At 72.1% G+C, this 108541-nt stretch carries 85 protein-coding genes, 1 pseudogene and 1 riboswitch; of the genes and pseudogenes, 64 read left to right on the top strand and 22 right to left on the bottom strand.

Going from position 1 to position 108541, the window contains the following annotated elements; all coding sequences use genetic code 11:
* Positions 1 to 34: 34 nt before the first annotated feature.
* Positions 35 to 259, bottom strand: a complete 225-nt coding sequence (locus ABD343_RS29045) for an antitoxin (RefSeq protein ID WP_344532360.1) — start codon at positions 257 to 259, stop codon at positions 35 to 37.
* Positions 260 to 304: 45 nt separating this feature from the next.
* Positions 305 to 781 carry a hypothetical protein gene (locus ABD343_RS29040; RefSeq protein WP_344532359.1) on the bottom strand — a complete coding sequence of 159 codons (477 nt, stop codon included), beginning with the start codon at positions 779 to 781 and terminating at the stop codon, positions 305 to 307.
* A gap of 181 nt (positions 782 to 962) precedes the next feature.
* Between ABD343_RS29040 and miaA the strand changes: the two genes are divergently transcribed.
* From miaA to hflX, 6 genes are all read left to right on the top strand, one after another.
* A complete protein-coding gene (gene miaA / locus ABD343_RS29035) occupies positions 963 to 1913 on the top strand; it encodes a tRNA (adenosine(37)-N6)-dimethylallyltransferase MiaA (RefSeq protein WP_344532358.1) in 951 nt (316 codons plus the stop codon).
* Between the two features lie 102 nt (positions 1914 to 2015).
* Positions 2016 to 2573 (top strand): hypothetical protein, encoded by a 558-nt coding sequence (locus ABD343_RS29030; protein ID WP_425578308.1) that lies wholly within the window; start codon positions 2016 to 2018, stop codon positions 2571 to 2573.
* Between the two features lie 35 nt (positions 2574 to 2608).
* On the top strand, positions 2609 to 3493 hold the full coding sequence (gene dapF / locus ABD343_RS29025; protein WP_344532356.1) for a diaminopimelate epimerase: 885 nt from the start codon (positions 2609 to 2611) through the stop codon (positions 3491 to 3493).
* A gap of 129 nt (positions 3494 to 3622) precedes the next feature.
* On the top strand, positions 3623 to 5788 hold the full coding sequence (locus tag ABD343_RS29020; protein ID WP_344532355.1) for a RelA/SpoT family protein: 2166 nt from the start codon (positions 3623 to 3625) through the stop codon (positions 5786 to 5788).
* Between the two features lie 90 nt (positions 5789 to 5878).
* A complete protein-coding gene (locus ABD343_RS29015) occupies positions 5879 to 7468 on the top strand; it encodes a M1 family metallopeptidase (RefSeq protein WP_425578307.1) in 1590 nt (529 codons plus the stop codon).
* 163 nt (positions 7469 to 7631) lie between these two features.
* Positions 7632 to 9122: a GTPase HflX gene (hflX, locus tag ABD343_RS29010; protein ID WP_344532353.1), complete on the top strand. Its 1491-nt coding sequence runs from the start codon at positions 7632 to 7634 to the stop codon at positions 9120 to 9122.
* 153 nt (positions 9123 to 9275) lie between these two features.
* Here the strand turns inward: hflX and ABD343_RS29005 are convergent, their stop codons facing one another.
* Both ABD343_RS29005 and ABD343_RS29000 read right to left on the bottom strand, forming a co-directional pair.
* A complete protein-coding gene (locus ABD343_RS29005) occupies positions 9276 to 10499 on the bottom strand; it encodes a trypsin-like serine peptidase (RefSeq protein WP_344532352.1) in 1224 nt (407 codons plus the stop codon).
* Between the two features lie 94 nt (positions 10500 to 10593).
* Positions 10594 to 11814: a trypsin-like serine peptidase gene (locus tag ABD343_RS29000; RefSeq protein ID WP_344532351.1), complete on the bottom strand. Its 1221-nt coding sequence runs from the start codon at positions 11812 to 11814 to the stop codon at positions 10594 to 10596.
* A 276-nt stretch (positions 11815 to 12090) separates the two neighbouring features.
* Here ABD343_RS29000 and ABD343_RS28995 point away from each other — a divergent pair, with 276 nt between their 5' ends.
* From ABD343_RS28995 to ABD343_RS28980, 4 genes are all read left to right on the top strand, one after another.
* Positions 12091 to 14301, top strand: a complete 2211-nt coding sequence (locus tag ABD343_RS28995; RefSeq protein WP_344532350.1) for an IucA/IucC family protein — start codon at positions 12091 to 12093, stop codon at positions 14299 to 14301.
* Positions 14302 to 14346: 45 nt separating this feature from the next.
* The gene (locus ABD343_RS28990) at positions 14347 to 15168 is read left to right on the top strand and encodes a GNAT family N-acetyltransferase (RefSeq protein WP_344532349.1); all 822 of its coding nucleotides are present in this window, start codon (positions 14347 to 14349) and stop codon (positions 15166 to 15168) included.
* A gap of 145 nt (positions 15169 to 15313) precedes the next feature.
* Positions 15314 to 17116 (top strand): IucA/IucC family protein, encoded by a 1803-nt coding sequence (locus ABD343_RS28985; RefSeq protein WP_344532348.1) that lies wholly within the window; start codon positions 15314 to 15316, stop codon positions 17114 to 17116.
* A gap of 151 nt (positions 17117 to 17267) precedes the next feature.
* Complete coding sequence (locus tag ABD343_RS28980) at positions 17268 to 19334, top strand: ATP-dependent DNA helicase (protein ID WP_344532347.1); 2067 nt, start codon at positions 17268 to 17270, stop codon at positions 19332 to 19334.
* A gap of 134 nt (positions 19335 to 19468) precedes the next feature.
* Here ABD343_RS28980 and lexA read toward each other — a convergent pair whose 3' ends face one another.
* The gene (gene lexA / locus ABD343_RS28975; protein WP_344532346.1) at positions 19469 to 20263 is read right to left on the bottom strand and encodes a transcriptional repressor LexA; all 795 of its coding nucleotides are present in this window, start codon (positions 20261 to 20263) and stop codon (positions 19469 to 19471) included.
* A gap of 462 nt (positions 20264 to 20725) precedes the next feature.
* On the opposite strand from lexA, the gene nrdR reads away from it, so the two are divergent.
* From nrdR to ABD343_RS28935, 8 genes are all read left to right on the top strand, one after another.
* Positions 20726 to 21304 (top strand): transcriptional regulator NrdR, encoded by a 579-nt coding sequence (gene nrdR / locus ABD343_RS28970; protein WP_344532345.1) that lies wholly within the window; start codon positions 20726 to 20728, stop codon positions 21302 to 21304.
* Positions 21305 to 21452: 148 nt separating this feature from the next.
* Positions 21453 to 24356 carry a vitamin B12-dependent ribonucleotide reductase gene (locus ABD343_RS28965; RefSeq protein ID WP_344532344.1) on the top strand — a complete coding sequence of 968 codons (2904 nt, stop codon included), beginning with the start codon at positions 21453 to 21455 and terminating at the stop codon, positions 24354 to 24356.
* A 228-nt stretch (positions 24357 to 24584) separates the two neighbouring features.
* A complete protein-coding gene (locus tag ABD343_RS28960; protein WP_344532343.1) occupies positions 24585 to 25358 on the top strand; it encodes an SDR family oxidoreductase in 774 nt (257 codons plus the stop codon).
* Between the two features lie 73 nt (positions 25359 to 25431).
* Positions 25432 to 26040: a YdbC family protein gene (locus tag ABD343_RS28955; protein ID WP_344532342.1), complete on the top strand. Its 609-nt coding sequence runs from the start codon at positions 25432 to 25434 to the stop codon at positions 26038 to 26040.
* 15 nt (positions 26041 to 26055) lie between these two features.
* Positions 26056 to 26724 (top strand): histidine phosphatase family protein, encoded by a 669-nt coding sequence (locus ABD343_RS28950; protein ID WP_344532341.1) that lies wholly within the window; start codon positions 26056 to 26058, stop codon positions 26722 to 26724.
* 89 nt (positions 26725 to 26813) lie between these two features.
* The gene (locus ABD343_RS28945) at positions 26814 to 27872 is read left to right on the top strand and encodes an ADP-ribosylglycohydrolase family protein (protein WP_344532340.1); all 1059 of its coding nucleotides are present in this window, start codon (positions 26814 to 26816) and stop codon (positions 27870 to 27872) included.
* A gap of 36 nt (positions 27873 to 27908) precedes the next feature.
* The gene (locus ABD343_RS28940; RefSeq protein ID WP_344532339.1) at positions 27909 to 28586 is read left to right on the top strand and encodes a ribonuclease HII; all 678 of its coding nucleotides are present in this window, start codon (positions 27909 to 27911) and stop codon (positions 28584 to 28586) included.
* 425 nt (positions 28587 to 29011) lie between these two features.
* On the top strand, positions 29012 to 29347 hold the full coding sequence (locus ABD343_RS28935; protein ID WP_344532338.1) for a hypothetical protein: 336 nt from the start codon (positions 29012 to 29014) through the stop codon (positions 29345 to 29347).
* Between the two features lie 928 nt (positions 29348 to 30275).
* Here the strand turns inward: ABD343_RS28935 and ABD343_RS28930 are convergent.
* A pseudogene (locus ABD343_RS28930) lies at positions 30276 to 30902 on the bottom strand (hypothetical protein); the annotation flags it as partial.
* Positions 30903 to 31250: 348 nt separating this feature from the next.
* Positions 31251 to 33443, bottom strand: a complete 2193-nt coding sequence (locus ABD343_RS28925) for a RecQ family ATP-dependent DNA helicase (protein ID WP_344532337.1) — start codon at positions 33441 to 33443, stop codon at positions 31251 to 31253.
* Positions 33444 to 33583: 140 nt separating this feature from the next.
* Between ABD343_RS28925 and ABD343_RS28920 the strand changes: the two genes are divergently transcribed.
* The 7 genes from ABD343_RS28920 to ABD343_RS28890 all read left to right on the top strand — a co-directional run bounded on the left by ABD343_RS28920 (position 33584) and on the right by ABD343_RS28890 (position 44997).
* Positions 33584 to 34927, top strand: a complete 1344-nt coding sequence (locus tag ABD343_RS28920) for a DUF4192 domain-containing protein (protein WP_344532336.1) — start codon at positions 33584 to 33586, stop codon at positions 34925 to 34927.
* A gap of 78 nt (positions 34928 to 35005) precedes the next feature.
* A complete protein-coding gene (locus ABD343_RS28915; RefSeq protein WP_344532335.1) occupies positions 35006 to 37150 on the top strand; it encodes a glycogen debranching N-terminal domain-containing protein in 2145 nt (714 codons plus the stop codon).
* A gap of 191 nt (positions 37151 to 37341) precedes the next feature.
* Positions 37342 to 38097: an NUDIX hydrolase gene (locus tag ABD343_RS28910; protein WP_344532334.1), complete on the top strand. Its 756-nt coding sequence runs from the start codon at positions 37342 to 37344 to the stop codon at positions 38095 to 38097.
* A gap of 145 nt (positions 38098 to 38242) precedes the next feature.
* Positions 38243 to 40405, top strand: a complete 2163-nt coding sequence (locus ABD343_RS28905; RefSeq protein ID WP_344532333.1) for an ATP-binding cassette domain-containing protein — start codon at positions 38243 to 38245, stop codon at positions 40403 to 40405.
* Between the two features lie 344 nt (positions 40406 to 40749).
* Positions 40750 to 41808, top strand: coding sequence for a FadR/GntR family transcriptional regulator (locus tag ABD343_RS28900; RefSeq protein WP_425578309.1), 1059 nt, complete (start codon positions 40750 to 40752; stop codon positions 41806 to 41808).
* A 500-nt stretch (positions 41809 to 42308) separates the two neighbouring features.
* Entirely contained in the window at positions 42309 to 43934 is a 1626-nt protein-coding gene (locus ABD343_RS28895) for an RNA polymerase sigma factor (RefSeq protein ID WP_344532332.1), read from the top strand.
* 238 nt (positions 43935 to 44172) lie between these two features.
* The gene (locus ABD343_RS28890; RefSeq protein WP_344532331.1) at positions 44173 to 44997 is read left to right on the top strand and encodes a S1 family peptidase; all 825 of its coding nucleotides are present in this window, start codon (positions 44173 to 44175) and stop codon (positions 44995 to 44997) included.
* A 607-nt stretch (positions 44998 to 45604) separates the two neighbouring features.
* Here ABD343_RS28890 and ABD343_RS28885 read toward each other — a convergent pair.
* Positions 45605 to 45835, bottom strand: coding sequence for a DUF7455 domain-containing protein (locus ABD343_RS28885; protein ID WP_344532330.1), 231 nt, complete (start codon positions 45833 to 45835; stop codon positions 45605 to 45607).
* 456 nt (positions 45836 to 46291) lie between these two features.
* On the opposite strand from ABD343_RS28885, the gene ABD343_RS28880 reads away from it, so the two are divergent.
* The 3 genes from ABD343_RS28880 to ABD343_RS28870 all read left to right on the top strand — a co-directional run bounded on the left by ABD343_RS28880 (position 46292) and on the right by ABD343_RS28870 (position 50662).
* Complete coding sequence (locus ABD343_RS28880; protein ID WP_344532329.1) at positions 46292 to 48415, top strand: DNA gyrase/topoisomerase IV subunit B; 2124 nt, start codon at positions 46292 to 46294, stop codon at positions 48413 to 48415.
* Between the two features lie 97 nt (positions 48416 to 48512).
* Entirely contained in the window at positions 48513 to 49013 is a 501-nt protein-coding gene (locus tag ABD343_RS28875) for a DUF485 domain-containing protein (RefSeq protein ID WP_344532328.1), read from the top strand.
* A 5-nt stretch (positions 49014 to 49018) separates the two neighbouring features.
* Positions 49019 to 50662, top strand: coding sequence for a solute symporter family protein (locus ABD343_RS28870; RefSeq protein WP_344532399.1), 1644 nt, complete (start codon positions 49019 to 49021; stop codon positions 50660 to 50662).
* On the opposite strand, the gene ABD343_RS28865 is transcribed toward ABD343_RS28870, so the two are convergent.
* Both ABD343_RS28865 and ABD343_RS28860 read right to left on the bottom strand, forming a co-directional pair.
* Entirely contained in the window at positions 50640 to 52241 is a 1602-nt protein-coding gene (locus tag ABD343_RS28865; protein WP_344532398.1) for an ATP-binding protein, read from the bottom strand. The genes ABD343_RS28870 and ABD343_RS28865 overlap by 23 nt on opposite strands.
* A gap of 356 nt (positions 52242 to 52597) precedes the next feature.
* Complete coding sequence (locus tag ABD343_RS28860) at positions 52598 to 53566, bottom strand: ferredoxin family protein (RefSeq protein WP_344532327.1); 969 nt, start codon at positions 53564 to 53566, stop codon at positions 52598 to 52600.
* Between the two features lie 139 nt (positions 53567 to 53705).
* On the opposite strand from ABD343_RS28860, the gene ABD343_RS28855 reads away from it, so the two are divergent.
* On the top strand, positions 53706 to 54836 hold the full coding sequence (locus ABD343_RS28855; protein ID WP_344532326.1) for a CobW family GTP-binding protein: 1131 nt from the start codon (positions 53706 to 53708) through the stop codon (positions 54834 to 54836).
* Positions 54837 to 54884: 48 nt separating this feature from the next.
* On the opposite strand, the gene ABD343_RS28850 is transcribed toward ABD343_RS28855, so the two are convergent.
* Positions 54885 to 57350, bottom strand: a complete 2466-nt coding sequence (locus tag ABD343_RS28850) for a DNA gyrase/topoisomerase IV subunit A (RefSeq protein ID WP_344532325.1) — start codon at positions 57348 to 57350, stop codon at positions 54885 to 54887.
* Between the two features lie 299 nt (positions 57351 to 57649).
* Between ABD343_RS28850 and ABD343_RS28845 the strand changes: the two genes are divergently transcribed.
* The 3 genes from ABD343_RS28845 (at position 57650) to ABD343_RS28835 (ending at position 61673) form a co-directional block, all read left to right on the top strand.
* Positions 57650 to 59005: a M16 family metallopeptidase gene (locus ABD343_RS28845; RefSeq protein ID WP_344532324.1), complete on the top strand. Its 1356-nt coding sequence runs from the start codon at positions 57650 to 57652 to the stop codon at positions 59003 to 59005.
* A gap of 29 nt (positions 59006 to 59034) precedes the next feature.
* Entirely contained in the window at positions 59035 to 60405 is a 1371-nt protein-coding gene (locus ABD343_RS28840; protein WP_344532397.1) for a M16 family metallopeptidase, read from the top strand.
* Between the two features lie 236 nt (positions 60406 to 60641).
* Positions 60642 to 60805, top strand: a riboswitch (cyclic di-AMP (ydaO/yuaA leader).
* A gap of 13 nt (positions 60806 to 60818) precedes the next feature.
* Complete coding sequence (locus ABD343_RS28835) at positions 60819 to 61673, top strand: M23 family metallopeptidase (protein ID WP_344532323.1); 855 nt, start codon at positions 60819 to 60821, stop codon at positions 61671 to 61673.
* A 171-nt stretch (positions 61674 to 61844) separates the two neighbouring features.
* Here the strand turns inward: ABD343_RS28835 and ABD343_RS28830 are convergent, their stop codons facing one another.
* A complete protein-coding gene (locus tag ABD343_RS28830) occupies positions 61845 to 62126 on the bottom strand; it encodes an HPr family phosphocarrier protein (protein WP_344532322.1) in 282 nt (93 codons plus the stop codon).
* 122 nt (positions 62127 to 62248) lie between these two features.
* Between ABD343_RS28830 and ABD343_RS28825 the strand changes: the two genes are divergently transcribed.
* The 4 genes from ABD343_RS28825 to ABD343_RS28810 all read left to right on the top strand — a co-directional run bounded on the left by ABD343_RS28825 (position 62249) and on the right by ABD343_RS28810 (position 67709).
* Complete coding sequence (locus ABD343_RS28825; protein WP_344532321.1) at positions 62249 to 65053, top strand: bifunctional acetate--CoA ligase family protein/GNAT family N-acetyltransferase; 2805 nt, start codon at positions 62249 to 62251, stop codon at positions 65051 to 65053.
* A 65-nt stretch (positions 65054 to 65118) separates the two neighbouring features.
* Positions 65119 to 65712, top strand: coding sequence for a DUF5998 family protein (locus ABD343_RS28820; protein ID WP_344532320.1), 594 nt, complete (start codon positions 65119 to 65121; stop codon positions 65710 to 65712).
* Positions 65709 to 66926, top strand: coding sequence for an alkaline phosphatase family protein (locus ABD343_RS28815; protein ID WP_425578306.1), 1218 nt, complete (start codon positions 65709 to 65711; stop codon positions 66924 to 66926). Before ABD343_RS28820 ends, ABD343_RS28815 begins: the two co-directional genes overlap by 4 nt.
* 54 nt (positions 66927 to 66980) lie before the next feature.
* The gene (locus ABD343_RS28810; RefSeq protein WP_344532319.1) at positions 66981 to 67709 is read left to right on the top strand and encodes a thymidine kinase; all 729 of its coding nucleotides are present in this window, start codon (positions 66981 to 66983) and stop codon (positions 67707 to 67709) included.
* Here ABD343_RS28810 and ABD343_RS28805 read toward each other — a convergent pair.
* Positions 67675 to 68469 (bottom strand): VOC family protein, encoded by a 795-nt coding sequence (locus ABD343_RS28805; protein WP_344532318.1) that lies wholly within the window; start codon positions 68467 to 68469, stop codon positions 67675 to 67677. The genes ABD343_RS28810 and ABD343_RS28805 overlap by 35 nt on opposite strands.
* A gap of 251 nt (positions 68470 to 68720) precedes the next feature.
* Between ABD343_RS28805 and ABD343_RS28800 the strand changes: the two genes are divergently transcribed.
* A complete protein-coding gene (locus ABD343_RS28800) occupies positions 68721 to 69596 on the top strand; it encodes a sulfurtransferase (protein ID WP_344532317.1) in 876 nt (291 codons plus the stop codon).
* A 136-nt stretch (positions 69597 to 69732) separates the two neighbouring features.
* On the opposite strand, the gene sepH is transcribed toward ABD343_RS28800, so the two are convergent.
* The gene (gene sepH / locus ABD343_RS28795) at positions 69733 to 70917 is read right to left on the bottom strand and encodes a septation protein SepH (protein ID WP_344532316.1); all 1185 of its coding nucleotides are present in this window, start codon (positions 70915 to 70917) and stop codon (positions 69733 to 69735) included.
* 430 nt (positions 70918 to 71347) lie between these two features.
* Between sepH and ABD343_RS28790 the strand changes: the two genes are divergently transcribed.
* Positions 71348 to 72493 (top strand): hypothetical protein, encoded by a 1146-nt coding sequence (locus ABD343_RS28790; RefSeq protein ID WP_344532315.1) that lies wholly within the window; start codon positions 71348 to 71350, stop codon positions 72491 to 72493.
* A 49-nt stretch (positions 72494 to 72542) separates the two neighbouring features.
* Here the strand turns inward: ABD343_RS28790 and ABD343_RS28785 are convergent, their stop codons facing one another.
* Both ABD343_RS28785 and ABD343_RS28780 read right to left on the bottom strand, forming a co-directional pair.
* Positions 72543 to 73865, bottom strand: coding sequence for a D-arabinono-1,4-lactone oxidase (locus ABD343_RS28785; protein WP_344532314.1), 1323 nt, complete (start codon positions 73863 to 73865; stop codon positions 72543 to 72545).
* Positions 73822 to 75075, bottom strand: a complete 1254-nt coding sequence (locus tag ABD343_RS28780) for an MFS transporter (RefSeq protein WP_344532313.1) — start codon at positions 75073 to 75075, stop codon at positions 73822 to 73824. The genes ABD343_RS28785 and ABD343_RS28780 overlap by 44 nt, the downstream gene beginning before the upstream one ends.
* 121 nt (positions 75076 to 75196) lie before the next feature.
* Here ABD343_RS28780 and ABD343_RS28775 point away from each other — a divergent pair, with 121 nt between their 5' ends.
* Both ABD343_RS28775 and ABD343_RS28770 read left to right on the top strand, forming a co-directional pair.
* On the top strand, positions 75197 to 76369 hold the full coding sequence (locus ABD343_RS28775; protein WP_344532312.1) for a ferrochelatase: 1173 nt from the start codon (positions 75197 to 75199) through the stop codon (positions 76367 to 76369).
* Positions 76366 to 77199, top strand: coding sequence for an inositol monophosphatase family protein (locus tag ABD343_RS28770; RefSeq protein ID WP_425578305.1), 834 nt, complete (start codon positions 76366 to 76368; stop codon positions 77197 to 77199). Before ABD343_RS28775 ends, ABD343_RS28770 begins: the two co-directional genes overlap by 4 nt.
* Before the next feature lie 92 nt (positions 77200 to 77291).
* On the opposite strand, the gene ABD343_RS28765 is transcribed toward ABD343_RS28770, so the two are convergent.
* Positions 77292 to 77465 carry a hypothetical protein gene (locus ABD343_RS28765; protein WP_344532311.1) on the bottom strand — a complete coding sequence of 58 codons (174 nt, stop codon included), beginning with the start codon at positions 77463 to 77465 and terminating at the stop codon, positions 77292 to 77294.
* 328 nt (positions 77466 to 77793) lie between these two features.
* On the opposite strand from ABD343_RS28765, the gene ABD343_RS28760 reads away from it, so the two are divergent.
* From ABD343_RS28760 to ABD343_RS28745, 4 genes are all read left to right on the top strand, one after another.
* Positions 77794 to 78447 (top strand): response regulator transcription factor, encoded by a 654-nt coding sequence (locus ABD343_RS28760; protein ID WP_344532310.1) that lies wholly within the window; start codon positions 77794 to 77796, stop codon positions 78445 to 78447.
* A 6-nt stretch (positions 78448 to 78453) separates the two neighbouring features.
* On the top strand, positions 78454 to 79698 hold the full coding sequence (locus ABD343_RS28755) for a sensor histidine kinase (RefSeq protein ID WP_344532309.1): 1245 nt from the start codon (positions 78454 to 78456) through the stop codon (positions 79696 to 79698).
* A gap of 384 nt (positions 79699 to 80082) precedes the next feature.
* Entirely contained in the window at positions 80083 to 80382 is a 300-nt protein-coding gene (locus tag ABD343_RS28750; protein WP_016470291.1) for a DUF4193 domain-containing protein, read from the top strand.
* Positions 80383 to 80403: 21 nt separating this feature from the next.
* On the top strand, positions 80404 to 81267 hold the full coding sequence (locus tag ABD343_RS28745; protein ID WP_344532308.1) for a hypothetical protein: 864 nt from the start codon (positions 80404 to 80406) through the stop codon (positions 81265 to 81267).
* Between the two features lie 53 nt (positions 81268 to 81320).
* On the opposite strand, the gene ABD343_RS28740 is transcribed toward ABD343_RS28745, so the two are convergent.
* Positions 81321 to 81785, bottom strand: coding sequence for a DUF3093 domain-containing protein (locus ABD343_RS28740; protein ID WP_344532307.1), 465 nt, complete (start codon positions 81783 to 81785; stop codon positions 81321 to 81323).
* A gap of 58 nt (positions 81786 to 81843) precedes the next feature.
* Between ABD343_RS28740 and ABD343_RS28735 the strand changes: the two genes are divergently transcribed.
* The 9 genes from ABD343_RS28735 (at position 81844) to ABD343_RS28695 (ending at position 92509) form a co-directional block, all read left to right on the top strand.
* Positions 81844 to 82464: a PaaI family thioesterase gene (locus ABD343_RS28735; RefSeq protein WP_425578304.1), complete on the top strand. Its 621-nt coding sequence runs from the start codon at positions 81844 to 81846 to the stop codon at positions 82462 to 82464.
* Positions 82461 to 82976 (top strand): dUTP diphosphatase, encoded by a 516-nt coding sequence (gene dut, locus ABD343_RS28730; RefSeq protein ID WP_344532306.1) that lies wholly within the window; start codon positions 82461 to 82463, stop codon positions 82974 to 82976. Before ABD343_RS28735 ends, dut begins: the two co-directional genes overlap by 4 nt.
* A 1-nt stretch (position 82977) precedes the next feature.
* Positions 82978 to 83754, top strand: a complete 777-nt coding sequence (locus ABD343_RS28725) for a DUF3710 domain-containing protein (protein WP_344532305.1) — start codon at positions 82978 to 82980, stop codon at positions 83752 to 83754.
* Positions 83755 to 84130: 376 nt separating this feature from the next.
* Positions 84131 to 84220 (top strand): K(+)-transporting ATPase subunit F, encoded by a 90-nt coding sequence (kdpF, locus tag ABD343_RS28720; RefSeq protein ID WP_073447570.1) that lies wholly within the window; start codon positions 84131 to 84133, stop codon positions 84218 to 84220.
* Between the two features lie 8 nt (positions 84221 to 84228).
* The gene (gene kdpA, locus ABD343_RS28715) at positions 84229 to 85890 is read left to right on the top strand and encodes a potassium-transporting ATPase subunit KdpA (protein WP_344532304.1); all 1662 of its coding nucleotides are present in this window, start codon (positions 84229 to 84231) and stop codon (positions 85888 to 85890) included.
* Positions 85890 to 88013, top strand: a complete 2124-nt coding sequence (gene kdpB / locus ABD343_RS28710) for a potassium-transporting ATPase subunit KdpB (protein WP_344532303.1) — start codon at positions 85890 to 85892, stop codon at positions 88011 to 88013. Before kdpA ends, kdpB begins: the two co-directional genes overlap by 1 nt.
* A 3-nt stretch (positions 88014 to 88016) precedes the next feature.
* Positions 88017 to 88649 carry a potassium-transporting ATPase subunit C gene (locus tag ABD343_RS28705; RefSeq protein WP_344532302.1) on the top strand — a complete coding sequence of 211 codons (633 nt, stop codon included), beginning with the start codon at positions 88017 to 88019 and terminating at the stop codon, positions 88647 to 88649.
* A gap of 118 nt (positions 88650 to 88767) precedes the next feature.
* The gene (locus ABD343_RS28700) at positions 88768 to 90927 is read left to right on the top strand and encodes a hypothetical protein (RefSeq protein WP_344532301.1); all 2160 of its coding nucleotides are present in this window, start codon (positions 88768 to 88770) and stop codon (positions 90925 to 90927) included.
* Positions 90920 to 92509 (top strand): ABC transporter substrate-binding protein, encoded by a 1590-nt coding sequence (locus ABD343_RS28695; protein ID WP_344532300.1) that lies wholly within the window; start codon positions 90920 to 90922, stop codon positions 92507 to 92509. The genes ABD343_RS28700 and ABD343_RS28695 overlap by 8 nt, the downstream gene beginning before the upstream one ends.
* Positions 92510 to 92512: 3 nt before the next feature.
* On the opposite strand, the gene ABD343_RS28690 is transcribed toward ABD343_RS28695, so the two are convergent.
* Positions 92513 to 93646 carry a glycoside hydrolase family 88 protein gene (locus tag ABD343_RS28690; protein WP_344532299.1) on the bottom strand — a complete coding sequence of 378 codons (1134 nt, stop codon included), beginning with the start codon at positions 93644 to 93646 and terminating at the stop codon, positions 92513 to 92515.
* Positions 93647 to 93827: 181 nt separating this feature from the next.
* Between ABD343_RS28690 and ABD343_RS28685 the strand changes: the two genes are divergently transcribed.
* The 6 genes from ABD343_RS28685 to ABD343_RS28660 are packed head-to-tail and all read left to right on the top strand — an operon-like array spanning position 93828 to position 99529.
* Positions 93828 to 94535 (top strand): ABC transporter ATP-binding protein, encoded by a 708-nt coding sequence (locus ABD343_RS28685; RefSeq protein ID WP_344532298.1) that lies wholly within the window; start codon positions 93828 to 93830, stop codon positions 94533 to 94535.
* Between the two features lie 57 nt (positions 94536 to 94592).
* Entirely contained in the window at positions 94593 to 94982 is a 390-nt protein-coding gene (locus tag ABD343_RS28680) for an acyl carrier protein (RefSeq protein ID WP_344532297.1), read from the top strand.
* A 57-nt stretch (positions 94983 to 95039) separates the two neighbouring features.
* Positions 95040 to 97667: an ATP-binding protein gene (locus ABD343_RS28675; protein WP_344532296.1), complete on the top strand. Its 2628-nt coding sequence runs from the start codon at positions 95040 to 95042 to the stop codon at positions 97665 to 97667.
* A complete protein-coding gene (locus tag ABD343_RS28670) occupies positions 97642 to 98328 on the top strand; it encodes a response regulator (protein ID WP_344532295.1) in 687 nt (228 codons plus the stop codon). Before ABD343_RS28675 ends, ABD343_RS28670 begins: the two co-directional genes overlap by 26 nt.
* Positions 98329 to 98356: 28 nt before the next feature.
* On the top strand, positions 98357 to 98761 hold the full coding sequence (locus ABD343_RS28665; RefSeq protein ID WP_344532294.1) for an OB-fold nucleic acid binding domain-containing protein: 405 nt from the start codon (positions 98357 to 98359) through the stop codon (positions 98759 to 98761).
* 3 nt (positions 98762 to 98764) lie between these two features.
* On the top strand, positions 98765 to 99529 hold the full coding sequence (locus ABD343_RS28660) for a DUF3159 domain-containing protein (protein WP_344532293.1): 765 nt from the start codon (positions 98765 to 98767) through the stop codon (positions 99527 to 99529).
* A gap of 32 nt (positions 99530 to 99561) precedes the next feature.
* On the opposite strand, the gene ABD343_RS28655 is transcribed toward ABD343_RS28660, so the two are convergent.
* Complete coding sequence (locus ABD343_RS28655) at positions 99562 to 100230, bottom strand: potassium channel family protein (protein ID WP_344532292.1); 669 nt, start codon at positions 100228 to 100230, stop codon at positions 99562 to 99564.
* A gap of 88 nt (positions 100231 to 100318) precedes the next feature.
* Positions 100319 to 100984, bottom strand: a complete 666-nt coding sequence (locus tag ABD343_RS28650; RefSeq protein WP_344532291.1) for a potassium channel family protein — start codon at positions 100982 to 100984, stop codon at positions 100319 to 100321.
* Positions 100985 to 101052: 68 nt separating this feature from the next.
* Here ABD343_RS28650 and ABD343_RS28645 point away from each other — a divergent pair, with 68 nt between their 5' ends.
* The 5 genes from ABD343_RS28645 (at position 101053) to ABD343_RS28625 (ending at position 107457) form a co-directional block, all read left to right on the top strand.
* Positions 101053 to 103116 carry an APC family permease gene (locus tag ABD343_RS28645; protein WP_344532290.1) on the top strand — a complete coding sequence of 688 codons (2064 nt, stop codon included), beginning with the start codon at positions 101053 to 101055 and terminating at the stop codon, positions 103114 to 103116.
* 168 nt (positions 103117 to 103284) lie between these two features.
* Positions 103285 to 104649 carry a class I SAM-dependent RNA methyltransferase gene (locus ABD343_RS28640; RefSeq protein WP_344532289.1) on the top strand — a complete coding sequence of 455 codons (1365 nt, stop codon included), beginning with the start codon at positions 103285 to 103287 and terminating at the stop codon, positions 104647 to 104649.
* Between the two features lie 151 nt (positions 104650 to 104800).
* The gene (locus ABD343_RS28635; protein ID WP_344532288.1) at positions 104801 to 105535 is read left to right on the top strand and encodes a hypothetical protein; all 735 of its coding nucleotides are present in this window, start codon (positions 104801 to 104803) and stop codon (positions 105533 to 105535) included.
* Positions 105536 to 105934: 399 nt separating this feature from the next.
* The gene (locus ABD343_RS28630; protein WP_344532287.1) at positions 105935 to 106540 is read left to right on the top strand and encodes a hypothetical protein; all 606 of its coding nucleotides are present in this window, start codon (positions 105935 to 105937) and stop codon (positions 106538 to 106540) included.
* A complete protein-coding gene (locus ABD343_RS28625; RefSeq protein ID WP_344532286.1) occupies positions 106537 to 107457 on the top strand; it encodes an endonuclease/exonuclease/phosphatase family protein in 921 nt (306 codons plus the stop codon). Before ABD343_RS28630 ends, ABD343_RS28625 begins: the two co-directional genes overlap by 4 nt.
* A 687-nt stretch (positions 107458 to 108144) precedes the next feature.
* Here the strand turns inward: ABD343_RS28625 and ABD343_RS28620 are convergent.
* Positions 108145 to 108541, bottom strand: a 397-nt coding sequence (locus ABD343_RS28620; RefSeq protein ID WP_344532285.1) for an RHS repeat-associated core domain-containing protein, incomplete at its 5' end; no start/stop codon positions are given.

Below are 108541 nucleotides of genomic sequence, written 5' to 3'. Positions count from 1 at the left end.
CGGACGCTCGCACACCCCCACACCGCGGGGACCGCTAGGAGGTGGGGCCGGAGCCTTTTCCGTCCTGCCCGTCGTCCTTCTTGCCGTCGTCCGCGAGCTTGCCGGCCGCGTCCTTGGCCTTCTGGGTCCCGGACTTGATCTGGTTGGTGTACTTGCCCTTGGTCTTGGAGTCCGCCATCTGCGCGGCCTTGTCCAGCCCCTGCTGGACCTTGTCCCCGTGCTGGCCCATCAGACCCTTGACCTTGTCCATGAAGCCCATCGCGGTCACCTTCCTCCCAGCCCGTCCGGGCGGTCCCCGGACGGCTTACTTACGGGCGCTCTCCCCGGTCCCGCTGTCGGCGGCCTCCTCGGCCGACTGCTGCTTGGGGATCCCGACTCCGCCGTCACCGGCCTCGACAGTAGCGGCAGCGGCGTCGCCGCCGCTCGCGGAGTCCGCATCCGGGTCCGCCCCGGCGCTCCTGGTGACGCCTTCGGTGCCCGAGTCGTCCGTGTCGTTCGCCTCGTCCGTTCCGCCCGCGTTGTTCTCGCTGTCCTTGCTGTCCTGGCCGTCCTCGCCGTCCGTACGGTCCGCGCCTTCGGTGGCCTCCTGAGCGGCCCCGGTGGTCTCCGTCGGGGCGGCGGCGGTGCTGCCTTCCGTGTCCTTCCGCTCGCCCTCGGGGGCGGGAGCGGGCTCCTCCGCGGGTCGCGCGTCCGCCGCCGGTTCCTCCGCGGGGGTGGCCTCGGGGGCGTCCCCTGTTGACTTGCCGGACGAACGACGGAGAAGCTTCGCAAACACGCCCATATTTACTCCAGACCTTACTCGTGTGGGCGAAATCCCGCGCCTTGCGGAGCGTCTCTTTGCGTCGCCCCGAGGCACCGGTGCGGAACCGGCTGTCGGAACCTCGCAACTGGCAACGACCCCATGGAGGGGGCGTCACGTCGCTCGTTCGAGAAGCGGGGTGGAGGTTTGCGAGACTTACGGAGTGAACTCCGCGACCCCTCCTCTCCCCTCCGCCCCGCCCGTCGTGGCCGTCGTCGGCCCCACCGCGGCGGGCAAGTCCGACCTGGGCGTCTTCCTCGCCCGTGAGCTGGGCGGCGAGGTCATCAACGCGGACTCCATGCAGCTCTACCGCGGCATGGACATCGGCACGGCCAAGCTGACCGTCGAGGAGCGGCAGGGCGTGCCGCACCACCTCCTGGACATCTGGGACGTGACCGTGGCGGCCAGCGTCGCGGAGTACCAGAGACTCGCCCGCGCGGAGATCGACAGCCTGCGGGCGGAGGGCCGCTTCCCCGTCCTCGTCGGAGGCTCCGGGCTGTACGTGCGCGGGGCGATCGACGCCATGGACTTCCCCGGCACCGACCCGGCCGTCAGGGCGCGCCTGGAGGCAGAACTGGCCGAGCACGGCACGGGACCGCTGCACGCCCGCCTGGCGCACGACGACCCCGAGGCGGCGCGGGTCATCCTGCCCAGCAACGGCCGTCGCATCGTGCGCGCCCTGGAGGTCATCGAAATCACCGGCCGCCCCTTCACCGCCAACCTGCCGGGACACGAGTCGGTCTACGACACGGTCCAGATCGGCGTCGACGTGGCCCGCCCCGAGCTGGACGCGCGGATCGCGGACCGCGTGGACCGCATGTGGGAGGAGGGGCTGGTCGACGAGGTGCGCGAGCTGGAGGCCGCCGGGCTGCGCGAGGGGCGCACGGCCTCGCGCGCGCTGGGGTACCAGCAGGTGCTGTCGGCGCTCGCGGGGGAGTGCACGGAGGACGTCGCGCGCGCCGAGACCGTACGCGCCACCAAGCGCTTCGCGCGCCGTCAGGATTCGTGGTTCCGGAGGGATCCCCGGGTGCATTGGCTCAGTGGGGCGGAGGCGGACCGCGGGGAACTCGCGGGGCGGGCGATGGCGTTGCTCGAAAGGGCGGTCACAGCCTGATCACGTGATGGCATCGGGAAGCCCTGGGCGACGGTGGCGGCTCTCTCGGCGTGCCATCATCGACCATCGTTCGGAGCCGTTGAGCCGGAGTTGGGAGGGCGTGTGGCGATGGATGCCAGCCCTCGTGACGACGACGGGACGCCGGTGGACGGCGTGCGCCGGGTGAAGGACGGGCCGCACCTCCCGGACGCCCGCCGCGGCGCCCCCGAGGATCTTCCCGTCGAGCCGCTCGACGCCTCCACGGGCCTGGGCGGGCCCATGGACATCGACGGCGACGAGCCGGATCCGGAAGCTCCGCAGGACCCCTCCGAGACCCCCGTCGAGCCGCACGAGCTGCGGCCGCAGCGCAAGCTCCGCCTGTGGCAGCTCGCGCCGATCGTGGCCCTGGGCGCGCTCGGCTCGCTGATGTTCGCCTTCCCGCTGGCCTTCGAGCCCGGGGGCAGCTCGGGCGCCGTCGTCTCGATGCTCGGCCTGCTCATCTGCGGCTGTGCTGCGGGCTGGGGCGTCATGGCGGCCCGCAGGGTCGGCCACACCTGGCCGGGCCTGCCCCCGCGCGGCTCGGGCCGCCGCCCCGACTGGCGCGTGGTCGCCGTGTACGCGGTGGTGGTCTGCACTGTCGTCGTGCTGGCCGTGCTGCGGGTCGCCCGGCTCAGGAGCTGACGGAAGGCGTGCGCCGGTCCCGTACGATCGTCGGTGTGACCAGCGCGCAGGGAGTGCCGTTCCTCAAGGGGCACGGCACGGAGAACGATTTCGTGATCATCCCCGACCCGGACGGGACGCTCGATCTGTCCCCCGAGGCGGTGGCCCGGCTGTGCGACCGGAGGGCCGGTATCGGCGGCGACGGCCTGCTCAGGGTCGTGCGGTCGGCCGCGCATCCTGAGGCGCGCGCCATGGCCGCGGAGGCCGAATGGTTCATGGACTACCGCAACGGTGACGGTTCGATCGCCGAGATGTGCGGCAACGGCGTGCGGGTCTTCGCGCGCTATCTGGAGCACGCGGGCCTGGTCGAGCCCGGCGACTTCGCCGTGGCGACCCGCGCCGGAGTGCGGACGCTGCACCTCGCGAAGGACGGCGGCGACGTCACCGTCGGCATGGGGAAGGCCGAGGTGCCCGAGGACTCCGAGAGCGAGGTCACGGTCGGCGTCGACGGGGCGGACGGAAGGACCTGGAGCGCCCGCAGGATCGGCATGGGCAACCCGCACGCGGTCGCCTTCGTCGAGGACCTCGCCGACGCCGGGAAGCTCTACGAGGCGCCGGACGTTACCCCCGTATCGGCCTTCCCGGACGGGGTGAACGTCGAGTTCGTCGTCGACCGGGGACCGCGTCACGTGGCCATGCGGGTGCACGAGAGGGGCGCGGGCGAGACGCGTTCGTGCGGCACGGGCGCGTGCGCGGTGATGGTGGCGACGGCGCGGCGCGACGGTGCGCGGCCCGGGCGGGACGGTCTCCCCGCGACGTACACCGTGGATGTCCCCGGAGGCCGCCTCGTCATCACCGAACGGGCCGACGGGGAGATCGAGATGACCGGGCCCGCCGTGATCGTCGCGGAGGGCAGAATCGATTCCAGCCTGCTTCCGTAAGAAGCCGGGCGTAAACGTCGCACGATGGGGTGATCCCGCTCACGGCGGGCAATGTCCGATCAGCGGCGCGTGATGGGGTCGGAGAGCAACACCCCCGAGCCCGGGGCGTGTGCGGAAGCGGAGGTGCCCATGAGCGCGGTGCGCAGTCTGCGGAAGCTCAGCAGGGCGGCGCTGCTGAGTGCCACACCGCGTGACGCGCTGCCCGACGCCATCGAGCATGTCGCCAAGGTCCACAAGGCGCACCACCCGGGGGCCGACCTGCGCCCGCTGCGCCGTGCGTACGTCCTCGCGGAGTCCTCGCACCGGGGACAGATGCGCAAGAGCGGCGAGCCCTACATCACACACCCTCTCGCGGTCACGCTGCTCCTCGCACAGCTCGGGGCCGAGACGACGACGCTGACCGCCTCCCTCCTGCACGACACGGTCGAGGACACCGAGGTGACCCTCGACCAGGTGCGCCGCGAGTTCGGCCAGGAGGTCTGCTATCTGGTCGACGGCGTCACCAAGCTGGAGAAGGTCGACTACGGCGCGGCGGCCGAGCCCGAGACCTTCCGCAAGATGCTCGTGGCGGCGGGCAACGACGTCCGGGTGATGTCCATCAAGCTCGCCGACCGGCTGCACAACATGCGCACCCTCGGCGTGATGCGTCCCGAGAAGCAGGCCCGTATCGCCAAGGTCACCAGGGACGTGCTCATCCCGCTGGCCGAGCGGCTCGGGGTGCAGGCGCTCAAGAGCGAGCTGGAGGACCTCGTCTTCGCGATCCTCCACCCCGAAGAGCACTCGCGTACGCGTGAGTTGATCCGCGAGCACACCAAGCAGGCCGACCCCCTCACCGAGATCGCCACCGAGGTCCGCAGACTCGTGCGCGAGGCCGGGATCACGGCTCAGGTGCTCATCCGGCCCCGGCACACTCTCTCGGTCCACAAACTCCTGCTGAAACGTGGCGAGCTGGGCACCTGCGACTTCGGGCGGCTGCTGATCCTTGTCGGCGAGGACGCCGACTGCTACGCGGTGCTGGGCGAGCTGCACACCTGCTTCACGCCGGTGATCTCCGAGTTCAAGGACTTCATCGCGGCCCCCAAGTTCAACCTGTACCAGTCGCTGCACACGGCCATCGCCGACGAGCGCGGGCGCGTCGCCGAGGTCCTGGTCCGTACGCGCCGGATGCACCGGGTCGCCGAGGCCGGGGTCATCGCCCTGGGCGACCCGCACGCCGAGGGCGACGCCCGGGAAGCGCCCGGCGAGGCCGGTGAGCGCGCCGACCCCACGCGCCCGGGCTGGCTCTCGCGGCTCCTGGAGTGGCAGAGCCACGCCCCGGACCCGGACACGTTCTGGACGGAGCTGCGCGACGAGCTGGCCCAGGACCGAGAGATCACCGTCTACTGCGCCGCTCCGGGCAACTCGGCCCCCGCGGGCGGCGCCCTGCCGCTCCCGGCCGGCGCGTCCTGCGTGGACGCCGCGTACGCCTGCCTGGGCGAGGCCGCGCACCGATGTATCGGCGTACGGGTCAACGGGCGGCTCACCGCGCTCAGTACGGTGCTGCGCGACGGGGACGCCGTCCAGCTCTTCCTGGAGCCCGCCGCCGCGGCCGGGCTCTCCGGCCCGTCGCCGGAATGGCTCGACCATGTGCGTACGCCCGCCGCCCGTATCGCCATCCGCACCTGGCTGGCCGCTCACGGCTCGGGCAAGGAGGACGAGCAGACCGAGCGGGCCGGCGCGCAGGGGGAGCACGCCGCGGCACGGTCCCAGGACGCACCCTCCGACGACGGGCTGGACGGCACGGGCGGCACGGACGGTATGGCGGGCGCGGACGGCCTGGGGGAGGACGGTCTGGAGGAGAGCGTGCCGCTCGTCGTGGACCTCCCGGACGCGCCCGTACGGCTCGCCCGCTGCTGCACGCCCGTACCGCCCGACGTGGTCACGGGTTTCGCCGTACGGGGCGGTGCCGTGACCGTCCACCGGGACACCTGCCAGACGGTGGCCCGTATGGCCGCGTCGGGACGGGCTCCGCTGGACGTGCGCTGGCAGCAGGGCACCACCGGCTGCAGGGTCACCCTCCGTGCCGAGGCGCTCGGACGGGCCCATCTGCTGGCCGACCTCACCGAGGCCATCGCCGCCGAGGGCGCCGCGGTGATCTCCGCCGACGTCGAGCCCCCGCGCGAGCAGCGCGTCCGCCACACGTACACGCTCCAACTCCCCGACGCGCGGGGCCTCCCCTCGCTGATGCGCGCCATGCTGCGCGTGCCCGGGGTGTACGACGTGACGCGTGCGGCGCGGCCCCTGCCCACCGGCTGACGGCGCGTCCCGCGTCGGCGGCGGCCCCATTCGGGTGGGCCGTCCACGCGTCGCCCCGGCGGCGGTGCCGGGCGCTGATAGCGATGTTCCATGGTCCGCCGCACAGCCTCCACGGCTCTTCCCACAGCCTTTCCCGCGTCCGTCCCCGCACCCGCATCCGCCCCCGCCCCGCCCCCACGTCTGCGGCGCGGCGGTGCCGTGGCCGCCGGTGTCGGCGCGACGGTGCTCTCGCTCGTCGCGGCCGCGCTCCCCGCGGCCGAACCGCTCGGCGTCGGTGACCGTCTGTTCCCGACGCTCGGCAATCCCGGCTACGACATCGGTTCCTACGACATCGCGTTCGACTACAGCGGCGACAAGAACAAGCCGCTCAAGGCGCGCACCGTCATCGACGCCCGGGTCACCGCGGACCAACTGGAACGCTTCAACCTGGACTTCGCGGCGGGCACCGTACGCGGCGTCCAGGTCAACGGCATGGACGCGCGGTACGAGCGCGCCGGAGAGGACCTCGTGGTCACTCCCGCCATCCCCCTGCACAAGGGAGCGAGGCTGCGTGTCGACGTCCGGCACACCAGCCGCACCAAGGGCATCGCCCATGGCGCGTGGGTGCACACCAAGGACGGTCTGGCCATGGCCGCGCAGGCCGACGCGGCACACCGCGCGTTCCCCTCCAACGACCATCCGTCCGACAAGGCGTACTTCACCTTCCGCCTGACCGCGCCCAAGGGCGTCACCGCCGCCTCCGGCGGCACGCTGGTCCGCCGTACCCGCGCGGGCGCCGCGACGACCTGGACGTACCGTCTGGCGCACCCCATGGCGACCGAGCTGGCGCAGGTCTCGTTCGGCCGTTCCGTCGTCCCGCGCAGGACGGGGCCGAACGGTGTGCCCGTACGGGACGTCGTCCCCACCGACAAGCGCAAGGTCCTGGAACCCTGGCTGAAGAAGACCCCTGCCCAGATGGGGTGGATGGAGCGGCGGGTCGGCCGCTACCCGTTCGAGAACTACGGGCTGCTCGTCGCCGAGGCGACGACCGGGTTCGAGCTGGAGACCCAGACCCTCTCCCTCTTCGAGCGGGAACTGCTGACCTCGGACTCGTACCCGTCCTGGTACAAGCAGTCCGTCATGATGCACGAGCTGGCGCACCAGTGGTTCGGCAACAGCGTCTCCCCGCGCGAATGGAGCGACCTGTGGCTCAACGAGGGCCACGCCACCTGGTACGAGTGGAACTACGGCGCCGGACTGGGCGGCACCCCGCTCACCCGCCGCGTCCGTGCCGCCTACGGGCAGTCCGATGACTGGCGCGCCCGGTACGGCCCGCCCGCCGAGCCGCGTGCCGCCAAGGACGGCAAGCGGTCCGAGATCTTCCGGCCCATCGTCTACGACGGCTCCGCCGTCGTGCTCTACGCGCTGCGCCAGAAGATCGGCAAGGCCGCCTTCGACCGGCTCCAGCGGGCCTGGGTCGTCGAGCACCGGGACGGCAACGCCTCCACCGCCGACTTCACCGCCATGGCGAGCCGCATCTCCGGCCAGGACCTCGGCGGGTTCCTGCACGCGTGGCTGTACGGCAAGAAGACCCCGCCGATGCCGGGCCACCCGGACTGGCGGCAGGACAAGCAGGGCGGCCAGGGCAAGCAGAACCGGCACGCTCCGCACGGCGAGCCGGCCAAGCACCAGGGCCGCTAATCCGGGTGACGGGGCCCGCGCGGCGTGCGACCATCACTGGGCCGGGCGCCGCGCGGGCGGGACCCCGCCCGCACAGGCGGGAACGCGCACCGGGCCCGGGGAATCTTCTCCGTCGCGCGGGCGTTCTTCCGGTACACAGGATTCCCTCGACGTAAGGATGCTCTTGACCCTCTCCTCTTCCCTTCCACAGAACGGCAAGCGCCTCGCCCAGACGAACCGCCGAGCCGACGCCCTGATGGAAGAGGACGTCGCCCTGAGTGACGGGTTCGACGGGGACCGTGACGGTGAGCAGCTCGACCGTTCGGACCGTGCGGCACTGCGACGGGTCGCGGGCCTCTCCACCGAGCTGGAGGACGTCACAGAGGTCGAGTACCGGCAGCTCCGTCTGGAGCGTGTGGTGCTGGTCGGCGTCTGGACGTCGGGCACGGCGACGGACGCGGACAACTCCCTCGCGGAGCTCGCCGCCCTCGCCGAGACCGCCGGGGCCCTCGTGCTCGACGGCGTGATCCAGCGGCGCGACAAGCCGGACGCGGCGACGTACATCGGCTCGGGCAAGGCCGCCGAGCTGCGGGACATCGTTCTGGAGACCGGTGCCGACACCGTCGTCTGCGACGGTGAGCTGACCCCGGGCCAGCTCATCCACCTGGAAGACGTCGTCAAGGTCAAGGTGGTGGACCGCACCGCGCTGATCCTCGACATCTTCGCGCAGCACGCCAAGTCCCGAGAGGGCAAGGCCCAGGTCGCACTGGCGCAGATGAACTACATGCTGCCCAGGCTGCGCGGCTGGGGCCAGTCGCTCTCCCGGCAGATGGGTGGCGGTGGCTCCGGTTCAGCGGGCGGCGGCATGGCCACGCGTGGTCCCGGTGAGACCAAGATCGAGACCGACCGGCGGCGGATCCGCGAGAAGATGGCGAAGATGCGCCGGGAGATCGCGGAGATGAAGACCGGCCGCGACATCCAGCGCCAGGACCGCAAGCGCCACAAGGTGCCCTCGGTCGCCATCGCCGGATACACCAACGCGGGCAAGTCTTCGCTGCTCAACCGCCTCACGGGCGCGGGCGTCCTGGTGGAGAACGCGCTGTTCGCCACCCTCGACCCCACCGTCCGCAAGGCGGAGACCCCGAGCGGGCGGGCGTACACGCTGGCCGACACCGTCGGCTTCGTGCGCCACCTCCCGCACCACCTCGTCGAGGCGTTCCGCTCGACCATGGAGGAGGTCGGCGACGCCGATCTGATCCTCCACGTGGTCGACGGCGCGCACCCGGCGCCGGAGGAGCAGCTCGCCTCGGTCCGCGAGGTCATCCGCGACGTGGGCGCGGCCGACGTCCCGGAGATCGTGGTGGTCAACAAGGCGGATGCCGCCGACCCCCTCGTCCTCCAGCGGCTGCTGCGCGCCGAGAAGCACGCGCTGCTCGTCTCGGCCCGCACGGGCCAGGGCGTCGACGACCTCCGCGAGCTGATCGACAACGAGCTGCCGCGTCCGTCGGTCGAGCTGGAGGTCCTCCTGCCCTACACGGAGGGCAAGCTCGTCTCCCGGGTGCACACTCAGGGCGAGGTGATCTCCGAGGAGCACACCGACACGGGCACGCTGCTCAAGGCCCGTGTGCACGAGGAGCTCGCCGCCGAGCTGCGGAAGTTCCTCCCGGTGGCCTGACGCGTGGCCGTGGCCTGACGGGTACGCGGCCGCACGACCGCGACCGCACCGGCCGTACGCATACGGGACACGTACGTATACGGGACACGGAAAGGCCCGCCCCCTCGCGGTGAGGGGGCGGGCCTTCCTCGTTCCCGAGGCCCTACGGCCGGGTCAGTTCGCGCCCGCGTACTTCTTGCTGGCCGCGTCGAAGACGCCCTTGGCCGTCGCGCCGAGGCGCGGTCCCGCGAGCCACTTGGCGGGCTGCGGGCCGATCGAGTTGACCGAGATCAGCTCGGGCTTGCCGCCCGCGCCCTTGATGAGCCAGGCACCGCCGGAGGAGCCGCCCGTCATGGTGCAGCCGATCCGGTACAGAGGCGGCTGCGACGGGTCGAGCGTCAGCTTGCCCGGCCTGTCGGTGCAGCGGTACATCTTCGCGCCGTTGAACGGCGGTGCCGCCGGGTACCCGTACGAGCTGACCCCCGCGATGCGCGAGGATGTCGGCGCCTGGAAGTTGATCTTCACGGCCGCGCCGACCGCCTCCTCCAGGGACTTGCCGCCCTTGTTCACCGGCTCGACGCGCAGCACGGCGAAGTCCTGCTGGGCGCCGCCGCCACCGGACTTGGCGCCCTTCTTGATCCAGTAGTTGGTGGTCTGCGCCCACTTCGCCCAGAACTGGCCGTACGGAGCGACCTCCTGCGGGCTCGCGTTCTCGACCTCCGCGGGGGACAGGCCCTTGTCGTTGTAGGCCGGGATGAAGGAGATGTTGCGCAGCCAGCCGCCGCTCTTGCCCGAGTGGACACAGTGTCCGGCGGTGGCGACCAGGTTGGACTTGCCCGGGTTGCGGGGGTCCTTCACGACCGTTCCGGAGCAGACCATGGGGCCGTCCGGGGTGTCCATGAAGACCTTGCCCGCGGGGGCGGCGTTCCGGGTGTACGGCGTCGGCACGCCCTTCGCCCTGACCGGGCGGGGCTCGGCCTCGGAGGCACCGGAGCCCGAGGCGCTCTGGACGTTGGCGGCGACGTGCTTCTCGTTGTCCTCCGCCTTCTTCATCCGTTCCGGCTTCCAGTGCCCCTTGATGTACGGGTTGAGGAAGTCGCCCGCCTCACGGAGCCAGTCGTCCTTGTCCCAGTTCTTCCAGGCGCCGCCCCGCCACTTGTCGAGGTCCTCCAGTGAGGTGGGCAGGTCGTCCGGCAGGTCCTTGGGAAGACCGAGCCGGTCCTTGGCCTCCTTGGCCTTGTCGGCCGCGTCCGCCGTGGCTCCTGCCTTGGCGCCGTCCGACTTGCTGTCGTCACCGCCGCCCGAGTCACAGGCTGTCGCGGTCACGGCCAGGGCCGCCGCCGCGGCGACGGCCGCCAGCGCGCGCCGCCCGTTCCCGGGTCTGCGTATCAGTGACATGGGTGAGAGATCCCCCTTGATGGCTCGGCGCGCGAGGGCGCCGTCGTCGTACTCCGTACTGGGTGTGCGTGCGCGTACTGGGCGTGCGTCCGCGTCAGCCCTGCTTGCTGACCGCGTCGAAGACGCCCTTCGCCTCCTTGCCGAGGCGCGCCCCGGCGAGCCAGTCCCGCGTCGCGGGGCCGATGGAGGTCACCGAGAGCAGCCGTGTGCCCGTGGCGTCGAACCAGGGACCGCCGGAGGAGCCGGCCGTCATGGTGCAGCCCACGCGGTACATCGTCGGCTGCGACGGGTCGAGCGTCAGCCGGCCCGGCTTGTCCGTGCACTGGTACATCTTCGCCCCGTCGAACGGCGGCGCCGCCGGATAGCCGACAGCCTTCAGGCTGGAGAGGGACTTCACCCGCGGGGTGCTGAAAGTGACCTGCGCGGCGTTGCCCACGGTCTGCTCCAGCGTCGCGTTGCCCTTGTCCTCGGGCTGGACCTGGATCACGGCGAAGTCCTGCTGCGCGCCCTTGCCGCCCTTGTCGGCGCCGGTGTTGATCCAGTGGTCGGTCGTCCGCGCATGCTTGGCCCACCAGATCCCCTTGGGCGCGACGTCCTGCTTGGGGGCGTTCTCCAACTGCGCGTTGCCCATGCCCTTGGGGTTGTAGTCCGGCACGAACACGACGTTGCGGAACCAGCCCTTGCCCTTGCCGCCGTGCACGCAGTGCCCGGCGGTGGCGACCAGGTTGGACTTGCCCGGGTTGCGCGGGTCCTTCACCACGGCGCCCGAGCAGACCATCGCGCCCTTCGGGGTGTCCATGAAGACCTTGCCGACCGGCATGTCGTCCTGGTCGTACGGCGTCCGCACGGCTGCCGCCTTGACCGCGGAGGGCGTGGGGTCGGTGACGCCCTGGTCCTCGCCGGAGCCGCCGCCACCGCTGCCGCCCTCGTCGATGTCCGCGTCATCGACCTCGCGGTCGTTGCCGTCGGCGTCCTTCATCCGCTCCGGCTTCCACAGGTCCTTGATGATGGGGTTGAAGAACTCCTTGGCCTCGTCCAGCCACTTGTCCTTGTCCCAGTTCTTCCAGCTCCCGTCGCGCCACTTGTCGAGGTCGTCCAGGGAGGTGGGGAGCTCATCGGGCAGGTCGTCCGGCAGTCCCAGGTCGTCCTTGAGGCTCTTCCCGGGCTTGTCCGTCTGCGTCGCCGAGGCGCTGGGCTTCTCGTCAGCGCTGTCCTCTTCCGGGCCGCAGGCGGTGGCGGTCACCGCGAGCACGGCGGCGACCGCTGCCGCGGTCAGCGCCGACCGGCGCCACGCGGGCCTGGCTATCGATGGCATGGCTGAACTCCCCCTGAAAGTGGATCGTCGTGCCGTGAAATTGTCATGCACCTCGTCGGGCGGGGCGGCCCCCACTATGCCCGGTGAGGTTGGGGACGGGGACAGCAGGGTCATCGGTTCCCCCTGCCCGTACGGCCCCCGCGGCCACCGGCCGGACCGCCGGCAAGGGATCTTCGCACCGGCCGTGATCCCGGGCCCTCCGCTTCGTTGGTACGTACGGGGGAGAGTGGCTCGCTGCTCAGCGCGCCCAGTCGACACCAGCAGGAGGAGACCTCAGTGAACGCGCGCTCCGGACCTGAAGGCGCCCCGAAGGGCCCGGTCCGTCAACGCCTTGCCCGGCTGATCGACCCGGCCGTGCCCAGGCAGTCGCGTCGCGGCCCGCGCCATGAGGAGCTGGGCACGGGGCCGTACGCGCACGAGCTCGCGCATCCCCGCGCGGAGGGCCCGCACGGGCCCCTGGGCGGGGGACAGGGGACGGAGGATTCCAGATCCGCCACGGCGGAGGAGCGGGAGACGGCCGCCGACTGTGCCGTACGTGTCGCGGAGGGCGCCCCCGGCGACGCTCTCCCCGCGCAGGCCGGAGGCCCGTACGACGAGGCCGGTGCTCATGGTGCTCACGGTGCCCAGGGCGCTCTCGGCGGTCTCGCCGGGGACCCGTTGGAGGCGGACGACGTCCTGGTGGCCGCCGATGCCGCCGCCGTCGAGAATCTGCTGCGGTGTTGGGCGCGCGAGACGGGGCTGGCCCGGCCCGACGACGGCACCCTGACCGTCCCGCTCACCGCCACGGGGTCCGTCCTGCGCGTGCCCGTACTGCACTGGTCGGCCACTGGATGGCACCGGTTCGGCGCGCCCCGTATGGACAGTGCGCCCGAGGGCGCGGCGCCCGTCGACGCGGTCGCGCTCGCGGCCCTCATCGGGCGCGAGGCGGCGCACAGGGCGGCGCGCGAAGGGGCCTCGCGCCCGGCGGACCGGGCGGCCCCCGATGCCGTGGCCGGACCGTCCGGCGCTCCCGCCCCCGGCGAGAGCGCCGAGCTGGTCGGACGGGTGGCCGACTCCGTGCGGCGGACCGCCGCGTTCCTCGCCGAGCGGCGTGCGGCCCCCCGGAGCGCGCCGCACGGTGACGTGTTCCTCGACGCCGAGCAGTCGCTCCTGTTCGGGCACCCTCTGCACCCCACGCCGAAGAGCCGCGAGGGACTGTCGGAGGCCGAGTCGCGCGCGTACTCGCCGGAGACGCGGGGCGCGTTCGCGCTGCACTGGATGGCGGCCGAACCGTCCGTCCTGGCGGGCGACTCGGCGTGGACGGACAAGGGGAAGCCCGTTCCGGCACAGGCCCTCGCCACCCGGCTCGCGGGGAAGGCAGTGGCGGAACGGCTGCCCGACGGGACCGTTCCCGTGCCGCTGCACCCCTGGCAGGCACGGGAGCTGGGCCACGACCCCGCCGTGACGGCCCTGCTGGACGCGGGGCTGCTGCACGACCTGGGGACCGGGGGAGAGGTATGGCACCCCACCTCGTCGGTGCGCACCGTCCACCAGCCGGGCGGCAGCGCCATGCTCAAGCTGTCGCTCGGCCTGCGTATCACCAACTCGCGCAGGGACAATCTCCGCAAGGAACTGCTGCGCGGCGTGGAGGTGCACCGGCTGCTGCGCAGCGGACTGGCCTCCGCCTGGCACGCGGCGCACCCCACCTTCGACATCGTGCGCGACCCCGCCTGGATCGGAATCCACGGCCCCGACGGCGAACGGCTGGGCGGCTTCGACACCGTCGTGCGGCACAACCCGTTCGCCCCCTCCGACGCCGCCCTGTGCGTGGCCGGACTGCTCTCGCCCCGCCCCGGACGGGGCACCGCGGGGACGGCGCTCCGTTCCCGCCTGTCGGAACTGGTCGCCGGGCTCGTCGCCCGTACGGGCAAACCGTCGGCCGCCGTCGCGGCGGAGTGGTTCCTGCGGTACCTCGACTCCGTCGTGCGTCCCGTCCTCTGGCTGGACGCGCACGCGGGCATCGCCCTGGAGGCGCACCAGCAGAACACGGTGGTGCTGCTCGACGCGGACGGCTGGCCCGACGGAGGGCGCTACCGGGACAACCAGGGCTATTACTTCCGCGCCTCCCGCCGCGACGAGCTGGCCGCCCGGCTGCCCGGCACGCGCCTCGGAGAGGACAGCGACACCTTCGTCGACGACGATGTCGCGACCGAACGGTTCGCGTACTACCTCGGTATCAACAACGTCCTCGGCCTGATCGGCGCCTTCGGCGCCCAGGGGCTCGCGGACGAGAACCTGCTGCTGGCCGCCTTCCGGCGCTTCCTGGAGCGCGAGGCGCGCGGTACGGACGGTGCGCCCGTCTCGCCGCTCCCCGCGCTGCTCCTGGACTCGTCCACGCTGCGCTGCAAGGCGAACCTGCTGACCAGGCTGCACGGGCTCGACGAACTGGTCGGGCCCGTCGACACCCAGTCCGTCTACATCACCCTCGACAACCCCCTCGTGTCCTAGCCGACCGGAACAGAGCAGCCGAAAGAGACGAGAAGAGACGTCGTCATGCCGCAACCGCAGCCCCAGCCGGCTCCACGAGCGCCCTCCAGCAGCGACGACACGGCCACCGCCGACAGCGGTGACGACACCCTCGACCTCGAACTCCCGGAGGACCTCACCGAACTGCTCGCCGCACGCGACGGATACGCGGCGCAGGGGCACCCGGCAGGGCGGTCCCCCGCAGAGGGGCCCCCTGCCGGGCACTCCCCGGAAGGGGGCCCCTCTGCGGGGCGGGAGGACGCGAAGGACCTCCGCGGAGACCTTCTCGACGCCCCCGACCGCTGGCCCGCCACGGAGACGGCCGCGGGGCTCCTCCAGCTCGTCCCGGTCCATCTGGGCCGGGACCTGCCGCTCATCTCCGCCTGGATGAACGACCCGGCGGTGGCCGCCTTCTGGGAGCTGGAGGGCTCTGAGGAGGTCACGGCCGCGCATCTGCGCCCGCAGCTCGACGGCGACGGGCGCAGCGTGCCCTGCCTCGGCGTGCTGGACGGCACCCCCATGAGCTACTGGGAGCTGTACCGCGCCGACCTCGACCCCCTCGCGCGCCACTGCCGCACCCAGCCGCACGACACCGGCCTCCACCTGCTGATCGGCGGCGTCGCGCACCGCGGGCGCGGCATCGGCACGGCCCTGCTGCGCGCCGTCGCCGACCTCGTGCTGGACCAGCGCCCGATGTGCACCCGCGTCCTCGCCGAACCGGACGTGCGCAACACCGCGTCCGTCGCCGCGTTCCTCGGCGCGGGATTCCGCTACAGCGCCGAGGTCCCGCTCCCCGGGAAGCGCGCCGCCCTGATGGTCCGCGACCGCGCGCTGCGCGGCGCGCTCTGACCCCGCCCCGGTACGGCCCCGTACGGGCACGGCACCTCGGCCGTACGCCGCGCCTCCGGCGGGCGAGCGGCCCCGCCGTACCCCCGCGACCCCACCCCCCACCGTCGCAACCGACCGCCCCCAACCCCCAGCAAGGAGCCAGCCCGTGCCGCTACCCACCGCCGACGCCTCCAACGATCCCGCTCCGCTAGCGGTCCCCCCGGGGCTCGACCGGGCCACATGGGCCCGCTCGTCCCGGCGGCTGCTCGCCAAGATGCTCGGTGAGTTCTCCTACGAGGAGATCCTCAGCCCCCGCCACGACCCGGCCGCCGCTCCGGACGCCTACCGCCTGCCCGTCGACGACGAGCTGACCCTCCGCTTCCGGGCGCGGCGCGGGGCGTACGGCCACTGGACCGTCGATCCCGCGTCGCTCAGCGACGACCTCGACCCCTTCGCCTTCGTGTCCCGCGCGCACCGCACCCTGCTGGGGCTCGGCCACGACACCACGGGCCACTATCTGCGCGAGCTGACCGCGACGGTCATGGCCGACGCCCAGATCGCCGCCACCGAACTGCCCGCCGCCGAGCTGGCGGCCCTCGGCTACGCCGACCTGGAGGGCCACATGGCGGGCCACCCCTGGCTCGTCGCCAACAAGGGCCGGATCGGGTTCTCCGCCGGCGACGCGGCCCGCTGGGCGCCCGAGTCCCGCCGCGCGCAGTCGCTCCCGTGGGTCGCCGTGCACCACTCGCTCGCCGCGTACAGAGGCGTCGCGCCGCTGGCGGAGCCGCACCGGCTGTACGCCCGCGAGGTGGGCCCCGACACCCTGCTGGGCTTCCACCACACCCTGCGCGCACGGGGGCTCGCCCCCGAGAAGTACCTGTACCTGCCGGTGCACCCCTGGCAGTGGGACGAAACGGTCGTGCCGCTCTTCGCCGCCTCGCTCGCCGAGGACGCCCTCGTGCCGCTGGCCACGGACGGCGACCTGCGGCTGCCCCAGCAGTCCATCCGTACGTTCCTCAACGCCAGCCGCCCGGACCGCCATACGGTGAAGCTTCCGCTGGCCATCCTCAACACCCTTGTGTGGCGCGGGCTTCCGACGGAGCGCACGAAGGCCGCGCCCGCCGTCACCTCCTGGGTGCACTCCCTGCGCGACAACGACCCGTTCCTGTCGGAGGAATGCCGGGTCGTCCTGCTCGGCGAGGTCGCCTCCGTCGCGGTCGAACACCCGGTCTATGACGCGCTGCCCGAAGTCCCCTACCAGTACCGGGAATTGCTCGGCTGCATCTGGCGCGAGCCCCTCGCGCGCTACCTCGCGCCGGACGAACGCGCCCGTACGCTCGCCTCCCTCATCCACACGGACGCGGCGGGACGGTCCTTCACCGCCGAACTGGTGGCGCGTTCGGGCCTGGAGGCGCGCGTATGGCTGCGCCGTCTGTTCGCGGCGCTGCTGCCGCCCCTGCTGCACTTCCTCTACCGCTACGGCACGGTCTTCTCGCCGCACGGGGAGAACGCCATCGTCGTCTTCGACGAGAGCGACGTGCCCGTACGGCTCGCCATCAAGGACTTCGTCGACGACGTCAACACCAGCGCGCAGCCGCTGCCCGAGCTGGACTCCATGCCGGAGGACGTGCGGGACGTGCTGCTCACCGAACCGCCGGGATTCCTCCCGCAGTTCATCCACGCGGGGCTCTTCGTCGGCGTCTTCCGCTATCTCGCCCCCCTGTGCGAGGAGCAGCTCGGCGTGGACGAGGACGAGTTCTGGTCACTCGTGCGGGCGGAGATCGACCGCTATCACCGGCGCTTCCCGGACCTGAAGAATCGGTTCGAGACCTTCGACCTGCTCACGCCCCGTATCGAGCGGCTCTGCCTCAACCGCAACCGGTTGCACCTCGACGGCTACCGCGACCGCTCCGAGCGCCCGCACGCCGCTGTGCACGGCACCGTGCCGAACCCGCTCCACGGCCCGTGACGAAGATTCGCCGTGTGTCGTCACGTGTCATCGCGTGTCGCCGTGGGTCACGGACAGCGACGGGGTGACGGAGGGGCGCGGGGGAGGCGGGAGCGCGCGTGCGGCTGGAGACGAGCGGGCTGTCAGTGGGGCCGCGTAAGGTGTCGGACCTATGAGCAAGCCCGCCCTCACCGATCTTCTCCAGGCCGCCGTCACCGCCGTCGGCGGCACGGAGCGCCCAGGCCAGGCCGCGATGGCCGAGGCCGTCGCCGAGGCCGTCGACGACGGCCATCACCTCCTCGTGCAGGCGGGCACCGGCACCGGCAAGTCGCTCGGCTATCTGGTGCCCGCACTCGCGCACGGCGAGCGCGTCGTGGTCGCCACGGCCACGCTCGCGCTCCAGCGCCAGCTCGTGGAGCGCGATCTTCCGCGCACGGTCGACGCGCTCCATCCGCTGCTGCGCCGCCGCCCCGAGTTCGCCATGCTCAAGGGCCGGTCGAACTATCTGTGTCTGCACCGGCTGCACGAGGGCGTCCCGCAGGAAGAGGAGGACGGCCTCTTCGACCCGTTCGAGGCCGCGGCCCCGACCTCCCGCCTCGGCAAGGACCTCCTCCGCCTGCGCGACTGGTCGGACGAGACGGAGACGGGCGACCGGGACGACCTCACGCCGGGCGTCTCCGACCGCGCCTGGGCGCAGGTGTCGGTCTCGTCCCGCGAGTGCCTGGGCGCGGCGAAGTGCGCGTACGGGCCGGACTGCTTCGCGGAGGCCGCCCGCGAGCGCGCCAAGCTCGCCGAGGTCATCGTCACGAACCACGCGCTGCTGGCCATCGACGCGATCGAGGGCGCCCCGGTGCTCCCGGGACACGAGGTCCTGATCGTGGACGAGGCGCACGAGCTGGTCTCCCGGGTCACCGGCGTGGCCACGGGCGAGCTGACCCCGGGCAGCGTCAACCGGGCGGTGCGCCGCGCGGCCAAGCTGGTGGACGAGAAGGCCGCCGACCAGCTCCAGACCGCCGCCGAGACCTTCGAGCGCCTGATGGAGCTGGCCCTCCCGGGTCGCCTGGAGACGGTGCCGGACGACCTGGGGTACGCGTTGATGGCGCTCCGCGACGCCGCGCGGACCTGCCTGAGCGCGCTGGGGAACACGCGCGACAAGTCCGTCCAGGACGAGGACGCGGTCCGTAAGCAGGCCAAGGCCTCGGTCGAGATGGTGCATGATGTGGCCGAACGGATCCTGGAAGGCTCCGAGTTCGACGTCATCTGGTACGAGCGGCACGACCGTTTCGGCGCCTCCCTGCGCGTCGCCCCGCTCAATGTCTCCGGGCTGCTCCGGGAGAAGCTCTTCTCGGACCGCTCGGTCGTCCTCACCTCGGCCACGCTGAAGCTCGGCGGCGACTTCAACGGGGTGGGGGCCTCGCTCGGCCTGTCCCCGGAGGGCGCGGTGACGGCCACGTCCCAGGAGCGGGCGGACGAGGCCGGGGAGACGGGGGAGAAGGGCGCCGACAACGAGGACGGTGACGAGGACGGCGGCGGGGACGGGGACGGCGCGACGTACGCCCCGCCGTGGCGCGGCCTCGACGTGGGCTCCCCGTTCGACTACCGCAAGCAGGGCATCCTCTACGTCGCCAAGCACCTCTCGCCGCCCGGACGGGACAGCTCCCGCGCGGACATGCTGGACGAGCTGGCGGAGCTGGTCGAGGCCGCCGGCGGGCGTACGCTCGGGCTCTTCTCGTCCATGCGCGGCGCCCAGGCGGCGGCCGAGGAGCTGCGCGGGCGGCTGGGCCTGCCGATCCTGCTCCAGGGCGAGGAGACGCTGGGCGAGCTGATCCGCCGCTTCGCGGCCGACGCGGAGACGTGCCTCTTCGGCACGCTCTCCCTCTGGCAGGGCGTGGACGTGCCTGGGGCGAACTGCCAGCTCGTGGTCATGGACCGGGTGCCGTTCCCGCGCCCGGACGACCCGCTGATGAGCGCCCGCCAGAAGGCCGTCGAGGAGGCGGGGGGCAATGGCTTCATGGCCGTCGCGGCGAGCCATGCGGCCCTGCTGATGGCGCAGGGCGCGGGCAGGCTGGTGCGGGCGACGGGGGACCGGGGCGTGGTCGCGGTCCTCGACCCGAGGCTGGAGCGGGCCCGCTACGGCGGCTTCCTGCGGGCCTCCATGCCCGACTTCTGGTACACCACGGACCGTAACCAGGTGCGCCGCTCGCTCGCGGCCATCGACGAGGCGGCGAAGCGCGCGTAAGCGCCTTCTCGCGGCTGGGGCGGGGTGGGGCCCACCGGCAACGGAAAACGGGCCGCTGGTTCCAGAGCGGAGAGAACCAGTGACCCGTTTCGTCGTGCTTCCGTGCCGGGAACAGCCGTATCGGGAGCGGGAGTTCAGACCCTGCGCAGAACGGCGACGACCTTGCCGAGGATGGTGGCGTCGTCACCGGGAATGGGCTGGTACGCCGAGTTGTGCGGCAGGAGCCACACATGGCCGTCCTCGCGCTTGAAGCGCTTGACGGTGGCCTCGCCGTCCAGCATCGCGGCGACGATGTCCCCGTTCTCGGCGACGGGCTGGCGGCGGACCGTCACCCAGTCGCCGTCGCAGATCGCGGCCTCGATCATCGAGTCACCGATGACCTTGAGGACGAACAGCTCGCCGTCGCCCACGAGTTGGCGCGGGAGCGGGAAGACGTCCTCGACGGACTCCTCGGCGAGGATCGGCCCGCCGGCGGCGATACGGCCCACCAGCGGGACGTAGGACGCGGAGGGCTTGCCCGTGGTGTCCGCGGCGGTCTGCGTGCTGGGCGTGTCCGAGCCCCGCACCTCGTACGCCCGCGGGCGGTGCGGGTCGCGGCGCAGGAAGCCCTTGCGCTCCAGGGCCATGAGCTGGTGCGCCACGGACGAGGTGCTGGACAGGCCGACGGCCTGGCCGATCTCTCGCATGGACGGTGGGTAACCCCGCCGTTGCACGGAGTCCCGGATCACCTCGACCACCCTGCGCTGCCGGTCCGTGAGCCCGGAGCTGTCCGCCCTGATGCCCGGAGGTCGGCCGGGCAGCGAGCGCTTGGCCTGTTGTCCGTCCTGGGTCTCTGCGTTCATGGCGTCATTCACCGGCTGGATCTGGTCGAGCGACTGCGCGGAGCGGTTCTGGGAGGTGATGGTGGCGCTGTCTGCTGTGGTGGTCACGTCGGCCCCTCTCGACTGGCTTCTCCCTAGTTGGACAACGGTAGTTGGTTTCGAAAGGTTGCGCCAAACACACGTTCGAGTGAAAATTCGGCGTTCGCCGGACTTCGTCAACTCGATGGGTGTATGGCTCCCGCCCCGCTCCACATGTCCCGGTCCCGCGTCCGGGGCGCCGTCGTCCCGCACAGTTTTGCAGGCGTGCCCCGGCGGCCTCGCGGCGCCCCGCTTCGCGTACGCTCGGGGGGCCGCGGGCCTGTGGCGACACGCTGAGCCATGTTGACGTCTGGATACCAGATCTAGTGGTTTGATGAGCGCACGCCACCACAAGTTGTGGTCCCCCGTGCTCATCCCGGGAGAACTTCACCTATGCTGGTGGCTGCTTCGAGGGGCCCCTGAGACGGGGTTGTCGAGGCGTTGTCAGTCATGCGCGGCGAGGGCCATGAGGGTCCTGGGAGGGTGGAAACGATGCACTGCCCCTTCTGCAGGCACTCCGACAGCCGCGTCGTCGACAGCCGCACCACCGACGACGGCGCCGCCATCAGGCGACGGCGCCAGTGTCCGCACTGCTCGCGCCGCTTCACCACGGTGGAGAACGCGTCACTGACCGTGATCAAGCGCAGCGGCGTCACCGAGCCCTTCAGCAGGGACAAGGTGATCGCCGGTGTGCGCAAGGCGTGCCAGGGGCGGCCGGTCACGGAGGACGCCCTCGCCCAGCTCGGCCAGCGGGTCGAGGAGGCGGTGCGCGCCACGGGGAGTGCCGAGCTGTCCACGCACGATGTCGGGCTCGCCATACTCGGCCCGCTCCAGGACCTGGACCTCGTGGCCTACCTGCGCTTCGCCTCGGTCTACAAGGCCTTCGAGTCCCTGGAGGACTTCGAGACCGCCGTCGCCGAGCTGCGGGGAGCCCGGCGGCCCTCCGGATCCGGCCCCGAATGCGGCTGTGGGCACGAGCGCGGCGAGAGCGAGCCCGAGCGCGGCGAGGGCGAGAAGACGGGAGAGGGCGGGGACACCGAGGTCCCGGCCCCCAGCAGCGCCGCCGACTGAGCGGCGCCACGCCGCCGCGGGAGCGTCGGCGTACGGATGAAGACCCGGCCGGAGCGCCCACCCGCGGCGCTCGGGCCATCAAACAGGCACGGTATCCCGGGAAGAACCGGGGCACGTCGGGGCGTTATGCCCTAAACAGGGAGGCGGAATGACCGAGACGACGAGCGGCCCGGCACGCGGCTCACGCGCGAAGGGCAGCGCCAAGGCGAGCAAGGGACTGCGGATCGAGCGGATCCACACGACCCCCGGAGTGCACCCGTACGAAGAGGTGACCTGGGAGAGCCGCGACGTCGTCATGACCAACTGGCGCGACGGCTCGATCAACTTTGAGCAGCGTGGCGTCGAGTTCCCCGACTTCTGGTCGGTGAACGCGGTCAACATCGTCACGAGCAAGTACTTCCGCGGCGCCGTCGGCACCCCGCAGCGCGAGAAGAGCCTCAAGCAGCTCATCGACCGCGTGGTGAAGACCTACCGCAAGGCCGGCGAGGAGAACGGATACTTCGCCTCGCCCGAGGACGCCGAGATCTTCGAGCACGAGCTGGCGTACGCGGTGCTGCACCAGATCTTCGCCTTCAACTCCCCGGTGTGGTTCAACGTCGGCACGAAGCAGCCGCAGCAGGTCAGCGCCTGTTTCATCCTCTCCGTCGACGACTCCATGGAGTCGATCCTCGACTGGTACAAGGAAGAGGGGATGATCTTCAAGGGCGGCTCGGGCGCGGGGCTGAACCTGTCCCGGATCCGTTCCTCCAAGGAGCTGCTCTCCTCCGGGGGCAACGCCTCGGGTCCCGTCTCCTTCATGCGTGGCGCCGACGCCTCCGCCGGAACGATCAAGTCGGGCGGCGCCACCCGCCGCGCGGCCAAGATGGTCGTGCTCGACGTAGACCACCCCGACGTCGAGGCGTTCATCGAGACCAAGGTCAAGGAGGAAGAGAAGATCCGCGCCCTGCGCGACGCGGGCTTCGACATGGACCTGGGCGGGGACGACATCACCTCGGTCCAGTACCAGAACGCGAACAACTCGGTCCGGGTCAACGACGAGTTCATGAAGGCCGTCGAGTCCGGCTCGAAGTTCGGCCTCCGCTCGCGCATGACCGGCGAGGTGCTGGAGGAGGTCGACGCCAAGGCCCTCTTCCGCAAGATGGCCGAGGCCGCGCACGTCTGCGCCGACCCCGGCATCCAGTACGACGACATCATCAACCGCTGGCACACCTCGCCGGAGACGGGCCGCATCACCGCCTCCAACCCGTGCAGCGAGTACATGCACCTGGACAACTCCTCGTGCAACCTGGCCTCGCTCAACCTCATGAAGTTCCTGCGCGACGACGACAAGGGCAACCAGTCGTTCGACGCGGAGCGCTTCGCCAAGGTCACCGAGCTGGTCATCACGGCGATGGACATCTCCATCTGCTTCGCGGACTTCCCGACGGAGAAGATCGGCGAGACCACCCGCGCCTTCCGCCAGCTAGGCATCGGGTACGCGAACCTGGGCGCCCTGCTCATGGCCACCGGCCACGCGTACGACAGCGACGGCGGCCGTGCCCTCGCCGGTGCCATCACCTCCCTGATGACCGGCCAGTCGTACAAGCGCTCGGCCGAGATCGCCGCGGTCGTCGGCCCGTACGAGGGCTACGCCCGTAACGCCGAGGCCCACAAGCGCGTCATGAAGCAGCACGCCGACGCGAACGACGCGGCGACGCGCATGGACGACCTGGACACCCCGGTCTGGGCCGCCGCCACCGAGGCCTGGCAGGACGTGCAGCGCCTCGGCAAGAAGAACGGCTTCCGGAACGCCCAGGCGTCCGTGCTGGCCCCGACCGGCACCATCGGCCTGATGATGGACTGCGACACCACCGGCGTCGAGCCCGACCTGGCCCTGGTCAAGTTCAAGAAGCTGGTCGGCGGCGGCTCGATGCAGATCGTGAACAACACGGTCCCGAAGGCCCTCAAGCGCCTCGGTTACCAGCCGGAGCAGGTCGAGGCGATCGTCGAGCACATCGCCGAGCACGGCAATGTCGTGGACGCCCCCGGCCTCCGCCCCGAGCACTACGAGGTCTTCGACTGCGCCATGGGCGAGCGCTCCATCTCCCCGATGGGGCACGTCCGGATGATGGCCGCGGCCCAGCCGTTCCTCTCCGGCGCCATCTCCAAGACGGTCAACATGCCGGCGAGCAGCACCGTCGAGGACGTCGAGGAGATCTACCTCCAGGGCTGGAAGCTCGGCACCAAGGCCCTCGCGGTCTACGTCGAGAACAGCAAGGTCGGCCAGCCGCTCTCGGCGAAGTCCAAGGAGGAGAAGAAGGACGAGGCCACGGCCGAGGCGGCCGAGCCGGAGAAGGTCGTCGAGTACCGCCCGGTCCGCCGCCGGCTGCCCAAGGGCCGCCCCGGCATCACCACGTCCTTCACCGTCGGCGGCGCCGAGGGCTACATCACGGCGAACTCCTACCCGGACGACGGCCTCGGCGAGGTCTTCCTCAAGATGTCCAAGCAGGGCTCGACCCTCGCGGGCATGATGGACGCCTTCTCGATCGCCGTCTCGGTCGGCCTCCAGTACGGCGTGCCGCTGGAGACCTACGTTTCGAAGTTCACGAACATGCGCTTCGAGCCCGCCGGGATGACGGACGACTCGGACGTGCGGATGGCGCAGTCCATCGTGGACTACATCTTCCGCCGCCTGGCGCTCGACTTCCTGCCCTTCGAGACGCGTTCGGCCCTCGGCATCCACTCGGCCGCCGAGCGCCAGCGCCACCTGGAGACGGGTTCCTACGAGCCGTCGGAGGACGAGATCGACGTCGAGGGCCTGGCCCAGTCGGCGCCGAAGGCCTCGCAGGCACCGCAGTCCTCGGCCGACGCCAAGGACGCCGAGCGGACCACTCCGGAACCGCAGGCTCCGGCCCCGGCCCCGAAGGAGGCGCACAACTCCACGGAGCTGATGGAGATGCAGCTCGGGCTGAACGCGGATGCGCCGCTCTGCTTCTCCTGCGGCACCAAGATGCGCCGCGCCGGAAGCTGCTACCTGTGCGAGGGCTGCGGCTCGACGAGCGGCTGCAGCTAGTCAGACAGGGGGCGGAGCCTTAGCGGCTCGTGACCTCTGCCTCTGCCTCCGCTGAGGGCGGGGAACCGTCCGTACGCCACGCGCGTGCGGGTCCGGTTCCCCGCCCTCGCGCGTGCGCCCGTGTGCGGCGGGGCCGACGCGTATACGGTCGCGTCACGTCGGTGCGCGCCATCGCGGTGCGCGTCACGGCGGTGCGTGTCACGGACGTGGGAGAGGGTGTGGTGCGGGATGGCGCGGGAGCGGACCGTACTGGTGACCGGCGGGACCGGCACGCTCGGCCGGCATGTCGTGCGGGGACTGCTCGACGCGGGGCAGCGCGTACGGGTGCTGAGCCGTCGTCCCCGGCGGGCCAGGGACGACGGCCCGCAGGAGTGGGCGACCGGCGACCTGCTGACCGGTGACGGCGTCACGGAGGCGGTGGCCGGGGCCGACGTGATCGTGCACTGCGCGACGGGCCGCAAGGACGTCCGCGCCACCCGGCACCTCCTCGCCGCGTGCCACCACACGCGCGGGAACCCGCACCTCGTCTACGTCTCGATCGTCGGCATCGACCGCGTGCGGTTCTTCTACTACGACGCAAAGCTCGCCTGCGAGCGTGCCGTCGAGCGCTCCGGCCTGCCGTGGACGGTGCTGCGGGCGACCCAGTTCCACGACCTGGTGGCACGGCTGACCACGAGCCAGTTCCGGCTGCCGGTCACCCTGGTGCCGTCCGGCGCGCGGTTCCAGCCGGTCGACGCGGGGGAGGTGGCCGGACGGCTCGTCGAGCTGGCCCTCGGCGAGCCCGCGGGGCGGGCCGAGGACATGGGCGGCCCCCTGGTCCACACCTCGCGCGAACTGGCGCTGATGACACTGCGCGCGTACGGACGGAGGCGTTCCGTGGTCGGCGTACGGCTGCCCGGCAAGGCGTTCCGGGCCCTGCGCGCGGGCGGCAACCTCGTCCCGGACCGCGCGGTCGGCACGGTCACCTACGCCGAGTACCTGGAGCGCGTGGAGAAGTCGTAGCGAAGTCGCCCGGAGGCGTACGGGGCCCGGCGTACGCGCGAAGCCGTCACCGGGATGGCCGTACGATAGCGCGGTGCTGGTCAAGTGGATGCGTTGCACAGTGGTCGACCGCCGCGGCTTCGAACGCGGTCAGCGGAAGTGGGCGGGGCTGCTCGGCGAACCCGGATTCCGTGGGCAGGGCGGCGGCTGGAGCCGGGCGCGGGACGGCGTTGCGCATCTGTTCGGCTTCTGGGAGAGCAGGGCGTTCTACGACTCGTTCATGGCCCGCTCGCACGACCGGTTGCATTCCTCGCAGGTCGGCACGTACAAGGACATGCAGGTACGACTCTTCGAATACCGCTTCGAGGTGAAGTCCGGATTCCGCCCGGTCTTCACCGACGCCGATCTGCTGCGCGTCGCCCACTGCCGGGTGCGCCCCGACCGAGCCGAGCACTACACGCTCATGCAGGAGAAGGTGTGGAACCCGGCCATGGCCGGTTCACCCGGAATGCTCCGCGGGGTCTTCGCGCAAGCACATACGGAGGACGAGTTCCTGGTGCTGTCGATGTGGGACTCGACGGCCGAGCACGGCAAGTACCGCACCGAACGCGTCGAGCGGCTGGCCCTGCGTGCCCAGACGGGAGCGGACGTGGCCGCTGTGGCCGGAGACGTGATCGATCTTGAGCCTTCCTGGACCGTCTGACCTACTGTGGGACGCATGGGACGTCCCGTTCGTATCATCCTCCTCCGCCACGGGGAGTCGCAGGGCAACTTCGACGACAGCATCTACGAACGGGTCCCCGATCACGCGCTCGCCCTGACCGACCGCGGCGTACGGCAGGCCGAGGACGCGGGAAAGCGGCTGCGCGAGGTCATCGGGAGCGAGCGGGTCTCCGCGTACGTCTCGCCGTACCGCCGCACCCGCGACACGTTCGCCGCGCTCGGACTCGACCCGGCGCGGGTCCGTGCCCGGGAGGAGCCGCGGCTGCGCGAGCAGGACTGGGGCAACTGGCAGGACCGGGAGGACGTGCGCCAGCAGAAGAAGTACCGCGACGCGTACGGCCACTTCTTCTACCGCTTCGCGCAGGGTGAGTCGGGCGCCGACGTCTACGACCGTGTGGGCGCGTTCCTGGAGAGCCTCTGGCGCAGCTTCCAGGCCCCCGACCATCCGCCCAACGTGCTGCTGGTGACGCACGGCCTGACGATGCGGCTGTTCTGCATGCGCTGGCTGCACTGGACGGTCGACGAGTTCGAGGCCCTGTCGAACCCGGGGAACGGCGAGACCAGAGCCCTGGTCCTCGGCTCCGACGGCCGCTACCACCTGGACCGTCCCTTCGAGCGCTGGCGCACCCCCGAGTCGTCGGGCCTGTGGGGCTTCGGGGTGTAGGCGCGACCCGCCGGGGGACTGGATCACGCCAACCACGCGCTGTCGTACCGGGCGGGACCCGGCCGTGTCCGGCTAGAGTCGGCCGGACCATGAGCGCTGACCCCCATGACCTCGCACGCAGTGAGCGGGTAGCACGCGCCCTCGCCAGCCTGCGCGGACTGGCCGTGGGCGACGCCCTGGGCTCACAGTTCTTCGTCCCCGCCCACCACGCCCTGCCCCGCCGCAACGAACTTCCGCCCGGCGTCTGGCAGTGGACCGACGACACCGAGATGGCCTGCTCGGTGGTGGCCGTGCTCGCCGCGCACGGCACGATCGACCAGGACGCCCTGGCCACGTCCTTCGCCGAGCACCACGACTTCGACCGGGGCTACGGGCCCGCCGTGAACCGGATGCTGCGGCTGATCCGGCAGGAGGGCGGCGACTGGCGCGAATTGGCCGCCGCACTCTTCGACGGCGAGGGCTCGTGGGGGAACGGCGCCGCCATGCGCGTCGCCCCGCTCGGCGCCTGGTACGCGGACGACCCGGAACGCGCGGCAACGGAGGCCGAGAGCTCCGCCTACGTCACCCACCAGCACCGCGAGGCCGTGGCGGGCGCCCGCGCGGTCGCCGCGGCGTCGTCGCTGCTGGCGGGGCGGGCCGTCCGCGAGCCGGACTCGCGGCCTGCTTCTGCCTCTGCCTCTGCCCCTTCTCCCGTCCCCGTCCCCGCCCTCGCCGGAACGGACGGCTCCGGGGAGGACGGAGGCCCCGGAACCGGCACACCGGAAGCGAAGGTCACAGGGGCCGAACTCCTCGACGCCGTACGGGAACTCGTCCCCCGCAGCGCCGTCCAGGCCGGAGTCCGCCGTGCCCGCGACATGCTCGACTACGCGGACGTCGGCACCGTCGCCGCCGTCCTCGGCTGCGGACGGCGCACGAGCGCGCACGACACGGTGCCGTTCACGCTCTGGGCCGCCGCCCGGTACGTGGACGACTACCAGGGCGCCGTCTGGGCCGCCGCCCGGGCGGGCGGCGACGTCGACACGACCTGCGCCATCGTCGGCGGCATCGTGGCCTCGGGCGGTCCCTCCGTGGCACCGCCCGAGGTGTGGACGCACCGCACCGAGGACCTCCCGGCGTGGCTGGACGACGCCCTTACCGGAGTCGGCTGAACTCGCGCCGACAACAGCGGATACGCTGGAACTGCCATGCCCTACGAGCCGCCTACTCACCGCGTCGAGCGATCGCTCCGCGCCACCACCGGAGCGAAGATCGTCGCTGGGGTCGACGAGGTCGGCCGCGGTGCCTGGGCAGGCCCCGTGACCGTCTGCGCGGCCATCACCGGACTGCGCCGCCCGCCCGAGGGCCTGACCGACTCCAAGCTCATCCCGCCCCCTCGGCGCGCCGAACTCGCGGAGGAGCTGAACGGCTGGGTCACCGCCCACGCCCTCGGCCACGCCTCCCCGGAGGAGATCGACGACCTGGGCATGACAGCCTCCCTCCGGCTCGCCGCCGTCCGGGCGCTGGAGGGGCTGCCCGTACGCCCCGACGCGGTGATCCTGGACGGCAAGCACGACTACCTCGGCGGGCCCTGGCGGGTCCGCACAGTCATCAAGGGTGACCAGTCCTGCGTCGCCGTGGCCGCCGCCTCGGTGATCGCCAAGGTGCGCAGGGACGCGATGATGGCCGAACTGCCCGAGGAATACGCGGACTTCGCCTTCCACGACAACGCCGGCTACCCCTCGCCCGTCCACCGGGCGGCCCTGGAGGAACGGGGTCCCACCCCGTACCACCGGCTGTCGTGGTCCTACATGGACGCTCTGACCCGCTGGAAGCACCTCAAGCGCACCCGGAACGAGCCCACGGAGCAGATCGAGCTGTTCTAGATCCGCCACCGCCGTGCCCGTAAGCCGGGAGCACCGATCCAAGCCACGGAATGCCCGTCCGGATCCCGTACCCGCTGACGCGCCCCATTCCGTCATTTGATAGACATCACCTCATGCCTCTCACCCCCGAGGAGCCACAGATTTACGAGAGCGTCCCGGGCCCCCGCAACGCAGCGGGAGCAGCCCGAACTCCGCAGGCATCCCGCACCGCAGCACCCCTTCCCGGTCCCCGGCCCTCGCCGCGCCCCGCACCGCCGCGCGCGGACAGCAAGGGACCGAGCACGCCCGGCCGCCCCGGCGCTCCCCGGCAGGGGAACCCCCCGGCGCCGCGCACGCCTGCCGCCCCTACCAGCCCAGCCGACTCGGCCGCCCCGGCCGCCGCCACGGCGCAGATCCAACTGGTCGCCGCGACCGACGCGACGGCGGTGGAAATCGCCGACGAGACGGTCGACAAGCTGCTCGACGAGGGCCGCGCCCCCGGCGAGATCCTGCTGCTCACCACCGGCGAACAGCACCCCTGGGCCCAGCACGAACTCTCCTTCGGCGAGGACGCCTACTGGCGCCAACTCTCCGAGGGCGAGGACGTCTTCTGCGCCCACGCCTCCGCCGTCGCCCGCACCAGCCCCCGCACCATCGTGCTGCTCGCGGTCAACGGCGGCACGGACCCGGAGGCCGCCGCGGCCCTCCCCGCCGCGCTGGAGAAGGCGGGCGAACAGCTCATCGTCTGCGGCGACCCCCAGCGCCTCCGCGCCCTGCTCTGACCCCTCCTCTCCCTCCGTCGGACCCCGCCACCACGACGAGGCCCGCACGGAGGGGAGGCCGGGACCACCTGTCCGGCAAGCCGGAACGCGCCGGGCACCGGGCACTGGGCGCCGGGCGCTCAGTCGGCCAGCGGCCGAGAGAGCAGACGGAACGTGCCGGTCCCTGAACGTGCTGGTTTCTGAACGTGCAGACCGAGCCGCTCGGCCCCCCTGCAGAGGCCGGGTAGCAGGTGAGGGAAACGCCCCGAGACCTCTTGCGACCTCGACCGGCTCGGCGCACTGCCACTGGCACCGGCGTCAGCACCAGCCCCGTACGGCTGGCCAGGGCATTCCTACGCAGTCAGGCCGACTCCGATGCGGGCCAGACACCCGAGAGTCCGCAGCCCTACGACGCCGTACGACTGGTCAGCGCACTGCTACGCAGTTCAGGCCAGCCCTGAGCCGGGGCTCGCCCGCACCGTCAGGCCTACGACGCCGCAGCCCCCGCGGCCGCCTCCGTCTCCGCTCCCGCTCTCGCACGGGCGACAGCGGCCGCGTCTCCACTCCGACCGGGCGCCGATGAGGTACCTCTCCTCGCCGCCCGCCCCCCGTTCACCTCTAGCGGCGTCGTAGCCACCGGTACCGGAGATGGCGTTGCGGGAGCAGGCGGTTCCGAAGGGGCATAGCCCGCCGGCGCGGCGGCAGGCGGCGCCCCCGAGGCGGCTGGCTTCGAGGCCGGGACCGGGGCCGGGGCTGGAGGTTCCGGGGCGGGCCTCTCCTGGGCCGGGGTCTCCTGAGGTGGGGTCTCCTGAGCCGCGGGTTCCGGGACCGGACGCGCCGGGGCCTCTGAGGCTGAGGCCCGCACTGCCGGGGCTCGCGCCGCTGAGCCCCGAATTGCCGAACCCTGAGTCGCTGAGCCCTGGGGTACCGAACCCCGAGTCGCTGGGTCCCGAGTCGATGAGCCCCGAGTTGCCGAGCCGCGAGAGGCTGGGCCCCGAGGCGTCGGTGACGACTTCCTCTCGGGTGAGGACCTCCCGGTCAAGGGCGTCGGCTCGGCCGACGTAGGCGCTCCGGCCGAGGGACGGCGGCCGCCGCGCCCCTCACCGAGCACCTGCCAGCCGGAGCCCGTCAGGGTCACGTAGGCCCCACAGCGCAGGCCGTGCAGCGTGCAGGCATCCCGCAGGCCCCACATCCAGGCGCCGTCGACCTCGGTCCAGCCTTGCTCGCCGTTCCGGCAGTAGAGCAGGATCGCCGTCCGAACCGGGGACCGGCGGCGCAGGTCATGCGGGATGACCCGGCGCAACTGGTCGAGCAGTGCGTTCCGGAACGCCCAGCCGTCCGGACGCACACTGCGCTGGTCGAACGACGCGCTGGCGACGAGCCGTTCGTCCGGTCCGATCACCGCCACGACAGCGGTGGACAGGCGCGGCGAGTGACGTTCGCAGAGCCCGGTGACGGTTTCTCGTGGGTCGCGGAGCAGGGGGATTCCGGCGGCTGCCCACTCTGCGGGTTCGAGCGTGCGGCTGAGCCGGGAGGGGGAGTCGGGCGCGGGCGGCGGAGCAAAGCCGAAGGTCACGTTTCTCCCTTCGTCCTGGAACCGCTTCAATTCTCGCGGCCGCATGGCGATGCGGCAATGAACAATCAGCGCATCACGCGGCCTTCTCGAGGCGTCTCCTCCCATCCTTCCCGTTCTGCCTCAGCTCTCCCCCTCCTCGCACCGACTTCTGGGATCTTTCTCGTCACCCAGGTCCTACTCCGCTCCGTCGCCGCTTGCCCTCCCCTGCCCTGTTGCTTCCTGGCCTGTGCTGCTCCTTTGCGGCTCCTCTGCTGTCGTTCCTCCCTCCCTCCCTACGTTCACTCCACTTCCGGTCTTGTCCCAGGCGTGAGCAGGCGTCCGGTGACGTGGTCCTGTGGGGGACGTGTCTCAGCCCTGGACAGCGAGGACCAGTGGCAACACCTCCTCCGCGCCTGCCTGGCGGAGCATCCGGGCCGCGACGGCGATCGTCCATCCCGTCTCCGTGAAGTCGTCCACCAGGAGCACCGGGCCGGCCGCCGCCGCCACCGACTCCGCGACCTCCGGCGGCACGGTGAAGGCTCCGTGGAGCGCGCGCAGCCGCTGGGCGCTGTTGCTGCGTGGGAATTCGGACGGGTGCGCCCCTTCCGTATAGGTCACGGCGCCGAGCAGGGGCATCCGGCCGATCTCCGCGATGCGCTCCGCGAGCGACCGCACCAACTGCGGCCGGTTCAGCGAATCGACCGCGACGACACCCACTGGGCGAGCGAGCGCCTCCGGCTCGCCCGATGCCCAGCCGCCCGGACCCTTCGCCCAGTCGGTCAGCACTGTCACCGCGCCGTCGAGCACCTCGTCGGGCACCGGGCGGTCCCCCGCCTGCGGGGAGAGCAGCGGGCGCAGCTTGTTCCCCCAGCCGATGTCCGAGAGCCTGCCCAGCGCCCGACCCTCCGCGGCCTGCTGCTTCTCGGGGATGCGGCCCTTGAGGTCCATCCCGACCGACGGCATACCGGTGGGCCACATCCGGCGCGGATCGATCGGAATCCCGGGTCGCCCCAGCTCACCACGGGCGGCGGCCACCATGGCGTCGCTGGGGGTGGCGGTGAACCGGGCTCCCGCGCAGTTGTCGCACCGGCCGCACGGGGCTGCTTCCTCGTCGTCGAGCTGCTTGCGGAGGAATTCCATCCGGCAGTCCGAGGTCTCCGCGTAGGACTGCATGGCCCGCTGCTCCGCCTTGCGCTGCCGGTCCACCCACGCGTAGCGGTCGGCGTCGTACGTCCACGGGACACCTGTGGCGACCCAGCCTCCCTTCACGCGCCGCACGGCGCCGTCGACATCGAGCACCTTCAGCATCATTTCGAGCCTCGTCCTGCGCAGCTCGACCTGTGGCTCCAGCGCGGGGAGCGACAGCGGCCTGTCGGAGGCCGAGAGCACATCGAGCGTGCGGCGCACCTGGTCCTCGGGCGGGAAGCTCAGGGAAGCGAAGTACCGCCAGATCGCCTCGTCCTCCGGGCCGGGCAACAGCAGCACCTCCGCGTGATCGACTCCACGCCCGGCACGCCCGACCTGCTGGTAGTAGGCGATGGGGGAGGAGGGGGAGCCGAGATGGACCACGAAGCCGAGATCAGGTTTGTCGAATCCCATGCCCAGCGCCGAGGTGGCGACCAGCGCCTTCACGCGGTTGGCCAGCAGATCGGCTTCGGCCGCTTCCCGGTCGGCGTTCTCCGTTCGCCCCGTGTACGACGCGACCTCGTGTCCGTGCTGGCGGAGGAAGGCTGTCACTTCGCCGGCGGCGGCCACTGTCAGGGTGTAGATGATCCCGGAGCCCGGGAGCGTGCCGAGGTTCTCCGCGAGCCAGGCCAGGCGGTGTGCCGCGTCGGGCATGCGCAGGACACCGAGGCTGAGGCTCTCCCTGTCCAGCGAACCGCGCAGGACGAGCGCGTCGGACGAACCCTGGCCGCCCTCCCCGGCGGCCTTCTGGCCGCCGGTGCCCAACTGCTCGGCGACGTCCGCCGTCACGCGTGCGTTGGCCGTCGCCGTCGTCGCCAGGACGGGCACGCCGGGCGGCAGCTCCGCGAGCATCGTGCGCAGCCGTCGGTAGTCGGGGCGGAAGTCGTGGCCCCAGTCGGAGATGCAGTGGGCCTCGTCGACGACGAGAAGGCCGGTGGAGGCGGTGAGCTTGGGCAGGACCTGGTCCCGGAAGTCGGGGTTGTTGAGCCGCTCGGGACTGACCAGGAGAACGTCGACGGTGCCCGCGGCCACCTCCGACTCGATCGCCTCCCAGTCCTCGGGGTTGGCGGAATTGATCGTGCGCGCGTGGATCCCGGCCCGCGACGCAGCCTCCACCTGGTTCCTCATCAAGGCGAGCAGCGGCGAGACGATCACCGTGGGCCCCGAGCCTCTCCTGCGCAGGAGCGCGGTCGCGACGAAATACACCGCGGACTTGCCCCAGCCCGTGCGCTGCACCACCAGGGCTCGGCGCCGCTCGGCCACCAGGGCCTGGATGGCCCGCCACTGATCGGTGCGCAGCCGTGCCGTTCCCTCGCGGTCTCCCACGAGACCGGACAGCACGGCATCGGCTTCTTGGCGCAGGTCTGTGTCACTCATGCGTCCATGCAACCCGATGGCGACGGCAGTGAGCGAATGAAGCTGTGGATAACTCGCGATTCTTATGATTAGTACGAAGAACGGCCTTGCCTGTGGATAACGCGCGACGGCGATCTCACCGCGACCGGCACCGTCGAAGCATGAATCAGCACAGCAGCGATCCCGACGGCATTCAGCCGATTCCGTCAGCGCCGCGCGACGCCGACAGCCCTGCGTCCCCCGGCCCGCAGGAGGCAGGGGCGGGCCAGCCCCGCTGGTCGGGACACGCAGGCAGGTCGCGGCCGCATACGGGCCCGGCCGATGTCTCGCTTCGGGGTCCGGCCGAGCTCGCCGACGCGCTCCCCTATCTTCTCGGCTTCTATCCCGACGACTCGATCGTGGCCGTGTCCCTGCACGGGGAGCGAGGGAGGTTCGGCGGCCGGCTCCGCATCGGAATTCCGGACTCTCCCGAGGAGTGGCCCGCCATCGCCTCCCAAGTTGCCGAGTGCATGGAGGCCACCGCATTGGCCCGCGGCCCTCGTCCGGACGGCGCCCTCATCTTCCTGTGCCAGGAGCCCGCCATCGGAGAGTCGGGCGCGAAGGTGAAGGAGAGGCTGGCTCCCCTCGCCCAGCGGCTCCGCCTGGCGTGCGGCGAGCTGGACATGCCGGTCTACGAGGCGCTGTGCCTCTCCACGGGCCGCTTCTGGAGCTACTGCTGCCCCGACCCTCGGTGCTGTTCCGACGAGGGCACTCCCCTCGCCGCGCCGGGGACCTCGGCCATGGCAGCGGCCGCGGCGTACTCCGGCATGAGGGTCCACGGCTCGCTGCGCGAGATGGAGGAGCGGCTGAGCGCCCTCGGGCCGCCGCTCGCCGAGCAACAGGAGAGGGCCCTCGACGCGGTCGGCGCCCGCCTTGTCTCCCGCATGCTCACCTCCGATGGCCGCGATCAGGTGCGCGACGAGACCATGGCCCTCGTCGGCCGGGCGATGGACCGTTTCCATCGCATCGTCGCGCCGAGTGGCGGCACCCTGAAGGAGGAGGACGTACACGACGACGGCATCCTCACGCATGACGAGGCCGCCTCGCTGATCCTCGGCCTCCAGGACCGCAGGACACGCGACCTGGCAGCGGAGTGGATGGAAGGGCTCGACGTCGAGCCGGCCCTGCGCCTCTGGAGGGCGCTCGCACGCCGCTGCGTCGGGCCGTACGCCGAGCATGCGGTGGCACTGCTCACCCTCGCCGGATGGGTCGCCTGGTCCGGAGGCGACTCCGCCACCGCCCGCGTGGCCCTTGCCAAGGCGCTGCGGGCCGACCCCGAATACCTCTTCGCCCAACTTCTCAATCAAGCCTGCAACGAGGGCCTCGATCCGGAGCTGCTCCGGCGCTGCATGCGACGGGACCAAGCGGTGCGGCAGCACTCGGAGAGCGACGAGGAGGACGAGCAGCCGGATGCTGCACGGCGTCCGGTGCCCCGTGACCCCCGCGCCCACCCACCGTTCACCTGAGTGGCGGATACCGCGCACCCACACCCGACCCCCACCCGGCCTCGCCGGAGCACGGAAGAGGAAGCGGAGGAACGCGTCATGTCATTGATCTCGCAGTCGAGGGCCCGCAGGCGTGCACCGTCAGAGCCCGTCGCAGAACCCGCCGCGCGGCCAGTCGCCCGCCCCGCTCCTCCGCCCCCGCGCCGTGGCATCGAGTATCAACCGGCGCACGCCTCCCTGATCTGCGTCGCCGCCCCCGCGCTCGTGATCTCTCCCGACCATGGGCAGCTACGAGGCGCAGGCCTGGAGGGCTTCTACCGATCGGGCACCCGTCTGCTCTCGCGCTGCCAGGTGCGGCTGGCGGGGCAGGACCCGGTGCCCGTGCAGGGGCGCATGGTCGACGCGGCCCAGGCACGCTTCCTCTCGGCCGCCCGCGCCTCAGCGGCGAGCGGGCCCGATCCGGAACTCACGGTCGAACGCCTCCGCTCCGCGGAAGGGAAGGAGCGCATCACCGTCCGGAACGGCGGCGAGGACACTGTGCGCCTGCCCTTGGAAGTGAGGCTCGGTACCGACCTGGGCGAGCTCGGTGCCATCGCGATCGGCAGGCCCGGCGTCGAACTCGCGGCGGCTGTGCACGGGTCCGGACTCCGCTGGACCAGGGACCATCTGTCCGCGACGGTGACCGCCCGCCCCGCTCCCGACACCTCATGGGCCGCCGCCGGGGTGCTCAGGTGGGACCTGGAGTTGCCACCAGGGGACAGCCGCAGTCTGGACCTCACCGTGGAGCTGGAACGGTCGTCGAGCCCGGGCCCAAGCCGTTCCCGCAACGGTGGCGCGCGTTCCGGCAGTGGAGCACGGGACGCTGCCCCATTCACTGAGGGCATGTCACCGGCAGGCGCACGGACGAGCGGGCTGCTCGCCCACTGGGCCGACGCGGAAGCGGAGGGAGACGATGCCCGGATCCAACAGCTCTTCCGCACGAGCCTCGATGACCTGAGCGCCCTTCTGCTCCGGGACCCCGCGACGCCGTCCGAGGTCCACCTTGCGGCCGGGGTCCCCTGGAGGTGCGCCCTCGCCCCCGCCGAATCCCTCCGCGCGGCCAGGATGTTGCTGCCTCTCGGGACCCGTCTCGCGGCCGGGACGATGCGGACGCTCGCCCGGAGGCAGTACACCGGTGCGGGACCGGATCGGGGGCGAATCCCCGGACCGCTCCGTCACGGCGGCCCGCGTGCGGCCCCCAGTTGCACGGGAATTGAGGCGACGCTGCTCTTCCCCACGGTGCTCGCCGAAGCCTGGCGCTGGGGGCTTCCCGGCAGCGACACGGAAAGCCTGCTCCCCGCCGCGGAGCGCTGCCTGGAGTGGATGCGCGCCGCAGCGGGGGACGCGGGGTACGTACCGGACCCCGCGCCGGACGGCCCGTACCGGTGCGAGGTCCAGGCGCACGCGCACCGAGCCGCGATGCTGGGCGCGGGGCTGCTCGATGCGCACGGCAGGGATGGAGGAGCCGCGTTGCGGGAGTGGGCGGGGGAGCTTCGGCGCCGTTTCGCCGAGGACTTCTGGCGCGAAGACCGGGCAGGCGGGAGGCCGGTCCTGCTCCTTGCCGGGGGCGAGGTCTTGGAGAGCACGCTGTGCGCGGCGTCCGTCGATCTTCTGGACACCGGGCTGGCAGGAGGCGGAGAGCACGCTCCCGGGCTGTTGGACAAGGTGCGCACCGAACAGCTCGCCCGGCTGTTGGGAGGGCCGTCCCTGGATTCGGGCTGGGGCCTGAGGAGCCTCGGGAGCGGAGAGCCGGGCTACAACCCGTTCGGCCATCGCGGCGGTGCCGTCAGGGTGCGGGAGACGGCGACGGCCATCGCCGGCTTGGCAGCGGCGGGGTACGAGAAGGAGGCCTCTTCGCTGCTGCGAGGACTGGTCGACGCGGCGGAGGCCTTTGGCCGGCGGCTTCCCGAGATGTACGCGGCCGAGCAGCGGACCGAGGGGAGCGCGCCGATCCCTCACCCGGCCGCATGCCGTCCCGCGGCCGTGGCGGCGGCCGGTGCGGTGCAGGCGCTGACCGCGCTGGCGGGGATCCGCCCCGATGTCCCCGCCGGGACGGTCTCCGTACGGGCGCTGCCCAGCGCGCCGCTCGGGGAAGTGCGGCTCTCCGGGCTGCGGGTGGCCGAGCAGCCCTTCGCGGTGCGGATCAGCAGGCTCGGCATGGCGATGGTGGAGGAAGCAGCCGACAGCCTTCAGCTCCGCTGCTGACACCGGAGCAGACGGAGCAGACGGAGCTCGGGGCGGACACGGCTCGGGCGGCGGGCCGGAGTCAGGCTGCGGGGCCGAGGCAGGGGTCGCAGCAGGGACAGGGGCAGGGCGGGACGAGAGGAAAGGGAGGAGGTGAGCGGGGTGCGGGAGAACGGACTGTTTATCGTCAGGGAGACGACTATGATCGCGCCATGCCCTACGACCCGTCGGCCTTCCCGCCCTTCGCCGTCACCGTCGATCTGGTGGTGCTCACGGTCCGCAATCACGCGTTGTGCGCGCTGGTCGTCCGGCGCGGGGAGCCCCCGTTCCAGGGCCGCTGGGCGCTTCCGGGAGGGTTCGTCCGGGCAGAGGAAGATCTTGAGGCGGCCGCCGCGCGAGAGCTCAAGGAGGAGACGGGGCTGCGGTCGCACGAGCCGGACGGCAGCGACGCGGGCGCCCATCTTGAGCAGCTCGCCACCTATGGCGACCCGCAGCGCGATCCGCGGATGCGCGTGGTCAGCGTCGCCCATCTCGTGCTCGCCCCCGATCTGCCCGCGCCGACCGCCGGAGGCGACGCGCGCAGCGCTCGCTGGGCGACCGCCGACTCCCTGCTCGGCTCGGGGGACGGCATGGCTCGCGAAGGCGACCAGGCGGTGCCGCTCGCCTTCGACCATGACCGGATCCTGCTGGACGGTGTGGAGAGGGCGCGTTCCAAGATCGAGTACTCCTCGCTCGCCACCGCGTTCTGCCCGCCCGAGTTCACGGTGGGAGAGCTGCGCCGGGTCTACGAGGCGGTGTGGGGCGTGGCGCTCGATCCGAGGAACTTCCACCGCAAGGTGACCGGTACGCCGGGGTTCCTGGTGCCGACCGGGGGGACGACGACGCGTCAGGGCGGGAGGCCCGCGCAGTTGTTCAGGGCGGGCGGCGCCACGCTGCTCAACCCGCCGATGCTCCGGCCAGAGGTCTGACCCCGGCGTCCCCCCGGCGACCTCCTGGCGTCTCCCCGGCGTCGCTGTGAGCGGAGCTGCTGGTGCTGCCGCGCGTTGCCCGGAAAGACGGAAATGTCGCGTTATCTTGCTGAGGTGCGTCCCCACGCGTCCAGCGGGAGAAGCGATGATCCAGGCCATTGGGCTGACCAGCATGTCCCGTCGACAGCGGCCGCCCGCCGTTGACGACCTCACCTTCGAGGCGCGGCCGGGCAAGGTCACCGTGCTTCTGGGGCCCGCTGGTTCGGGTACGAGCGACGCGTTGCGGCTGATGCTGCAACTGCTGCCGGGGCGGGGGGTCGCGCTCTTCCGGGGGCGTCCCATGCACCGGGTTCCGCATCCGGCGCGGGAGGTCGGGGTGCTGCTCGGGGACGTTCCGGGGCACCCGGCGCGCACGGCGCGGGGGCATCTGCGGATGCTGACCGCAGTCGCGGGGGTGCCTGCCCGGAGGGCGGACGACGTGCTGGACGTCGTCGGGCTGAGCGGGCTGGCGGATCAGCGGCTCGGGGACTTCTCGCTGGGGATGGACCGGCGGCTGGGCATCGCGTCGGCGTTGCTGGGGGACCCGCACACGCTCGTTCTGGACGACCCGGCGCGCGGGCTGTCGCCCCGGGAGGCGAGCTGGCTCCATGGGCTGCTGCGCGGGTACGCCGACATGGGCGGGCTGGTGCTCACCACCTCGCACGACCCCAAGGAGGCCGCGCGGATCGCGGACCGGGTGGTGTCGATCGAGGACGGACGGCTGATCGCCGACCAGGACGCGGCGGACTTCCGCCGGACCCGGCTGCGTCCCCGGGTGGCGGTGCGTACGCCCCACGCCGAGCGGCTGGCCGCCGTGCTCTCGCAGGAGGCCCGTGCGGAGGCGGCGGAGCAGAAGAAGGCGCGGCCCGTGGAGGTGGTGCGGGACGGAAGCGGCAGGGTGTCGGTGTACGGGAGCAGTTGTGCGGCCGTAGGGGAGTCGGCGTACCGCAACGGCATCCTGATCCACCAGCTCGCGGAGGAGGTCGGCGACAGCGGGGACGTTCATCCGCCGCGGCCGCTCGCGAGGGCGGACGGGCGGGGGGCTGTGCGGTCCGCGTTCGCGCAGGCTCAGCCGTCCGTGGCGGAGCAGGCCGCGGGGGAGACCTCGTCGGCGACTCTTCCGCAGCCGTCGGAGTCGCGTGAGTCGGCTGACAGTTCCGACGCGCCGGGGGCTTCGGAGGCTCCGACCGTTCCCATGCCCGCGCTCACCCACGTGCCTGTCAGTGCCGCCACCTCCTCATCCGGCGCTCCCGCTGCCGCGTCGGCTTCCGGTTCCGGTGGCGCCGCTCTCCCCTCACACGCGTCCTCTCCCGCCGCCTCCTCGGCGGTCGCGCTCAGGTCGGGTGTCGGGGCGGTGGTGGTCGCCGATTCACGTGCCGAGGCCGTCGCGGAGGGGCGGGCGGTCGTTGCCCGTTCGTCGTCGCCCGCAGTGTCCCGGCCCGGGCCCGCGGCGCCGTTGCGGTACGAGATGCGGCGGCTGTTCGGGGTGCGGACCCCGTGGGTCGTGATGACCATCGCGCTGCTCGGCGCCGTCGCGGTCGGGGCAGCGCTCGTGCGGACCGGAGTGGGCGCGGGGTCCGAGGGCGACGGGGGAGGGCTCGCGCCCGGGGTGCGGCTGCTGGTCGGGTGGCCGTCCGGGTCGCCGTTCTTCGTGCCGCCGGCGGCGGTGGCGGCGGGGCTGCTGGGGGCGTTCGCGTTCGGGCAGGAGTTCCGTTACCCCGCGCTGGCCCCCGCTCAGGCGCCGGTGCCGCGGCGGCTCGGGATGCTGCTGGCCAAACTGTTCGTGACGGCGCTGACCGCGATCGCCCTCTGTCTCGCGACGGCGGCGCTCAACGCGGCCGTGCTCACGCTGCTGTTCGGCGCGGACAGCGGGGCGTTCGCGCTGCCGTCCGGTACCGGGCGGACGTTCTCACCGCTCGTCCAGGCCGTCGCCGTGCTCGCCGTCTGTGTGGGCTGCGCGTGGGCGGGGCTGCTGGCCGCCGGGGTGTTCAGGTCAACGTGGGCCGGTACGGCGGCCGTTGTGGCGGTGCCGCTGTTGGTGGCCCCGGCGGTGCGGAAGTTGCTCGACGGGCCCGCTGCCCGTTCGCTGGAGGGGCTTCCGGAGCGACTGCAGAGGGCCATTCTTGTTCCGTGGCCGTCCGCTGTTGATCAGTGGGTGACCGTTGCTGTGCGTTTGGCGTCTCAACCGCTCGGGCGGGCGCTCGCGTTGTCGCTGACCGTGCTGCTCTGCGCGTACGCGCTCACGTCCCTGCGCAGCAGGCCCCGCTAGGACGCGCGAAGGCCGCACCGGTCCAGCCCTGGGTCGGCATCGGGTCAGGCCGAGTCATCCCGGACTCCGCCCAAGGCCGTCGGGCCGGCCCGCGCCGGGCACGTCACGGGTCGTACGGGCGTCTCCGCGAAGCGAGTTCGAGGGAATGCGCCAAGTGTTCACCCGAGGTGCCGCCAACGCCTCGCTCTCCGCGACGAGATGGCGCTGACGAGCGCCGTTCATTCCGATAAGGCGTCAATTGTGCGGAAGTCATTGATCACCCTTTCGTGTGCTTTTCACCAAAGCCCTCAAGGCCGTCCCGGGCGCCGCCGACACAAGGAGGCGTGACTACCCTTGCGCACTCCATGATGACCGCGGCTCGTCCCGTCGACACCGGCCTCGTCGGCCCGGGCGAGCTGGACCGCTACGCGTACGCCGAGTCGACCGGCACGGCGCGCCCCACCACCAACGCCCCCGCGTGGGAAGGTTCCGAGGCCGATATGAACCGAGTGGGCCGCCGCGCCGCCGGCAGCCGCGGGCGCGGTCTGCACGGCCAACTCGTCCAGCAGCTCGGCCAGATGATCGTCTCCGGCGACCTGGGTGCCGACCGCCCGCTCGTCCCGGAGGAGATCGGTCAGCGCTTCGAGGTGTCCCGTACAGTCGTGCGCGAGTCCCTCCGTGTCCTGGAGGCCAAGGGCCTCGTCAGCGCGCGCCCCAACGTGGGCACCCGCGTCCGCCCGGTCAGCGACTGGAATCTGCTGGACCCCGACATCATCGAGTGGCGCGCCTTCGGGCCGCAGCGGGAGGGGCAGCGGCGCGAGCTGTGCGAGCTGCGCTGGACCATCGAGCCCCTCGCCGCCCGCCTCGCCGCCGGGCAGAGCCGCGAGGACGTCCAGCAGCGCCTCGCCGACATGGTGGAGATCATGGGCCACGCGCTGGCCCAGGGGGACACCCTGACCTTCTCGCGCGCCGACGCCGAGTTCCACAGCCTCGTCCTCCAGGCCGCGGGGAACCGGATGCTGGAGCACCTCTCCGGCATCGTCTCCTCAGCGCTCCAGGTCTCCGGCGGCCCCGCGACGGGCTGCGAGCACCCGACGGAGGGCGCGGTCGGCCACCACCGGCGCGTCGTCGAGGCACTCGTCGCCGGGGAGGCCGCCGTGGCCGAGGCCGCGATGCGCCAGCTCCTCAGCGTGCACACCGAGTCCACGCAGGCCGCCCAGCCGGGCCAGCCCGTTCAGGCCGGACAGCCGGCGGGGGCCACCGGCCCGGCCGCGGCGGCGGGCACGGGAGTCGGGGCGGGCGCCGGAGCGGCGGGCCAGCCCGGCCAGCCCGTGCAGCACGGCCAGGTGGGACAGGTCCCCCAGGCCGGGGCGCCGGGCGCGGGCGGCGCCGACCATGTGGTTCCGGCTCCGCGCGAGCACTGACGCGGGCGGGCCAGTATCCGGCCCGCACGACAGGCCCGCGCTTCCGGCCCGTGTTCCCGGTCGCCGGTCCCTCCGCGTCGGCTCATCCCCCGCACCCCGTACGTACGGCCGCGCCTCCCGCACCCGGCGGCGCGGCCGTACGTACGGACAGCCGTGCTCATACGTACGGAGAGCGGTCGCGGGTAGGGATGGAAGTGACAGAGCCGAACCCGAAGTGGAGGCCGTAGCAGCGGGGATGGGGGCAACTTGTCCGGTTCTCACCGCATACACGTGGGTACACGGTGTGACTCGGGCCACGTGAATTGGGCGTAACGCTTCCCGCCCCAGCGCGATGACTCAAGAGGTGACAGCCGCGGAGGGAATACGGGCGCCCCGTCAGGGGCTGTTCTCAGAGTCGATCCCAGTCGAATCTCAGAGCCGTGTTTCTCCACTGCTCCGCCCGCGCCGTCGGTTCATCCCCACCGACGGTCCGCCGTTTCCATCGTTCCGAGAGGTTGTTCGTGTCGGCCAGCACATCCCGTACGCTCCCTGCGGAGATCGCCGAGTCCGAGTCCGTGATGGCGCTCATCGAGCGGGGAAAGGCTGAGGGGCAGATCGCCGGCGATGACGTGCGTCGGGCCTTCGAGGCTGACCAGATTCCGCCAACCCAGTGGAAGAACGTTCTGCGCAGCCTCAACCAGATCCTCGACGAGGAGGGTGTGACGCTGATGGTGAGTGCCGCGGAGGCGCCCAAGCGCACCCGAAAGAGCGTCGCAGCGAAGACCCCGGCCAAGCGCACCGCCACCAAGACGGTCGCCGCCAAGACCACCACCACGAAGAAGTCCACCCCGGCGACCACGGCCGCGCCGTCCGCCGTGACCGCGGGGACCGACATGGCCGCGCCGAAGGGGTCCGGCGCCTCCCTGGCCGCCGAGTCCTCGGCCGACGCGGTGGCGAAGCCCGCCGCGAAGAAGGCCGCTCCGGCCAAGAAGGCCGCCGCGAAGAAGACCACGGCCAAGAAGACGGCCGCCCCGGCCAAGAAGACGGCTGCCAAGAAGTCGGTCGTCGACGAGCTGCTCGAAGGCGACGAGGAGATGGTCGAGGACCTCCCGGCGAAGCCGACGGGCAAGGCGGGACCGGAGGACGGTCCGGTCGAGCCGAAGAACGAGAACGAGGGCTTCGTCCTCTCCGACGACGACGAGGACGACGCGCCGGCCCAGCAGGTCGCCGCCGCCGGTGCCACCGCCGACCCGGTCAAGGACTACCTCAAGCAGATCGGCAAGGTCCCGCTCCTCAACGCCGAGCAGGAGGTGGAGCTGGCCAAGCGCATCGAGGCGGGCCTCTTCGCCGAGGACAAGCTGGCCGCCGCCGACAAGCTCGCCCCGAAGCTGGAGCGCGAGCTGGAGATCATCGCCGAGGACGGCCGCCGCGCCAAGAACCACCTGCTGGAGGCCAACCTCCGGCTGGTCGTCTCCCTGGCCAAGCGGTACACGGGCCGCGGCATGCTCTTCCTGGACCTGATCCAGGAGGGCAACCTCGGTCTGATCCGTGCGGTCGAGAAGTTCGACTACACGAAGGGCTACAAGTTCTCGACCTACGCGACGTGGTGGATCCGTCAGGCCATCACCCGCGCGATGGCCGACCAGGCCCGCACCATCCGTATCCCGGTGCACATGGTCGAGGTCATCAACAAGCTCGCGCGTGTCCAGCGCCAGATGCTCCAGGACCTGGGCCGCGAGCCCACCCCGGAGGAGCTGGCCAAGGAGCTGGACATGACGCCCGAGAAGGTCGTCGAGGTCCAGAAGTACGGCCGTGAGCCGATCTCCCTGCACACTCCGCTGGGCGAGGACGGCGACAGCGAGTTCGGTGACCTGATCGAGGACTCCGAGGCGGTCGTCCCGGCCGACGCGGTGAGCTTCACGCTCCTCCAGGAGCAGCTCCACTCCGTCCTCGACACGCTCAGCGAGCGCGAGGCGGGCGTGGTCTCGATGCGCTTCGGCCTCACCGACGGGCAGCCGAAGACCCTGGACGAGATCGGCAAGGTCTACGGCGTCACGCGTGAGCGCATCCGCCAGATCGAGTCGAAGACGATGTCGAAGCTGCGTCACCCCTCCCGCTCCCAGGTCCTGCGGGACTACCTGGACTGAGCGGGTCCAGCGAGACGAAGAAGGCCGACGCGCCCCTCACCGGGCGGTCGGCCTTCTCGCGTGTGCGGGGGTTCCACAGGTTACGGGTACGCCGTTCGGCCGTACGGACCGAACTCCCGTGCCGCCTGATCTCTCCGGATGCGGGGGGAGTGCGCCGGGAACACCCTGGGTGGTCACGGAGCCCCGTACGGTGAGGAGGTCGGGCGTGAAGCGCTGTGAACGAACTGTTGGTGTCCGAATGCTTGTGCCCGCGCTGCTGAGCGTTCTGCTGGCGGCGCTGCTCGCTCCGCAGGCGTCCGCGGCGTCCGCTCGTGACCGGGACGCCGACCGCGCGGTGATCGGCGGTGCGGCGGTGCGCGCGCAGGACCACCCCTGGGTGGTGGCGCTCTCCAGCCGTGCCCTGTTCGGCGGTACCCGCTCGGGACAGTTCTGCGGGGGAGCGGTGGTCGGCCCGCGTACGGCGATCACGGCGGCGCACTGCATGAGCCGCGAGGTCCTCGGGGTCGATAGGCGCACGGTGCGGGATCTGCGGATCATCACGGGCCGCGGCGACCTGCGGGGGAAGGCGGGCAAGGAGATCCCCGTCTCCTCGGTGTGGGTCAACCCGGACTACGACAGCCGGACCAACCGTGGGGACGTCGCCGTGCTGCGGCTGAAGTCGCCGCTGCCCAAGAGCGCCGTCATCCCGATGGCCGGGCGCGGCGACGGGGCGTACCGCCCGGGGACCACGGCCTCGGTCTTCGGCTGGGGCGACACGTCGGGCAGCGGACGGTACGCGACCTCGCTGCGGGCCGCTCGGGTGGACATGGTGAAGGACGGGGCGTGCGCGCGCTCGTACCCGGGTTCGTCCGAGGGCAAGTTCGATGCCGCGTCCATGGTGTGCGCGGGGGTCGCGCAGGGCGGGCGGGACGCCTGCCAGGGGGACAGCGGCGGACCGCTGATCGCCCGGGGCAAGCTGGTTGGCCTCGTCTCCTGGGGCGTGGGCTGCGGCGAACGCGGGCGCCCCGGCGTCTATACGCGCGTCTCCGCCGTCGCGGACATGGTGCGGCAGCACGGGTCCTGACGGACGGCGCGACGGTCTCCCGAGCCGGGCCCTCGCAGGTCCGGCCCGGGAGATCCGGTTCCTCGCGAACTGGTTCCTCGTGATCCAGATCCTCGTGATCCAGATCCTCGTGATCCAGATCCTCGTGATCCAGATCCTCGTGATCCGGATTCCGGCGGTCCGGTCCCGTGCGCTCACGGGGGCGGACCGCTGAGCCTGTTCATGGGGCGTGCGCGCCGACGAGGCCTGTCGTCCGGCCGTCGAGGTGCCATATGTGGCCCCCGCGCGGCGCTGGGCGGGCCTCTGGGAGCCTCGGGGGCCCTGCCCGTCCGGATCTACGGGGAACGGCGGCCGAGGGCCGTACGGGGCCGGGAGAACGGGCGCTGCCGTACGGCGGGGGCTTACGCGCGCACGCAAAAAAACGCGGCACGGTTAAACCCCGCGGAGTGAAGCGCGTAGTGCGCGCATCCTATTTCGCTGTCAGCGAAATGCCGTCCCAATGACGAGAGCGGGCGGCCTGCCCCCGGAATTCCGGGGGAGACCGCCCGCCACGATCCGGCCCTGGGCCGGTCCGAGCTCGTCGGATGCGGACGCGATACGCGCGGAACGCGCGTCAGGTGTCAGGACGTCATCGTTCGTCTTCGCCTGCGGTCACGGGAGTCGCGGTGAGCTTCTCCGTCTCGTCCTGTATCTCCGCGGCGATCTTCTTGAGCTCCGGCTCGAACTTGCGGCCGTGGTGGGCGCAGAACAGCAGCTCACCGCCACTGAGCAGCACGACGCGCAGGTACGCCTGAGCGTTGCACCGGTCACAGCGGTCTGCGGCCGTCAGCGGGGTCGCGGGGGTCAGAACAGTAGTCACGTCGCCTCTTCTCTAGCTCGACGAGCTGTCGTACCAGGGTCAACATCCAACCAGGCCGAAAACGTTCCCGCTCTGGCCTTCATTCCCTGACTTTTTTCTCCGGGAGGCCGGAATGCTGCCGGGTGGCGGCGAATGGGCCGTATTGCAGGGGATGGATCGTCTTCACACTGTTGTCGGTCGGTCCTGTGAAGTTGTGACGGTGCGGGTGGCTGTCGCTGCCGGCGGTTGCCGACGATGCGCCCTTCGTTCAGGAGGACGTGCCCGGAGCCTAAATGGTTCATGCCTGGAAGGGAACGTGATGTGTGCGTCACCCGGTCGTGTTATCGAACAAGCTATCGAAAGTGGGCTAACATGGCACTTCTCCTGGGTCGCACGACACGCGCTGTCCTGGGCCTCGGTACCCTCTGACGCGGCAACCCAGCCGTCTCAAGCAGAATTCAGCGAGGAGCGAACCGCGTGACCGCCGATACGTCCGTGCCGTCCACCGCACTGCTGACCGGGGCAGACCGCGATGGCGGCTCCAATTACACCGCGCGGCATCTGCTTGTCCTGGAGGGGCTCGAGGCGGTCCGCAAGCGCCCCGGCATGTACATCGGCTCGACGGACAGTCGAGGCCTGATGCACTGCCTCTGGGAGATCATCGACAACTCCGTCGACGAGGCCCTGGGCGGCTACTGCGACCGCATCGAGGTCATCCTCCACGAGGACGGGTCCGTCGAGGTCCGCGACAACGGCCGTGGCATCCCCGTCGACGTCGAGCCCAAGACGGGGCTGTCCGGCGTCGAGGTCGTGATGACGAAGCTGCACGCGGGCGGCAAGTTCGGCGGCGGCGCGTACGCGGCCTCCGGCGGTCTGCACGGCGTCGGCGCCTCGGTGGTGAACGCGCTGTCCTCGCGCCTGGACGTCGAGGTCGACCTGAACAGCCGTACGCACTCCATCAGCTTCCGGCGCGGTGTTCCGGGCATCTTCACCGAGCAGGGGCCCGACGCCCCGTTCGATCCGGCCACCGGGCTGCTCAAGGGGAAGAAGATCCCCAAGACCCGCACCGGCACCCGGGTGCGGTACTGGGCGGACCGGCAGATCTTCCTCAAGGACGCGCGGCTGTCGCTGGAGACGCTGCACGCACGCGCCCGTCAGACCGCGTTCCTGGTGCCCGGACTCACGCTTGTCGTGCGGGACGAGCGGGGCGTGGACGGGACGGAGCCGAGCGAGGAGACGTTCCGCTACGACGGCGGGATCAGCGAGTTCTGTGAGTACCTCGCGCCGGACAGGCCCGTGTGCGACGTCGTGCGCCTCCAGGGGCAGGGCACCTTCAAGGAGACCGTGCCCGTCCTGGACGACCGCGGCCACATGATCCCCACCGAGGTCCAGCGCGAACTGGGCGTGGACATCGCGCTGCGCTGGGGCACCGGGTACGACACGACGCTCAAGTCGTTCGTGAACATCATCGCGACGCCCAAGGGCGGCACCCACGTCTCCGGATTCGAACGTTCGGTGACCAAGACCGTGAACGAGGCGCTGCGGGCCAAGAAGCTGCTGCGCGTCGCGGACGACGACGTCGTCAAGGACGACGCAACCGAGGGGCTGACCGCGGTCGTGACCGTGCGGCTCGCGGAGCCGCAGTTCGAGGGGCAGACCAAGGAGGTGCTGGGCACCTCGGCCGCCTCGCGGATCGTCGCGCAGGTGGTGGCCAAGGAGCTGAAGGCGTTCCTGCTGTCGACCAAGAGGGACGCCAAGGCGCAGGCCACCTCCGTGCTGGAGAAGGTCGTGGCCGCGGCCCGTACGCGCATCGCGGCGCGGCAGCACAAGGAGGCGCAGCGGCGCAAGACCGCCCTGGAGTCCTCCGCGCTGCCCGCGAAGCTCGCGGACTGCCGCAGCGACGACGTGGACCGGGCCGAGCTGTTCATCGTCGAGGGCGACTCGGCACTCGGTACGGCCAAGCTCGCGCGGAACTCGGAGTTCCAGGCGCTGCTGCCGATCCGGGGCAAGATCCTCAACGTTCAGAAGTCGTCGGTCGCCGACATGCTCAAGAACGCCGAGTGCGGTGCGATCATCCAGGTGATAGGAGCCGGGTCCGGGCGGACCTTCGACATCGACCAGGCGCGGTACGGGAAGGTCATCTTCCTCGCCGACGCCGATGTGGACGGCGCGCACATCCGCACCCTGCTGCTCACGCTCTTCCAGCGCTACATGCGGCCGATGGTCGAGGAGGGGCGGGTCTTCTCCGCGGTGCCGCCGCTGCACCGGATCGAGCTGGTCAACCCCAAGAAGGGACAGGACAAGTACCTGTACACGTACTCGGACAACGAGCTGCGGCAGACCCTGCTGGAGCTGGAGCGGACCAAGACGCGGTACAAGGACTCGATCCAGCGCTACAAGGGCCTCGGTGAGATGGACGCCGACCAGCTCGCCGAGACGACGATGGATCCGCGCCACCGGACGCTGCGCCGGATCAACATCAGCGACCTGGAGGCCGCCGAGCAGGTGTTCGATCTGCTCATGGGCAGCGACGTCGCGCCGCGCAGGGAGTTCATCAGTTCCTCGGCGTCCACGCTGGACCGCTCCCGCATCGACGTGTAAGGCCCCTTCCGCGCCGCTTTCACACGTCCATCACCTGAAGGGGTGAAGGGGCGGGATTGTCCGGACCGGGCTCCCGCCCCTCTGTCCATCCTGGGGCATGCGGATCGAAGACCCCTGGTACGACGCCCTGGCCTCCGGCCGGGAGGCGCCGCCCGCGCGGCTGCCGGAGAGCAGAAACGGTCAGTCCCCGGTGAACCCGGCGGCCACGGCGGCCACGGCGGTCCCGGCGGACTCGACGGCCCCGGTGGACCCCGCGGCGCAGGACGCCGTGTACCTCACCGTGCAGCGCAGCGCCGCCTTCCAGCAGGTGCGGCGGCGCTACCGCCGTTTCGCGCTGCCCGCGACCGCCGCGTTCCTCGTCTGGTATCTCGCGTACGTCACCGCCGCGACCTGCGCCCCCGGGCTGATGGCGCGCCCGGTGGCGGGGGTGCTCAACGTCGCGATGGCCGCAGGCCTCGCGCAGTTCGCCACCACGTTCCTGCTCACCTGGGCCTACGCCCGCCACGCCCGGCTGCGCCGGGACCGGCTCGCGCTCGAACTGCGCTGGGAGACCCAGGACATGGCCAGAACCGCCGCGCACGGGGAGCCGGTCGCGTGAGCCATCTGACCGGAAGCCACCAGACGCTGACGCTGCTGCTGTTCAGCGCGGTGGTCGCCACCACGCTCGCCATCACGAGCTGGGCGGGCAGCAGGCGGCACGGCTCGGCCGAGGAGTTCTACGCGGGCGGCCGGCTCTTCACGCCCATGGAGAACGGATTCGCCATCGCGGGGGACTACATGTCCGCGGCGTCCTTCCTCGGCATCTCCGGCCTCATCGCCCTCTACGGGTACGACGGAATGCTCTATTCCATCGGCTTCCTCGTGGCCTGGCTGGTCGTGCTGCTGCTCGTCGCCGAACTCGTCCGCAACTGCGGCCGGTTCACCCTCGCCGATGTCGTCGCCGCGCGCGTGCGGGAGCGGCCGGTCCGTATCGCCCTGGGCGCGTCCTCCGTCGCCGTCTCCGTGCTCTACCTGGTCGCGCAGATGGTCGGCGCGGGCAGCCTCGTCGCGCTGCTCCTGGGCGGCGCGGGCGGCGCCGCGCACACCTGGACGGTGCTCGGCGTCGGCGCGCTGATGGTGACGTACGTGTGCTTCGGCGGGATGCGGGCCACCACCTGGATCCAGATCGTCAAGGCCGTGCTGCTCATGGGCGGCGCCCTGGCGCTGACCGTACTGGTGCTCGTGCGCTTCGGCGGCGACATGGGCGCGCTGCTCACCAGCGCGGCCGAACGCAGCGGGTACGGGCGGGACTTCCTCGCCCCCGGGCTCAAGTACGGGGGCGGCTGGGCGGCCCGGCTCGACTTCCTCAGCCTCGGCCTGGCCCTCGTGCTGGGCACCGCCGGCCTGCCGCACATCCTCGCGCGGTTCTACACCGTGCCGACCGCGCGGGCGGCCAGACGGTCCGTCGTGTGGTCCATCGGGCTCATCGGGAGCTTCTACCTGATGACCATCGTGCTCGGTACGGGCGCCGCGGCGCTGGTCGGCACCGGCGCGGTGCGCGAGTCGAGCCCCGCCGGGAACACCGCGATCCCGCTGCTCTCCGTCGAGCTGGGCGGCGGCGCGGGGTCCCGGGGCGGAGCGGCGCTCTCCGCGCTGGCGGCGGCCGTCGCGTTCGCCACGATCCTGGCCGTCGTCGCGGGCATCACGCTCGCCGCCTCGGCCGCCGTCGCCCACGACCTGTACGCCTCGCTGCGCGGGCGCGTACGGGCGGCGGGCGTACGAGCGAAGGGCGTACGGGAGGACGGTGTGCGGGCGGAGGGCGCGCGGGAGGAGGTGCGGGTCGCCCGCTTCGCCGCCGCGGTCATCGGCGGGGTGGCCATCGCGCTGAGCCTGCTGGCGCAGGAGCTGAACGTGGCCTTCCTGGTGGGTCTCGCCTTCGCTGTCGCCGCCTCGGCAAACCTGCCCGTGCTGCTCTACGCGCTCTTCTGGCGCCGCTTCACCACGCGGGGCGCCGTATGGGCCGTCTACGGAGGGCTGGTCCCCGCCGTGACGCTCGTGCTGCTGTCCCCGGTCGTGTCGGGCGCTCCGCACGCGCTCTTCCCCGGCATCGACTTCGCGCTCTTCCCGCTGGAGAACCCGGGGCTGGTCTCCATTCCGCTCGGGTTCTTCGCGGGCTGGCTCGGCACCGTCACCTCGCGGGAGGGCGCGGACGTGGCGCGGCACGCGGAGACGGAGGTCCGCTCGCTCACCGGGGCCGGGGCGGTGTAGCCGAGCCGTCCGGACCGCCCCGCTCCTGGGCGGGGAGCGGATGCAGCGCGTCCGGCAGGACGACGGTGAACTCCGCTCCGCCGTGCGCCCCTTCGGACACCGACGTGCTGCCTCCGTGCCGCTCGGCCAGCCGTCGCACCAGGGCGAGCCCCAGGCCGCGCTTTCCGTGCGCCGGGGGCTGCTTGGTGGACCAGCCCTCGGCGAAGACCATCTCGCGGCGGTCGGGCGGGATGCCGGGCCCGCTGTCGCTCACCCTGAGCGCCACCCCCGTCGTGTCCCGTACGGTCAGCGCGACCTCCACGCGGGCGTCCGCCGATCCCGCCGCGGCGTCCAGCGCGTTGTCCACGAGGTTGCCGAGGACCGTCGCCAGCTCGGACGGGCCGATCAGACGGTCCGGCAGCAGCGTGCCGGGGGAGACGGTCAGCGCGACGCCCCGTTCCGCCGCGACCGTCGCCTTGCCGACCAGCAGGGCCGCGAGCAGCGGGTCGCGCACCCGCTCGGAGATCTGCTCGGCCGTCGCGCGGTGCACGCCGACGGCCTCGCTCAGATACTCGACCGCCTCGTCGTACATCTCCAACTGCAGCAGCCCCAGCAGGATGTGCATCCGGTTGGCGTGTTCGTGGTCCTGGGCGCGCAGGGCGTCGATCAGGCCGTGCGAGCCGTCCAGTTCGCGTCCCAGCAGCTCCAGCTCCGTACGGTCGCGCAGGGTGGCCACGGCGCCCCCGTCGTCCGTGGACATGTGGTTGGCGACCAGCACCCTGCCGCCCTGGACGGCCAGCAGATCGGAGCCGGGGACGCGGCCCGCCAGCACCTCGGTCGTACGGCCGGGGCCGAGCGCGTCCTCCAGGAGGAGCCCCGTGTGCTCGGGGCGCAGGTCCAGGAGGCGCTGCGCCTCGTCGTTCATGAGCCGGATCCTGCCCCGGGGGTCGAGGGCCACGACGCCCTCGCGGATGCCGTGCAGCATCGCCTCGCGCTCGGACAGGAGCGCGGAGATGTCGGAGAAGGCCAGGTCGTGGGTGCGTTTCTGGAGCCGCCGGGAGATCAGCAGCGCTGCTAGCGCGCCCACGCCGAGCGCGCCCCCCGCGTACGCCAGGAGCCCGGGCAGCGCGCTCAGCAGCCGGGCGCGCACGCTGTCGTAGGCGATACCGACCGAGACCGCGCCGACGACGTCGCCGTCCGCGTCGCGCAGCGGCACCTTGCCGCGCGCGGAGCGGCCCAGGGTCCCGTCGTCTATGTGGCGCACCTCGCGCCCCGCGAGGGCCTCTCCGGGGTCGGTGGAGACGTGTTCGCCGACGCGCTCGGGCTCGGCGTGCGACCAGCGGATGCCCCGGGTGTCCATGACGACGACATAGCTCGCGCCGGTCGCGCGCCGTACCCGCTCGGCGACGTGCTGCACGGGCCCGTCGGGGTCTGGCCGCGCGCCCTCGGTGACCAGGTCGTCCAGGCCGGGCTCGGCGGCCGTGGACTGGGCGATGGCGAGCGCGCGCCGCATCGCCTGGTCGTCGAGCTGGTCGCTGAACGGCGCCAGGAACAGGCCCGTGGCCACCGCCGTCACTCCGGTGACGATCGCGAGCTGCATCAGCAGCACCTGCGAGAAGACCCGCTGCGGCCAGCCGATACGGGCGAGACGGAACGGGAAGCGGCGACGCGCGCCTGCGGCGCGTGGCTGTGCGGTCACGGGACACCCTCGGGGTGCGGCGGTGGAGTGGGCGGGACGGTCGGTACGGCGGTACGAGTGGAGCGGCCGGTACGGCCGTGCGGTATCCGGTGCGGCCGTACCGGGCACGGCCACGCACCGTACGGTCATGCGCCGCACGGTCGCGCCGTACGGACGACGACGAGCACGCGGCCGCACGGTACGGCCGTAAGGCTGTACGGCCCTACGGAGAGCGGTGCGCGGCACCGATGCCCGTGGCCGTTCCGGGACGGTATCCGTCAGACGGGGGTCTCCGCTGTGACCTGGGCGATGCTCTCCACGTGTGCCCGCGCGGGGGCGCCCGGCACGACGCCGCAGCTCGCGGGGACCGGCAGCGCGTCGTCCACGGAGACGACGGTCACGCGCCAGCGCCGCCCGTCCCGGTGGGCGACGGTGACCTCCCAGCGCCCGGCGGACTCCTCTTGGCTCTCTTCGCCGCTCTCCTCACGCACGTCCGTGACGGTCAGCGCGTCCGCGCCGTCCTCCCCCGTGTGTTCGCGGACCGCGAGATCGGCGGCCTGTCCCGGACGGTCCCACGCCGAGCGGCCACGGCAGCCCTCGGTCCGTACGCGTCCCTGCCGTACGGCCTCCAGCACGTCCTTGACGGCGGCGGCGCCGGTCCGTCCGTACGCGTAGCCGTACGGCAGGACCAGCAGCGTGGGGGAGAAGCGGTGGCCGCCGATGTGGGTGATCTCCCAGACGTTCCCGATGCCGGAGGCCGTCAGTTCCGCGGCGAGCGGCCGTCCGAGAAGGGCGCAGCAGCGGTCGCGCTTGCCGTTGGTGCACACGAGGGCCAGCGGCTCGCCCTCGTACGGCCGCCACGGTTCCGGCAGCGCGTCCGGGCCGTCCGCGTCGAGGGCGGCGAAGTCGAGCGCGCGCAGCACCGCGTCGCCGTCCGGGCTGTCGGGCAGCACGGTCGTACGGATCCAGGAGTCGCCCGGCTCCGTGCGGGCGAGGAACACGCGGCGGGCGGCCGTGCCCGCGCAGTCGGCGTGCCGTCCGGGGCGGCGGATGAGCGCGACGCGCGCCCCGTGCGCGCCCGCGGCGGCTTCGAGCGCCCGGCCGAGTTCCGGGTCGAGGTGGCTCTCCGTCAGCGCCTTCGCGCCCCACGGGCCCGGCTGCTCGACCAGCAGCCACGTCCGGGCGGTGGCCGCCGTGGCGGCGAGAGGTTCGGCCAGCACTCGGGAGGCCGTCGCACACGTGCTCACACAGGTGAGCCTAACCTCCGCGGGAACGCCCCGCCCGGCCGCGCTCCCGCTCTCGTCCCCGCCGCCGCGCGGGTGATCGGCTGTCGGTGCCGTTCGCTACGATCGGCAGCCTTCGGTCCCTGGAGAGTGAGGCGCGGCGTTGGGCAGCAGAAGGATTCCGGTCGTCATCCTGGCGGGCTTCCTGGGGTCCGGGAAGACCACGCTCCTCAACCATCTCCTACGGCGCAGCAGAGGCACCCGTATCGGCGCGATCGTGAACGATTTCGGGAGCATCGAGATCGACGCCATGACGGTCGCGGGCCAGGTCGACTCGATGGTGTCGCTGGGCGACGGCTGTCTGTGCTGCGCGGTGGACACGAGCGACATGGACGAGGTCCTGGAGGTCCTGGCCCGCCCCTCGGCCGGCATGGACGTGATCGTGATCGAGGCCAGCGGGGTGGCCGAGCCCGAGACGCTGATCCGGATGATCCTCGCCAGCGAGAGCCCGCACATCACGTACGGCGGACTGGTCGAGGTGGTCGACGCCGCCGAGTTCACGGCCGTACGGGAGCGCCACCCGGAGCTGGACCGGCACGTCGCCGCCGCCGACCTCCTGGTGCTGAACAAGGCCGACAGGGCGGAGCCCGGGCCCCTGCGCGCGCTCCGCGCGACCCTGGAGGAGCTGAGCCCGGGGACGCCGGTGGTGGAGGCCTCGTACGGCCGGGTCGACCCGGAGCTGCTCTTCGACCGCACGCGGCGCGAGCGGGCCGACGTGGAGCAGCTCTCCTTCGACATGCTGCTGTACGACGAGGAGGAGGCGGGGGACGGCCATGAGGGGCATCTGCACGCCTCGTACGAGGTCGTGGAGTTCCGCGCGAAGGAGCCGCTGGACCCGCGCCGCTTCCTGGACTTCCTCGACACCCGCCCCGCCGGGCTCTACCGGATGAAGGGAATTGTCGACTTCGGCCCCGCCGACCCCGCGCGCAAGTACGCGATGCACGCCGTGGGCGGCTTCCTGCGCTTCACCCCCATGGAGTGGGAGCGCGGCGAGGCGCGCGGGAGCCAGGTCGTGATGATCGGTTCCGGGCTGGACGGGGACGCGCTGCGCGCGGGCGCCGACGCGTGCGTCGCCGACGGCTCAGCCGGTGCGGATGCCGGTGCTGGCACCGGTGCCGACGCGGACGCCGGTGCCGACGAGCGCGCCATGTGGGGCGTCCTGCGCTACGTCGAGGCCGACCCGGAGGCTGCCGGGGAGGACGGGGTCGAGGTCGAGGAGCCGGACCTGGTGTAGGCGAGCCGGACCTGGTGTAGGCCCGGCTCCCGACCGTACGACCGGCCCTTACACCGGGCCCGCGATGGCCGCGACCGGCTTGCCCAGCGGCAGGCCCGAGCCGTCGCGGCGCGGGTCGGGCTCGGGGAGCTCGGCGGGGGCGCCCGCCTTGGTCGCCGCGCGGGCCGGTGTCGGGCCCGCCCAGGCCATGACCAGCCGGCCCTCGCCCTTGAGGAACCGCTGACAGCGCACGCCGCCCGTCGCGCGCCCCTTGCGCGGGTACTGGTCGAAGGGCGTGAGCTTGGCGGTGCTCATCGAGTCGTCCAGCGTGCCCTCGGCGCCCGCGGCCGTGAACACCGCGGCCTCGGCCGACGGGTCGACGGCGCTGAAGAAGAGCACCTTGGCGTCGCCCGTCAGCTTGATCCCGGCCATGCCGCCCGCCGCGCGGCCCTGCGGACGCACCTGGCCCGCCGGATACCGCAGCAACTGCGCCTCGTCGGTGATGAAGACCAGGTCCTCCTCGCCGGTGCGCAGCTCGACGGCGCCCACGATGCGGTCGCCGTCCTTGAGCGTGACGACCTCCAACTCCTCCTTGTTCGACGGATAGTCGGGGACCACGCGCTTGACGACGCCCTGCTCGGTGCCGAGCGCCAGACCCGGCGAGGACTCGTCCAGCGTCGTCAGACAGACGAGCGACTCGCCGTCCTCCAGCGAGAGGAACTCCGAGATCTGCGCTCCGCCCGACAGGTTGGTGGCGGTCTCCGGGAGCTGCGGCAGGTCCACGACGGTGAGCCGCAGCAGCCGTCCCGTCGAGGTCACGGCCCCGACCTCGCCGCGCGTCGTGGCGGGCACGGCGGAGAGGACCACGTCGTGCTTCACGCGCTTGGAGGACTCCTCGAACGACGTCTCCCCGTTCGCCGTGCGCGCCAGCAGGCCCGTCGAGGACAGCAGCACCCGGCAGGGGTCGTCGGCGACCTCCAGCGGGACGACCGCCACGGGCGCCTCGGCGGAGTCCAGCAGCTCGGTGCGGCGCGGGGTCGCGTACTTCTTCGCGATGGCGGACAGCTCGGAGGAGACGAGCTTGCGCAGCTCGGCGTCGGAATCCAGGATCCGCGTCAGCTCCTCGATCTCCGCGCGGAGCCTGTCGCGCTCGCCCTCCAGCTCCAGCCGGTCGAACTTCGTCAGCCGGCGCAGCGGGGTGTCCAGGATGTACTGCGTCTGGATCTCGCTGAGCTCGAAGCGGGAGATGAGGGACGCCTTGGCCTCGGCCGCGTTGTCACTCGACCGGATGATCCTGATGACCTCGTCGATGTCGAGCAGGGCGACCAGCAGGCCCTCGACCAGGTGCAGCCTGTCGCGCCGCTTGGTGCGCCGGAACTCGCTGCGCCGCCGCACCACTTCGAAGCGGTGGTCGACATAGACCTCCAGCAGCTCCTTGAGGCCCAGGGTGAGGGGCTGGCCGTCGACCAGCGCCACATTGTTGATCCCGAAGGACTCCTCCATGGGCGTCAGCTTGTAGAGCTGGGCGAGGACGGCTTCCGGGTTGAACCCGTTCTTGACCTCGATGACCAGGCGGAGGCCGTGGGCGCGGTCGGTGAGGTCCTTGACGTCGGCGATGCCCTGGAGCTTCTTGGAGTTGACCAGGTCCTTGATCTTGGAGATGACCTTCTCCGGGCCGACCGCGAACGGCAGCTCGGTCACCACCAGGCCCTTGCGGCGTGCCGTGACCTGCTCTATGGCGACCGTCGCGCGGATCTTGAAGGTGCCGCGGCCCGTCGCGTACGCGTCCTTGACGCCCTCCAGGCCGACGATCCTGCCGCCCGTGGGCAGGTCGGGGCCCGGGACGTGGCGCATCAGGGTGTCCAGGTCCGCGTTCGGGTGCTTGATCAGGTGCCGGGCCGCGGCGATGACCTCGCCGAGATTGTGCGGCGGCATGTTGGTCGCCATGCCGACGGCGATGCCCGAGGCCCCGTTCACCAGCAGGTTCGGATACGCCGCGGGGAGCGCGACCGGCTCCTCCTGGCTGCCGTCGTAATTCGGCGCGAAGTCGACCGTCTCCTCGTCGATCGAGTCGACCAGCAGTCCGGCGGCGGGCGCGGCGCGGCACTCGGTGTACCGCATGGCGGCGGGCGGGTCGTCGTTGCCCAGCGAGCCGAAGTTCCCGTGGCCGTCGACCAGGGGGAGGCGCATGGAGAAGGACTGGGCCATGCGGACCAGCGCGTCGTAGATCGCGCTGTCGCCGTGCGGGTGGAGACGTCCCATCACCTCGCCGACGACGCGGGCGCACTTCACGTACGACCGGTCGGGGCGCAGGCCCATCTCGTGCATCTGGTACAGAATCCGGCGCTGGACCGGCTTCATCCCGTCGCGTGCGTCGGGGAGCGCGCGCGAATAGATCACCGAGTACGCGTACTCCAGGTAGGAGCTCTGCATCTCGTCGACGACGTCGATGTCGAGGATGCGCTCCTCGAAGTCCTCCCCGGACCCAGGACCTGACGCGCCCCCGGGCGTCCTGTTCTTACTGCGGCGGGCCATCGCGGCTGCGGCTCCTTCGCTGCTTCGGTGCTGTGCTGCTGTTGTGGGTGCTGATGTGGTGCTTCCGTGCTTCCGTGCCGCGGACCATTGTGGACCTCGGCACTGACACGGGGCCCTCCGACCCGACGGACGTACGAGCGGGAGCCCAGCTCATGGGCGTACCGTACGGGAACTTCGCACGTAGTCGGCGCGGTTGCATACAGTGACAGGGCCGCCCGCCGCGCCGCGCGCGCCGGGCGGCCCCGAAACAAGTCCCGGCGTTCGCCGGGAATCCCCGCGATCGAAGGGACTCCATGCCCATGGGTCACACGGCCACGCCCCCGCAGGGCACCGGTGGGCTGACAGCGACGGAGCACCGGCTGGCCAACGGCCTGCGGGTGGTGCTCTCCGAGGATCATCTGACCCCCGTCGCCGCTGTCTGCCTCTGGTACGACGTCGGTTCCCGCCACGAGGTCGAGGGCCGCACAGGACTGGCCCACCTCTTCGAGCACTTGATGTTCCAGGGCTCGGGCCAGGTGAAGGGCAACGGCCACTTCGAGCTGGTGCAGGGCGCGGGCGGCTCGCTCAACGGCACGACCAGCTTCGAGCGGACCAACTATTTCGAGACGATGCCCGCGCACGAGCTGGAGCTGGCCCTCTGGCTGGAGGCCGACCGCATGGGCTCGCTGCTGCACGCCCTCGACGAGGAGTCGATGGAGAACCAGCGGGACGTCGTCAAGAACGAGCGCCGCCAGCGGTACGACAACGTGCCGTACGGCACCGCGTTCGAGCGCCTGACCGCGATGCTCTACCCCGAGGGCCACCCGTACCACCACACGCCCATCGGCTCCATGGCCGACCTGGACGCGGCCTCCCTCCAGGACGCCCAGGAGTTCTTCCGTACGTACTACGCCCCGGGGAACGCGGTGCTGTCCGTCGTCGGCGACATCGACCCGGACCAGACGCTCGCCTGGATCGAGAAGTACTTCGGCTCCATCCCCGCGCACGAGGGCAAGCGCCCGCCGCGCGACGGTTCGCTGCCGGATGTGCTGGGCGAGGAGAAGCGCGAGGTCCTCGTCGAGGAGGTGCCCTCCCGCGCGATGATGGCGGCGTACCGGCTGCCGCAGGACGGCACCCGTGAGTCGGACGCGGCCGACCTGGCGCTGACCGCGCTCGGCGGCGGCGAGTCCTCCCGGCTCTACAGCCGCCTGGTGCGGCGCGACCGCAGCGCGGTCGCCGCCGGTTTCGGGATGCTGCGGCTCGCCGGGGCGCCCTCGCTGGGCTGGCTGGACGTGAAGGCGTCGGGCGGCGTCGAGGTCGCGGACATCGAGTCCGCGGTCGACGACGAGCTGCGCCGGTTCGCGGAGGAGGGCCCGACCGAGGAGGAGATGGAGCGCGCCCAGGCCCAGTTGGAGCGCGAATGGCTGGACCGGCTGGCGACGGTGGGCGGCCGCGCGGACGAACTGTGCCGGTACGCGGTGCTGTTCGGCGACCCCCAGCTCGCCCTGAGCGCCGTGGGCCGCATCCTCGACATCAGCCGCGAGGAGGTCCGCGCCGTGGCCGCCGCGCGGCTGCGCCCGGACAACCGCGCCGTGCTGGTGTACGAGCCGGCGGAGCCGACGGCCGAGGCGGGTTCCGAGGACGACGAGAACGAGCTTGAGGAGACCGGCCAGTGAGCGACGCCGACGCGCCCGCGGGCACGACCATGGAATTCCACCCGCAGCCCTCCAGCGGCACACCCAAGCCCTGGGCCTTCCCCACGCCCGAGCGCGGCACGCTGCCCAACGGCCTCACGGTGCTGCGCTGCGACCGCCCGGGCCAGGAGGTCGTCGCCGTCGAGGTGAACCTCACGGCGCCGCTGGACGCCGAGCCCGAGGGCCTGGACGGCGTGGCGACGATCATGGCCCGCGCGCTGAGCGAGGGCACCGACAAGCACGACGCGGAGGAGTTCGCCGCCGAGCTGGAGCGCTGCGGCGCCACCCTCGACGCCCACGCGGACCACCCCGGCGTCCGTGTCTCGCTGGAGGTGCCGGTCTCGCGGCTCCCGAAGGCGCTGGGGCTGCTCGCCGACGCGCTGCGCGCCCCGGCCTTCCCGGACGGCGAGATCGAGCGCCTGGTGAACAACCGCCTGGACGAGATCCCGCACGAGCTGGCCAACCCGGCCCGCCGCGCCGCCAAGGAGCTGTCCCGGGAGCTGTTCCCGGCCGAGTCCCGCATGTCGCGCCCGCGCCAGGGCACCGAGGACACGGTCGCCCGTATCGACGCCGCGGCCGTACGGGCGTTCTATGAGGCGCATGTGCGCCCCGCGACCGCCACCGTCGTCGTCGTGGGCGACCTGGAGGGCGTCGACCTGGACGCGGCGCTCGCCGACACCCTGGGCGCCTGGACCGGCTCGTCGGCCGAGCCGCGCCCGGTGCCGCCGATCACCGCGGACGACGCGGGCCGTGTCGTGATCGTCGACCGTCCCGGCGCCGTGCAGACCCAGTTGCTCATCGGCCGCGTCGGCCCGGACCGGCACGACCGCGTGTGGCCCGCGCAGCTCCTGGGGGTCTACTGCCTGGGCGGCACCCTCACCTCCCGCCTGGACCGCGTCCTGCGCGAGGAGAAGGGGTACACGTACGGGGTGCGCGCCTTCGGCCAGGTGATGCGCTCCTCGGCCGAGGGCACGGGTGCCGCGCTGCTGGCCATCAGCGGCTCGGTCGCCACGGACGTCACGGGCCCGGCGCTGGACGACCTGTGGAAGGTGCTGCGCACCCTCGCCGCCGAGGGCCTGACGGACGACGAGCGGGACGTGGCCGTGCGGAACCTGGTGGGCGTGGCCCCGCTGCGGTACGAGACGTCGGCGGCCGTCGCCGGGACGCTGGCCGACCAGGTCGAGCAGCACCTGCCGGACGACTTCCAGGGCGAGCTGTACGCCCGGCTGGCCGAGACCGGCACGGTGGAGGCGACGGCGGCGGCCGTCAGCGCCTTCCCTGCCGACCGTCTGGTGACGGTCCTGGTCGGTGACGCCTCGCAGATCGCGGAGCCCGTACGGGAGTTGGGGATCGGCGAGGTCAAGGTCGTCAGCGGAGGCTGACCTCGGACCGGTGCGACACGGAGGCCCCGTGGAAGTGGTACGTCCGCTTCCGCGGGGTCTTGTCGTGCGGTCGGCGTGTGACCCGTGGGACCGTCAAATGTCCGATTGGTTCAGTGTTGTGGTGAGAAGCGGTGTGGCGTGTGCGACAAACTCCGGGATTCGTTTGGCGCCCCGGAGACGCCCCGCTTAGCGTCGGTGCCGCTGTGCGTCAGAAGTGACCGCGCCCGCGGCCGACGCCCAGTGAATCGCCGAGTCCCGAAGACCCGTCAGGGTTCGAGGGAGCCGGGGACCCACACGAAGTCCCTGGGGTGAATCGGGCGACCCCGCCAGGGGTTGCCCGTAGGAGACCTTCCTGCTCCGAACCCGTCAGCTAACCCGGTAGGCGAGAGGGAAGGAAAGGAGTACGCCAGCCCATGGCGTTCACCCGTGCCACCGGGAAGCACCGACGTCCCAAGCAGCCCAGCCGTATGCGCCGTGCCAGTGCCGGCGCGGCGGGCATAGCCGGGCTCACCGCCGCAGGCGTCGTCGGGACCCTCGCGTCCCCGGCCCTCGCCTCCGACGGTGGGCAGTCCGACGTCCACGACACCGGCCTCACCCACGCCATCGAGGCGCGCGGCGACCTGGCCGAGGCTGTCGACCAGCAGGCCCAGGAGGCGAAGACCGCCACCATCCAGGCCGAGGCCGAGGCCGCCGCCAAGGCGGAGGCCGCCAAGACCAAGGCCGAGGCCAAGAAGAAGGCCGCCGAGGCCAAGCGCAAGGCGGCGGCCGAGAAGGCCCGCGAGAAGGCCAAGGAGGCGCGCGCCGAGAAGGCCACGCAGACCGCCTCCCGTTCGGCCGCGCCCCAGCGCGCCGCGGTCGGCGGCGGCGGTTACGTCGCGCCCGTCGACGGCGCGGTGTCCACCGGCTACAAGACCGGCGGCAGCATGTGGTCCTCCGGCAGCCACACCGGCATCGACTTCCACGCGGGCATGAACACCCCCGTGAAGTCCGTCGCCGCGGGCGAGGTCGTCGAGGCCGGCAACGGCGGCGCGTACGGCAACAACATCGTGATCAAGCACGAGGACGGCACGTACACGCAGTACGGCCACCTGAACTCGATCGGCGTCTCCGTCGGCCAGTCCGTCACCGCGGGCCAGCAGATCGGCCTCTCCGGCTCGACCGGCAACTCCTCGGGTCCGCACCTCCACTTCGAGGCCCGTACCGGCCCCGACTACGGCTCGGACATGGACCCGATCGCGTACCTGCGCCAGCACGGCGTGAACGTCTGATCCAGGTCTTCCGGCGAACAGCCCCCGGCGGCGGCCGGGGGCTGTTTCATGTCCCGAGGCCCCAGGGGCGAAGGACGCGACGGACAGAGCGAGAGCGGGCGCAATGCGAGAGCGGGCGGAATCCGGTCAGGGATTCCACCCGCTCTCGTGGTCCGCGGTCGCCGCGGAGCGTCAGACGGTCTCCGGAAGCTCCTCCAGCCCCTCGGAGACCAGCTTCGCCAGACGGTCGAGCGCCGGACCGGCGTCCTCCGCCTCCGAGGCCAGCACGATCTCCTCGCCGCCCTCGGCACCGAGGCCCAGCACGCCCAGCATCGAGGCGGCGTTCACGGGGGAGCCGTCGCCCTTCTGGATCGTGACGGGGACGCCGGCGGCCGAGGCGGCACGGACGAAGATCGAGGCGGGGCGGGCGTGCAGGCCCTCGGCCCAGCCTACGGTGACGCGGCGCTCAACCATGGTGTTGCCCTTCGGGTTCGTGTGAGATGACGTATGGAGTTGTCTAGACCAGTTTCGCACGGCGACCGGAGTGCGGCGTTCCAGGGCGTGCCCCCGGCGTACGCCGCCGTACGCTGGGCCTCATGCGGACTCCCCAGGAGCGTGCCTACCCGACCCACTGGGAAGCGGACGTCGTGCTGCGCGACGGCGGGACGGCGCGCGTCCGTCCCATCGCGCCGGACGACGCCGAGCGCCTGGTCAGCTTCTACGAACAGGTCTCCGACGAGTCCAAGTACTACCGGTTCTTCGCACCATACCCGCGGCTGTCCGACCGTGACGTACGGCGCTTCACGCACCACGACTACGTGGACCGCGTCGGCCTCGCCGCCACCGTGGGCGGCGAATTCATCGCGACCGTCCGCTACGACCGCATCGACGCCTCCGGCCGCCCCGCCTCGTCCCCGGCCGGCTCCTCCTCCGAAGAACAGGCCGAGGTCGCCTTCCTCGTCCGCGACGACCAGCAGGGCAGGGGCGTCGCCTCGGCGCTCCTCGAACACATCGCCGCCGTCGCCCGCGAGCGCGGCATCCGCCGGTTCGCCGCCGAGGTGCTGCCCGCCAACACCAAGATGATCAAGGTGTTCACGGACGCGGGCTACTCCCAGAAGCGCAGCTTCGAGGACGGCTCGGTCCACCTCACCCTCGACCTCGAACCGACCGAGGAGTCCCTCGCCGTCATGCGCGCCCGCGAGCAGCGTGCCGAGGGCCGTTCCGCCGAACGGCTGCTCGCGCCCGGCTCCGTCGCCGTCGTCGGCGTCAGCCGCGGCCCCGGCGGCGCGGGCCGCGCGTCCCTGGAGTCCCTGCGCACGGCGGGCTTCACCGGCCGTACGTACGCCGTGAACCGGGCGCTGCCCGAGGGCGTCACCGAGCTGGCCGGGGTCCCGGCCCACCGCTCCGTGCGGGACGTACCCGAGCACATCGACCTCGCCGTGATCGCCGTGCCCGCCGCGCAGGTGACCTCCGTGGTCACCGAGTGCGGCGAGTGCGGCGTCCAGGGCGTCGTCGTCTACTCCGACGGCTTCGGCCGCGACGAGCAGCGCGAGCTGGTGCGGCTCGCCCGCTCGTACGGGATGCGGGTGATCGGGCCCAACGCGCTCGGCCTCATCAACACCGACCCCGGCGTCCGCCTCAACACCACCCCCTCTCTCCGCACCCCCCGGCGCGGCCGGATCGGGGTCTTCACCCAGTCCGGCGCCATCGGCATCGCCCTCCTCGACGGGCTGCACCGGCGCGGAACCGGCCCCTCCTCCTTCGTCTCGGCGGGCAACCGGGCCGACGTCTCCGGCAACGACCTGCTCCAGCACTGGGACGAGGACCCGGACACCGACGTCGTGCTGATGTACCTGGAGTCCATCGGCAACCCCCGCAAGTTCACCCGGCTCGCCAAGCGCACCGCCGCCCGTAAGCCCGTCGTGGTCGTCAAGGGAGCGCGGCAGCGCGGCAGCGCGCCCCCTCCGGGCCACGCGGCGCCCGCCTCCAGCACGCCCGACGCCACCGTCACCGAGCTGCTGCGGCAGGCGGGCGTGCTCATGGTCGACAGCTTCACCCAGCTCCTCGACAGCGGCGTGCTGCTCGCCAGCCAGCCCCGCCCTGAGGGGCCCCGGGTCGCGATCCTCGGCAACACCGACGCGCTCAGCCTGCTCACCTACGACGCCTGCCTCACCGACGGCCTCCGCCCCCGGCCCGTCCTCGCGCTCCCCGCCGAGGCGACCCCGGCGGACTTCGCGGACGCGCTCCGGGAGGCGCTCGCCGACCCCGGCACGGACTCCGTCGTCGTCACGGCGATTCCCTGGGTGCCCACGACGGCGCCCGACGCGGGGCCCGACGCGGGGCCGGACGCAGCGCCCGACGCGGGGCCGGACGCAGCGACCGACGGGGTGCCGCCCGCCCCGCCCGCCGGGCTCGCCGACGCGCTCGCGGAAGCGCTCGGCGACGCCACCAAGGGCGCCACCAAGCCCGTCGCCGTCGTCCACCTCGCCCTGGAGGGCCTGGACCCGGCGCTCGCCGCCCGTGGCATCCCCGCTTACGGGGCGCCCGAGCGGGCCTCGCGCGCCCTCGCGGAGGCCGCGCGCTACGCCCAGTGGCGCCGCGAGGCCGCCACGCCGGGCCGTGTCCCCGAGTTCGAGGCCGACGAGCAGGCCGCCGCCGCGCTCCTCGCGCGCGCCACGGCGCCCGATCCGGCCGCGACCGTCGCCACGGCCCGCAGCCACGCCCTGGACGCCGAGGACACCGCCACGCTGCTCGCCGCCTACGGCCTCGACGTCCAGCCCACGCTCCCCGCGCCCGACGCCGACGCCGCCGTGGAGGCCGCGCGGCGCCTCGGCTTCCCCGTCGCGCTCAAGGCCACGGCCCCCCACCTGCGGCACCGCGCCGACCTCGGTGGCGTACGCCTCGACATCGCGGGCGAGGGCGGGCTGCGGCGCGCGTACGGGGAGCTGACCGCGGCGCTCGGCACCCCCGGCGAACTGCGGCCCGTCGTGCAGGCCATGGCGCCGCGCGGCGCCGGCACGGTCGTGCGCGCCGCCGTCGACCCCGGCATCGGCGCCGTCCTCTCCTTCGGCCTCGCCGGTACGCCGTCCGAGCTGCTCGGCGATGTCGCGCACCGCCTCGTGCCGGTCACCGACCGCGAGGCGGCGGCGCTGGTGCGGGCGATCCGGAGCGCGCCGATCCTCTTCGGCTGGCGCGGCGCCGAGCCCGTGGACACCGCGGCGCTGGAGGACGTCCTGGTGCGGGTCTCGCTGCTCCTCGACGACCACTCCGAGGTCGTCTCCGTCGAGCTGGACCCGGTGGTCGTCGCGCCGCGGGGCGTGACCGTGCTGAACGCCTCGGTACGCGTGGCCCCGCCTCCGCCGCGCCCGGATCTGGGGGCCCGGCGCCTCCCGGCGTACTGAGGCGTGCGGTGTCCCAAGTTTCGGGAGGGGGCGGGCCCCAGAGACGGGCCCGTAGGATGGCAGGCATGGCGAAGACCGGTACGACGACCCAGGGGCTGCGCGCGGCGATCGAGCGCAGCGGCTACTACCCGGCTCTCGTGGCCGAGGCTGTCGAGGCCGCGGTGGGCGGTGAGCCCGTGTCCTCCTACCTCGTGCACCAGGAGACCACGTTCGACAGCAACGAGGTCCGCCGCCATGTCACCGTGCTCGTCCTGACCGGCACCCGATTCCTCGTCAGCCACACCGACGAGCAGGCGGCCGACGGCACCTCCCCGTCGCCCTACGCGACGACGTCCACGGAGTCCGTGAAGCTGGAGCGGATCTCCTCGGTGGTCCTCTCCCGCGTGGTCGCCAACCCCGAGTCGTACACGCCGGGCACCCCGCCCCGCGAGGTCGTGCTCACCATCGGCTGGGGCGCCGTCTCCCGGCTCGACCTGGAGCCCGCGACCTGCGGCGACCCCAACTGCGAGGCGGACCACGGATACACGGGCTCGGCCACCGCCGACGACCTCTCCCTCCGCGTCAGCGAGGCGGGCGACGGCCCCGACACCGTCCGCCAGACCCTCGACTTCGCCCAGGCCCTCTCCGAGGCGACCGCGCGCGTCGGGTCCCCGCAGTGACGCGGGGGAGCACCCAGGACACGCGGAACACCCCTCCCGCTCCCCCCGAGCCGGGCGAGCCGCTCGACCTCCGCACGGCCCCCGTGCCGCGGTACGGCACCGGGTCCCTGGCCGACCTGCTGCCGTCCCTCGCCGCCGGGCTCGGCGTCCCCGGCATGCGTGCCGGGCTGCCGCTGGCCCCCGCCGACCGCGTCTGCGTCTTCCTCGTGGACGGGCTGGGCTGGGAGGCGCTGAAGGCGCACCCGGACGAGGCCCCGTTCCTGACCTCGCTGCTCGCCAGTTCGACGAACGGCACGGGCACGCCGCTGACCTCCGGCTTTCCCTCGACCACCGCGACCTCGCTCGCCTCGGTCGGCACCGGCCTGACCCCCGGCGCGCACGGCCTGCCGGGCTACACCGCGCTCAACCCGGAGACCGGCGCGCTGATGAACCAGCTCCGCTGGCAGCCCTGGACCGACCCGCACGCCTGGCAGCCGTACCCGACCGTGTTCCAGGCCGCCGACGCCGCCGGGATCGCGACCTGCCAGGTGACGGCGCCGCACTTCGAGCACACGCCGCTCACCAAGATCGCGCTGTCCGGCGGCACCTTCCTCGGCCGCCTCGCCGCCGAGGACCGCATGGACCTCGCCGCCGAGCGCCTCGCCGCCAGCGACCGCGCGCTCGTCTACACGTACTACGCCGAGCTGGACGGCAACGGCCACCGGTACGGGATGGACTCCGACGCCTGGCGCGGCCAGCTCGCCCACGTCGACCGGCTCGCGCAGCGCCTCGCCGAGCAGCTCCCGCCGCGCTCCGCGCTGTACGTGACGGCCGACCACGGCATGGTCGACGTCCCCACCGGGCACGAGGCCCGTATCGACTTCGACGAGGACTGGGAGCTGAGCGCGGGCGTCGCGGCGCTGGGCGGCGAGGGCCGGATGCGGCACGTGTACGCCGTCCCCGGAGCCGGGGGAGACGTGCACGCCGTGTGGCGCGAGGTCCTCGCCGAGCAGGCGTGGGTCGCGACCCGCGAACAGGCCGTCGAACTGGGCTGGTTCGGCCCGGAGGTGGAGGACCGGGTGCGCGGACGCATCGGCGACGTCGTCGCCGCGATGCGCGCCGACGTGGCCGTGGTCGCCACCCGCCGCGAGCCGAAGGAGTCCGCGCTGGTCGGGATGCACGGCTCGGCGACCCCGGCCGAGCAGTTCGTCCCGCTCCTGGAAGTCCGCTCGTAACGCCCGGCGCAGCCCCCCACCGTCCCCGCTCCCCGCTCGAAAGGCCGATCCTCCATGCCAGAGCTGGTGTTCTTCTCCGGAACGATGGACTGCGGAAAGAGCACGCTCGCTCTCCAGATCGAGCACAACCGCTCGGCGCGCGGCCTCCAGGGCATGATCTTCACGCGCAACGACCGCGCGGGCACGGGGAAGCTGTCCTCCCGCCTCGGCCTGGTGGCCGAGGCCGTCGAGGTGGCCGAGGACCTCAACTTCCACGCCCACCTGGTCAAGCACCTGACCGCGGGCGGCCGTACGGACTACGTGATCCTGGACGAGGCGCAGTTCCTCTCGCCCGACCAGGTCGAGCAGTTGGCCCGCGTCGTGGACGACCTGGGCATCGACGTCTTCGCCTTCGGCATCGCCACCGACTTCCGCACCCGCCTCTTTCCCGGCTCCCAGCGGCTGATGGAGCTGGCCGACCGGATGGAGACCCTCCAGGTCGAGGCCCTGTGCTGGTGCGGGGCGCGGGCCACGCACAACGCCCGTACGGTCGGCGGCAAGATGGTCGTCGAGGGCGCCCAGGTCGTCGTGGGCGACGTGGGCGAGCCCAGCGGCGAGGTGGGTTACGAGGTGCTGTGCCGGCGCCACCACCGGCGCCGGCTGACCGCCGCGACCTCGCGCTCGGGGGCCCTGTCGCCCGACGTGCTCCCCGTCGACGCGCCGTCGGCGGTCGTGCCGCCCGCCGGTGCCGTGCCGCCCGCGCCCCGGTTCAGCGCGGGGACCGCTCGGTCCGGATCACACTGAAGCGCGCGCCCTCCGGGTCCGCGACCGTCGCCAGCCGCCCGTACGGCGAGTCCTGCGGCTCCCGGACCACCTGGCCGCCCAGCTCCCGCACCTTCCGTACGGCCGCGTCCGTGTCCTCCACGGAGAAGTACGTCCGCCAGTGCGGTCCGCGGTCGCGGGGGAGGGACTGCCCGACACCGTGGATCCCGGCGACGGCCACCCCGTCCCGGTAGAGGGTCAGATAGTCCGTCGCGTCCGGGCCCATGGGCTCCGTCTCGTATCCGAACACCGACTCGTAGAACTTCGCGGCCGACGCGGTCTCCCGCGTGATCAGCTCGAACCACACCGGCGCTCCCCGCACGCCCTCCGGCGCGATCCCGAGCCCCGGGTACGTCGCGTCCTGCCAGACGCCGAAGACGGCGCCCAGGGTGTCCGAGGCGATGGCCATCCGCCCGGCCGTGTCCGCGTCGAGCGGGCCGACGGCGACGGTGCCGCCCTGCTCGCGGATCAGCCCCGCCGTCTCGTCCGCGTCGTCGCTCGCCATGTACGGGAGCCAGGCCACGGGGAGCTGCCGTCCCGAGGCCTTCGTGCCCAGCCCCGCGACCTCGTGCCCTTCCGCGACCGCGCGCACGTACGGGCCCAACTGCTGCGGCCCCGCGCGGTACTCCCAGCCGAACAGCTCCTGGTAGAAGTTCTGGCCGGCCTCCAGGCCGTGCACCATCAGGCTCGCCCAGGCGGGCGCTCCCGGATTCCGCCGTTGCCGAGTCGCTGCCTCGGTCATCTGCTTTCGCTCCTCAGGACCATCATCGATGCGGTCGTGCTTCCGGATGCGCCGCGGCGTCCTTGCCGCGGCAGGTGACTGCGTTGTCCGTGCAGATGCTCGCACCACCCGTTCCCGTCGCGGGGGCGAAGCGCCGTGACGGGGGACCGTGGCGGAGCGGCGCGGGGGAGCGCTCGTGTGCGGAGCGCGCGCCCTCTCTCGTACGCCGGGGGACCGCGCGGACACGGCCTCCGCTGCGCGAAGATGGCGCCATGACTGCCATCATCTCCGTATCCGAACTCGCGAGCGACCTGGCGGGTGGCAAGGAACCGGTACTGCTCGACGTCCGTTACGAGCGCGGCGGCCCGTCCGGCGCGGACGCGTACCGGCAGGGTCACCTGCCGGGCGCCGTGTACGTCGATCTCGACACGGAACTCGCGGGTCCGGTCGGCCCCGGCACCGGCCGCCATCCGCTGCCCCCACTGGACGACTTCACCGCGACGATGCGCCGGGCCGGTGTCTCCCGGGGCCGCCCGGTCGTCGTCTACGACGGCGGCGGGATGGGCGGCGGCTGGGGCGCGGCCCGCTGCTGGTGGCTGCTGCGCTGGGCCGGACACCCGGACGTACGGGTGCTGGACGGGGGGCTCGCCGCGTGGACGGCTTACCGGGAGGCGGAGGGAGGGGGAGCGCTGCCGCTCAGCACGGAGACCCCCGGGCCCCGGGAGGGCGACTTCACGCCCGTTCCCGGACCCGGCACGGCCCGGATGCTCGACGCGGACGAGGCGGCGTCGCTGGCCCGCCGTGGGCTGCTCCTCGACGCCCGCGCCGCCGAGCGGTACCGGGGCGAGGTCGAGCCCCTCGACCCGGTCGCGGGCCACATCCCCGGCGCGGTCTCGGCCCCCACGACGGAGAACCTGACGGACGCCGGGCTGTTCCGCTCCCGCCAGGCACTGGCCGAGCGGTTCGAGGCACTGGGCGCGGCGCCGGAGACCGAGGTCGGGGTCTACTGCGGCTCCGGGGTCTCCGCCGCGCAGGAGGTGCTGGCCCTCGAACTGGCGGGCATCGACGCGGCGCTCTACGTCGGCTCCTGGAGCGAGTGGACGGCCGACAGCGGACGGCCCGTCGCGACGGGCCCCGAGGCGGGCTGACGGCCCGAGGTGAGCTGACGGGCCGAGGCGGGCTGACGGGCCCGGCGCCGGAGACCGCCCGCCGCCCTCGCGCGGCGGGCGTTCCCGCAGGCCGGATCGTTCCCGCAGGGTCAGGTGCGGGAACGGTCCGGCGCGGTCACTCCTTCTTGCGCCGCGTCCCGAAGACGATCTCGTCCCAGCTCGGGACGGCGGCGCGACGGCCCGGACGGACGCCGTCCGCCTCGGCCTGCCGGTCGGTGCTGCCCTTGAGCCGGTCGCGGTGCGCGCCGACGGAACGGGGCATGAGCACGTCCGCGTAGGCCGAACCGGCGCTCGCGGCGGGCGCCGGGGGCTCGACGGCCTCCTGCTCCTCCGCGGGCTCGTCGTCCTCCCCGCCGTCCTCCTGCTCCTCGTTCTCGGGCGGCACCGGCGCCGGCTGCACGGGCGCGGGCGGCGGTGTCCGCTGCGGGTTCTGCTCGGGTACGACCATGTCGCCACGGAAACTCGGCACCGCCTCCAGCAGGCTCGTGAGCGAGTCCGACTCGTCGTGGGAGTCCGCCCCCTGTGCGTGTCCCTGGTCCTCGTCGTCCGTCCCGGAGGGCGAGGGCGACAGCGCGGCGGGCTCCAGCTCCGGGCGCTCGGGACGCTCGAAGCGGTCGAGACGGCCGTCACGCTCCGTGCCCGAAGCGCCCGTACGCTCCCCGCGCTCGCCCCGGTCGCGCGGCAGCCGCGCGATGCGGGGCACGAACGGGAAGCTGGGCTCCGGGGTGTCGTCGGTCTCGCCGATGAGCGCCCTGGCCTCGTCGTCCACGGCCTGCACGAGGCGGCGCGGAGGGTCGTAGGTCCAGGTCGCCGAGTGGGGCTGGGCGGCGACGCGGTAGGCGAGCAGCACCTCCCAGGTGCCGTCGTCCCTGCGCCAGGAGTCCCAGTGCGCGGTGTCCTTGTCGGCCCCGCGCAGCAGCAGCCGCTCGCTGACGGCCTCGCCGAGCTGGGGGCCCGTGTTCTCACCGGGGCGGCGGACGGGGGTCTTCCGGGCCCGCTCGGCCATGAAGGCGCGCTCCGCGAGCACGGGGCCCTCGAAGCGGCGGACGCGGTCGACGGGGATACCGGCGAGCGAGGCGACCTCCTCAGCGGAGGCACCGGCCCGTATGCGCGCCTGGATGTCCCGAGGCCGCAGGTGGCTCTCCACCTCGATCTCGATCTGGCCCAGCCGCGCGCGGTCGTTCCGGACAGCGGCGCGCAGACGCTCGTCGATCGGAAGCGTGTATTCCGTGCTGTCGGCAGCCTTGAGCACCAGTCGTGTGCCGTCGTTGCTGACGGCCACGACACGCAGTTCGGGCATGGGGACCTCCCGGGTGGTGCCTGCCGACGTCACGTGCGTCGCTGCTCCCGCTAGACGAGTGTGGCCTGCCCGGGTGCAGCCTGCCACAACCTTGCCGACTTGCTCGGGGTACCGAGGCAATCCCCAGAACCGCCGTTATGGCACGGTTACCTCCTCACAACGCACGGTGACCAGGGTGATCGCCGCGAGCAGCCTGCGCCGGGTCAGAACCGAGACCAGGGGTCGTCACACTACTCCATTAGGGCCACCCGGGTGGACCGGCACGCCGCCGAAGTTGCCCCCGAGTAAGGGAGTTGACGTCCCAAGCGTCCATTTCGCCTGGTAAGCGAGGTGTCGAGGCTCACAGAACCACCCGAAGCGGAACCATTGCCTTCGCGTAAAAGTCCCTTATTCGTGCACAGTGGTTGGAGTGTGCGATCAGGGGCGGTAGATGGGCAAGAGCGATATACGCGACACAGTCGAGGAAGAAACGGACAAGAAGGGTGATGAGGGCAAGAGAGAGAAGCGCATCGACCTGAGCCTGACGCAGGTCATGGGCAGCGCCGTCGCGACGGTCGTCGCCGCCTTCCTCGCCGGTCAGCTCGGTGTCTACGGCACGTTCATCGGCGCGGGCGTGGTGAGCCTGATGGCCACCAGCGGCGGGCCGATCTTCCAGCACCTCTTCCGCCGGACCGGCGAGCAGATCAAGGAAGCGACCGTCCAGGCCAAGCCGAGGACACGACGCCTTCCCGTCCAGGACCCGGCGCCGACCTGGAAGGACAGGCAGCCGGACGACGACGCGACGCGGATCATGCCCCAGGGCGCCGCGCCCGCGCCGGACGAGGTGCGGCCGCCGGACCAGGTGCAGATGCTCGACACCTCCGAGGTGACGCGGATGCTGCCGCAGGCGCACACCCGTGCGGGGGAGTACGCGGGGCATCGCGAGGACGACGCGACCACCGTGCTGCGCGCCGCGGACCCGCGCCCCGGGCAGTACGGAGAGCACGGAGAGTACGGGCAGCTCGAAGAGGACGACGAGTTCACCCGGGCGACCACGCACGGCACGAAATGGCGCGGCTGGAAGCGGACACTGCTGCCAGCCCTCCTCGTCTTCGTGATCGCCATCGGCGGCATCACGCTGTACGAGGCGATCGCCGGGCACAACGTCTCCGGCGGCAAGGGCACCTCCATCAGCGATGTGTTCCGGCCCGCGGGCTCCTCCGGCGGCGACAGCCCCGACACCACGGACACCACCCCCTCGCCCGGCCAGTCCGACGACGGCGACGGCGACGGCGACGGCTCGTCCGGCGGTCAGCACCAGGACGGCGGCCAGAGCGCCGACCCGGACCGGAGCGGCAGCGGCGAGAAGGGCGAGCGGGGCACCGGCAGCGGCGACTCGGACAGCGGGTCCACGCCGACGCCGGACCCGGGCAAGCAGCGGCCGAGCGACCAGCCGACGGACCAGCCGTCCGAGCAGCCCACCGATCCGGGCGGGACCGGCGACGGCCAGGACGGCTCCGGCCAGGACGGTACGGGCGCCGGTGCGGGCGGCCGTCAGCAGGCGCCGCAGCAGCAGCCGGACCCCGGCCAGAGCTGAGCGGACCTGAAAGGGCCGTACGGACGCGATCCGTACGGCCCTTTCGGCGTCACTCGCCCAGGACGCGGCGCAGATAGTCGTTGCCGAAGACGCGGTCCGGGTCGAGGCGGTCGCGCAGCGCGGTGAACTCGCCGAAGCGCGGATAGACCCCGGCCAGGTACTCGGCGTCCCTGCTGTGCAGCTTGCCCCAGTGCGGGCGGCCCCCGTGCGCCGTCATGATGCGCTCGACGGCGCCGAAGTACGCCTCGTGCGGGGTGCCCCGGTACATGTGGACGGCGACGTACGCCGTCTCGCGGCCGCTCGCCGTGGAGAGCGGGATGTCGTCGGCGGGCGCGGTGCGGACCTCGACGGGGAAGCTGACCCGGAAGTCGGAGCGCTCCACGACGCCCTTCAGCTCGCGCAGCGCCTCGACGGCCGCCTCGCGCGGGATCGCGTACTCCATCTCCAGGAAGCGCACCCGGCGCGGGCTGGTGAAGACCTTGTACGGGATGTCCGTGTACGTACGGGCCGACAGGGCGCGGCTGGAGACGCGGGCGACGCCCGGGACGGTGGCGGGAACGGCCTTGCCCAGGGAGCAGGCGGCCTGGAAGACGCCGTTGGAGAGCAGCTCGTCGTCGATCCAGCCCCGCATCCGGGGGAGCGGGCGGGCCGGGCCCTGGCTGCGGTTGTTGCGCTTGGTGTTGCAGCCGTCGGTGTGCGGGAACCAGTAGAACTCGAAGTGTTCGTTCTCCGTCACGAGTTGATCGAACTCGGAGGTCACCCGGTCGAAGGGCATCGGCTCCTCGCGCGCGGTGAGCAGGAACTCCGGTTCGACGGCGAAGGTGAGCTCGGTGATCACGCCCAGCGCGCCGAGGCCGATCCGGGCCGCGGAGAAGATGTCGGCGTTGCTCGCCGCAGAGCAGCGCAGCACCGAGCCGTCGGCCAGCACCATTTCCAGGCCCCGGATCTGCGCCGCGACCGAGGCCGACTCGCGGCCCGTGCCGTGCGTGCCCGTGCCGACGGCGCCGGAGACGGTCTGCTCCATGATGTCGCCCATGTTCGTCAGCGACAGGCCCTCGGCGGCCAGCGCCGCGTTCAGCGCCTTGAGCGGGGTGCCCGCGGCGACGGTGACCGTCCCTGCGGAGCGGTCGATGCCGTGGATGCCGGTGAGGCGGTCGGGACGTATGAGGACACCGTCCGTGACGGCCGCGGCCGTGAAGGAGTGGCCGGTTCCCACGGCCTTGACCCGCAGTCCGTCGGCGACCGCGCGGCGGACGGTCTCCGCGAGGGCCTCGGTGGAGGAGGGCGCGACGGTCCTTACGGGCGAGACGGCCACGTTCCCCGCCCAGTTACGCCACGTTGCTGCCCGGTTGCTCGTCGCCTGTGCGCTCATTCCCGACCGTCCCCTCATGCCGCGGCACCGGCCGAGGCTTCAGCCGGCGGTAGCCGAGGAACGCCACCAGCGCCGCGAGCGCCCCCGCCACAGCGGGCACGCCGTAGGCGCGTTCGGCGCCGAGCGCGTCGACCGCCCAGCCGGCGGCCGAGGATCCCAGCGCCACCCCGACCGCGAGCCCCGTGCTGGTCCACGTCATGCCCTCGGTCAGCTTGGCGCGCGGGACGAGCTGTTCGACGAGGGCCATGGTGGTGACCATCGTCGGGGCAATGGTCATGCCCGCGATGAAGAGCGCCACGGCCAGGGACGGCAGGTTCCCCACCAGTTGGAGAGGGATCATACTCATGGCCATGGCAACAACCCCCAGCAGCCACCGGCTCGCCGCCGCCGAGGTGAAGTGCACGAGCCCGTACAGCGCGCCCGCCAGGACCGATCCCAGCGCGTAGACGGCGAGGATCACGCTCGCGGCGGCCTTGTGTCCCTGCTCCTCCGCGAAGGCGACCGTCACCACGTCCACCGAGCCGAAGATCGCGCCGGTGAACGCGAACGCCGCGACCAGCACCCGCAGCCCCGGCGTACGCAGCGCCGAGCCGCCGCCGTGCTGCTCGCGCGGATGCGGCTCCGGCTCCGTGCCGCGCTGGGCGGCCAGCCACAGCACGCCGACGCACAGGGCCGCGGCGGCGATCAGCGGGCCCGCCTCGGGGAACCAGGCCGTGGACAGGCCGATGGCCACGATCGGTCCGAAGACGAAGCACGACTCGTCGACGATCGACTCGAAGGCGAACGCCGAGTGCAGCATCCGGGGCCGTCCCCGGTAGATCCCGGCCCAGCGCGCCCGCACCATCGAGCCGATGCTCGGCATGCAGCCCGCCCCCGCCGCGAAGACGAACAGCAGCGCGTCCGGCGCGCCGCCCCTGGCCGAGGCGACGAGCCCCGCGACCGCCGTGACCGCGACGAGCATCGCGGGCCGTATCACCCGGGCCTGGCCGTGCCGGTCCACGAGCCGCGATATCTGCGGGCTGAAGAACGCGGAGGAGAGCGCGACCGTCGCCGAGAGGGCTCCCGCGAGGCCGTAACGCCCGGTGAGCTGGGAGATCATCGTGACGATGCCGATGCCCGTCATGGACAGCGGCAGCCGCCCGAAGAATCCGGCGGCGGAGAAGGTCCTGCTTCCGGGCGCGGTGAAGATCTCGCGGTAGGGACTGGGCAAAGGGGCACTCTCGCCGGTCGGGCCAGGGAGGCGGTAAGGGACGATTTCGCTCCGTACAGCTTACGGGTCACGTACGGGCCCTGACGTCGTCCTGTCAGGGGGTGGTGGCAGGATCGGGGATATGTCCGATGCGCTCCCGGCGGGGCCCGCTGGCCCCGGTGACTCCGGTGATTCTCTTTCCCCCCACCCCTACGACGCGCTGCTGCTGCTCTCCTTCGGCGGCCCCGAGGGCCCCGAGGACGTCGTGCCGTTCCTGGAGAACGTGACCCGGGGCAGGGGCATCCCGCGCGAGCGCCTCGAAGAGGTCGGGCAGCACTATTACCTCTTCGGGGGCGTCAGCCCGATCAACGCCCAGAACCGCCGCCTCCTCGAAGCCCTGCGCGAGGACCTCGCCGCCGCCGGCGTCGCCCTGCCGGTCTACTGGGGCAATCGCAACTGGGCGCCGTATCTCACCGACGCGCTCCGCGAGATCACCAAGGACGGCCACCGCCGCGTGCTCGTCCTCGCCACGAGTGCCTACGCCTCGTACTCGGGCTGCCGTCAGTACCGGGAGAACCTCGCGGAATCGCTGGCCGCCCTCCGGGAGGAGGGGCTCACCCCGCCCCAGGTCGACAAGCTGCGGCACTACTTCAACCACCCCGGCTTCCTGGAGCCCATGACCGACGGGGTGCTCGCCTCCCTCGCCGAGCTGCCCGCGGGCGTACGGGAGCGCGCGCACCTCGCCTTCACCACCCACTCCATCCCGACCACCGCCGCCGACACCTCCGGCCCGCCCGAGGCCCACGGGGACGGCGGGGCGTACGTCGCGGAGCACCTGGACGTCGCCGGGCAGATCGTCGAGGCGGTCCGGGAGCGCACGGGCGTGACGTACCCCTGGAAGCTCGTCTACCAGTCGCGGAGCGGCCCGCCGCACGTCCCCTGGCTGGAGCCCGACATCTGCGACCACCTGGAGGAGCTGCACGGCCAAGGCGTGCCCTGCGCCGTGATGGTCCCGATCGGTTTCGTCTCGGACCACATGGAGGTGCTCTACGACCTGGACACCGAGGCCATGGCCAAGGCGGAGGAACTGGGCCTGCCCGTACGGCGCTCCGCGACCGTGGGCGCCGACCCGAGGTTCGCCGCGGGGATCCGCGAGCTGGTGCTGGAGCGCGCGGCCACCGAGCGCGGGGAGCGCCCCGAGCGGTGCGCCCTGGGCGCGCTCGGCCCCAGCCATGACGTGTGCCCGGTCGGGTGCTGCCCGGCCCGTACGCCGAAGCCCGCCGCCGCGGGCGCGAAGGAGAGCACGACAGCGTGAGCGACGCACCGGACCGCCAGACCGCCCCCCTGACCGAGTCCCTCAAGACCGAGCTGCTCGACCTCGCCCTGGAGGCCGCCCACAGGGCGGGTGCCTTCCTCCAGGACGGCCGCCCCGAGGACCTCGGCGTGGCCGCGACCAAGACGAGCCCCATCGACGTCGTGACGGAGATGGACCTCGCCTCCGAGAAGCTGATCACCGGCTTCCTCACCGACCACAGGCCCGACGACGGCTTCCTCGGCGAAGAGGGCGCCTCCGTCGAGGGCGACTCCGGCGTCCGCTGGGTCATCGACCCCATCGACGGCACGGTCAACTACCTCTACGGGCGCCCCGACTGGGCCGTCTCCATCGCCGCCGAGCACCGGGGCGAGCGCGTCGTCGGCGTCGTGGCGGCCCCGCCGCGCGGCGAGACCTGCCACGCCGTGCTCGGCCGCGGCGCGTATCTGGGGGAGCGCAGGCTGAGCTGCCGGCCCTCGCCCCCGCTCGACCAGGCGCTGATCGGCACGGGCTTCGGGTACATCGCCGAGCGCCGGGTCGCCCAGGCCGAGGTCGCCCGCACGCTGGTGCCCAGGGTGCGCGACATCCGCCGCTCGGGCTCCGCCGCGATCGACCTCTGCGATGTCGCCGCGGGCCGCCTGGACGGCTTCTACGAGCGCGGGCTGAACCCCTGGGACCTCGCCGCCGGTGACCTCATCGCGCGCGAGGCCGGGGCGCTGACGGGCGGCCGTCCCGGGCAGGGGCCCGACGGGGAGCTGACCCTCGCCGCCTCGCCCGGCGTCTTCGAGGCGCTCCAGCCGCTGCTGGAGGAGCTGGGAGCCTGGCACGACTGACGGGTGCGGAGACCGGCCCGTACGCACGCGACAGGGCCCCGGGAGGGTCTTCCCGGGGCCCTGTCGCCTGCTCGTGCGGGTCGGTCGCGGCGTCAGTGCGGCGTCGCGGCGACCTCGACGCCGTGTTCCGCGGCGAGGCGGTGGAGGTCTTCCAGCTCGGCCTGCTCGACGTCCACGAGGAATTCGTCGCCGGACTCGCGTGCGCGGATCAGGTCGGACTCGGTGGTCCGTATGCGCTGGAGAATGCCTGCGGTGAACGCGTCCATGGTGCCCCCTCGTCGTGGGTCGGTGGCACGGGGGTGTGCCGAGGGTTGGGTCTGTCGTCGAACGATCACGGCGTGGTCCCCGACCGTCGTCGGCAGCTTGTCGTGGCATGCCGCGCACGGGGCGTGATCGTGTGGTGTGCCCTCGTCCTCCCCAGGCCGTCCCTCAGAGAAACCTCAACCCACCTGAAAAATCCCCGGGTCCCGTCCCCACCGGCCTCTTACAGCCGATTTATCAATGTTCGAGGCAGGATGGAGGACGCTCGGACCGGTGCCTCTCCGGCATCCGATGATCCGCAGCCCCACCAGCTCACGAGGGAAGGACAGCGCCGTGCGCGTACTCGTCGTCGAGGACGAGCAGTTGCTCGCCGATGCCGTGGCGACGGGCCTCCGCAGGGAGGCCATGGCCGTCGATGTGGTCTACGACGGCGAGGCCGCGCAGGAGCGCATCGACATCAACGACTACGACGTCGTGGTCCTCGACCGCGACCTCCCCCTGGTCCACGGCGACGATGTGTGCCGCAGGATCGTCGAGCTGGGCCTGCCCACCCGCGTCCTGATGCTCACCGCCTCCGGCGACGTCAGCGACCGCGTGGAGGGCCTGGAGCTGGGCGCGGACGACTATCTGCCCAAGCCCTTCGCCTTCTCCGAGCTGACGGCCCGCGTGCGTGCCCTCGGGCGGCGTACGACGCAGGCGCTGCCGCCCGTCCTGGAGCGCGAGGGCATCAAGCTGGACCCCAACAGGCGCGAGGTCTTCCGGGACGGCAAGGAGATCCAGCTCGCCCCGAAGGAGTTCGCGGTCCTGGAGGTGCTGCTGCGCAGCGAGGGCGCGGTCGTCTCGGCCGAGCAGCTCCTGGAGAAGGCCTGGGACGAGAACACGGACCCGTTCACCAATGTCGTCCGGGTCACCGTGATGACGCTGCGCCGCAAGCTGGGCGAGCCAGCGGTGATCGTCACCGTGCCCGGCGCGGGGTACCGGATCTGATCCCTGATGGCCGCCACCCCTCCCCCCGCGCCGCAGGCCCCTCCCAAGCCCACCTGGGACCCGCCCGAGCCGCAGCGCTCGTACCCCTGGCTGCGCCCCACCATCCGCATAAGGCTCACGCTGCTGTACGGCGGGATGTTCCTCATCGCGGGCATGGTGCTGCTGACGATCATCTATCTGCTCGCCGCCCAGGCCCTGCACGAGAGCAGCCAGCTCCCGTACCGGATCCTGAACGGGAAGCTCCAGCCGACCTCCGACCAGTGCCCCGGGCTGACCGGCACGCTGCCCAGCGACGTGTTCATGGACCGCCTGTCGGCCTGCTCCGACGAGCAGCGCAGGCTGGCCCTGGACGGGCTGCTGCGCCGTTCGCTGCTGGCGCTGCTGGGCCTGGCCGTCGCCGCCTTCGCGTTCGGCTATGTGATGGCGGGCCGCGTCCTCTCCCCACTCGGCCGGATCACGCGCACCGCGCGCCAGGTCGCCGGCTCCGACCTGCACAAGAGGATCGAGCTGGAGGGCCCGGACGACGAGCTGAAGGAGCTGGCCGACACCTTCGACGACATGCTGGACCGGCTCGACCGCGCCTTCACGGCCCAGCAGAGATTCGTGGCCAACGCCTCGCACGAGCTGAGAACCCCGCTTGCGATCAACCGCACGCTGCTGGAGGTGCAGCTCGCCGATCCGGAGGCCTCGCCGGAACTCCAGCAGCTCGGCAAGACGCTGCTGGCCACCAACGAGCGCAGCGAGCAGCTCGTGGAGGGCCTGCTGCTCCTCGCCCGCAGCGAGAACGAGCTGGTGGACCGGAAGCCCGTGGACCTCTCCGAGGTCGCCTCGCAGGCCGTCGAGCAGGTGCGCGGCGAGGCCCAGACCAAGGGCGTCGAGTTGCGCGGGGTCCGTCAGCCGACGTATGTGCAGGGCAACGGGGTCCTGCTGGAGCGGGTCGCACTGAACCTGGTGCAGAATGCCGTGCGCTACAACGTGCGTGAGGGGGGATGGGTCGCGGTCAGTACGGAGGCGCAGCCGGGACGGGCCGTGCTGGTCGTCGAGAACACCGGACCCGTCGTCCCGGCGTACGAGGTGGACAACCTCTTCGAGCCCTTCCGCCGCCTGCGCTCGGAGCGCACGGGCAGCGACAAGGGCGTCGGCCTGGGGCTGTCCATCGTGCGCTCGGTGGCCCGGGCCCACGGGGGGATCGTCACGGCGGAGCCGCGTGAGGACGGGGGGCTGGTGATGAGGGTCGCGCTGCCGGTGTAGGGTCCGCCCGGCAGCGGTTCGCTACTGGCGGAATCCGGACGCTTCGGGACGCTTCGCAAGCCGCTGTGATCGATCACACACGCGATTTTTTCGGCTTGTGCGCAGTGCGACCGACCAGCGGGAAGAAATCCGGGAAAATCCAGGTTTCCGCAGGTGAAGATCGTGGGCAGTACCCGGGATGGCGTGCGTGAAGTGCGACCGGGGACCGTTTATGGTCCTCCTCGGCATCCTGCGTGATCACCTCTTCAGGGGTGCAGTTGGGTGTCGATTGAGTAACAGACCTTGATGTGAGGCAAAATCTCCGCCTCGGGTCGGGCACAAGTCCGGCCTCTCACGCGTTACGTGCGCTGGAGACACCACAGACACCCAGAGGGGGAGAGCGACATGGCAACGGATTACGACACTCCACGCAAGACCGACGACGACGTCAACGAGGACAGCATCGAGGAGCTGAAGGCCCGGCGGAACGACAAGTCCGCTTCCAATGTCGATGTGGACGAGTTCGAGCAGGCGGAGGGCCTTGAGCTGCCCGGCGCCGACCTCTCCAACGAGGAGCTCTCCGTCCGCGTGCTGCCTCGTCAGGCCGATGAGTTCACGTGCATGAGCTGCTTCCTGGTGCACCACCGCTCGCAGCTCGCCGCGGAGAAGAACGGCCAGCCCATCTGCCGCGACTGCGCGGCCTGAGTTGGGACCGGACACCAGTCCGTGGCGGTCGACGACGCACGTGACGACGAGCGAGGCCCTCATGACCAGTCGGCCTCGCTCGCGCCGTATGCCCGGGAAGGGGCCCCGCGGGGGCGCCGCCGGGGTCTGAGCCTGCGCCGCGGGGGTTCCCGCGTGCCCAAGGCCAGGCACGGCCAGAAGGCCCCTCAGGGCCAGGACGGCGGCGAGACCGCCGATGTCCGCACGACGGCCGGTGACGGCCGGGAGGGCCGGGACGGCAAGGCGGGCCGTGGGAGAACGCGGGCGTTCTTCGGCTTCGTCGCCGACCGTGTCATCGAGACCGCGCCGCGTGTGCCGGTGCGGGACCAGGAGACCCTGCGCAGGCAGTTCCCCGGGCTCGGGCCCGAGGAGATCGCCGACAAGCTCGTCACCGGGGCGTGCGTCAGCTCCGCGACCGTCGGCGCCGGGGTCGGGGCCGCCGCGATGATGCCGGTGCCGCCCGCGATGCCCGCGGAGCTGGCCGCCGAGATCGTCGGCGTGGCCACCGTCGAGCTGAAGCTCATCGCCGAGCTGCACGAGGTCTACGGGCACAGACCGCCCGGGAACGCGACGCAGCGCGGCACCGCCTATCTGAGCGCCTGGACCTCCGAGCGGGGGATCAACGTGCTGAAGCCCGCGTCGCTGAACGCGGCGCTGGGCGGGCAGATGCGCCGCGAGCTGCGCCAGCAGATCATGAAGCGGACGCTGCGGAACCTGCCGAACCTCACCCCGTTCATGATCGGCGCCGCCGTCGGGGCGTTCATGAACCGCCGCGACACCGCGCGGCTCGCCGCCCGCGTCCGTACGGATCTGCGCAAGCGCGCGCTGCCGGACGGCGGCGACGAGGCTCCCAGAGCCCTGACCTGACCGCGGGGCTCCCGGGACTCCCAGGGGGCCTGCCTCAGCCCGCCTGAGCGGCTCTAGGCCGCCGTCTCCTTCTCCGCCTGGAGGGCCTTCACCAGCGCCTCAGGATCCCGCGTCGAGACGTAGACGTACGGGGTCGGGTCCTCCGGGTCCGTGACCTCGACGCGGACCGCCGTGCGCACGTAGCTGCGCAGCAGCATGTGGGCCCTGATGTCCGCCTTGTGCGTGCGCCAGGCCCGCGCCTCCGCGGCGTCCAGCGCCTCGGCCTCGCCGAGTGCCGACACGGGGATGCGGGCGTCCCCCGCGATCAGCGAGCCCGCCACGACGCGCACCCGCGCCGAGCCGTACGCGCTCACGCAGGCCGCGGCCAGCGCGCCGCCCACCACCAGACCGCCCAGCGCCGGCAGGGGACCCAGCGGGAAGAGCATCAGCGCGGTCCCGAAGCCCACTCCGGCGGCGATGAGCCACCACGTGCGCGGTGCGGTCAGGCGTTCGTCATAGGGCTGGGCCGGAGGAACCATGCGTCCAAGCTTGGCACGCCGCGACCGTACGGCGGACACGGCGGTAAGGTCTCCACCCGTGAGCGCTGCCAACCCCACGAACCAGCCGCGTCCCCCGGCGCAGCGGAAACAGCCGCTGGAGCCGCCGGAGGACGCCGTCGCACCCGTCCGCCATCCCGAGGCCCCGGCACCGGGCGAGCCCCTCGGCGCCCACTACGGGCAGTGTTTCGGCTGCGGCGGTGAGCAGCCGCACGGGCTGCATCTGTCGGCCACCGCGGGCGAGGGCGTGAGCGTCACGGCCGAGTTCACCGTGAAGCCCGCCCACCAGGGCGCCCCCGGGCTCGCGCACGGCGGCGTGCTGACCACGGCGCTCGACGAGACGCTGGGCTCGCTGGGCTGGCTGATGCACGTGATCGCCGTGACCGGGCGGCTGGAGACGGACTTCCTGCGCCCCGTGCCCGTGGGCACCGTGCTGCATCTGGAGGCCCACGTCACGGGCGTGCACGGCCGGAAGATCTACTCCACCGCCGTCGGCCGCATCGGCGGCCCGGACGGGGAGGTCGCGGTGCGCGCCGACGCGGTGTTCATAGAGGTCAAGGTCGAGCACTTCATCGACAACGGCAGGGACGAGGAGATCGAGGCCGCGATGGCGGACCCCGACCAGGTCAGGCGCGCCCGCGCCTTCGAGGTGAACCCATGAGTACGGACAGTCGCGTTGAGGTGCTGCTGAAGCTGACGGACCCCGAGGTGCCCGTCCCCTCCTACCAGCGTCCCGGCGACGCGGGATGCGACCTCGTCACCACCGAGGCCGCCGAACTCGCCCCCGGCGAACGCGCCGTTCTGCCCACGGGGGTGTCGATCGCCCTCCCGGAGGGGTATGCGGCCTTCGTGCACCCGCGGTCCGGGCTGGCAGCACGCTGCGGAGTCTCGCTCGTGAATGCGCCGGGAACGGTGGATGCCGGGTACCGTGGGGAGATCAAGGTGATCGTGGCCAATCTGGACCCGCGCGAGCCGGTGCGGTTCGAGCGGTTCGACCGTATCGCCCAACTCGTCGTCCAGCAGGTGGAGAAGGTGCGCTTCCGCGAGGTCGCCGAGCTGCCGGGATCCGAGCGGGCCGAGGGCGGATTCGGCTCCACGGGCGGACATGCAGCACAGCAGAAGGATTACGTTGCGGTCGGGGCCACCGGGGCCTCCGACCTGAGAGGACAGTGACGTGTTCGGACGTCGTCGCAAGAAGAGCGAAGAGCCTGGGACGGGCGCCTCGGACGAGTTCGAGACGGAACAGGACAGCACCGAGGAGGACGGCCCCCAGGACGCGGCCGAGGCCGCCCGGGTCAAGCTGCCGCCCGCTCCGCGTCCCGACGGTCCCTGGGACGTCTCCGAGGTCAGCGACCCCAGCGCGGGCCGCGTGGACCTCGGCGGCCTGTTCGTGCCGGGTGTCGAGGGCATGGAGCTGCGCGTCGAGGTCGCGGGCGACGCGATCGTCGCGGCCACGCTCGTGCTCCAGGACAGCGCCATCCAGCTCCAGGGGTTCGCCGCGCCCAAGCGCGAGGGCATCTGGGACGAGGTGCGCGAGGAGATCGCCTCCGGCATCACCCAGCAGGGAGGTGTGATCGACGAGGTCGAGGGCCCCCTCGGCTGGGAGCTGCGGGCCCAGGTGCCGGTGCAGCTCCCGGACGGGACGAACGGCGTGCAGGTCGTGCGGTTCATCGGCGTCGACGGGGTGCGCTGGTTCCTGCGCGGGGTGATCTCCGGGCAGGGCGCGGTGCAGCCCGAGGCGGCGGGTCTGCTGGAGCAGATCTTCCGGGACACCGTGGTCGTCCGCGGTGACCAGCCGATGGCGCCCCGTGACCCGATCGTCCTCAAGCTGCCGGACGACGCGCAGATGGTGCCGGACGGCGTGCAGCAGGAGACCGCCGAGGAGGGCTCCCGGTTCGCGGGCGGCCTCGACAAGCTGCAGCGCGGGCCGGAGATCTCCGAGGTCCGCTGACCGGCTGACACAGCCACCGAGGGTGGCCGGAATCCGTAGGGACGGGTTCCGGCCACCCTCTTCTGTGTGCGCCGCCACATCGCCGTATGGGAGCCGTCAAGAGCGCTCACCAGCGCGTATGGGGGGCGTCAACGGAAGCTGAGGGCGCTGGGAACAGAGGTTCCCTGAGGAGGTCAGAAGCACCTCATCACCATCTAGGAGCGCGCGATGGCCGATCTGGCCTTCGTCGTCACCACGCTCGCGGTCTTCGCGCTGGTGGCCCTCATCGCCAAGGGAGTGGACAAACTGTGAGCGTCGCACGCGTGGCTGCCGGGCCGCGGTGGACAACGGTGCCCGCGGGCTGCCGCGCGGGCGGAGAAGCGAACGGAGCGGCACTGTGACGGCCGAGAATCTCGTCGGCCTCATTGTCGCCGTCGCACTGCTGGGCTATCTGGTCCTCGCCCTCGTCTTCCCGGAGAGGTTCTGAGCGCCGACATGAGCCCTATCCTCGCCGACGTGCTCCAGATCTCCGCGCTCATCGCCGCGCTGGCTCTGGTGCACCGTCCCCTGGGCGACTACATGGCCCGGGTCTACTCCTCCGAGAAGCATCTGCGCGTCGAGCGGTGGATCTACCGCTGCGTGGGCGCCAACCCCGGCGCCGAGATGCGCTGGCCCGCCTATCTGCGGGCCGTGCTCGCCTTCTCGGCCGTGGGTGTGCTGTTCCTGTACGCGATGCAGCGCTTCCAGGACAAGCTGCCGATGTCCCTGGGCTTCAAGCCCATCGACCCCGACCAGGCCTTCAACACCGCCGCGTCCTTCGTCGCCAACACCAACTGGCAGTCGTACTCGGGCGAGTCGGCCATGGGCCACCTCACCCAGATGTCCGGCCTCGCGGTGCAGAACTTCGTGTCCGCCGCCGTCGGCATGGCCGTCGCCATCGCGCTCGTACGGGGCTTCGCCCGCGCCCGTACCGGCGAACTGGGCAACTTCTGGGCCGACCTGGTGCGCGGTGTCGTGCGGATCCTGCTGCCGATCTCCGTGATCGCGGCGATCGTGCTGGTGGCGACGGGCGCGGTGCAGAACTTCGCCGGGATGCACGAGGTGCACACCCTCTCCGGCTCCACCCAGCACATCCCGGGCGGGCCCGTGGCCTCGCAGGAGGTCATCAAGGAGCTGGGCACCAACGGCGGCGGCTTCTACAACGCCAACTCCTCGCACCCGTTCGAGAATCCGGGGGGATTCTCGAACCTCCTGGAGATCTTCCTGATCCTCGTCATCCCGTTCTCCCTCCCCCGCACCTTCGGCAGGCTCGTCGGCAGCGTGAGGCAGGGGTACGCGATCCTCGCCGCGATGGGCGCGATATGGCTCGCGGCCGTCATCGCCGTGACCGTCTCCGAGTACGCCCACCCGGGCACCGCCGCGCAGTTGGCGGGCGGCGCGATGGAGGGCAAGGAGCAGCGGTTCGGGGAGGGGTCCTCCTCGCTCTTCGCGGTCTCCACGACCATGACCTCGACCGGCGCGGTCAACTCCTTCCACGACTCCTACACGGCGTTCGGCGGCGGAGTGACCCTGCTCGGGATGATGCTCGGCGAGATCTCGCCCGGCGGCGTCGGCTCCGGGCTCTACGGGATGCTCGTCATGGCCGTCGTCGCGGTCTTCCTCTCCGGGCTCATGGTCGGGCGTACGCCCGAGTACCTGGGCAAGAAGATCGGGCCGCGCGAGATCAAGTTCGCCGCCTGCTACATCCTGGTCACGCCCGCGCTGGTGCTGAGCGGCACCGCGCTGGCCATGGCGCTGCCGGACGGCAAGGAGGCCATGACCAACATCGGGGCCCACGGCTTCAGCGAAGTGCTGTACGCCTACACCTCGGGCTCGAACAACAACGGCAGCGCCTTCGCCGGGTTCGGTGCGGACACGCCGTTCTTCAACACCACCATCGGGCTGTGCATGCTGCTGGGCCGGTTCCTGCCCATGGTGTTCGTGCTGGCGCTCGCCGGGTCACTGGCCGGGCAGGCGCCCGTACCGGCCACGGCGGGCACGCTGCGCACCGAAAAACCCCTCTTCACCGGGATGCTGGTCGGCTCGGTCCTGATCATCACCGGTCTCACCTTCTTCCCGGCCCTCGCTCTGGGGCCGCTCGCGGAGGGACTCTCCTGATGAGCACAGCCACCCAAGTACGTCACGCGGAGGACGGGGTCCGGCCTTCGCACGGAGCGTCCCACGCCCCCGGAGGACCCGTCGGCGGCGGCCTGTTCGACCCCGAGCAGCTCGGGAAGTCGCTTCCGGACGCGTTCCGGAAGCTCGACCCGCGCGTGATGGTCAAGTCGCCGGTCATGTTCGTGGTCGAGGTCGGCTCGGTGGTCACCACCGTGCTCGCCGTCGCCCACCCCGGCGACTGGTTCGGCTGGGTCATCGCCGTCTGGCTGTGGCTGACCGTCCTCTTCGCGAACCTCGCGGAGGCCGTCGCCGAGGGCCGTGGCAAGGCCCAGGCCGACACGCTGCGCAAGGCCAAGACGGACAGCGTCGCGCGCCGTCTGACCTCGGGCGGCGCCGAGGAGTCCGTGCCCGGCACCGACCTGCGCGTCGGCGACCAGGTCGTCTGCGAGGCGGGCGACGTGATTCCGGGCGACGGCGATGTCGTCGAGGGCGTCGCCTCCGTCGACGAGTCGGCGATCACCGGCGAGTCGGCACCGGTCATCCGCGAGTCGGGTGGCGACCGCAGCGCCGTCACGGGCGGTACGAAGGTGCTGTCCGACCGGATCGTCATCCGGATCACGACGAAGCCCGGCGAGACCTTCATCGACCGGATGATCTCGCTGGTGGAGGGCGCCGCGCGGCAGAAGACGCCGAACGAGATCGCGCTCAACATCCTGCTGGCCTCGCTCACGATCGTCTTCACGCTGGCCGTGGTCACGCTCCAGCCCTTCGCGGTCTACGCGGGCGCCGAGCAGTCCCTCACGGTCCTCGCGGCCCTGCTCGTGTGCCTGATCCCGACGACGATCGGGGCGCTGCTCTCCGCGATCGGCATCGCGGGCATGGACCGGCTCGTGCAGCGCAACGTGCTGGCGACGTCCGGGCGCGCGGTCGAGGCCGCGGGCGACGTGTCCACGCTGCTGCTCGACAAGACCGGCACCATCACGCTCGGCAACCGCCAGGCCGCCGAGTTCGTGCCCGTACGCGGCACGACCGCGGCCGAGGTCGCCGACGCCGCGCAGCTCTCCTCGCTGGCCGACGAGACGCCGGAGGGCCGCTCCGTGGTCGTGCTGGCCAAGGAGGAGTACGGGCTGCGCGAGCGGCACGAGGGGGAGCTGGAGCACGCGGAGTGGGTGCCGTTCACCGCGCAGACCCGGATGTCGGGCGTGGACCTCACGGAGAACGGGGCCGGGCTCAAGGTCCGCAAGGGCGCGGCCGGTTCGGTGTGCGCCTGGGTCCGCGAGCGCGGCGGCGAGGTCGGCGACGAGGTGCACCGGATCACCGACGGGATCGCGCAGGCGGGCGGCACCCCGCTGGTCGTCGGCGTCGAGGACGGCGGCGGGCCGCGCGTGCTCGGCGTGATCCACCTCAAGGACGTCGTCAAGGAGGGCATGGCCGAACGCTTCGAGGAGCTGCGCGCCATGGGCATCAGGACCGTCATGATCACGGGCGACAACCCGCTGACGGCCGGGGCCATCGCCAAGGAGGCGGGCGTCGACGACTTCCTCGCCGAGGCCACCCCCGAGGACAAGATGGCGCTCATCAAGCGCGAGCAGGCCGGCGGGCGGCTCGTCGCGATGACGGGCGACGGCACGAACGACGCCCCGGCCCTCGCCCAGGCGGACGTCGGCGTGGCCATGAACACCGGCACCTCGGCCGCCAAGGAGGCCGGGAACATGGTGGACCTGGACTCCAACCCGACCAAGCTCATCGAGATCGTCGAGATCGGCAAGCAGCTCCTCATCACGCGGGGCGCGCTGACCACGTTCTCCATCGCCAACGACGTCGCGAAGTACTTCGCGATCATCCCCGCGATGTTCGCCGTGGCCTATCCGGGCCTGGACAAGCTCAACATCATGGGCCTGGCCTCGCCCGAGTCCGCGATCCTGTCCGCCGTCGTCTTCAACGCGCTGATCATCGTCGCCCTCGTGCCGCTCGCCCTGCGCGGCGTGCGCTACCGGCCGATGAGCGCGGACCGGATGCTGCGCCGCAACATCGGCGTCTACGGACTCGGCGGCCTCGTCGCCCCGTTCGTCGGCATCAAACTCATCGACCTGCTCATCACGCTGATCCCGGGAGTGGGCTGACCCATGAACACCTCGGTACGCAACACAGGACGCCTGGTCTGGGCCGCGTTCCGCGCGCTGCTCGTCCTCACGGTCGTCTGCGGCGTGATCTACCCGCTCGCGATCATGGGCGTCGCCCAGGGCGTCTTCCACGACAAGGCCAACGGCTCGATGGTGAAGGCCGACGGCAAGGAGGTCGGCTCCGCGCTCATCGGCCAGAGCTGGAACAAGGACGGCGGGAAGAAGCCCGACCCGAAGTGGTTCCAGGGCCGCCCCTCTCACTCCGGCTACGACCCGCGCGCGACGGGCTCCAGCCAGCTCGGGGCCAGCGATCCGACGCTGGTCAAGATGGTCCGCAAGGCGAAGAAGGACGTGGCCGCCTTCAACGGCGTGCCCGAGTCGGAGGTCCCCAAGGACGCGGTCACCGGCTCCTCGTCCTCGATCGACCCGGACATCTCCGAGAAGTACGCGGAGATCCAGACCGCCCGCGTGGCACGGGAGAACGGGCTGTCGAAGGGCACGGTCGAGAAGCTCGTCGACGACCGTACGAGCGGCCGCGAGGCCGGGATCCTGGGCGAGCCCCGGGTGAACGTGCTGAAGCTGAACCTCGCGGTGAAGGAGGCCGCCGGGAAGGTGAAGGAGGCCGCCGGGAAGTAGCCCTCTGCCTCCGCCCGTCGGCCCCGCTGCCCCCAACTCCCGTGCGAACAGGCTTCCTTGGTGAGAGCTTCACGCATACTCTCGGAGCCCTGTAACCACGGGTGTACAGGGGGTGGCGGTGGCGGAGCAGTCGTGGGACCTGCCCGACGTGCGCCGGCTCCTGCTGCCGTGGCTGCTGCGCTGGGACGTGCACACCGGGGTGTGGCTCAAGTCCCCGTTCCCCCACGGCGCGCCCGTGGTCGAACTGGTCGGCGACCGGGCGACGGGCAAGTCGGCGCTGCTGCACTGGGCCCGGGAGCAGCACCACACCCGGCTGCCGACGGTCCACGTGGACCTGGAGGCGAGCAGGTGGTTCACGTCCCCGGACGAGCGGGCGCGGGCGGCGCTGGACACGCCGCACTCCTCGCCCGTCACGCACCTCCTCTTCCGTATCGAGTACGGCCTGACGGACAGCCGGGTCACCCAGGGCCGCAAACACACCCTGACGTTCTCCCGGCTCCCGCTGATGCTCGGCCTGCTGCGCGCCCTGACCACCGAGGACGCGGGCGAGGACAGGCCCCCCGACCAGCTCTCCGAGGCCGCCGCCGCCCTGGAGGGCGTGATGCGCGCGGCGGACGCGGCGGGCCCCGAGGACCCGGAGCGGGCGCGCAGCGTGGTGGCCGCGTGGGCGGAGGTCGCCGTCGCGGTGCTGACCGGCGCGCTCGCCCCGCCCGGCTTCGCGCAGGTCATCGCGGCGGCCCGGGAGACCCTCACGTACTGGTCGGCGCGCGGCAAGCCCGACCCGGCCCTCGACTGGTGGGCGGGGCGCCTCCCGGGCGTCGACTCCCCGACGCGCAAACTCCTCGGCCTGGTCGACGACTTCCGCTCCCGCGAGCCCGGGGGCCGCGGGCGGGTGGAGGAGCACCTGATGGCCGCGCTGCTGGCCGACATCGCCGCCAACTACGGCTGGGTCGACCGGATCCGGTGCCATCCGCCGCTCCTCCTGCTGGACAACCTCGACGAGGCGCTGCGGGAGCGCTGGCTCGATCCCTATGTGCGGCAGTACGCGGCGCTCGGCGCCGACACCCGCACCCGCCGGGTGATGCGCCCCGTCACCCTCGTCACCTCGCGCGGAGACGGCGCGCGCGAGGGGATCGTGCCGGCGGCCTGTCCCCGCGACTCCCTGGGGGAGACCGAGACCGGGCAGTGGACCCGCCCGGACCGCGTCCCGCCCCGGCAGTGGCTGACCCGCCTGGGCATCCCTGCCGCCACCTGGGACGACGCCAAGGAGATGCTCCGCGAGGCGGGCCACGGCGCGACCACGGAGCGCCTCACCCGCATGACGCGGCTCGGCGCCGGGCGTACGGGCCCCATGCTGCTGCTCGCCCGGGCGGGCGCGGGGGAGGAGGCGCTCGCGCACCGCTCCGGGCCCGGCGCGCCCTCGGTCGCGGCGCGCATCCTGGAACTGCTGCTGCCCGACCCGGCGGTGCGGAGCGCCGCGCTCCCCGCCGCGCCCGCGCTGGACTGGCCCGCGGCCTGCGCCGCCGGAGTGCCGCTGCGCCACCAGCCGACCAACGGGCCCACGGCGCGGGCGCTGATGAGGCCGTACGCCAACGGCACCGTCTGGCCGAGGGGGCGGGGGTCGGCGCTGCCCGTCGTCCGGGACCCGGCGCTGCGCGCCGTCCTGCTCCACGTCCTGCGCGAGCAGGGCGACGGCACGCGCTGGCGGCAGGTGCACGAGCGGCTGGAGCGGCACTACGCGGCGCGGACCGGCGGCGGCGAGGGCACCGGTCCCGGTGAAGGCACCGGTCCCGGTTCCGGGGGCGGTGAGGCGGAGATGCTGCGGCTGCACCACGCCATGGCCCTCGGCAAGTGGAACAGCGAGGCGCTGCCCGCGCTCCACCGGCGGTTCGGGGAGCGGCGGTACGCGCGCTGGCTGCTGGACCTCCAGCTTCTGGCGGCGGCGCCCGCGCCCTACGAGGGCTATCCGGAGAGCTGGTCGGCGGAGGAGTGCGCGTACTGCGCGGACGACGGACAGGCCGGGCTGCACCGCGAGATGGCGAGCCTGCTGCTCTCCCTGTGGCGGCTCGCGGCGCCGCCGGCCAGGACCCCGGCCCCGGGCGCCGAGGAACTGGCGATGTACGTCACCGAGCCGCTCCAGGTGCTGGGGCGCGCCGCGGTCCCGGCCGCGGGGATGAGCAACCCGCTGGCCGAGGCGGCCGACACCTGGAGCGGGGAGCTGAGCCAGGGGCGGCAGCCCCCGTTCCTGTCCGTACCCGGAGGAGGCGGCGATGGCTGACGGCGGAGGGCCGTGGGGCGCGTTCAGGAGGCTCGACCCGTTCCTGCGGGCGGTCGTCGTGGTGGCCGCGGCGGCCGTCGTGGCGGGGGTGGTCTTCGCCGCGTGGACGTTCTGGCCCTCCTCGGAGAGCGAGTGCGAGAAGGCCGGGCTCCGGGGCGGCGACGACCGGTGCTACGGGGTGACCGACGGCGCCCACGCCTTCTTCCCCGAGCTGGAGCCGGTCTCCGGGCGCATCAAGGAGCAGAACGACAAGGTGACCTCGGGCCGGTTCGGCGATCCCGGCCAGCCCTACGTCACCATCGCGCTGATGATCCCGATGAGCCCCGGCGAGGGCAAGGCGCACACGGGGGAGCGCACCGAGGTCGTACGGGAGGTGCAGGGGGCCTACCTGGCGCAGTTGCGGGCCAACGAGAAGGAGAGGCGGCTGCCGCCCGTACGCCTCGTGCTCGCCAACCCCGGCGTGGGGATGACGGACGAGAGGGCCGAGGAGCGGGTGCGGGAGGTCTCCGACGACCTCGGCGGGATGGTGAAGGGCAGGCACAAGCTGCGTACGGTCTTCGGGTTCAACCTCAGTGTCGAGGCGGTGCGCGAGAACCTGGAGATCCTCACCGAGGAGAAGCACATCCCGGTGGTCGGCGGGCCCATCACCGCGCACACGCTGGCCAACACCCCCTCCGAGGAGCCCTTCCCCGGGCTCGCCAAGGTCGTGCCGGACAACAAGGACCAGACCGAGGCGCTGCTGGGGCGGCTCGGCAAGGAGGACAAGGACCTCTTCCTGGTCGAGGACGAGGCGCCGAAGGACCTCTACGCCCGTTCCCTGCGGCGGGCGTTCAAGGACGCGGCCAAGGGCGCGCCGTACGCGCCGGAGACGTACGACTCCGGGCGCATGCTGCCGGACACGTTCGGGGACATCGTGCAGAACCTGTGCGAGTCGGGGCGCGACACCGTGCTGTTCGCCGGGCGCCCCAAGGAACTGTCCCAGTTCGTCAGCGAGCTGGGCGACCGCGACTGCGCCCGGCCCCTCACCCTCGCCACCGTCTCCGGCGCCTCGACGCTCGCGCTCGATCCGGAGTTCGACTGGGAGGCGCTGCACGAGCGGGGCGGGCTGACCGTCACCTACGCGACGGTCACGCACCCCGACGCCTGGAAGAAGTCCACCCGGCCGCCCCGTTACGGCGGTTCGGCGAACGACCTGGCCAAGCTGACGGAGCTGATCGACGAGCAGAAGGCGAAGGGGAAGGCCAAGGGCAACGGCGGCATCGGGCCGACCGACCTGGACGACGGGCGCACGATCACCATGTACGACTCGGCCCTCACCTCCATCGAGCGCATCCACAAGGCCGCGCCCAGCCAGCGGGAGGTCCCGGACCCGCGCGACGTGGCCGCGGCGACGTCCCGGCTCAGCGGCGCCAACAAGGTGAAGGGCGCCAGCGGCTGGATCTGCCTGCGCGACCACGGCACGCCGTACAACAAGGCGGTCGCCGTCGTCCGGCTCGACCCGGAGGAGAAGCGCGTCGCCTTCGACCGGCTGGCGTGGCCGGAGGGCGCCCCGAAGAAGTACTGCAAGGCGCCCTCCGAATAGCCCTCACACCCGGAGCAGTTCCGTTCCCGCCAGCAGGAAGGCCCCGACCCCGAAGTCGGCCGTCGTCCCGTACGTGACGGGCTGGCTCGACTCGGGGCGGTCGCCGACGCCCTGGACGTAGCCCAGGAAGCCGTCGTCGTGCAGGGCCTTCGTCACCAGGCCCCGCCAGGCGGCGGCCGCCGCGGGGAGGTAGCGGTCGCGGGGGACCAGGCCGGTGCGGACGCCGTACGCGAGGCCGTACGTGAAGAAGGACGTGCCGCTCGTCTCGGGTCCGGGGAGGTGCGCGGCGTCGGCGAGGTTCACGTTCCAGAAGCCGTCCTCGCGCTGGACGGCACGCAGGGCGCGCAGCAGGCGTACGAGCGCCCCGCGGTACTCGGCGGTGTGCGCGGCGCCGCGCGGCAGGGCCTTGAGCGTCTTGACGTGGCCGCCCGTCACCCAGCCGTTGCCGCGCGACCAGAGCACGGGCTTCCCGGCGGGGGAGCCGATGCCGCCGGGCAGGAACCGCTTGTCGCGGTACCAGAGCCCGGTGCCGGGGTCGAGCAGCCCCGGGCCGCCCTCGGCCGACTTCGTGTGGGTGTAGAGGGCGTGCAGCTTGTCCGCGTAACGGGCGTCGCCGCGCAGCACGCTCAGCCGCGCGAAGGGCGGCATGGCCATGTGGAGCGCGTCGTCCCACCACCAGTCGTCGTTCTTCTCCGGCCGGTCGGTGTACGTCATCCGGTGCAGGGAGTCCTCGATCGCGGCGATCTTCGCCCCGTCGGTGCCGCCCTCGGCCTCGTACAGGTCCAGGTACGCCTGGCCCGCGTTGTGGTCGTCGGCGTGCCGGGTGGTGACGCCGTTGTGCAGCGCGTAGTCGTGCTTCTCGGCCCAGGAGCGGGCGTAGGCGAGATAGCGGGGCTCGCGGGTCGCGCGGTGCAGGGCCGTCAGCCCGCTGAAGAAGGTCGCGCGGGCCCACTGGTTGTCGCCGGGGTCGGCGTGCGCGGATATCCAGTGGTCGGCGGCTCTGCGCAGGGCGCCCAGGATCTCGTCGCGCGGCGGGAGCGCGGCGCGTTCGCGGGCGAGAGCGGGGGCGGGGAGCGCGGGGACGGCGAGGGCGGTGCCCAGCGCGGCGGTGCTCAGGAGCAGACGACGTCGGTCCATGGGGGTGCCTTCCGTCGAATCGGGGTTCGTGTACGTGAACGACGTTCTCTCTTGTGGCCTGCGTCATGATGCAGCCGAATCCCGTCACGGGGAACCCCGCGCGGAGGGACGCGGGGGATACTGGGGCGGTACGGGGGCGACGACCGAACACACGGACGGGGGCCGGGGATTGACCGCTCACATGGTCGAGATCGAGGACGTGCACCGCACCTACGGGCGCGGGCCCACCGCCGTGCACGCTCTGCGCGGCGTCTCCCTGACCGTGCCGCGCGGCGAACTCGTCGCGGTCCGCGGCCGTTCCGGCTCCGGCAAGACGACCCTGCTCAACCTCGTCGGCGGCCTCGACGCCCCCGACTCCGGGCGCGTCGCGGTCGACGGCACGGACCTCGCCTCGCTCGGCGAGCAGGACGTCCTGGCGCTGCGCCGCGACCGTATCGGCTACGTCTTCCAGTCCTTCGCGCTGCTCCCCGTCCTCACCGCCGCCGAGAACGTCGGCGTGCCGCTGCGGCTGCGCCGGACGCCCGCCGCCGAGCGCGAGGAGCGTGTCGCACTGCTGCTCGCCCTCGTCGGCCTCTCCGAGCACGCGGCCCAGCGTCCCGGCGAGCTGTCCGGCGGCCAGCAGCAGCGCGTGGCCATCGCCCGCGCCCTCGCCAACCGGCCCGCGCTCCTCCTCGCCGACGAGCCCACGGGCCAGCTCGACGCGGAGACGGGGCACGGCGTGATGGAGCTGCTGCGCGCCGTCGTCCGCGACGAGAAGGGCCCGGACGGCGAGGGCGTCACCGCCCTGGTCGCCACCCACGACGAGTCCCTCCTCGACCTCGCGGACCGCGTCGTGGAGCTGGGCGACGGCGTCCTGCGCGAGCCCGGCCGGGTGTCGAGCCCGCTTTGAGGCGGAGGGCCCACGCTGGCCCGGCCGGGTCAGCTACCCCGTACCGGGAGGGCCGCCATGATGTCTGCCGTTGCCGTGCCGTGGGACGCCGCGTTCGAGGAGGTCGTACGGGCGGGTCTGCCGCTGCTCAAGCCGACCGAGGAGCTGCTGCCGCACACCGATCTGGTGGCCTGCGGGCTGGACTCCGTCGGGATGATGCAGACCATCGCGCGGCTGGAGGACAGCCACGGGGTGACGTTCCCGCCCGGGACCATGCCGCCCTCGGCGTTCGCGAACGCGGGCGTGCTGTGGGGCATGGTCCAGGTCCAGCGGGACCGGCAGGACGCCGAGGGCGTCCGCCCCCGCCGGACGGCGCGGGCGGCGGGGAGGGCGGGGGCGCGCGGCAGGGCCGGCAGGGGCGGCACGGCGCCCTGGAACGGGCACGGGGCGATCCATACGCAACCCTGACGGCCCGGTACGCCGTACCCGGGAGGGAACACTTGTCGGAGCGGTGACAATGGAGCCATGGCGTCAGCACTCCAGAAGCGGCGCGGCAAGCTGCGGGTCTACCTCGGCGCTGCACCCGGTGTCGGCAAGACCTACGCGATGCTCTCCGAGGCACACCGCAGACAGGAGCGGGGCACCGACATCGTCGTCGGCTTCGTCGAGCACCACGACCGTCCCCGTACGGAGGTGATGCTGCACGGCCTGGAGCAGCTCCCCCGCCGGGAGATCACCTACCGGGGCGCGGCGCTCACCGAGATGGACACCGAGGCCGTCCTGGAGCGCCGCCCGGCCGTGGCCGTCGTGGACGAGATGGCGCACACCAACGTCCCCGGGTCCCGCCACGAGAAGCGCTGGCAGGACATCGACCAGTTGCTCGAAGCGGGCATCGACGTCATCTCGACCGTCAACATCCAGCACCTGGAGTCGCTGGGCGACGTCGTCGAGTCGATCACCGGCGTGCGGCAGCAGGAGACCGTGCCCGACGAGGTCGTCCGCCGCGCCGACCAGATCGAACTTGTCGACATGTCGCCCCAGGCCCTGCGCCGCCGCATGGCCCACGGCAACATCTACTCCTCGGACAAGGTCGACGCCGCCCTCTCCAACTACTTCCGCCCCGGCAACCTCACGGCCCTGCGCGAGCTGGCGCTGCTGTGGACCGCCGACCGGGTCGACGAGTACCTCCAGCAGTACCGCTCCGAGCACCGCATACGCTCCACCTGGCAGGCCCGCGAGCGCATCGTCGTCGGCCTCACGGGCGGACCCGAGGGCCGCACCCTGATCCGCCGCGCGGCGCGCATGGCCGCCAAGGGCTCCGGAAGCGAGATCCTCGCCGTCTACATCGCGCGCGCCGACGGCCTCACCTCCGCCTCTCCCAAGGAGCTGGCCGTGCAGCGCACCCTCGTGGAGGACCTCGGCGGCACGTACCACCACGTCATAGGCGACGACGTCCCCGAGGCGCTGCTCGACTTCGCGCGGGGCGTCAACGCGACCCAGATCGTGCTGGGCTCCTCGCGCCGCAAGGCCTGGCAGTACGTGTTCGGGCCCGGCGTCGGCGCGCTCGTGGCCCGCGACTCGGGGCCCGACCTCGACGTCCACATCGTCACCCACGACGAGGTCGCCAAGGGCCGAGGGCTGCCCGTCGCGCGCGCCGCGCGGCTGGGCCGCTCCCGGGTCGTCACGGGATGGCTGACGGCCGTGGGGCTGCCCATCCTGCTGACGTATCTGATGACCACCTTCGACCCGGACGTCGGCTTCACCAACGACGTGCTGCTCTTCCTGGTCCTCACCGTCGCCGCCGGGCTCGTCGGCGGGCTGCTGCCCGCGCTGGCCTCGGCCGCGGTCTGCTCGGCGCTGCTGAACTACTACTTCACCGCGCCCACCCACGAGTGGACGATCAGCGACTTCCGCAACATCGTCTCCCTCGTCGTCTTCTTCGCCGTCGCGCTCGCCGTCGCCTCCGTCGTGGACCTCGCGGCCCGCCGTACGCACCAGGCGGCCCGGCTGCGCGCCGAGTCCGAGATCCTCTCCGTCCTCGCCGGCAGCGTGCTGCGCGGCCAGGACTCGCTGGACGAGCTGCTGGAGCGGGTCCGCGAGACCTTCGGCATGGACTCCGTCGCGCTGCTGGAGCGCGCCGACGAGCGCTCGCCCTGGACCTGCGCGGGCAGCGTCGGCACCGGGGAGGGCGCGAAGCCGCTCGTACGGCCCGACGACGGCGACGTCGACATGCCCGTCGGCGACCGCATGATGCTCGTCCTGCGCGGCCGCGTGCTGCCCGCCGAGGACCGCCGCGTGCTGGCCGCCTTCGCCGCGCAGGCCGTGGGCGTCCTGGACCGCCAGCGGCTCGTCGGCGAGGCCGAGCAGGCCCGTGAGCTGGCCGAGGGCAACCGCATCCGCACGGCCCTCCTCGCGGCCGTCTCCCACGACCTGCGCACGCCGCTCGCCGCGATCAAGGCCTCGGTCTCCTCGCTCCGCTCCGACGACGTCGAGTGGTCCGAGGAGGACGAGTCCGAGCTGCTGCGCTCCATCGAGGAGGGCGCCGACAAGCTCGACAACCTCGTCGGCAACCTGCTCGACATGTCCCGCCTCCAGACCGGCACCGTCGCCCCGCTGATCCGCGACATCAGCCTGGAGGAGGTCGTCCCCAAGGCCCTCTCCGGCGTCCCGGAGGGCAGCGTGCGGCTCGCCATCGCCGAGGCCCTGCCGCTGGTCGCCGTCGACCCGGGCCTGATGGAACGTACGGTCGCCAACCTCGTCGAGAACGCCGTCAAGTACAGCCCGCCCGGCAAGAAGGCCCTCATCAAGGCCAGTGCCCTCGCCGACCGCGTCGAGGTCCGCGTCATGGACCGGGGGCCCGGCGTCCCCGACAGCGACAAGGACCGCATATTCGAGCCCTTCCAGCGCTACGGGGACGCCCCCGGCGGCTCCGGCGTCGGCCTGGGCCTCGCGGTCGCACGCGGCTTCGCGGAGGCCATGGGCGGGACCCTGGAGGCCGAGGACACCCCGGGCGGCGGCATGACGATGGTCCTCACCCTGTGCGCCGCGCACGGCCGCGCCCCGGCCCGTGCCGTGCGCGCGGGCGCGGCACAACAACACAATGAACGGGAACGAGAGGAAATACCGCATGCACCGGGTGCTCGTGGTCGATGACGAACCGCAGATCGTCCGCGCCCTCGTGATCAACCTCAAGGCGCGGAAGTACGAGGTCGACGCCGCCCCCGACGGCGCCACCGCGCTCCGTCTCGCGGCCGACCGCCACCCCGACGTCGTCGTGCTCGACCTCGGGCTGCCGGACATGGACGGCGTCGACGTCATCCGCGGCATCCGGGGCTGGACGCGGGTCCCGATCCTCGTCCTGTCGGCCCGCCAGACCTCCGACGAGAAGGTCGAGGCCCTCGACGCGGGCGCCGACGACTACGTCACCAAGCCGTTCGGCATGGACGAGCTGCTGGCCCGGCTGCGCGCCGCCGTGCGCCGCGCCGAGCCCGCCGCCGGCTCCGCCGAGGACTCGGGCGTCATCGAGACCTCCGACTTCAGCGTCGACCTGGCCGCGAAGAAGGTCCACCGCGACGGCCGCGACGTCCGCCTCACCCCCACGGAGTGGCACCTGCTGGAGGTCCTCGTCCGCAACACGGGCCGCCTCGTCAGCCAGAAACAGCTCCTGAAGGAGGTCTGGGGCCCCTCGTACGGCACGGAGACGAACTACCTGCGCGTCTACATGGCCCAGCTCCGCCGCAAACTGGAGGCCGACCCCTCGCATCCGCGCCACTTCGTCACGGAACCCGGAATGGGATACCGGTTCGAGAAGTAACCCCGCGCCCGGCGGTACCCTGGCACTCATGACAGGCGCCACCCGTGAGCAGCGATCCACAGGAAACGGGCGTTTCCGGCGGTTTCTGGAGCGGCTCTCCACCTCGGAGGAGGACCTCCGCTCGGAGGAGCTGCGCCAGGAGGCCGCGGGCCGTGGATGCGCCCGTATTTCCGAATGCGCCGACCGCGACATGGTCCGCGTGACCGGTACGCTGCGCACCGTGACCCTGCGGCCGCGAGCCGGAGTGCCCACGCTGGAGGCCGAGCTGTTCGACGGTTCGGCCGCACTGGACGTCATCTGGCTGGGCCGCCGCGCCATCGCGGGCATCGAGCCGGGTCGCAAGCTGATCGTCTGGGGCAGGATCACGAAGAACCGCGGCCGCCCCGTGATGTTCAACCCGAAGTACGAGCTGCGACCCCTCGGACAGGAGTAGCGGGTGACCTCCCTCGACAAACCGGCCGCCGACGAGAACCAGGACGACGACCGGCCGGGTGATCAGGCCGTCACGGAGGCGGCGCTCTTCGAAGCCTTCGGCGGCATCCGCGGCCTGGTGGAGACCACCGTCCCCGGACTGGTCTTCATCACGATGTTCACGATCAACAAGAACATCCAGGCAGCCGCCATCGCCGCGCTGGTGCTGGCGGGGCTGATGACCGTGGTCCGGCTCGCCCGCAAGGACACCGTCAAGCACGCCTTCAGCGGCATCTTCGGCGTCGGTTTCGGCGTCGTCTTCGCGATGATGACGGGCAACGCGAAGGACTTCTACCTGCCCGGGATGCTCTACACGCTGGGCCTCGCCCTGGCCTATCTCGTCACCTCGGCCGCGGGCGTCCCGCTGCTCGGGCTCGTGCTGGGTCCGGTCTTCAAGGAGAACCTCTCCTGGCGCACCCGCAACCCGGGCCGCAAGAGGGCGTACACCAAGGCGAGTTACGCGTGGGGCCTCATCCTGCTGGCCAAGTGCGCGATCCTCTTCCCGATGTACTTCTGGGCCGACACCGCCAAGTTCGGCTGGGTCACGGTCGCGCTGAAGATCCCGCCGTTCCTGCTCGCCGTCTACCTCACCTGGATCTTCCTCGCCAAGGCCCCCGCGCCCATCAACGTCATCGCGGAGATGGAGGCGCGCGAGGAGGCCGAGGAGGCGGAGAAGGCGGCGGCCAAGGAGCAGGCCGCCGCCTCCGGTTCGGGTCGCCACCGCCGCTGAGAGCCCGTACGGGCACCTACGGCTGCGGGGTCCTACTGCTCGGCACGGACGGACAGGAGCTGTTCGAGCTGCTCCTCGCGGGCCGGTGCCGCCACGAACAGCAGCTCGTCGCCCGCCTCCAGCGCGTCGTCCCGGTCGGGCGTCAGCACCCGGTTGCCGCGGATGATGGTCACCAGCGAGGTGTCCTCCGGCCACGTCACGTCACCGACCCGCGTCCCCGCCAGGGCCGCCTCCGGCGGCAGCGTCAGCTCGACGAGGTTCGCGTCGCCCTGCGAGAAGCGCATCAGCCGTACGAGATCGCCGACGCTCACCGCCTCCTCGACCAGCGCGGACATCAGGCGCGGCGTGGAGACGGCGACGTCCACGCCCCACGACTCGTTGAACAGCCACTCGTTCTTGGGGTTGTTGACCCGCGCGACCACGCGCGGCACCCCGTACTCCGTCTTGCCGAGCAGCGAGACGACGAGGTTGACCTTGTCGTCGCCCGTCGCGGCGATCACCACATGGCAGCGCTCCAGCGCCGCCTCGTCGAGCGAGGTGATCTCGCAGGCGTCGGCCAGCAGCCACTCCGCCTGCGGCACCCGCTCGACCGAGATCGCCGTCGGCGTCTTGTCGATGAGCAGCACCTCGTGCCCGTTCTCCAGCAGCTCGCCCGCGATCGACCTGCCGACCGCGCCGGCCCCGGCGATGGCCACCCTCATGAGCCCGTCCTTCTGTTCGCATCTCCGCCCGCGCGGCAGGCCGCGGGGACCGTCGCCGTCTGCGGCCCGGCAGCCGCGCGTGCGTCGCTCACGGACCCTCCTCAGGACCCGAAGCGAAGACCTCTTCCACCCGTCCCACCTCGTCGGACCGCATCATCACGTGCACCAGATCGCCCTCCTGGAGGACCGTCTCCGAGGTCGGCAGCATCGCCTCGCCCAGCCGGGTGAGGAAGGCGACCCGCACCCCCGCGTCCTCCTGGAGCCTGCTCACGCGCTGTCCCACCCACGCGGGCGCCGCGTGCACCTCGGCGAGCTGCACGGCGCCGCTGGGGTCCCGCCACAGCGGCTCGGCGCCGGACGGCAGGAGCCTGCGCAGCATCTGGTCGGCGGTCCAGCGGACCGTCGCGACGGTCGGGATGCCGAGGCGCTGGTAGACCTCGGCGCGACGGGGATCGTAGATGCGCGCGGCCACATGGTCGATCCCGAACATCTCGCGTGCCACCCGGGCCGCGATGATGTTGGAATTGTCACCGCTGCTGACCGCCGCGAAGGCTCCGGCCTCCTCGATGCCCGCCTCGCGCAGGGTGTCCTGGTCGAAGCCCACACCTGTCACACGGCGGCCGCCGAAGCCGGATCCGAGGCGCCGGAAAGCGGTGGGGTCCTGGTCGATGACCGCCACCGTATGGCCCTGTCGTTCCAGGGTCTGCGCGAGCTCGGCTCCCACCCGTCCGCAGCCCATGATCACAATGTGCACGCCCGTCCCTTCATCCCGTACAGCGGGCCGTCTCAGCATCGCACGACTGACCGCATACGATCCTCTGCGTGTCCAGGATGACCGACGTACCGAAACGACTCCTCCTCGGGAGGGCGCTCCGCAGCGACAAACTGAGCGAAACACTGCTGCCGAAGCGCATCGCCCTTCCCGTCTTCGCCTCCGACCCGCTGTCGTCGGTGGCCTACGCACCGGGCGAAGTGCTGCTGGTGCTCTCGGTCGCGGGGGTCTCCGCGTATCACTTCAGCCCGTGGATCGCCGTCGCGGTCGTGGTGCTGATGTTCACCGTCGTCGCCTCGTACCGGCAGAACGTCCGGGCGTATCCGAGCGGCGGCGGGGACTACGAGGTCGCCACGACCAACCTCGGCCGCCGGGCCGGGCTGACGGTCGCCAGCGCGCTCCTCGTCGACTATGTGCTGACCGTCGCCGTCTCCATCTCCTCCGGCGTCGAGAACCTCGGCTCCGCGATCCCGTTCGTCGTCGAGAACAAGACACTCTGCGCGGTCGGTGTGATCGTGCTGCTCACACTGATGAACCTGCGCGGCGTACGGGAGTCGGGCAAGCTCTTCGCGATCCCGACGTACTGCTTCGTGATCGGCGTCTTCGGGCTGCTGCTCTGGGGCGTCGTGCGCGGCGTGCTCTTCGGCGACGAGATGCGCGCGCCGACCGCCGACTTCGAGATCCACAGCGAACAGTCCGGGCTCGCCGGCTTCGCGCTGGCGTTCCTGCTGCTGCGCGCCTTCTCCTCGGGCTGCGCCGCGCTGACGGGCGTCGAGGCGATCAGCAACGGCGTGCCCGCGTTCCGCAAGCCCAAGTCGAAGAACGCGGCGACGACGCTCGCCATGATGGGCGTCCTCGCCGTCACGATGTTCTGCGGCATCATCGGGCTCGCGCTCGCCACGGACGTCAAGATGGCCGAGAACCCGGCCAAGGACCTGCTGGACAACGGACACCCGGTGGGCTCCGACTACACGCAGAACCCGGTGATCTCCCAGGTCGCCGCCGCGGTCTTCGGCGACGGCTCGATCCCGTTCGTCTTCCTGGCCGCCGCCACCGCGCTCGTGCTCTTCCTGGCCGCCAACACGGCGTACAACGGCTTCCCGCTGCTCGGCTCGATCCTCGCGCAGGACCGTTACCTGCCGCGCCAGTTGCACACCCGCGGCGACCGGCTCGCCTTCTCCAACGGCATCGTGCTGCTCTCCGGCGCCGCCGCGATACTCGTCGCCGTCTACGAGGCCGACTCCACCCGCCTCATCCAGCTCTACATCGTCGGCGTCTTCGTCTCCTTCACCCTCAGCCAGACCGGCATGGTGCGGCACTGGAACCGGCTGCTCACCACCGAGACCGACCCCGCGCGCCGCCGCCACATGCACCGCTCCCGCGCCATCAACACCTTCGGCGCCTTCTTCACGGGGCTGGTGCTCGTCGTCGTCCTGGTGACCAAGTTCACCCACGGCGCCTGGGTCTCCCTGCTGGGCATGGCGCTCTTCTACGGCCTGATGACCGCGATCCGCCGGCACTACGACAGCGTCTCCGAGGAGCTGGCGGCCGAGGACCCGGGCGAGCGGACCGTACGCCCCTCGCGCGTGCACTCCCTCGTCCTCGTCTCCAAGATCCACAAGCCGACGCTGCGGGCCCTGTCCTACGCCCGGCTGATGCGCTCCGACCACCTGGAGGCCGTCACCGTCAACGTGGACCACGCCGAGACCGAGGCGCTGCGCAGGCAGTGGGACGAGCGCGGCATCGACATCCCGCTGACCATCCTCGACTCGCCCTACCGCGAGATCTCCAAGCCGGTCACCGAGTACGTCAAGCGGCTCCGCAAGGAGCAGCCGCGCGACGTGGTCAGCGTCTTCATCCCCGAGTACGTGGTCGGCCACTGGTACGAGCACGTGCTGCACAACCAGAGCGCGCTCCGGCTCAAGGGCCGCCTGCTCTTCACGCCGGGCGTCATGGTCACCTCCGTGCCGTACCAGCTCGAATCCTCCGAGCTGGCCAAGAAGCGCGCCCGCCGCCGCGAGGACTGGAACGCGCCGGGCTCGGTACGCCGCGGCCCCGTCAAGCAGCAGGGCAAGCAGTCCTCGGCGGGCCTGACGAAGCCGCGGGAGAAGTGACGCGGGCGGGGAAGTGACGGGGACGGGGAAGTGACGGGAACGGGGGGAGTGACGCGGGCGGGGGAACGGGGAGTGCCGGGGAAGTAGACTCGGCCGTTGCGGTTCCGACGGTCCCGGCCGCCGAGCCCTCCGCCCCTCCCGCCTTCCTTCCTCTGGAGCCCGTGCGCCATGCCCGAGTCCCCTGCCGACGCCGAAGCTGACGCCTCTGCCGCCTCCGCCGCCCCCTCCCTCGTGGGGGAGGAGTACGAGGTCGAGATCGGGCCCGTGGCGCACGGCGGCCACTGCGTAGCCCGTACGGAGGCCGGGCAGGTCCTCTTCGTACGCCATACGCTCCCCGGCGAGCGCGTGGTGGCGCGGGTCACCGAGGGGCGCGAGGACTCCCGCTTCCTGCGCGCCGACGCGGTGCGGGTCCTGGACCCCGCCAAGGACCGCGTGGAGGCCCCCTGCCCGTTCTCCGGCCCCGGGCACTGCGGCGGCTGCGACTGGCAGCACGTGAAGCCCGGCGCGCAGCGCCGCCTCAAGGCCGATGTCCTCGCGGAGCAGCTCCAGCGGCTGGCGGGCCTGACCCCGGAGGACGTCTCCTGGGACGGCACCGTCGAGCCCGCGCCCGGCGACAAGGTCGCCCCGGGCGAGGTCCCGTCCTGGCGCACCCGCGTCCGTTACGCGGTCGACGCCGAGGGCCGCCCCGGATTCCGCCGCCACCGCTCGCACGAGGTCGAGCCCGTCGACCACTGCATGATCGCCGCGCCGGGCGTGGACGAGCTGGGCATCGAGTCCCGTTCATGGCCGGCGATCGCGGAGATCGACGCGATCGCCGCCACGGGCTCGGCCGACCGCCAAGTCGTCCTCACCCCGCGCCCCGGCGGCCGCCTCCCGCTCGTCGAGCTGGACAAGCCGGTCTCCGTGCTGCGCGTGGGCGAGAAGGACGGCGCCGTCCACCGCGTCCACGGCCGCGACTTCGTCCGCGAGCGCGCGGACGGGCGTACGTGGCGCGTCGGCGCGGGCGGCTTCTGGCAGGTCCACCCGCGCGCCGCCGAGGTCCTGGTCGACGCGGTGATGCGCGGCCTGACCCCGCGCAAGGGCGAGATGGCCCTCGACCTCTACTGCGGCGTCGGCCTCTTCGCGGGCGCCCTCGCCGACCGCGTCGGCGAGCAGGGCGCGGTCCTCGGCATCGAGTCCACCAAGCGCGCGGTGGAGGACGCCCGCCACAACCTCGCCGACTTCCCCCGCGTCCGCGTCGAACACGGCAAGGTCGAACGCGTCCTCCCCCGCACCGGCATCACCGACGCCGACCTCGTCGTCCTCGACCCGCCCCGCACCGGCGCGGGCCGCGCGACGGTCACCCACATCGCCTCCCTCGGCCCCCGCCGCATCGCCTACGTGGCCTGCGACCCGGCCGCCCTCGCCCGCGACCTCAAATACTTCGCCACCGAGGGCTACAGGCCCCGCTTCCTCCGCGCGTTCGACCTCTTCCCGATGACGCACCACATGGAGTGCGTGGCGATTCTGGAGCCGGTGAAGAAGGGGGCCTGACCTGCACCTTTGGCGATGTGCATGATGTGCGCTGTGGGCGTTACGGGCGTTATCTTGACGCTGAAATGACGCTCGTGACGCTCATTGATCATGGTCACGACGGTGCTCTGAACTGGCTCTCCAGTTCCGTGCTGGCAACACCCTTTAGGACGTGTTGCGCATGGAAGGGGAACTCGGACCGGGCAAGCACGCCACCGCCGTCTACTGGAGGTCCGACACCTTCAAGAAGACCGAGACCTGGGACACCGACTGGCCGGGCTTCTGGCTCCACCCCACCGCCGTGACCCTGCGGCTGCGGGACGCCGAGGACATCGAGGTCGTCTGCGGCTCCGCCCACCTGTCCTACGCGGCCTGTACGGACCGCGCGGGCGAGGCCGAGAACCTGCTGCGCCTGCCCGACCGCGTCCACACGCCGGACGATGAGCAGCGCCGGAAGGCGCCCGTGCTCGCGCTGGGGCTCGATGGGAACAGCTACGCGGACGAGACCGGGCGCGTCCCCGGGGAGCCCGGGGCCCCGAGGCCGGAACAGATCAAGGACGTACAGCACCTGGCCCACCGCAGCCGCCACGCCCCCAGCGGCGAGCGGATCATGGACTGCGAGCCGCACCGCATCCTCACGGGCGGCGGGCTGACGGACACCGCCCGCTTCCACGCCCACCACAGCGGCCAAGCGGATCCGGTGGCCGCGACCTCGGAGGCCAAGCCGGCCCAGGGGCCCGCCACCCGTATCGACTTCCTCTTCACCAGCGGCCTGCTCGCGTCCGCGCTCACCCGCGTCGAGGTCGTGCCCATGACCGGCCTGTCCGACCACCACACCGTCCTGGCCGAGTGGGACCTCACGCTCCTGATCGAGATCTGCCGCGACCACTTCGGACTGGCGGCATGACCGGCAGCTCTGCCCTCCCGACCGAGCCGCGCGTGAAGGAAGAACGCCGTCTCCCCGGCCAGAGGGTGGTCCTGGTGGCCTGCTGGAACCTGATGGATGACGGCGGCATCACCGACCACGGTGACCCTGGCCGCCGCTGGCATCAAGGCCGCGACATCCTCCGCACCCACAAACCCGACCTCGTCCTCCTCCAAGGTCTCATCCACAGCCGCACCAGGGGACTTCCCCGCCTGGTCACGATGGGCAAGGCCCTCGGGCTCCACGGCCGCCTCTCACCGCCGGGGCCGCAAGAGGACCAGCCCAGCGCGGCCTTCTTCAAGGCCCGGACTCTTCGACCTCGAACGCGACCACGAGCACGACCGGCCGTGGTGGACACCGCCGTCTCACGTCGAGCTGAGGATGAGCGGGTGCCCGCTGCCCCTCCACGTGGTCTCCAGCACCTTCTGCGGCCACGACGAGGCGGTCCGGGCCAGCGAGGTCCGCTGGCTGACCACCCTCAACCAGCCCGCCCGCAACGCCCTGATCGGCGGCACCTTCCGCTCCTTCCCCGACCACCCGCCCGGCCGCGGCGAGCCCACCCCGCTGCCCGACCTCGCCACCGCTGATCCGGTCTTCCGCACACAGCGCACCCGATACGAGCGCGGCCAACAGGTCGCCGACACCATGCCCGACCGCATCCTGCGCGACAGCGGTCTCGTGGACGTCGCCCGGGAAGCAGCCGACCGGCACCGCCAGCACGCCGCCCTGGCTCCGACCACCGGCTACGCCCCCACCACCTGCGGCGGGCCGCAACGCACCGACCGGATCTACGTCACCCCTGGCCTTCGCGACGCCGTGCGCTCGGTCGAGGTCGTCGACACCGTCCACGAAGACGATGACGCCGCCGCCACACGCACAGTCTCCCCGCACGCCCTCCTCCTCGTGCGCCTCGATCGCGCCCAGATGGAGCACGCCCTCACCCCCGGCCACCGCGCCGTGCCGACAGCGACAAGGAGCCCCTCGTGAACCGCACCCCTCAAACGGTCGCCGCCCTGATCTGGAACCAGGAGCACGACGGAGGCCACCCCTCCCGCCTGGGGGACCGGGGAGAGAAGTGGCAGCCCGGCCAGGAGATGATCGGCGACCTGAAGCCCGACGTCGTACTGCGCCAGGAGATGACCCACTCGGCCAACTGGAACGGCCGGCTGAAGTTCGAGTCCGAGAACCTCCTGGGCCACCGCGTCTTCCTCGCCTCGCCCACCCCCGAGTCCCCCAACGCCACCGGGATCACGATCAACCCCGACCTCTTCGACGTCCACGCCGAGCAGAACCACACCACGCTCATGTGGCACCCGATCAAGCAGTTGACCGTCACGCTGCGCGGCTGCCCGCTACCACTCCACCTCGCCTCGTTCCACCTGTGCTGCTTCGACCCGCTCACCCGAGCGACCGAGGCCCAGCGGCTGACCATGCTCGCCCAGACCGGCATGCGCGCGCTGATCGGCGGGGACTGCAACTCCTACCCGCTGCGCTGGAACAGCGCCCTACCGCTGCCGGACTGGGACCAGGTCACCGATCTTTCCTTCAGGACCCGACGCACCCTCGGCCGCGACGAACAGGGCCGCTGGATCTCCGACACCGAGCCCGACCGGATCCTCACGTCCGCCGGATACACCGACTGCGCTCAGCACGCCGCCGACCACCTCGACCAGCCCAATGCGCTCGCGGCAACGGCCGGTCACCGTAAGCCAGGACAGGGCGGTCCGCAGCGCATCGACCGCGCCTACACCGCTGGCGGACTGCACGAGGCGATCGAATCAGTCGAAGTGCTCGACAGCCCAGAGGTCCTGGAACTCTCCGACCACGCACCCGTGCTCGTGCGCTTCGGCTACGAGCACCTGACGGCGCTGCTGAGCACTGGGGCAGCTCGCCGACCCGGGTGATTCAGACCGGCGAGAAGCTGCGGTGGAACCCCTCCTGCAACTCCTCGACCAGCTTCTAGTGGTTGCGAGTACCTTCTCCCCGTGAAACGACCCAAGCCTAGCGCCATTGCTTCTTCCTGCTTGGCCCGGAGAGGAACTACCGGGCCAAGCAGGACACTCAGTTGTAAGACTCGGCAACCACAACTCTGCTCATAGGTGGTCTTTTCTCAAGCGGTGCAGGAGCACAGGTGAGATCACACTGGCATCCGGCCCCGAAGAGGGTGGCGCCCTAGTCTGCTGCAGGTTCATTCGTTCATTCTGGCTTGCGAGGTGCTCCCTTCTTTCCTGAGTTGGTTGGCATGCCGAGGAAGAGGACGAGTAGAGCGGCTCCCATCGGTACCGCCGCGAGAACAATACTCCCGGTCGCCCCCTGAAAAACTGCGGCTCCCATCAGAAGAACCCCGGGAACCAGCGACACCTTACGGCCCAGGTAACCACCGTCTTGCGATATCTGTGTGAGATATCGACCGCGAAGCACCCCCGCGACTGCGGCGGCAGCGCCGGACGCTATCGCGATAGCAAGTAATGCCCAACCCTTGCCAGCGAAGAATCCAGCAGTCACAGCCAGGCAGCCGGCAACGAGCAGGAGGAACCGACTCGCAACCTTCATGGCCATTCTCCATCACACCTAGGTGGGTTGCTCCGAGATCAACAGGATGCCCCCATCGTAGTCAGTCCTGCTCCGATGGTGAGAACTCCTGCGGTTACGCCCGGCTTAGTGGTCGACCCGCGAGTTATCGGTGTTGATGAGATCGACTCTGAAATCGTGAAGATCCCGGCGCCAACGGTAAGGACCCCTGAGGCACAGCCCAAGTTCACGTTTGGGCGGCTGTTCCACAGTTCTCGGGCGAGCATTCCATATCCGCTCGCGGAGCGCTTCAAGCCTCCGCCTATGCGCTTCACGAGGTCTTCGCCCCAGTAGAGCCCGCTGGAGTCGGTGAGGTTGGTGGGGTCGCCTGCCGCGTAGAGGTAGGGGTTGGCTTCGAGACCTGAGGGGTCGGGTTGGGTGAAGCGGCCGGTGCGGGTGTCGTAGTAGCGGGCGGCG

The organism is Streptomyces albiaxialis, from assembly GCF_039530985.1.
Classification (GTDB): Bacteria; Actinomycetota; Actinomycetes; order Streptomycetales; family Streptomycetaceae; genus Streptomyces; species Streptomyces albiaxialis.
Note: the sequence above shows the minus strand (reverse complement) of the source record. Positions and strands in the feature narration are given on the sequence as shown.

Coding starts and splice junctions, on each gene's coding strand:
- ABD343_RS28835 (WP_344532323.1), top strand. CDS start 60,819: ATGGCGTTCACCCGTGCCACCGGGAAGCACCGACGTCCCAAGCAGCCC.
- ABD343_RS28965 (WP_344532344.1), top strand. CDS start 21,453: ATGACCGAGACGACGAGCGGCCCGGCACGCGGCTCACGCGCGAAGGGC.
- ABD343_RS28825 (WP_344532321.1), top strand. CDS start 62,249: ATGCGGACTCCCCAGGAGCGTGCCTACCCGACCCACTGGGAAGCGGAC.
- ABD343_RS28630 (WP_344532287.1), top strand. CDS start 105,935: ATGAGCGGGTGCCCGCTGCCCCTCCACGTGGTCTCCAGCACCTTCTGC.
- ABD343_RS28950 (WP_344532341.1), top strand. CDS start 26,056: ATGGGACGTCCCGTTCGTATCATCCTCCTCCGCCACGGGGAGTCGCAG.
- ABD343_RS28960 (WP_344532343.1), top strand. CDS start 24,585: ATGGCGCGGGAGCGGACCGTACTGGTGACCGGCGGGACCGGCACGCTC.
- ABD343_RS28790 (WP_344532315.1), top strand. CDS start 71,348: ATGGGCAAGAGCGATATACGCGACACAGTCGAGGAAGAAACGGACAAG.
- ABD343_RS29045 (WP_344532360.1), bottom strand. CDS start 259: ATGGGCTTCATGGACAAGGTCAAGGGTCTGATGGGCCAGCACGGGGAC.
- ABD343_RS28890 (WP_344532331.1), top strand. CDS start 44,173: ATGCTTGTGCCCGCGCTGCTGAGCGTTCTGCTGGCGGCGCTGCTCGCT.
- ABD343_RS28905 (WP_344532333.1), top strand. CDS start 38,243: ATGATCCAGGCCATTGGGCTGACCAGCATGTCCCGTCGACAGCGGCCG.
- ABD343_RS28910 (WP_344532334.1), top strand. CDS start 37,342: ATGCCCTACGACCCGTCGGCCTTCCCGCCCTTCGCCGTCACCGTCGAT.
- ABD343_RS29020 (WP_344532355.1), top strand. CDS start 3,623: ATGAGCGCGGTGCGCAGTCTGCGGAAGCTCAGCAGGGCGGCGCTGCTG.
- ABD343_RS28665 (WP_344532294.1), top strand. CDS start 98,357: ATGACAGGCGCCACCCGTGAGCAGCGATCCACAGGAAACGGGCGTTTC.
- ABD343_RS28765 (WP_344532311.1), bottom strand. CDS start 77,465: ATGGACGCGTTCACCGCAGGCATTCTCCAGCGCATACGGACCACCGAG.
- ABD343_RS28820 (WP_344532320.1), top strand. CDS start 65,119: ATGGCGAAGACCGGTACGACGACCCAGGGGCTGCGCGCGGCGATCGAG.
- ABD343_RS28945 (WP_344532340.1), top strand. CDS start 26,814: ATGAGCGCTGACCCCCATGACCTCGCACGCAGTGAGCGGGTAGCACGC.
- ABD343_RS28640 (WP_344532289.1), top strand. CDS start 103,285: ATGCCCGAGTCCCCTGCCGACGCCGAAGCTGACGCCTCTGCCGCCTCC.
- sepH (WP_344532316.1), bottom strand. CDS start 70,917: ATGCCCGAACTGCGTGTCGTGGCCGTCAGCAACGACGGCACACGACTG.
- ABD343_RS28990 (WP_344532349.1), top strand. CDS start 14,347: ATGCCGCAACCGCAGCCCCAGCCGGCTCCACGAGCGCCCTCCAGCAGC.
- ABD343_RS28940 (WP_344532339.1), top strand. CDS start 27,909: ATGCCCTACGAGCCGCCTACTCACCGCGTCGAGCGATCGCTCCGCGCC.
- ABD343_RS28695 (WP_344532300.1), top strand. CDS start 90,920: ATGGCTGACGGCGGAGGGCCGTGGGGCGCGTTCAGGAGGCTCGACCCG.
- ABD343_RS28980 (WP_344532347.1), top strand. CDS start 17,268: ATGAGCAAGCCCGCCCTCACCGATCTTCTCCAGGCCGCCGTCACCGCC.
- ABD343_RS29040 (WP_344532359.1), bottom strand. CDS start 781: ATGGGCGTGTTTGCGAAGCTTCTCCGTCGTTCGTCCGGCAAGTCAACA.
- ABD343_RS28915 (WP_344532335.1), top strand. CDS start 35,006: ATGTCATTGATCTCGCAGTCGAGGGCCCGCAGGCGTGCACCGTCAGAG.
- ABD343_RS28830 (WP_344532322.1), bottom strand. CDS start 62,126: ATGGTTGAGCGCCGCGTCACCGTAGGCTGGGCCGAGGGCCTGCACGCC.
- ABD343_RS28680 (WP_344532297.1), top strand. CDS start 94,593: ATGATGTCTGCCGTTGCCGTGCCGTGGGACGCCGCGTTCGAGGAGGTC.
- ABD343_RS28850 (WP_344532325.1), bottom strand. CDS start 57,350: ATGGCCCGCCGCAGTAAGAACAGGACGCCCGGGGGCGCGTCAGGTCCT.
- ABD343_RS28685 (WP_344532298.1), top strand. CDS start 93,828: ATGGTCGAGATCGAGGACGTGCACCGCACCTACGGGCGCGGGCCCACC.
- ABD343_RS28740 (WP_344532307.1), bottom strand. CDS start 81,785: ATGGTTCCTCCGGCCCAGCCCTATGACGAACGCCTGACCGCACCGCGC.
- ABD343_RS28920 (WP_344532336.1), top strand. CDS start 33,584: ATGAATCAGCACAGCAGCGATCCCGACGGCATTCAGCCGATTCCGTCA.
- ABD343_RS28750 (WP_016470291.1), top strand. CDS start 80,083: ATGGCAACGGATTACGACACTCCACGCAAGACCGACGACGACGTCAAC.
- ABD343_RS28755 (WP_344532309.1), top strand. CDS start 78,454: ATGGCCGCCACCCCTCCCCCCGCGCCGCAGGCCCCTCCCAAGCCCACC.
- ABD343_RS28655 (WP_344532292.1), bottom strand. CDS start 100,230: ATGAGGGTGGCCATCGCCGGGGCCGGCGCGGTCGGCAGGTCGATCGCG.
- ABD343_RS28865 (WP_344532398.1), bottom strand. CDS start 52,241: ATGCAGCTCGCGATCGTCACCGGAGTGACGGCGGTGGCCACGGGCCTG.
- ABD343_RS28925 (WP_344532337.1), bottom strand. CDS start 33,443: ATGAGTGACACAGACCTGCGCCAAGAAGCCGATGCCGTGCTGTCCGGT.
- ABD343_RS29005 (WP_344532352.1), bottom strand. CDS start 10,499: ATGTCACTGATACGCAGACCCGGGAACGGGCGGCGCGCGCTGGCGGCC.
- ABD343_RS28800 (WP_344532317.1), top strand. CDS start 68,721: ATGACTGCCATCATCTCCGTATCCGAACTCGCGAGCGACCTGGCGGGT.
- ABD343_RS29000 (WP_344532351.1), bottom strand. CDS start 11,814: ATGCCATCGATAGCCAGGCCCGCGTGGCGCCGGTCGGCGCTGACCGCG.
- ABD343_RS28690 (WP_344532299.1), bottom strand. CDS start 93,646: ATGGACCGACGTCGTCTGCTCCTGAGCACCGCCGCGCTGGGCACCGCC.
- ABD343_RS28705 (WP_344532302.1), top strand. CDS start 88,017: ATGAACACCTCGGTACGCAACACAGGACGCCTGGTCTGGGCCGCGTTC.
- nrdR (WP_344532345.1), top strand. CDS start 20,726: ATGCACTGCCCCTTCTGCAGGCACTCCGACAGCCGCGTCGTCGACAGC.
- ABD343_RS28810 (WP_344532319.1), top strand. CDS start 66,981: ATGCCAGAGCTGGTGTTCTTCTCCGGAACGATGGACTGCGGAAAGAGC.
- ABD343_RS28840 (WP_344532397.1), top strand. CDS start 59,035: ATGGAATTCCACCCGCAGCCCTCCAGCGGCACACCCAAGCCCTGGGCC.
- ABD343_RS28670 (WP_344532295.1), top strand. CDS start 97,642: ATGCACCGGGTGCTCGTGGTCGATGACGAACCGCAGATCGTCCGCGCC.
- kdpB (WP_344532303.1), top strand. CDS start 85,890: ATGAGCACAGCCACCCAAGTACGTCACGCGGAGGACGGGGTCCGGCCT.
- ABD343_RS28875 (WP_344532328.1), top strand. CDS start 48,513: ATGCGGATCGAAGACCCCTGGTACGACGCCCTGGCCTCCGGCCGGGAG.
- ABD343_RS28805 (WP_344532318.1), bottom strand. CDS start 68,469: ATGACCGAGGCAGCGACTCGGCAACGGCGGAATCCGGGAGCGCCCGCC.
- ABD343_RS28785 (WP_344532314.1), bottom strand. CDS start 73,865: ATGAGCGCACAGGCGACGAGCAACCGGGCAGCAACGTGGCGTAACTGG.
- ABD343_RS28845 (WP_344532324.1), top strand. CDS start 57,650: ATGGGTCACACGGCCACGCCCCCGCAGGGCACCGGTGGGCTGACAGCG.
- ABD343_RS28900 (WP_425578309.1), top strand. CDS start 40,750: ATGATGACCGCGGCTCGTCCCGTCGACACCGGCCTCGTCGGCCCGGGC.
- ABD343_RS28675 (WP_344532296.1), top strand. CDS start 95,040: ATGGCGTCAGCACTCCAGAAGCGGCGCGGCAAGCTGCGGGTCTACCTC.
- kdpA (WP_344532304.1), top strand. CDS start 84,229: ATGAGCCCTATCCTCGCCGACGTGCTCCAGATCTCCGCGCTCATCGCC.
- ABD343_RS29015 (WP_425578307.1), top strand. CDS start 5,879: ATGGTCCGCCGCACAGCCTCCACGGCTCTTCCCACAGCCTTTCCCGCG.
- dut (WP_344532306.1), top strand. CDS start 82,461: ATGAGTACGGACAGTCGCGTTGAGGTGCTGCTGAAGCTGACGGACCCC.
- ABD343_RS28775 (WP_344532312.1), top strand. CDS start 75,197: ATGTCCGATGCGCTCCCGGCGGGGCCCGCTGGCCCCGGTGACTCCGGT.